100 protein-coding genes and 3 pseudogenes (2 of these 103 only partly in view) are annotated in these 115343 nt (G+C 39.8%); 69 read left to right on the top strand and 34 right to left on the bottom strand.

Annotated features, from left to right (window positions below):
- Together ACTQ45_RS06180 and ACTQ45_RS06175 are read left to right on the top strand one after the other, a co-directional pair.
- A protein-coding gene (locus ACTQ45_RS06180; RefSeq protein WP_441763252.1) for a DUF1002 domain-containing protein crosses the window boundary here: on the top strand, nt 1-649 show its 3' portion. It extends 2603 nt beyond the left edge of the window; 649 of the gene's 3252 nt are visible here — the last part of the coding sequence; its start codon lies off the left edge, out of view; the stop codon is at nt 647-649.
- 91 nt (nt 650-740) lie between these two features.
- The gene (locus ACTQ45_RS06175; RefSeq protein ID WP_441763251.1) at nt 741-2399 is read left to right on the top strand and encodes a hypothetical protein; all 1659 of its coding nucleotides are present in this window, start codon (nt 741-743) and stop codon (nt 2397-2399) included.
- An 84-nt stretch (nt 2400-2483) separates the two neighbouring features.
- On the opposite strand, the gene ACTQ45_RS06170 is transcribed toward ACTQ45_RS06175, so the two are convergent.
- Nucleotides 2484-2882, bottom strand: coding sequence for a transposase (locus ACTQ45_RS06170; protein ID WP_441763250.1), 399 nt, complete (start codon nt 2880-2882; stop codon nt 2484-2486).
- Between the two features lie 107 nt (nt 2883-2989).
- On the opposite strand from ACTQ45_RS06170, the gene ACTQ45_RS06165 reads away from it, so the two are divergent.
- The 5 genes from ACTQ45_RS06165 to ACTQ45_RS06145 all read left to right on the top strand — a co-directional run bounded on the left by ACTQ45_RS06165 (nt 2990) and on the right by ACTQ45_RS06145 (nt 7041).
- Nucleotides 2990-4561: an IS1634 family transposase gene (locus ACTQ45_RS06165; protein ID WP_441763249.1), complete on the top strand. Its 1572-nt coding sequence runs from the start codon at nt 2990-2992 to the stop codon at nt 4559-4561.
- A 194-nt stretch (nt 4562-4755) separates the two neighbouring features.
- The gene (locus ACTQ45_RS06160) at nt 4756-5349 is read left to right on the top strand and encodes a hypothetical protein (protein ID WP_441763248.1); all 594 of its coding nucleotides are present in this window, start codon (nt 4756-4758) and stop codon (nt 5347-5349) included.
- 187 nt (nt 5350-5536) lie between these two features.
- Nucleotides 5537-5848, top strand: a complete 312-nt coding sequence (locus ACTQ45_RS06155; RefSeq protein ID WP_441763247.1) for a hypothetical protein — start codon at nt 5537-5539, stop codon at nt 5846-5848.
- 135 nt (nt 5849-5983) lie between these two features.
- Complete coding sequence (locus ACTQ45_RS06150; protein ID WP_441763246.1) at nt 5984-6139, top strand: hypothetical protein; 156 nt, start codon at nt 5984-5986, stop codon at nt 6137-6139.
- A gap of 686 nt (nt 6140-6825) precedes the next feature.
- The gene (locus ACTQ45_RS06145) at nt 6826-7041 is read left to right on the top strand and encodes a hypothetical protein (protein ID WP_441763245.1); all 216 of its coding nucleotides are present in this window, start codon (nt 6826-6828) and stop codon (nt 7039-7041) included.
- Nucleotides 7042-7214: 173 nt separating this feature from the next.
- On the opposite strand, the gene ACTQ45_RS06140 is transcribed toward ACTQ45_RS06145, so the two are convergent.
- Nucleotides 7215-7976: an ATP-binding protein gene (locus ACTQ45_RS06140; RefSeq protein WP_441763244.1), complete on the bottom strand. Its 762-nt coding sequence runs from the start codon at nt 7974-7976 to the stop codon at nt 7215-7217.
- A gap of 128 nt (nt 7977-8104) precedes the next feature.
- On the opposite strand from ACTQ45_RS06140, the gene ACTQ45_RS06135 reads away from it, so the two are divergent.
- The 7 genes and pseudogenes from ACTQ45_RS06135 (at nt 8105) to ACTQ45_RS06105 (ending at nt 13870) form a co-directional block, all read left to right on the top strand.
- Nucleotides 8105-8653 carry a transposase gene (locus ACTQ45_RS06135; RefSeq protein ID WP_441763243.1) on the top strand — a complete coding sequence of 183 codons (549 nt, stop codon included), beginning with the start codon at nt 8105-8107 and terminating at the stop codon, nt 8651-8653.
- Nucleotides 8575-9036, top strand: coding sequence for an IS3 family transposase (locus ACTQ45_RS06130; protein WP_441763270.1), 462 nt, complete (start codon nt 8575-8577; stop codon nt 9034-9036). Before ACTQ45_RS06135 ends, ACTQ45_RS06130 begins: the two co-directional genes overlap by 79 nt.
- Complete coding sequence (locus ACTQ45_RS06125; protein WP_441763242.1) at nt 9008-10150, top strand: DUF3387 domain-containing protein; 1143 nt, start codon at nt 9008-9010, stop codon at nt 10148-10150. The genes ACTQ45_RS06130 and ACTQ45_RS06125 overlap by 29 nt, the downstream gene beginning before the upstream one ends.
- A gap of 101 nt (nt 10151-10251) precedes the next feature.
- Nucleotides 10252-10737: pseudogene (locus ACTQ45_RS06120) on the top strand (AAA family ATPase); the annotation flags it as partial.
- 21 nt (nt 10738-10758) lie between these two features.
- A pseudogene (locus ACTQ45_RS06115) lies at nt 10759-11652 on the top strand (AAA family ATPase); the annotation flags it as partial.
- A gap of 440 nt (nt 11653-12092) precedes the next feature.
- A complete protein-coding gene (locus ACTQ45_RS06110; protein ID WP_441763241.1) occupies nt 12093-13199 on the top strand; it encodes an ABC transporter permease in 1107 nt (368 codons plus the stop codon).
- Nucleotides 13196-13870 carry an ABC transporter ATP-binding protein gene (locus tag ACTQ45_RS06105; protein ID WP_441763269.1) on the top strand — a complete coding sequence of 225 codons (675 nt, stop codon included), beginning with the start codon at nt 13196-13198 and terminating at the stop codon, nt 13868-13870. Before ACTQ45_RS06110 ends, ACTQ45_RS06105 begins: the two co-directional genes overlap by 4 nt.
- A 127-nt stretch (nt 13871-13997) precedes the next feature.
- Here ACTQ45_RS06105 and ACTQ45_RS06100 read toward each other — a convergent pair whose 3' ends face one another.
- Entirely contained in the window at nt 13998-15803 is a 1806-nt protein-coding gene (locus ACTQ45_RS06100; protein ID WP_441763240.1) for a PAS domain-containing protein, read from the bottom strand.
- 580 nt (nt 15804-16383) lie between these two features.
- On the opposite strand from ACTQ45_RS06100, the gene ACTQ45_RS06095 reads away from it, so the two are divergent.
- The 3 genes from ACTQ45_RS06095 to ACTQ45_RS06085 all read left to right on the top strand — a co-directional run bounded on the left by ACTQ45_RS06095 (nt 16384) and on the right by ACTQ45_RS06085 (nt 17554).
- Nucleotides 16384-16548, top strand: coding sequence for a hypothetical protein (locus ACTQ45_RS06095; protein ID WP_441763239.1), 165 nt, complete (start codon nt 16384-16386; stop codon nt 16546-16548).
- Nucleotides 16549-16611: 63 nt separating this feature from the next.
- Nucleotides 16612-16932, top strand: coding sequence for an IS110 family transposase (locus ACTQ45_RS06090; protein ID WP_441763238.1), 321 nt, complete (start codon nt 16612-16614; stop codon nt 16930-16932).
- The gene (locus ACTQ45_RS06085) at nt 16892-17554 is read left to right on the top strand and encodes a transposase (RefSeq protein WP_441763237.1); all 663 of its coding nucleotides are present in this window, start codon (nt 16892-16894) and stop codon (nt 17552-17554) included. Before ACTQ45_RS06090 ends, ACTQ45_RS06085 begins: the two co-directional genes overlap by 41 nt.
- A gap of 79 nt (nt 17555-17633) precedes the next feature.
- Here ACTQ45_RS06085 and ACTQ45_RS06080 read toward each other — a convergent pair whose 3' ends face one another.
- The 10 genes from ACTQ45_RS06080 to ACTQ45_RS06035 all read right to left on the bottom strand — a co-directional run bounded on the left by ACTQ45_RS06080 (nt 17634) and on the right by ACTQ45_RS06035 (nt 26877).
- Nucleotides 17634-17915: a hypothetical protein gene (locus ACTQ45_RS06080; protein ID WP_441763236.1), complete on the bottom strand. Its 282-nt coding sequence runs from the start codon at nt 17913-17915 to the stop codon at nt 17634-17636.
- Between the two features lie 206 nt (nt 17916-18121).
- The gene (locus ACTQ45_RS06075) at nt 18122-18352 is read right to left on the bottom strand and encodes a hypothetical protein (protein WP_441763235.1); all 231 of its coding nucleotides are present in this window, start codon (nt 18350-18352) and stop codon (nt 18122-18124) included.
- Between the two features lie 243 nt (nt 18353-18595).
- A complete protein-coding gene (locus tag ACTQ45_RS06070; RefSeq protein ID WP_441763234.1) occupies nt 18596-18964 on the bottom strand; it encodes a hypothetical protein in 369 nt (122 codons plus the stop codon).
- Between the two features lie 68 nt (nt 18965-19032).
- On the bottom strand, nt 19033-19545 hold the full coding sequence (locus tag ACTQ45_RS06065; protein ID WP_441763233.1) for a transposase: 513 nt from the start codon (nt 19543-19545) through the stop codon (nt 19033-19035).
- Between the two features lie 351 nt (nt 19546-19896).
- A complete protein-coding gene (locus ACTQ45_RS06060) occupies nt 19897-21135 on the bottom strand; it encodes an extracellular solute-binding protein (RefSeq protein WP_441763232.1) in 1239 nt (412 codons plus the stop codon).
- A 78-nt stretch (nt 21136-21213) separates the two neighbouring features.
- Entirely contained in the window at nt 21214-22056 is an 843-nt protein-coding gene (locus ACTQ45_RS06055) for a sugar ABC transporter permease (protein ID WP_441763268.1), read from the bottom strand.
- The gene (locus tag ACTQ45_RS06050) at nt 22052-23323 is read right to left on the bottom strand and encodes an ABC transporter permease subunit (RefSeq protein ID WP_441763267.1); all 1272 of its coding nucleotides are present in this window, start codon (nt 23321-23323) and stop codon (nt 22052-22054) included. The genes ACTQ45_RS06055 and ACTQ45_RS06050 overlap by 5 nt, the downstream gene beginning before the upstream one ends.
- Nucleotides 23324-23336: 13 nt before the next feature.
- Nucleotides 23337-25145 (bottom strand): glycoside hydrolase family 13 protein, encoded by a 1809-nt coding sequence (locus ACTQ45_RS06045; protein ID WP_441763231.1) that lies wholly within the window; start codon nt 25143-25145, stop codon nt 23337-23339.
- Between the two features lie 413 nt (nt 25146-25558).
- Entirely contained in the window at nt 25559-26572 is a 1014-nt protein-coding gene (locus tag ACTQ45_RS06040) for a LacI family DNA-binding transcriptional regulator (RefSeq protein WP_441763230.1), read from the bottom strand.
- Nucleotides 26573-26766: 194 nt separating this feature from the next.
- Nucleotides 26767-26877: a hypothetical protein gene (locus tag ACTQ45_RS06035; RefSeq protein ID WP_441763229.1), complete on the bottom strand. Its 111-nt coding sequence runs from the start codon at nt 26875-26877 to the stop codon at nt 26767-26769.
- A 167-nt stretch (nt 26878-27044) separates the two neighbouring features.
- Between ACTQ45_RS06035 and ACTQ45_RS06030 the strand changes: the two genes are divergently transcribed.
- From ACTQ45_RS06030 to ACTQ45_RS06005, 6 genes are all read left to right on the top strand, one after another.
- On the top strand, nt 27045-28253 hold the full coding sequence (locus tag ACTQ45_RS06030) for a hypothetical protein (RefSeq protein ID WP_441763228.1): 1209 nt from the start codon (nt 27045-27047) through the stop codon (nt 28251-28253).
- A gap of 66 nt (nt 28254-28319) precedes the next feature.
- Entirely contained in the window at nt 28320-29855 is a 1536-nt protein-coding gene (locus ACTQ45_RS06025) for a hypothetical protein (RefSeq protein ID WP_441763227.1), read from the top strand.
- Nucleotides 29856-29865: 10 nt separating this feature from the next.
- A complete protein-coding gene (locus ACTQ45_RS06020; protein ID WP_441763226.1) occupies nt 29866-30972 on the top strand; it encodes a zinc ribbon domain-containing protein in 1107 nt (368 codons plus the stop codon).
- Between the two features lie 420 nt (nt 30973-31392).
- Nucleotides 31393-34776: a DUF1002 domain-containing protein gene (locus ACTQ45_RS06015; RefSeq protein ID WP_441763225.1), complete on the top strand. Its 3384-nt coding sequence runs from the start codon at nt 31393-31395 to the stop codon at nt 34774-34776.
- A 1908-nt stretch (nt 34777-36684) separates the two neighbouring features.
- The gene (locus ACTQ45_RS06010; protein ID WP_441763224.1) at nt 36685-39516 is read left to right on the top strand and encodes a DUF1002 domain-containing protein; all 2832 of its coding nucleotides are present in this window, start codon (nt 36685-36687) and stop codon (nt 39514-39516) included.
- Nucleotides 39517-39589: 73 nt separating this feature from the next.
- A complete protein-coding gene (locus ACTQ45_RS06005; protein ID WP_441763223.1) occupies nt 39590-39796 on the top strand; it encodes a hypothetical protein in 207 nt (68 codons plus the stop codon).
- A 209-nt stretch (nt 39797-40005) separates the two neighbouring features.
- Here ACTQ45_RS06005 and ACTQ45_RS06000 read toward each other — a convergent pair whose 3' ends face one another.
- Entirely contained in the window at nt 40006-41349 is a 1344-nt protein-coding gene (locus ACTQ45_RS06000) for a hypothetical protein (protein ID WP_441763222.1), read from the bottom strand.
- Between the two features lie 373 nt (nt 41350-41722).
- Between ACTQ45_RS06000 and ACTQ45_RS05995 the strand changes: the two genes are divergently transcribed.
- A complete protein-coding gene (locus tag ACTQ45_RS05995) occupies nt 41723-43042 on the top strand; it encodes an IS1380 family transposase (RefSeq protein WP_441763221.1) in 1320 nt (439 codons plus the stop codon).
- A gap of 339 nt (nt 43043-43381) precedes the next feature.
- On the opposite strand, the gene ACTQ45_RS05990 is transcribed toward ACTQ45_RS05995, so the two are convergent.
- Both ACTQ45_RS05990 and ACTQ45_RS05985 read right to left on the bottom strand, forming a co-directional pair.
- Complete coding sequence (locus tag ACTQ45_RS05990) at nt 43382-43507, bottom strand: hypothetical protein (RefSeq protein ID WP_441763220.1); 126 nt, start codon at nt 43505-43507, stop codon at nt 43382-43384.
- 162 nt (nt 43508-43669) lie between these two features.
- Nucleotides 43670-43768 (bottom strand): LysR family transcriptional regulator, encoded by a 99-nt coding sequence (locus ACTQ45_RS05985; protein ID WP_441763219.1) that lies wholly within the window; start codon nt 43766-43768, stop codon nt 43670-43672.
- A gap of 123 nt (nt 43769-43891) precedes the next feature.
- Between ACTQ45_RS05985 and ACTQ45_RS05980 the strand changes: the two genes are divergently transcribed.
- From ACTQ45_RS05980 to msrA, 6 genes and pseudogenes are all read left to right on the top strand, one after another.
- Entirely contained in the window at nt 43892-45061 is a 1170-nt protein-coding gene (locus ACTQ45_RS05980) for a 5-methyltetrahydropteroyltriglutamate--homocysteine methyltransferase (RefSeq protein ID WP_441763218.1), read from the top strand.
- Nucleotides 45062-45269: 208 nt separating this feature from the next.
- Nucleotides 45270-46073, top strand: coding sequence for an alpha/beta fold hydrolase (locus tag ACTQ45_RS05975; protein ID WP_441763217.1), 804 nt, complete (start codon nt 45270-45272; stop codon nt 46071-46073).
- Between the two features lie 15 nt (nt 46074-46088).
- The gene (locus tag ACTQ45_RS05970; RefSeq protein WP_441763216.1) at nt 46089-47075 is read left to right on the top strand and encodes a sensor domain-containing diguanylate cyclase; all 987 of its coding nucleotides are present in this window, start codon (nt 46089-46091) and stop codon (nt 47073-47075) included.
- Between the two features lie 312 nt (nt 47076-47387).
- Nucleotides 47388-47618 (top strand): annotated as a pseudogene (locus ACTQ45_RS05965) (transposase); the annotation flags it as partial.
- Nucleotides 47619-48235: 617 nt separating this feature from the next.
- On the top strand, nt 48236-49108 hold the full coding sequence (locus tag ACTQ45_RS05960) for a MetQ/NlpA family ABC transporter substrate-binding protein (RefSeq protein WP_441763215.1): 873 nt from the start codon (nt 48236-48238) through the stop codon (nt 49106-49108).
- A 12-nt stretch (nt 49109-49120) separates the two neighbouring features.
- Entirely contained in the window at nt 49121-49645 is a 525-nt protein-coding gene (gene msrA / locus ACTQ45_RS05955) for a peptide-methionine (S)-S-oxide reductase MsrA (RefSeq protein WP_441763214.1), read from the top strand.
- 67 nt (nt 49646-49712) lie between these two features.
- Here msrA and ACTQ45_RS05950 read toward each other — a convergent pair whose 3' ends face one another.
- The 5 genes from ACTQ45_RS05950 to ACTQ45_RS05930 all read right to left on the bottom strand — a co-directional run bounded on the left by ACTQ45_RS05950 (nt 49713) and on the right by ACTQ45_RS05930 (nt 56960).
- Nucleotides 49713-51302, bottom strand: a complete 1590-nt coding sequence (locus ACTQ45_RS05950; protein WP_441763266.1) for a potassium/proton antiporter — start codon at nt 51300-51302, stop codon at nt 49713-49715.
- A gap of 410 nt (nt 51303-51712) precedes the next feature.
- Nucleotides 51713-52183: an ASCH domain-containing protein gene (locus ACTQ45_RS05945; protein WP_441763213.1), complete on the bottom strand. Its 471-nt coding sequence runs from the start codon at nt 52181-52183 to the stop codon at nt 51713-51715.
- A 24-nt stretch (nt 52184-52207) separates the two neighbouring features.
- Nucleotides 52208-52954, bottom strand: coding sequence for a polysaccharide deacetylase family protein (locus ACTQ45_RS05940; protein ID WP_441763212.1), 747 nt, complete (start codon nt 52952-52954; stop codon nt 52208-52210).
- A gap of 227 nt (nt 52955-53181) precedes the next feature.
- Entirely contained in the window at nt 53182-53994 is an 813-nt protein-coding gene (locus ACTQ45_RS05935; protein WP_441763211.1) for a hypothetical protein, read from the bottom strand.
- Between the two features lie 266 nt (nt 53995-54260).
- A complete protein-coding gene (locus ACTQ45_RS05930) occupies nt 54261-56960 on the bottom strand; it encodes a cation-translocating P-type ATPase (RefSeq protein WP_441763210.1) in 2700 nt (899 codons plus the stop codon).
- Between the two features lie 420 nt (nt 56961-57380).
- Between ACTQ45_RS05930 and ACTQ45_RS05925 the strand changes: the two genes are divergently transcribed.
- Both ACTQ45_RS05925 and ACTQ45_RS05920 read left to right on the top strand, forming a co-directional pair.
- A complete protein-coding gene (locus ACTQ45_RS05925; RefSeq protein WP_441752517.1) occupies nt 57381-58130 on the top strand; it encodes a class A sortase in 750 nt (249 codons plus the stop codon).
- A 546-nt stretch (nt 58131-58676) separates the two neighbouring features.
- On the top strand, nt 58677-63464 hold the full coding sequence (locus tag ACTQ45_RS05920) for a carboxypeptidase regulatory-like domain-containing protein (protein ID WP_441763209.1): 4788 nt from the start codon (nt 58677-58679) through the stop codon (nt 63462-63464).
- Nucleotides 63465-64149: 685 nt separating this feature from the next.
- On the opposite strand, the gene ACTQ45_RS05915 is transcribed toward ACTQ45_RS05920, so the two are convergent.
- The gene (locus tag ACTQ45_RS05915) at nt 64150-64530 is read right to left on the bottom strand and encodes a RidA family protein (protein ID WP_441763208.1); all 381 of its coding nucleotides are present in this window, start codon (nt 64528-64530) and stop codon (nt 64150-64152) included.
- Nucleotides 64531-64741: 211 nt separating this feature from the next.
- Between ACTQ45_RS05915 and ACTQ45_RS05910 the strand changes: the two genes are divergently transcribed.
- The 8 genes from ACTQ45_RS05910 to ACTQ45_RS05875 all read left to right on the top strand — a co-directional run bounded on the left by ACTQ45_RS05910 (nt 64742) and on the right by ACTQ45_RS05875 (nt 73499).
- Entirely contained in the window at nt 64742-65119 is a 378-nt protein-coding gene (locus tag ACTQ45_RS05910; RefSeq protein WP_441763207.1) for a GntR family transcriptional regulator, read from the top strand.
- On the top strand, nt 65112-65813 hold the full coding sequence (locus ACTQ45_RS05905; RefSeq protein ID WP_441763206.1) for an ABC transporter ATP-binding protein: 702 nt from the start codon (nt 65112-65114) through the stop codon (nt 65811-65813). Before ACTQ45_RS05910 ends, ACTQ45_RS05905 begins: the two co-directional genes overlap by 8 nt.
- Complete coding sequence (locus tag ACTQ45_RS05900; RefSeq protein ID WP_441763205.1) at nt 65797-66603, top strand: hypothetical protein; 807 nt, start codon at nt 65797-65799, stop codon at nt 66601-66603. Before ACTQ45_RS05905 ends, ACTQ45_RS05900 begins: the two co-directional genes overlap by 17 nt.
- Nucleotides 66600-67808: a hypothetical protein gene (locus tag ACTQ45_RS05895; RefSeq protein WP_441763204.1), complete on the top strand. Its 1209-nt coding sequence runs from the start codon at nt 66600-66602 to the stop codon at nt 67806-67808. The genes ACTQ45_RS05900 and ACTQ45_RS05895 overlap by 4 nt, the downstream gene beginning before the upstream one ends.
- An 858-nt stretch (nt 67809-68666) precedes the next feature.
- Entirely contained in the window at nt 68667-69314 is a 648-nt protein-coding gene (locus tag ACTQ45_RS05890) for an SGNH/GDSL hydrolase family protein (protein ID WP_441763203.1), read from the top strand.
- A 432-nt stretch (nt 69315-69746) separates the two neighbouring features.
- The gene (gene argS, locus ACTQ45_RS05885; RefSeq protein WP_441763202.1) at nt 69747-71447 is read left to right on the top strand and encodes an arginine--tRNA ligase; all 1701 of its coding nucleotides are present in this window, start codon (nt 69747-69749) and stop codon (nt 71445-71447) included.
- 247 nt (nt 71448-71694) lie between these two features.
- Nucleotides 71695-72825, top strand: a complete 1131-nt coding sequence (locus tag ACTQ45_RS05880; protein WP_441763201.1) for an ABC transporter permease — start codon at nt 71695-71697, stop codon at nt 72823-72825.
- On the top strand, nt 72825-73499 hold the full coding sequence (locus tag ACTQ45_RS05875) for an ABC transporter ATP-binding protein (protein WP_441763200.1): 675 nt from the start codon (nt 72825-72827) through the stop codon (nt 73497-73499). Before ACTQ45_RS05880 ends, ACTQ45_RS05875 begins: the two co-directional genes overlap by 1 nt.
- 93 nt (nt 73500-73592) lie before the next feature.
- Here the strand turns inward: ACTQ45_RS05875 and ACTQ45_RS05870 are convergent, their stop codons facing one another.
- Nucleotides 73593-73730, bottom strand: coding sequence for a hypothetical protein (locus ACTQ45_RS05870; protein ID WP_441763199.1), 138 nt, complete (start codon nt 73728-73730; stop codon nt 73593-73595).
- Nucleotides 73731-73782: 52 nt separating this feature from the next.
- Here ACTQ45_RS05870 and ACTQ45_RS05865 point away from each other — a divergent pair, with 52 nt between their 5' ends.
- Entirely contained in the window at nt 73783-73953 is a 171-nt protein-coding gene (locus ACTQ45_RS05865) for a hypothetical protein (protein ID WP_441753533.1), read from the top strand.
- Between the two features lie 215 nt (nt 73954-74168).
- On the opposite strand, the gene ACTQ45_RS05860 is transcribed toward ACTQ45_RS05865, so the two are convergent.
- Complete coding sequence (locus ACTQ45_RS05860) at nt 74169-74300, bottom strand: hypothetical protein (RefSeq protein WP_441753532.1); 132 nt, start codon at nt 74298-74300, stop codon at nt 74169-74171.
- Between the two features lie 110 nt (nt 74301-74410).
- On the opposite strand from ACTQ45_RS05860, the gene ACTQ45_RS05855 reads away from it, so the two are divergent.
- Nucleotides 74411-75340, top strand: coding sequence for a helix-turn-helix domain-containing protein (locus ACTQ45_RS05855; protein ID WP_441753530.1), 930 nt, complete (start codon nt 74411-74413; stop codon nt 75338-75340).
- A gap of 129 nt (nt 75341-75469) precedes the next feature.
- On the opposite strand, the gene ACTQ45_RS05850 is transcribed toward ACTQ45_RS05855, so the two are convergent.
- Together ACTQ45_RS05850 and ACTQ45_RS05845 are read right to left on the bottom strand one after the other, a co-directional pair.
- Nucleotides 75470-76366, bottom strand: coding sequence for a hypothetical protein (locus ACTQ45_RS05850; RefSeq protein WP_441763198.1), 897 nt, complete (start codon nt 76364-76366; stop codon nt 75470-75472).
- A 182-nt stretch (nt 76367-76548) separates the two neighbouring features.
- Entirely contained in the window at nt 76549-77496 is a 948-nt protein-coding gene (locus tag ACTQ45_RS05845) for a nuclease-related domain-containing protein (protein ID WP_441753528.1), read from the bottom strand.
- A gap of 130 nt (nt 77497-77626) precedes the next feature.
- Here ACTQ45_RS05845 and ACTQ45_RS05840 point away from each other — a divergent pair, with 130 nt between their 5' ends.
- Nucleotides 77627-78007, top strand: a complete 381-nt coding sequence (locus tag ACTQ45_RS05840) for an iron chaperone (RefSeq protein ID WP_441763197.1) — start codon at nt 77627-77629, stop codon at nt 78005-78007.
- A 48-nt stretch (nt 78008-78055) separates the two neighbouring features.
- Here the strand turns inward: ACTQ45_RS05840 and ACTQ45_RS05835 are convergent, their stop codons facing one another.
- The 3 genes from ACTQ45_RS05835 to ACTQ45_RS05825 form a co-directional block, all read right to left on the bottom strand.
- Nucleotides 78056-78964, bottom strand: a complete 909-nt coding sequence (locus ACTQ45_RS05835) for a glutathione S-transferase C-terminal domain-containing protein (protein WP_441753525.1) — start codon at nt 78962-78964, stop codon at nt 78056-78058.
- A gap of 69 nt (nt 78965-79033) precedes the next feature.
- On the bottom strand, nt 79034-79360 hold the full coding sequence (locus ACTQ45_RS05830) for a branched-chain amino acid transporter permease (RefSeq protein WP_441763196.1): 327 nt from the start codon (nt 79358-79360) through the stop codon (nt 79034-79036).
- Nucleotides 79353-80048 carry an AzlC family ABC transporter permease gene (locus tag ACTQ45_RS05825; RefSeq protein WP_441753522.1) on the bottom strand — a complete coding sequence of 232 codons (696 nt, stop codon included), beginning with the start codon at nt 80046-80048 and terminating at the stop codon, nt 79353-79355. Before ACTQ45_RS05825 ends, ACTQ45_RS05830 begins: the two co-directional genes overlap by 8 nt.
- A gap of 82 nt (nt 80049-80130) precedes the next feature.
- On the opposite strand from ACTQ45_RS05825, the gene ACTQ45_RS05820 reads away from it, so the two are divergent.
- Complete coding sequence (locus tag ACTQ45_RS05820; protein ID WP_441763195.1) at nt 80131-80571, top strand: DUF488 domain-containing protein; 441 nt, start codon at nt 80131-80133, stop codon at nt 80569-80571.
- A 116-nt stretch (nt 80572-80687) separates the two neighbouring features.
- Here ACTQ45_RS05820 and ACTQ45_RS05815 read toward each other — a convergent pair whose 3' ends face one another.
- Together ACTQ45_RS05815 and ACTQ45_RS05810 are read right to left on the bottom strand one after the other, a co-directional pair.
- Complete coding sequence (locus ACTQ45_RS05815) at nt 80688-81428, bottom strand: LytR/AlgR family response regulator transcription factor (protein ID WP_441763265.1); 741 nt, start codon at nt 81426-81428, stop codon at nt 80688-80690.
- Complete coding sequence (locus tag ACTQ45_RS05810; RefSeq protein WP_441763194.1) at nt 81428-82684, bottom strand: GHKL domain-containing protein; 1257 nt, start codon at nt 82682-82684, stop codon at nt 81428-81430. Before ACTQ45_RS05810 ends, ACTQ45_RS05815 begins: the two co-directional genes overlap by 1 nt.
- A 158-nt stretch (nt 82685-82842) precedes the next feature.
- Here ACTQ45_RS05810 and ACTQ45_RS05805 point away from each other — a divergent pair, with 158 nt between their 5' ends.
- The 5 genes from ACTQ45_RS05805 (at nt 82843) to ACTQ45_RS05785 (ending at nt 87645) form a co-directional block, all read left to right on the top strand.
- The gene (locus ACTQ45_RS05805; protein WP_441763193.1) at nt 82843-83508 is read left to right on the top strand and encodes a hypothetical protein; all 666 of its coding nucleotides are present in this window, start codon (nt 82843-82845) and stop codon (nt 83506-83508) included.
- A gap of 165 nt (nt 83509-83673) precedes the next feature.
- Nucleotides 83674-84810 carry a glycosyltransferase gene (locus tag ACTQ45_RS05800; RefSeq protein WP_441763192.1) on the top strand — a complete coding sequence of 379 codons (1137 nt, stop codon included), beginning with the start codon at nt 83674-83676 and terminating at the stop codon, nt 84808-84810.
- Between the two features lie 335 nt (nt 84811-85145).
- Nucleotides 85146-85715, top strand: coding sequence for a cysteine hydrolase family protein (locus tag ACTQ45_RS05795; RefSeq protein WP_441763191.1), 570 nt, complete (start codon nt 85146-85148; stop codon nt 85713-85715).
- 159 nt (nt 85716-85874) lie between these two features.
- Nucleotides 85875-86909 (top strand): acyltransferase, encoded by a 1035-nt coding sequence (locus ACTQ45_RS05790; RefSeq protein WP_441763190.1) that lies wholly within the window; start codon nt 85875-85877, stop codon nt 86907-86909.
- Nucleotides 86910-87366: 457 nt separating this feature from the next.
- Nucleotides 87367-87645: a hypothetical protein gene (locus tag ACTQ45_RS05785; RefSeq protein ID WP_441763189.1), complete on the top strand. Its 279-nt coding sequence runs from the start codon at nt 87367-87369 to the stop codon at nt 87643-87645.
- Nucleotides 87646-88003: 358 nt separating this feature from the next.
- Here the strand turns inward: ACTQ45_RS05785 and ACTQ45_RS05780 are convergent, their stop codons facing one another.
- A complete protein-coding gene (locus ACTQ45_RS05780) occupies nt 88004-88210 on the bottom strand; it encodes a hypothetical protein (protein ID WP_441763188.1) in 207 nt (68 codons plus the stop codon).
- A 590-nt stretch (nt 88211-88800) separates the two neighbouring features.
- Between ACTQ45_RS05780 and ACTQ45_RS05775 the strand changes: the two genes are divergently transcribed.
- The 16 genes from ACTQ45_RS05775 to ACTQ45_RS05700 all read left to right on the top strand — a co-directional run bounded on the left by ACTQ45_RS05775 (nt 88801) and on the right by ACTQ45_RS05700 (nt 107596).
- Nucleotides 88801-89544 carry a MurR/RpiR family transcriptional regulator gene (locus ACTQ45_RS05775; protein WP_441763187.1) on the top strand — a complete coding sequence of 248 codons (744 nt, stop codon included), beginning with the start codon at nt 88801-88803 and terminating at the stop codon, nt 89542-89544.
- 138 nt (nt 89545-89682) lie between these two features.
- Nucleotides 89683-91125 carry a 6-phospho-beta-glucosidase gene (locus tag ACTQ45_RS05770; protein ID WP_441753556.1) on the top strand — a complete coding sequence of 481 codons (1443 nt, stop codon included), beginning with the start codon at nt 89683-89685 and terminating at the stop codon, nt 91123-91125.
- Entirely contained in the window at nt 91122-93230 is a 2109-nt protein-coding gene (locus ACTQ45_RS05765) for a glycoside hydrolase family 3 N-terminal domain-containing protein (protein ID WP_441753507.1), read from the top strand. Before ACTQ45_RS05770 ends, ACTQ45_RS05765 begins: the two co-directional genes overlap by 4 nt.
- 63 nt (nt 93231-93293) lie before the next feature.
- A complete protein-coding gene (locus ACTQ45_RS05760; protein ID WP_441763264.1) occupies nt 93294-94340 on the top strand; it encodes a LacI family DNA-binding transcriptional regulator in 1047 nt (348 codons plus the stop codon).
- Between the two features lie 216 nt (nt 94341-94556).
- Nucleotides 94557-95429, top strand: coding sequence for an ABC transporter permease (locus tag ACTQ45_RS05755; RefSeq protein ID WP_441753553.1), 873 nt, complete (start codon nt 94557-94559; stop codon nt 95427-95429).
- A 12-nt stretch (nt 95430-95441) separates the two neighbouring features.
- Nucleotides 95442-96317, top strand: a complete 876-nt coding sequence (locus ACTQ45_RS05750; protein WP_441753505.1) for a carbohydrate ABC transporter permease — start codon at nt 95442-95444, stop codon at nt 96315-96317.
- 74 nt (nt 96318-96391) lie between these two features.
- A complete protein-coding gene (locus ACTQ45_RS05745; RefSeq protein ID WP_441763186.1) occupies nt 96392-98041 on the top strand; it encodes an ABC transporter in 1650 nt (549 codons plus the stop codon).
- 47 nt (nt 98042-98088) lie between these two features.
- Nucleotides 98089-98703 carry a DUF624 domain-containing protein gene (locus tag ACTQ45_RS05740; protein WP_441763185.1) on the top strand — a complete coding sequence of 205 codons (615 nt, stop codon included), beginning with the start codon at nt 98089-98091 and terminating at the stop codon, nt 98701-98703.
- 8 nt (nt 98704-98711) lie between these two features.
- A complete protein-coding gene (locus ACTQ45_RS05735; RefSeq protein ID WP_441763184.1) occupies nt 98712-99665 on the top strand; it encodes an ROK family protein in 954 nt (317 codons plus the stop codon).
- A gap of 551 nt (nt 99666-100216) precedes the next feature.
- Nucleotides 100217-100801: a YczE/YyaS/YitT family protein gene (locus ACTQ45_RS05730; RefSeq protein WP_441753499.1), complete on the top strand. Its 585-nt coding sequence runs from the start codon at nt 100217-100219 to the stop codon at nt 100799-100801.
- Nucleotides 100802-101812: 1011 nt separating this feature from the next.
- Nucleotides 101813-102838: a phosphate/phosphite/phosphonate ABC transporter substrate-binding protein gene (locus ACTQ45_RS05725; RefSeq protein ID WP_441753498.1), complete on the top strand. Its 1026-nt coding sequence runs from the start codon at nt 101813-101815 to the stop codon at nt 102836-102838.
- A 261-nt stretch (nt 102839-103099) separates the two neighbouring features.
- A complete protein-coding gene (gene phnC / locus ACTQ45_RS05720) occupies nt 103100-103873 on the top strand; it encodes a phosphonate ABC transporter ATP-binding protein (RefSeq protein WP_441753496.1) in 774 nt (257 codons plus the stop codon).
- Nucleotides 103873-104709 (top strand): phosphonate ABC transporter, permease protein PhnE, encoded by an 837-nt coding sequence (gene phnE / locus ACTQ45_RS05715; protein ID WP_441763183.1) that lies wholly within the window; start codon nt 103873-103875, stop codon nt 104707-104709. Before phnC ends, phnE (ACTQ45_RS05715) begins: the two co-directional genes overlap by 1 nt.
- A gap of 12 nt (nt 104710-104721) precedes the next feature.
- Complete coding sequence (gene phnE / locus ACTQ45_RS05710; RefSeq protein ID WP_441753492.1) at nt 104722-105531, top strand: phosphonate ABC transporter, permease protein PhnE; 810 nt, start codon at nt 104722-104724, stop codon at nt 105529-105531.
- A 14-nt stretch (nt 105532-105545) separates the two neighbouring features.
- A complete protein-coding gene (gloA2, locus tag ACTQ45_RS05705; protein ID WP_441763263.1) occupies nt 105546-105929 on the top strand; it encodes an SMU1112c/YaeR family gloxylase I-like metalloprotein in 384 nt (127 codons plus the stop codon).
- A gap of 167 nt (nt 105930-106096) precedes the next feature.
- Nucleotides 106097-107596: a prolyl oligopeptidase family serine peptidase gene (locus tag ACTQ45_RS05700; protein ID WP_441763262.1), complete on the top strand. Its 1500-nt coding sequence runs from the start codon at nt 106097-106099 to the stop codon at nt 107594-107596.
- 38 nt (nt 107597-107634) lie between these two features.
- Here the strand turns inward: ACTQ45_RS05700 and ACTQ45_RS05695 are convergent, their stop codons facing one another.
- Nucleotides 107635-108534 carry a hypothetical protein gene (locus ACTQ45_RS05695; RefSeq protein ID WP_441763182.1) on the bottom strand — a complete coding sequence of 300 codons (900 nt, stop codon included), beginning with the start codon at nt 108532-108534 and terminating at the stop codon, nt 107635-107637.
- Between the two features lie 258 nt (nt 108535-108792).
- On the bottom strand, nt 108793-109839 hold the full coding sequence (locus tag ACTQ45_RS05690; protein ID WP_441763181.1) for an acyltransferase family protein: 1047 nt from the start codon (nt 109837-109839) through the stop codon (nt 108793-108795).
- A gap of 154 nt (nt 109840-109993) precedes the next feature.
- Here ACTQ45_RS05690 and ACTQ45_RS05685 point away from each other — a divergent pair, with 154 nt between their 5' ends.
- The 4 genes from ACTQ45_RS05685 to ACTQ45_RS05670 form a co-directional block, all read left to right on the top strand.
- Complete coding sequence (locus ACTQ45_RS05685) at nt 109994-110203, top strand: DUF1659 domain-containing protein (RefSeq protein ID WP_441753486.1); 210 nt, start codon at nt 109994-109996, stop codon at nt 110201-110203.
- A gap of 4 nt (nt 110204-110207) precedes the next feature.
- Entirely contained in the window at nt 110208-110438 is a 231-nt protein-coding gene (locus tag ACTQ45_RS05680; RefSeq protein WP_441753484.1) for a DUF2922 domain-containing protein, read from the top strand.
- Between the two features lie 957 nt (nt 110439-111395).
- A complete protein-coding gene (locus tag ACTQ45_RS05675; RefSeq protein WP_441763180.1) occupies nt 111396-113903 on the top strand; it encodes a peptidoglycan amidohydrolase family protein in 2508 nt (835 codons plus the stop codon).
- A 165-nt stretch (nt 113904-114068) separates the two neighbouring features.
- On the top strand, nt 114069-115343 hold the 5' portion of the coding sequence (locus ACTQ45_RS05670) for a Rib/alpha-like domain-containing protein (protein WP_441763179.1). 396 nt of this gene lie beyond the right edge of the window; 1275 of the gene's 1671 nt are visible here — the first part of the coding sequence; the start codon lies at nt 114069-114071; its stop codon lies beyond the right edge, outside the window.

Genomic DNA, 115343 nt, shown 5'->3' with positions numbered 1-115343 from the left:
TTATAGTGAGTTTAAAACATTCCGAATGGCTGAAGATGGAGTTTCGACGGAGTTAATAGGGCATTATATATTCGATCAAAATAAAAATGGAGACTACCCTTATTATTTCGCAGACAATCCAAATGAAAGTTTTACGTTTGAACAATTATCAGAAGTAACAAATAATTTCTGGTCGCGAGCATCAAATGAGAAGCTTGCTGATTATGAGCTTTATCCAATCACTGAACCTATTGAGTCTACCTATCTAAATACTTCTAATTCAGTGAATTTGATTGAATTAGAAGCTGGTGAGTATATCGGAAAAACAGCTAATTACCCATCCACAATTATATTAGAAAAAAACGGAAGAATAAACTTTCTAGGCATGGATGATAATATTTTTCGCTTTAATATCATAAATAGTGAGACAAAAAACATTCCAGTTCGTAGAGGAGATGGATCAGAAATAGTCGACAATGTAGACGTAACAACCACAGTGATTCCAACTGAAATCATTAGTGCTTTTATTGATTATTATTTAAACGAAGAACTTTACCTATATTATAATCATAATAATCAATTAGCTTTAGCGATGGAAAACTACGAAGGTATAAAATATCAGGGAGTCGATGATGGTATTTATTTAGAATTTGTATTAGAACATAATTAATCATTTTGATTAATAAATACTTATCAAAGAGGTGTAAACTATAGTTTGGGTAAAACGAATTCTAGTTTTTATTATTATTTTTCTGTTTATCGTGTTAGGAATAGTTACTGGGAAGTTTGAAGGTTTGTGGAGAACCGTTGAAGAGCAATTTATAACTAAAGAGATAATAATAAAAAATGAGAATAAAAATAGCTATGAAGAAGAGTCAGAGATTCCAATAAATTCTATAGTTGGAGTTTCAGCGAGTAATCTTGATGATGAATTGAATACTGAAGAATGGACCTTAGAAGACTTAAATATACTTGACTACCCAAACTATGTCAGCTCAAGTGAGTATCATCCAATCATTGAGACACTTTTTGATCGATTTTTTGATGGACTTAATGATGAAGTAGGTTTACGAATCAGTGAACTAAGACGACTTTTAAGTCATACTTATATAATTAAGGCTATGACACCAGAACTTAGTACCGATGAAATAAGTGCACTTGACTTGTTGGTAAACTATATTTACTTATCTGTTGACGTGTTATCTGATTATTATATTGAAGAACAAATAGCTAATATAACGAACTTTCCAGTTCCAGAGCGCACACTCGTTGAGATTTGGTTTCATAGAACCAATGAGTTTGAAGCTTTGAGAGAAACAAATCCAAAGCAATATGATCACATGCAAATGATTGGTATAGTTACAGGTTTTGATCCTAGAGTGTATGGTTATGAATTAGAGTCAGATGGGTTTTATATTATCCAGAGAAATGAAAATCTCTTTATTGATCAACCGACTACTATAATGCGTTACAATGAGGATTCAAACAATTTCGATGAATTGAACCCTTATGATAGAGGGATCTTACCTTTCGAAAAGCGCTTGGACTTCACAGCAATATATGGAATTGATATTCCAAACAACTATATATTTAGTTCAAATAATAACGAAGCAATCGAGAATAATGAATTTCCTGTAATGAATGCAATGGAGTTTATCCAAACAGCTGATGAAAATAACTTTGTCTACTTAGATCCCCAGTATGAGTGGAATAAGAGCCAACTTGAAGAATTAGAACAACTCGATGTAGAAAATCCAAGGTCAATTCATCCTATCATTGTAGCTTTTTATGATCGGTTTTTTGACAGGATTGTAAGTTCATATAATTCATTATCCTACGGCGAGTTTTATCAGGTAGTAACAAGTTTATTGAGTCATATTTTTATTATTGAGGAGATCCAACCAAATCTAAATTCTCGAGAACTAGAGGTACTAGATAGATTGCAATCCTATATTTACTTCGCCATGTCCTTATTTGAGACAGATCGAATATTTGATCCTCAAAGTGTCGATCATGATCAAATATATATTCCTTTAATGATTCAAATTAGAACTTTAAAGGAAGAATTTGAAGAAAAGAAGGATATAGATCCTATTCAAGCTTATATCCAACAAAGAATAGCAAATGCATCTGGGTTTTCTCCCAAAGTATATCTTTATAGTTATGATAATCGAGCGGACTATTTAATTGAAAAGAGCGGCTATCGATTAATCGGGGATTTGGCTTGGTTGTATAATTATAATGAAGATTATGACACTGTAGAACAATATAACCCTTATGGAGATATGATTGAAGAGATCCCTGATACATATGATTTTGAGACAGAGTATGGGGTAAAAGTAGAAGGCAGTTATCCACCACCTTTTTTCGAACCTTATGAAGGTTTAGCACCTCAAGATGTACAATATAGAGAAGGTTAATATTATTATTGAGAATAAAAAAGCTAGCATCAACTTGATTAAATTGTAGTGAACCCCAAAAGTTGGAGTTTATTCAATTAAATATTAAGCAGACAATTGAGTGTCTTGTTTTCGGTATTCAACCGGAGATAAGCCACTCAATTTTTGTTTAATGCGATCATGGTTATAGTAATAAATGTAGTCTTCCATTCGTTGTTTTAGCTCAGTATATGTGAGTAATTTTTCTCCATAATACATCTCCTGTTTCAATATGCCAAAGAAATTCTCCATCGGAGAGTTATCAAGACAAGTCCCTTTCCGAGACATACTTTGAAAGATACCGTGTTGTTTCAAAGTCTTTACCCACTTATGATGTTGATAATGCCAGCCTTGATCGCTATGTAGAGTTGTTCGATAAGTGGCATTATTTTTAATGACTGAGAGAGCCGCTTTTGTTTGTTGTATTCTAAATTCCCGTATTTCTATAGTATACTCCTCGCACAAAGGTGATTAAAACAAGCATTTATCGTGAAAAGGTCATGATAAATGCTTGTTTTTTTATCTTTTGTATACTATAATAATAGTATACAATGAGAGAGGAGGACGGTCAGATGAAAAAGAAACAACTCGTCGATTTACCAGCCAAACGCATCAGCTATAAAAAAGGACCCAACGGCACAAAATATGTCTATTACACGCTACGGAGCTACCGCAATGCACAAGGCAAGCCAACATCTGATGAAAAGAGTATTGGTAAATTAGATGAAGCCACGGGGAAGCTCATTCCCAACAAAAACTACTTTGACTTATTCCCAAGTGAACGCCAGGATATCCCTGAAACGATTCAATCGGTGGGCTATGTGGAAGTTGTGGCCCATTTAGCCGAAGCCATCGGTTTGACTCAGATACTCCGTCAAAGCTTTGGGAAAGATAGCGAGAAACTCCTTTCCCTCGCCGCTTACATGATGGCTCACGGGAATGTGATGATGGATTATGCAGACTGGGCGGAATCAACCGCTCAAGGGCAGGTGCCTTCCCTGTCTTCCCAACAAATCAGTGAGTTCTTCGCGAACATGGATGAGACCAAACGGCTGGCCTTCTTTTGCCAATGGCTGAAAAAAGCGCAGGATAACGAGTACATTGCTTACGATGTCACCTCCATTTCCTCTTACAGTGAGGAAATTTCCTGGGTCGAGCGGGGTTATAATCGGGACAAAGAAAACTTGTCTCAAATCAATCTCGGCATGTTCTTTGGAGAAACCTCCAAGCTTCCCCTGTATTATTCGGTTTATTCCGGCAGTATCGTGGATAAGACTTTCTTGCCCTTCATGATGACCTTAGCGGATACCATCGGTATGCGTCAGGCGCGTTTTGTGATGGATCAAGGCTTTCTAACCCAAGATAACCTTCGTGTGCTCTCGGATAAGGACCATACGGCGCTCAGTTTAATTCCAAAAAACCTGAGGGTGTACAAAGAGTTACTGGCAGAAGTCATAGGGCAGCCTTTTTCTTCGCGCGAACGGCTGAACACCCAAGGGGTTTATGCCCGCACCCTCGAAACAGATTTTAACGCCATTCCGGTCAAGGTCTATATGTATTTCGACCCTCAGAAAGCTATGTTGGATGAGAATGCCTTGTTTGATGATATTCACCGCCATGAACAACAGCTCCGTGAGATGGCCAAACAAAAGAAACTGAAACCCTCCTGGCGGAAATACTTTGAAGTGGAAGAAGTGGGCGACAAAGAACTGCGCTATCAGATGGATTACGATAAAATCGATGCCCTGAAAGCCCAATTAGGTTATTTTGCCTTGATTTCGACGGACAAAAGGCTCAGTGCGGACCAAGCTCTAACCATCTACCGCCAAAAAGATGTGATTGAGAAAAGTTTTGATCAGTTAAAAAACGGCATGGATTATCGCAGAATGCGAACCCATTACACCCAAACCACAGACGGTAAGCTTTTTGTGGCCTTTCTCGGCTTGATATTACGCAGTGTCTTCATGCAGGCCATCAAAGGCCATGAAGGGACTCAGCGCTTAACCTTGAAGAAAGTAATCCGAGAGTTAGAAAAGATTCAACACATCCAGTTAAAAGATGGGAGCTGTCATACTTTACCTTTGACCAGTCTGCAAAAAACGATTTTAAAGGCCCTCCATGTTGAAGAAAGATTATTCCATTAAGAAGAAGCCAGCGAAGCAGATGCCTCGCTGGCTTTTCGTATACTATAATTTTACGGGAATTTAGGTTAGATTCCAATACATGAAAAATTACATATAAAAAAGATTAATATAGTTTGTACAATTAACTATCTATATGATATGATAATATTGATATTAAAAAATATCGTTTCATTAAAAAATGAAGGAGTTGTCATATGAAGAAGCTATTAATAACATTACTCGTTGGAAGTTTCACTATGAGTCATCTTCCAAATGTCTATGCTAATGAAGTGGATGAAGAAAGTATCCGTCAAGAAATTAGCGATATTGAATTACAAATTGCTGCTCTCGAAGAGGAAAAACAAAACTTAATAAGTCAATTAAATGAAAATTTTGTGTTTCATTTTCAAACAATTTATGCGAATAGTTATGGGGATTTCTATGGTGAAATGATTATTCATTCTCATGAATTTATAGATGGAGAATTGTATCTTTTTTATCAAGTAAATGCTTTCGAAAGAACAAAAGTTTCGGATTTAATCCGCATTGATGTAATCCAAGAAACCGCCTCCAAAATAGATAGAAAAGTTTTTATTCACCAGGATAAAACGGATCATTATTCCCAAATGATCAATGGTTATTTACCTTTATATTCTCAAAAAAATGAATATATTCGTGAAGGTGGAACCATGAATTTATATTCTATTATTAAATTATTTGACGACGAAGTTCCTTTATACCTTTCAAATGAATATCGAGATGAAAACAATCTTATTGTAACTGAAGAATATGAAATTCCTATGCAATAGGATAATCCCAAATAAAATAAGTGCCAACAAATTGAATACATATTTAATTCCCTTAGCTGTTACATTTAACAGTTCTTTTAAAGAGAGTATTTAGTCAATAAGGAATTGCTATTTCAATTAACCTCATCACTTTATGAGCCGAACCCCAAAAGTTAGACTAAAAAAGCTAACATTTGGGGGTATTTATATGAGCAAATTTAATTTAGAAACGAAACTAGACTTTGTTGCCGATTATAAAGCAGGTGTCGAAGGTTACGAAACTTTAATTAAGAAGTATCATACTACAGATAGTAATGTAAAACGTTGGATTCATACTTATCAATATTTTAGTTTAGAGGGCCTCAATCCTAATACTTCTAAACGTCATTATTGTGTTGAAATAACCCTTAATGCGATAGAATTATATCTAGAAACAGATTCAAGCTACCGTGTGGTTGGTATCGAATTCAATATCAATAATCCAAGCCTAACCGCAAACTGGCTACGCGCCTTCCAGTGAGAAGGTATTGATGACTTATCTAAATCATCAGAGAGGCCACCGATTATCTCTAAACCAGAAAATTCAAAGAAAACCAAACTCAATGATACATTCTCACCCAACAAGATGACTGAGCTAAAACACGGAATTCAAGAGGTGGAAGATAAAAATAAAGCATTAGATATTGAGAATAAGTTGTTAAAAGAATTGAGAAGATTGCAGGAAGCTGAAAAACGGCAACACAAGGACAGACAGTGTTTGCCATTCGCAATCTCCATGAACAGACCAATTATAAATCCAAACTTATTTTAATAGCGTTAGGTTTTCCGAGATCAACCTATCATTATCAAATCCAACCGCTCGATAAACAAGATAAGGATCAGGCAATCAACGAGGAAATCAAAGTGCTTGAATATTGCGGTTAAATTGCCCCAGTTGTGCGGACTTTTGCTCCACCGAGTGCTGTGAATAGCCTCATCTGTGCGGAAGATGCTTCCTAATCATTAAATATTTAAAAAGGCTACGCATTCCAAGAGATGGACTCGTAGCCTTCATTTTATTCTATTAATCCCTCTTAAGTAGACTTAATTGGCCTCATTATGATTTATTAAGACAAAAATTTACTTCTTAGAACGTGACCAATAATTAGACATCTCCTAAACCATGACGTTCTCGCATAGATATTTCTACATCAATCTATATTTTATACGCATTATCAACCACGCGATCGAGTATGGCGTCTGCCAGTTGAACGTTTTCGATTTTCTGATGTTACCCATTTGGTGCAGACTTAGAACAAAAGATGGTTGATGATTTATGTAATCGTGCTTCGATTATTTCCAATATATGTGGATACGTCACTCTCAAAGAGCCATCTATTAATGCTAAATTAGATTCAACAATAATTGCTAGATAAGTTTCGGCACTTTATTCCAGAAAAAAACAATTCAGTTATACTTTTACTGTATCAATTGAATTGGAGGATGAAAGGTGAATGAATGTTTGGGTTAGAGCTAGGTGAAGTACAATCCATGACGCTGATTACGCATCGTTACTCTATATCTGATTATACGGTCGCGACGGTTCTTAAAAAAGCAGGCAAAGCATTGGACCCATCTTACCGCACCTTACCTAAACACATTGGGATTGATGAGTTGGAATCAATGGAAGAGTGTTCAAGAATCGATGTCATGTATCTTAATAGATGTCCATGAGAAAAAACCATTCGATATTTTACCGGACCGTAAACAAAACGTGATACGGGACTATTTTATGCGCTATCCAATTGAAGCCCGCCAAGCGGTGAAGTCGAGTGCATATAGCGTTTCAATAAGGCCATAAAAACGCGATTGCCTGAGCCAGGCAAATCGCGTTTTGCTGAACCAGTCTAGTCGGAACCCGCTGAACCAGTCTTCATTCTTAAAGAATCACCAGAAATATATAAATGATAAGAGTTTGAGATGGCACGATCAAGTATGGCATCCGCAATGGCACCACCTCCTAATTTCTTATGCCATTCTCCTGTTTCCATTTGAGAGGAAATAATAAGGGAACGATCTCGACTTCTTAATTCAAAGATTTCCATTAAGTATTTTTGTTCATCTTGGGTTGTCGGTGTTAAAAGAAAATCATCAATGACTAATACATCCAGTTTCGCTATTTTCTTTAGATAGTTAATGAGTCTATCCTCTAGTTCAGCCTGAACCATTTCAGCGAGTAAATCATACATTCTCATGTATCTTGCCGTATAGCCTTCTTCGATGACATAGCGACATAAGGCATTCGTAATGTAAGACTTGCCGGTACCAGTGGCTCCTTGGATAATGACATTTCGATGGTTTGTTATAAACTGACAGATCTTCAATTGATCGATAGTATCTTTATTAAGCTTTCGACTCGGTGAATAATCAATCTCTTGAATATGAGCTTGTGGCTGGGAGAGTTTAGCTTGTTTTAAGTGACGTTGAATGGTGTTATGTCTTCTGGACTGGTATTCATCGATGACCATTTCTTCCAGAATATCCAATGTCGTACGCTGATTGCTGAGCGGATCGCTATACAAATCAATTAACCGATCTGCCATGATGGGCAGTCGCATTTGTCTCAGATACTGTGTTAACTCATTAATTCTTTCGGTTGAATTGTTCATAGTAGTCCGCTCCTCTCAGGTATGATTGTTCATTTTGATTCGTCGTGTTAAAATCGGATTGCGTCATAGGACTTTGATCCGACCCCGGAAAGTTGGACCTCAAAAAACATTAAATGGAGGTCTACATTATGGGAAAATATGGCTTAGATTTTAAATTAAAAGTGGTGATGGAATATCTCAATACATCCCAAGGTTATACAAGTCTAGCGAAGAAATATCACATGCCTAGCCCCAGTACCATCGCCCAATGGGTGGCGGCTTATGAAGGGATGGGGATTGAGGGTTTAGATAGTAATCGAAAAACCCCTCATTATTCTGTTCAATTCAAGCTCAATGCGGTAGAGTTATACTTAACAACAGACATATCTTACAAAAAGCTCGCTAAACAGCTCAAGATTCCCCATGCACAGCTCATTTACAAATGGGTGAAACTCTTTGAAGCGAAGGGAATCGAAGGTTTAGACAATCCCAAGGAAAGGATGAAAGAGATGAAAACCCAGCCCACCAAGCAACCCTTACCGCAAGATGAGTCGCTAGAAACCGCCGCTCAAGATGAAAAAGACTTGCGCATTCAACAACTCGAAGCCCAAAATCGAAAATTAGAAATAGAGATTGGCTATTTAAAAGAACTCAGGAGGTTACGGCAGCTGGCGTCAGCACACCCAGTCAAGAAGTAACATCAAGGATTATCCATAGCCTCCGAGAATTTTATCCTTTAAAGGAAATCCTTGCGACCTTATCCTTTCCTAAATCAACCTATCACTATTGGCAACAACAATTTGAGCGTCCCAATCCCGATGAGAAGCTGGAACAAGCCATATTAAACTTACGTCATTTTCATAAAGATTTCGGCTATCGTCGTCTCATGCCGTTACTCAAGAAATTAGGCTATAATATTGGTAAAACTAAATTACAACGATTAATCCGTAAGTTAGATATTCGTGTGACCTCTTTCTCAAAGAAATCTGGTAAGTACAGCTCTTATCGGGGAACCGTGGGTAAGGTAGCTCCCAATCGGATAAACAGGCGGCTTGATCGTCGATTACATTGGCATTGGTAAAGCACTTAAAGAGGCGATGAGCGACTATACTACATCTGACCAAGAGGCCATTGATAATGCAAATATTCGAGATTCAGCTTATCCAAAGTTTCAAGAAAAACTAGAAGTTTGTCGTAACGTGTTTTTTAATCGGTTTAATTATTCTAAAATCTTTTCTAAAACCATCACCGATTCTGATATGGCAAACTTAATTCGCGATGGAATTGACCATATCTTAAGCTACAATGAAGAAATGCAGAAGGATTTTAAAGATCAAGCATATCAATTAAAACAAGCACACACTTTATGTTCTTCTGTGACGACAGAAGCGGAACAAAGAGAAGCAGCTTATATTGAAGCGGTTCGAATTAGTGTGAACCGAATTGGCAGCAGTACATCAGCACTTTCAAAAGCTGAGATTAATGAACAAATTAGCGAACTTTTACATCAATCGATTCAAAGTGAAGGAGTCATTAATCTTTTTCAAGATTTTGAACGTGGATTTAGTCTTTTCGATCCAAACTTCCTAGAAAAAATTGAGAAGATGGAACAGAAGAACTTGTCTGTGGAGTTGCTGAATAAGTTGCTTACAGATGAAATCCGATCAATCGTACGAACAGATATCGTAAAAGGTGAAGAGTTTTCGGAACGTCTCAAACGGATTATGAAAAAGTATCGTGAAGGCTTAGTAGATAATGCGGAGCAACTCGATCGATTTGCAGGTATTGCAGACGTTGTAAATAGTGAAGATGCTGAGTATAATCTCTCAAATTTACAAACAACACGAGAAGAATTGATGAAACTCGCAAAAGAAGCCATGGCTCTTGAGAAAGAACATGAAAGTCTTGGATTGAGTCGTGCAGAAATGGCATTTTACCATGCGGTGAGCAATCCAGAAAACGTGCAAGATTTTTATACCAATGATCAACTCATTCAATTAACAAAAGACTTAACTGATTCCATTGCAGATGAAATGACCTCTGATTGGATGATGCGAGAATCTGGTCGAGCGAATGTCAGACGAACGATTAAGCGACTATTGAAAAGATATAAATATCCAGGTAACTATAATGAAGCCATCCAACTTGTTATTAAACAAGCAGAACATTGGGATGGTATGCAGATAGCTACTTAATAAATAACGGCTCTATAATATTTGATGTCAACGAATGGAATGAAATCATTCATCAACACCAAATATTATAGAGCCAACAAGAGTATCCTGTTTTTAATGTTGATGGCAATCACTTATTAGAGTTAAGTAGTAAAAATTTTATCTTTGGTAAGAATGGCACTGGTAAAAGTACGTTAACTTCTTTGATAAAATCGCAATATTCATGTGATTATGATGTCAGGGTTTTTACGGGCTTAGAGAATTTGTTAATTGATGATAAACTAAATGCAGTAGTTCTTGGAGAAGAGAATATTGATATAAAAACAAAAGTGGAAGAATTAGATGTTGAAATTTTAGAATTAGAGAATCAACTCGTTTCTTTGGAAAAGAAAAAGAAAAGTTTAGACTGGGATGAAGTTTATAGTGAAGAAGGAATAACACCTAGTAAAGAATTTAATGAGGTTAAACAATTAGAATCTGATACTACTGAAAGAGATGAAGATGTTAAAATTTTTTATTCACACTGTGCTCAGAGATTAAAAAACTTAACAAAACCTCAACTTACTCCGCCAACTTATAACAGAAATGATTTTCGAAATGATATTTAGCGTGCAAAGCACTTAGATCAAGCTAAGTTAATTGAATTAAATCATGACTTGAAAGAGGAACCTAAGAGTATTTTAGATGAAATTATTTTTGAAAAAATAAAATTTATTGAGCTCTATGATTCAGTTAATCAATTAATTCAAACTAAGCTTACAGAATCAATTTCACTTCCGGAATTAAAGGATAATCCTGATAAGAAGGAATTTGCAAAAAGAGGAAAAGAAATACATAGTCAAGGGGATAATTGTGCATTTTGTGGTAGTAAATACACATTAGAACGAGAACAAAAATTAAATATCTACTTCTCGGCTGATGATATTAAAATTTTGCAAGATAATTTAAATATTAAATTAAATGAGATTAATGAGTATAAAGTGAAGGTTTCAACCTTGCAAGGGATGAAAAAAGAAGATTTCTATATCTCATTACATCAAGAAGTGCAAAGTTTAAATTTTAAAATAAGTAATAAAAAGAATGAAATTGAAGTATTTCTAGAAAAACTAGAGAATGTAATAATTGATAAACAAAGAGATCTTTTCAGTGCAAAAAATGGACTTACAATAATCTTACCAAATAATTTTGATGAGGAAGAAAAGATTGTAAACGAATTAATAAGCAAAAACAATCAATATACTACAAATTTTTCAGAACAACACTCAGAAAAAAAAGAGCAGATAAAGTTTCATATCATAAGTGAATATTTAAATGAAAAAGAGAAGTATAAAGAAGGATGGAAAGGTCATGAGGTAGAGACATTTGAACTTCAATCATTAAAATCAAATTTAGATTCAAAGAAAAATGAGTTACATGAGCTTTTGGCTGAGATTCAAGGAGATGAAGATTCACCACAGGAAGGTACAATCACTTATTTAGCACATGTTATTAAACAGAAGCTAGAGGAGAAAAATAATTTATAGAACATTTTAATACTTACTGGGAATGAACATGATTAGTATTTTTTAATCGTACCAAATAGCGAATAGAATTTATTACCTATCGATGATACGGACATGCGTATCATAAGTAGTTTAAGTCAATAATTATGATACATAGAATTAAACATAAAGAGAATCCATCTATCACCTGTGGATTTTCCGGTGAGGTTTCTATCTTTTGAAAGAATCTATAATTATAGGTATCAGGCAAGATTGTTCAAGACTTCTCTTTAATCAAATACAATTATTTACAAAATATAGTATAATTAACGGAGAAGCATTGGCTTAAACCATTTTAAACAAACAACTAAAAACCAAGTGCAGATATACTTGTGTTATTTAGTTGTTTTTTGGTAGGTAGGTTAAGTTCACTCAATTAGTTACTGAAATAAACGGTAGTGTGTCGGAGAAGAGGGGTAAGTATGAATTTAGCTTGGAAGGAAATCCAGAAGTCTAAAGGTCGTTATGGCGTGATTGTCTTGGTGTTAATGGCAACCATGTATTTGGTGTTCTTTACGATGAGTTTATCATTAGGCTTACGTCATCAGGCTGGTTCTAAATTGATGTCAGCACCAATGGAAACCTATATTTTATCTCAAGGATCCAACGGCAATATTGCCAGGTCCACGATGAGTTCTGATTATGGGGAGAAAATTCTCAGCGCTTTAGGCGATCCAGAAGCCTTTATTTTGGGCGTAAGACTTTCATCTGTTGAAAACTTAACGCGGGAAACGGAAGCAGATGTGGTAGATATTACATACTTTTCAATTCCACCAGGGGAAACCGCAATGAACCCAACGTTAGTAGAAGGGCGTTTTCCAGAGAGTCCTAATGAAGTGTTGGCTTCAGAGCATATTGTTAACGACGGCATTCAGCTGGGCGATGACTTACAAGATGATCGGGTGAATACTAAGTTTAAAGTAGTCGGACTCACCAAGAAAGAGACGCATTCATACAATCCCATCATCTATACTTTACCGGAGAAATACATTGATACGAGTTTCTGGGGGCAGGTGACAGGCTATGCTGAAGTACAAGCAGTCGTGACCGAGTTGAGCCCAGAAGAAATTAATGACGAGGTTCGGGCGCTGAATGTTGATATCCATCATAAGGACACGATTATCCAGAATCTGCCTGGTCTACTAGCTCAGACGGCATCTTTTATTTTATTAATCATTGCCATGTATATTATTTCAGCCACGATTATTGGCATGTTCTTTTATATTATCAACATGGATAAACGGGAAGAGTTTGGTTTGTTGAAGGCCTTTGGTGCTAGCGATAAAATGTTAACTAAGATGGTGATTCGCCAAGTTTTAATGGTGGCTGTCATTAGTGTGGTACTCTCGGTATCCTTAATATTACTAACTAGCGTACTCCTTCCGAGCATCGTACCATTTTACTTCGTGCCAGAATATATTCTGGGCGGAAGCATAGCCTTCGTATTGATCGCTTTGCTAGGCTCGCTGGCATCCTTAAGGACCATTCGAAATGTTGATCCTGCAGAGATTATGGGAGGGACGCACTGATGGAAATATTGCACCTCAAAAACTTAGTTAAAAGCTATCCTGATGGCAACCAAGAGCGAGAGATCATTGCTGACTTGAATCTAAAACTCAAGCAAGGAGAAGTGGTGGCAGTAGTGGGTCCGAGTGGATCAGGAAAGTCTACTTTCTTATCGATGGCAGGCCTTTTGATTACCCCTAATGCAGGAGAAGTTCAAATTAAAGGAACGAATACGAGCAGCCTAAATGATGAAGAGAAGACGCTTTTTCGTAAAGAGCACATTGGTTATATCTTCCAAGGTAGCCATTTAATTCCTTACTTGAAGGTCAAAGAACAACTTCAAATCATTCAATCTTTAAGTGACTATCAAAACAATGAAGAAGTCGATAAATTGCTATTGGATTTAGGGATTAGCCACCGTGCTGAAGCGTATCCAGAAGCTCTATCCGGTGGAGAGAAGCAGCGAGTAGCGATTGCCCGAGCCTTCATTAATCACCCTAGTCTAATCCTGGCGGATGAACCTACTGCTAATTTAGATGAGTCACTTGGTCGAGAGATTATTGACATGATTCGCAGGCAAGTTAAAGCGCGGGATACTGCCGCGATTGTCGTCACCCATGACACCAGTCTCTTAAGTCTAATGGACCGTGTTTATCGCTTAAATCAAGGTCAATTAGAAGAAATGCAAGTATAATATAAACGAGGGATACGGACTTTCGGGTCTGTATCTTTTTTTGTAGGGGACACAGGCGCATTTTCTTCTAACTAAAAACCCCCAAAAGATAAGCTTGTAAGCTTACTTTTGGGGGGTGAATGAATGATTATTGACTTAAGGCATTATTAACGGCTTCCATAATTGCTTGAGACGTTAACGATGCGCCTGAAGTAACTTCAACTTCAGTAGAGTTATTTTCAACGATTGCTGCTGGAACATCACTAATGGCTGGATCAGAAATGCCAGCTGTTTCGCTATGTTCTAAAACATTAACCGCTGTAATAACGCCGCCTTCAACGATCACTTCAACTTCAACAGCTCCGTTATGTCCTTGAGCTGAACCAGTGTAAGTACCGTCTTCTAAGTTAGAGAAGTCGACAGAAGCTGCTTCTTCAGTGCTTTCATCAGTTTCAGATGTTTCTTCTTCTTCCACAGTTTCGGAATCGTCTTCAGTTGCTCCAGAAGTGACATCTGTTTCATCGATATCTAAGTCTGCGCCAGTTTGTTGTAACCAGAAGTCTACTACAGGTTGGATATCCCAAATCACTTCGTTAATCCCCATGTAGTTACCATCTTCATCGTGAATAGCATAGTAGTCATGAACGACGAATTTTTCAGGGTCAGAGTTAGGTACACCCATACGTACGTGATCAGTATGACCTTCACGTAATTGGTTGATCACCCAAGAAAGATTTTGTAAAGCTGACTCCGGGTGAACGTCGGCAAGAGCGCTACCTACTTGATCAAGTCTACGTGAACCTAACATTTCTTCAGGTTCTAACTTGTAGTTGTAGAATAAGAATTGGTTATTGTCATCCGCGTAAGTTAATTCAACAGGTTGTGCTTTTAGGAATTCGTTAATTTGATCAACCGTTAGAACACCGTTGTCTAATTTAACGTATGTATCTCCTTCAACCGCGTCTACTGCCTTAGCAGCTTGATCTACCCAGTCTTCAGCAGCCATATCCACATCAGCAATCGTTGTTCCGTGTGCTGATTCGCCTTCGGCATTAACATCTTCAAATTCTAAAGCTTCTTCAGGGCTTAAGCTTGGTGCAGCATCTTCGGTTGTTTCTGCTTCAGTTTCCTCATCGACTTCTTCACTGACTTCTTCCACAGCTTCTTCTTCAACTACTTCTTCGGTTTCTTCAGTAGTATCACCGTTTTCTTCACCGGTTTCTTCTGTAGCTCCTGATGTTGCGTCTACTTCATATGACGCATTGTTTTGTTGCATCCAGAAATCAATCACTGGTTGGATGTCCCAAATAACTTCGTTGACACCCATAAAATTGCCTTCATCGTCATAAATTCCATAATAATCATGAACCACAAACTTATTTGGATCAGAATTCGGAACGGCCATACGGACATGGTCAGTGTGACCTTCGCGCAATTGGTTTACAACCCAAGATACATTGACCAGTGCTGACTCAGGGTGAACATCTGCTAATGGATTACCAGCTTGATCAGGACGACGTGAACCTAACATATCTTCAGCTTCTAATTTGTAGTTATAGTATAAGAATTGGTTGTTGTCATCTGCATAAGTTAGTTCAAAAGGATTCGCTTTTAAGAAAGCATTTAATTGATTAACTGTTAAAAGTCCGCTATCCAAACGAACATAAGTATCGCCTTCTACCGCTTCCGTTGCAGCAGCAGCCTGATCCACCCAATCTTCTGCCGTCATATCGATATCGGCAATCGTAGTTCCTTTGGCAGCACTTCCTTGAGAAGTTAAATCTTCAAATTCAAAAGCTTCCTCGGGAGATAGTGCGGTCGAAGTATCAGCCACCTCTTCAGTATTTACAGATTCTGATTCAACTTCTGAATTGTCTTGAGCAAATACCATTGTGCTACTTAATGCAAGTGAAAGAACCAAAGGTATAGTTAATAAGTTTTTCCAGTTTTTCATAAATCTTCCTCCTTTATATAATGAAACCATACCAAAAATATGCTTATAAAACAATAGTGAATGGTGTTTTTGTTACAATAATGCATAATTATATTATATAACTAAAATTGCAACAAATGGTAAGAAGGCATGACCAATCAATCTGAGGTAATGGTTAAAATTCTCATTTTTGTGTAAGTAATCACAAAAAAGCGCGTGCCATAAATTATTATGTTTCACAACGCAATGAGATTTAGTCCATAAGGCAAAAAAGGATTGTGTCATCAAAACGATCTACAAGGATGCTGATAGTTTCTATCCTGAGTAATATATTTTAAAAATGTAAATCATAAATAAATAAATAAAAAATCATGAGATTGCTTCGCAATCCGAATGACATTTAAAACACTGTGCACCATTTTCTTGTTATAATTTAAGTGAAAGCAGACAAGTCCGTGCGTTTAGTGGTGTTGCCGCACCCGGATAAAAAGATGGACGGAGTGTTCCTTGTGATGACTGGACTATGCTTCGAGCATTGAAATAAATAGACACTTTACCAGAATCTTTCCCTGCTTTTAATTCATTTTTAGGAGGAATTATGATGGAAGTGATGGTTAAAAGATGTGCTGGAATTGATGTGCACAAGAAGACAATTACCGTCTGTACGTTAGTTGGTTCCCTTAATCGATCTAAACCGAAGAAACAAACTAAAGAGTTCGATACCACGACAAGAGAATTACAAGCGTGTGCCCAGTGGCTTGAGTGATTAGATATTACCACCGTGCTGATGGAAAGCACTGGACACTATTGGCGACCGGTGTGAAATATTATGGAACCTTATGGGTTTAAGATGATTCTCGCGAATGCCCAACATATTAAGCAAGTCCCTGGGCGTAAAATAGATAGGAGAAATGCTCAATGGATCGCGGAGTTAGGCCGTTGTGGACTCGTGAGTGGCTCGTATGTGCCTGAGCGAGAGATTCAAGATTTAAGACAACTTACGCGCCACCGCTCATCGGTGAAAGAAGATTTGACGCGTCGTAAAAATCAAGTGCATGATATTTTACAACGCTCAAATATTAAGTTGAGTCGTTATTTATCGGATATATTTGACAGCGACGGGTCAGCGGTTATTAAGCCTATTTATTAATGGTGAAGTCATTAATGAGCAGTTAATCGAAGAGACGATTTCCAAAAGAGTTCACGCGAGTCCTTGGCAATTATTTGAGGCGATGAATGGCTCCTTAACGACGATTAACCGGCAACTTCTCCAGCTTGAATTAGCGACCATTCGACGTTTGACTGATGAAATTAAGGAATGTGAGCAACTCATTGAAGAACATCTTCAACCTTATGAAGACCTGTATCTTCGGCTCCTAGAAATTCCTGGCATCAGTCAAACAACGGCTCAAGTGGTCATCGCAGAAGTTGGACCGACCGTAGAGGCCTTCGAAACCGTTGAGCGACTCGCTTCGTGGGCGGGCTTATGTCCAGGGAGTTATGAATCAGCTGGCATTCAATATGGGTCAAAAACGACGCGAGGTAATCGCTATCTCAAAGCGGCTCTTTGTCGAGCGGGACTGACAGCTGGTCGATCGAATCACCAAGAATTCCGAGCGATTTATTTTAAGTTTAGTGAGCGCAAACAGAAAGGCAAAGGAGTGGTGGCTTTGGCCCATAAATTACTCAGAATAGTCTACATGCTCATCAAAACGGGAGAAACTTACACCCCATGGCAACAAAAAAAGACTCCAGCTACGGCAATAGCATAGGAGTCCCCAAAAATTAAAAATTTTCCACCTTCATTATAACATGAGGTAGACTTTTTTTGTCTTTTTTTGAGAATTTGTTTTAAATAAAAATAATGAACGCGCTAAAAGAAATTCCGACTTTCATTTCATCGATAACAATTGTAAAGGCTTGTATAATACCTTTTTCTTTCAATTTTTGAATGCGATTGTCTACTGCTTGACCGGTCATATGAATTTCTTTCCATTGCATTCGAGAATTTTGAGTTAATAATTGTAAACTTTGATAATCGATAGGATCAATTTGCATAATATTTCCTTTCACGGTGAAATTATTTTTGTCATTTCGTTTCATGCGACCATCGAAATTATGGGGCTGTGTCATAAGTCCGTTTTTGTAAGAAGATAGAAAACAAAAGATCTGACGATAGAAGATGATAATGTCTTCCTAATCGCCAGATCTTTTACTTTTCTTTAGTTACTTTATTCTTTTGATCATTTAAAGATAACTTATGGAGGGTACATGCCATTAAAACGATGCCAATCTCCTGGCTGACTTTTTTTTGCCTCTTACGTGGCACCGGGTGAACCCTAAAGAACCCTTGAGAAAACCAAAGGTTGTTTCAACATCATTTTTCTGCGCTGATACACGGCTTGGCATTCGGGTGTAGAGAAATACATGCGTTGTTTGGCTTTAAAATACTCCCAAGATGGATTGACCATAATCTTTCGCACATAGCCCTTTTCTGTCAGAGCTTCCGGAATCTCTTGATTATCTAGAGTATAGCGCTTGGCTTTGTACTCTTTAAAGTCACGGGTCATACCATATTTATCTGTTCGTTGACGTTAAGCGGAAAAATTAAATCGCACGCCTTGGGGATCGATATAATAATCTTCAGATTCATCATAGTGCCAGTTCATGACTTTCTTGTCTGTTCTTTTAACATTGTGCCGTAAGGAATCAGCGCGGTTAAGTTCGGAAAATTATCTTCCAAGAAACGATAATTAGTTTCAGACCCATATCCCGCATCCATGCTTAAGTAGTTCATTGAATGCATGAGGCTTTCATGAGTCGTTAAAAAAAAGTTGAAGCGTGCGTGTGTCTGTTAGATTGGGGAGAATTGAATAAGCCAGTGCATACTGATTACTTGTCGCTAATTGAAGATTGTAACCTGGTTTAAGTTGACCATTCATCAGATGATCGTCTTTCATTCTCATGAAAGTTGCGTCAGTATTTGTTTTAGAATAAGAGTGACGTTCGCCAAAAGTGGTCGATTGTTCGAGGTAGTTTCGATGTTTTTCACGACGTTCTTTTATTTTATTTATCACTGACTTTACTTTTCCTCGTTCTTGTTTCGCAGGATTAGGTGAAAGTGTCGCAGTTTCTTGTACCTTCACCTCTAAATCTTCCAATCTGGTTTCAAGTATCGTCATGACTTCCTCTAATCCATCTATTGTAATGGGGGTATCCGCAGGTAAATAAGCGGCCGAATAGGCTGCTTTTAATTCGACAGCAATTTTTTGATTTTATCCTGGTTATTTTCATCAAAGCGAATTGTATTCTTTTTCCAAACGAAGCTATACTTATTAGCATCAGCAAGCAGTTTTGTTCCGTCAACCGACACTTGATCATCGATTAAACGGTGTTCGCGTAAATAATCGACGAGAGACTCAAAGCCTTTGTCTAAGATCGACTGTAATTCTGGCGCTCTTCGACGCCGACAAATAGTCGAAGCGGATGGCAAGCCGTCTTGAGTTAACCAGTGTGCCGGCATATTTTCCTGAACTAAGACATTGATTTTTCTACTCGTAAAGACGCCACGCGTATGAGCAAACAGCAATAATTTAAGAACAGCAGCTAAACTATATTCTCTAGGTCTACCACATTCATAAGGAGGATGAATCTCCAACGAATCGACTAAGCCATTAATAAAATGAGTGATAGGATGCTTTTCTGGCATATAATCCAATGATATATCCAATTTAAATTGATTTATGTTATAACTAGTATACATTTTGATAAGTCCTTTCCTAGGATTTATTTGGACGAGCAGAAGTGAAGGTCTGTTCGTTTTTTTTTTACACCTTCATTATAACGCAAAACCGACACAAACGCTGTTAAAACAGCATTCGTGTCGGTTTTTTATTTGGAGGCACATGTCGACTTATGACACAGCCCCTTCTTATATGCTCATCACTTATTTATATGTCAAGTTATTCAAAACTCTTTGGAGGCCAATCCTTCGGAAGAATTTCAGAACAATTATTATATTGAAAAAACTTATCTGACATACATTTTCCTGAAATATCAAGGTTGTCAATTATTAGGCATTTCACCATAATTCATAAAATATTTGCATTTACCTCTAATATTTTAGCATTATCTGTTCTTCAATTAACTGAACTGCATCATTAGCCGCAGCTGCCGGATCTTTCTGACCTGATCCTGCTTCAAAAATCATTACCCCAGCTGGATCCCAAACCTCAGACATTTCAATTATGTTTGGCATTGGAATTGAATTTGAGTATTGTTCAATTACAGTAACAGATAAATTATTGGTTGAATCGTTAGTGATAGATGCTTTCGCATTAGCATTTGCCGGAACACCTGCAGTAAATTCATCGTGCATTAGTAATTGATTTTCTTCGTTTGTTGCAAAAGTTAAAAATTCTTCCGCTAACTCTTTATTCTGTGAATAATTACTAATGACAAGTGCTTTTCCTCCAGCAAAAGGTGAATATGGATTGCCATTTGGTAATGTAGGTATCGCAGCTACATCAAATGGAACTCCCGCCTCCTCATAGTTTCCAAATTGCCATGGACCATTGATAACAGCAGCTGCATTCCCATTAATAAATTGTTCATTCAAGAAGTTTAATGAACTTGATGAGTCTAACATACCTTCAGGCCAAATATTTTGATACCATTTTGCAGCATGCTCAATACCCTTTACTGCTCCTTCGCTATTTAGACCAATATCACTAGGGTTTGTGTTTTCATCAGCAAAAATATAGCCGTCAAAACCTGAAATTAAACCAAATGCATGGTAAAAGTCTAACCAATTAGCCAGGAATGCAACGCTCTTTCCAGCTTCATTCTCAAACACGAACCTCTCATCATTTGTTAGTTCTTCCAGATCTTCAAAACTAGCTGGAGCTTCTTCTAATAAATCAGTATTATAGTACATAACGAGAGCCTCTATTGCTAATGGATAACCATAGGCTGTATCCTCGTATGTTACTTGACGTGTATCGATTTCATCAAAACGACCATCTTCTGGAAGCGTTACTGATGCACCATGCCCTTGTAACCCGACTTTTACGGCATCATTAAAAGGTGCGATATATACATCAAAACCTAAACCGGCTGGACCATCGAGTGTTAGTGCTTCGAGCGCTTGAGCTTCATCAACTTCGATAACTTCGACAGGAACGTTGTTTTCTTCAGAAAAAAGCTCTCCAATATGAGAAAAGAAAGGATAGAAATCTGCTGCAACTGCAACTTGTAATGAATCATTTTGGGCATAAATACTCTGTAATTTTATAGTGGGAATTAGGCATAAGGACAAGACAATCAATACTAATCTCTTTAAGTTTTTTTTCATTTTTTTCCTCCTATTTTGACTTTACCAACATATCAGCAACAAAGTTTGTCCAATCACTCCTTTCAGTTATCAAAATTATTAACCTTTCGTACTTCCCTTAGTAAGTCCAGAGACAAAATCTTTTTGTAGGTAGAAAAACAAAATGCTTATGGGTATTGCAATCAAGAGCGCTCCTGCAGCGAACAATGTTACTCTTTGCTCCCTTGGATTAGAAATAAACTGTTGCAATCCAATCGCTACTGTAATTTCTTCTCTAGATCGTAGAATAAATCTTGCAGTCATATATTCTCCCCAAGGAGACATAAACGCCCATAATGCTTGTATAGCAATCATTGGCTTTACTAATGGTAATATTATTTGCCAAAATCTTCTCAGATGTCCGGCTCCATCGAGCATAGCCGACTCGTCTAATGACATTGGCACGGTATCAAAATATTGTTTCATTAACCAAGTATTCATCGGAATACCACCGCCGGCATATAGGAGCACAATAAACCATGGTTTGTCAAGACCACCCGTAATTAATGCCATTACATAGAATGCAGTTAATGCTGCAGTTGTTGGAACCATTTGTATTATCAGAAAAGCTTTCAGACTGAGTTTTCTTCCAACAAATCTGTAACGGCTATAGGCATATCCAGCGAAAACAATCAAACTCAATTGCAATAGCATTGTACTTATAGAAATAATTAACGTGTTTAGATACCATTTACCATATAATGTTTCCTGAAATAATCTTCTGAAATTATCCAAAGTCCAGTCTCTCGTAAAATCCAACGTAAAAGCGATAACATTACCTGGATTAAATGCTGAAATCATTGTAATTAATAACGGATAAATTATTATTACGCCAAAAATAAACAAATATAAATAGGATAGCACATCACCTATCAAGGTCTTCTTTTTTCTCCCCATTTTAATCCTCCATTTCGAATGCGTTGAATCTTTTAAAAATAACCAAGGAAATACCAATTACTATGAAAGATACAAAAATCGTTAATGTGGCAGCGATATTATACTGAGGAGCTCCACCTGTAGTTAATTTATAAATCCAAGATATTAAAATATCAGTCGTACCCGCACCATTCCCAACACTTCCTGGTCCTCCTTCATTGAAAAGATAAATCATCCCAAAGTTATTGAAGTTTCCAGTATATTGAGTAATAAATACAGGAGCAGCAACTGTAAGTACCTGCGGCAGAGTAATATTTGCAATTTTTTGCAATACACTTGCACCATCGATGGATGCCGCTTCATACATTTCATCAGGTATAGATTGCAAGATACCAGTTACTAGTACATAAATATATGGATATCCTAGCCACCCTTGGATTAGAATTATTGCTACTTTAGTCCAAAAGGGATCTGTTTTCCAAGGTATCATTCCAATTTCAAAAAATGGTAATAAATTATTAATAAATGGAATAACTTGTGTGTTTATAGCGCCTATACTGGGATTAAAAATGTTAGAAAATGTCAAGATAGTTATGAAACCGGGTACAGCCCATGGTAATAGCAAGATTACTCCGATAAATCTCTTAAATCTAATCGTAGGTCGATTCATAATAAGTGCAGTTACAACACCTATAACGATTTGAAGTGTCGTTCCACAAAGAGTCCAAATTACTGTCCATGAAAAAACAGAAAAAAATGTCTTTCTGAAAATACTTAATGTGAATATCTTTTTAAAAGTCTCTAAACCTGTCCAACTAATGATATTTGCAGGGGGAATATGATTAAAATCATAATCAGTAAATACAATTAACACGGTTACAATAACTGGGAAAACAATTGCAAAAAGCATTAGGACGTATGAAAAACTTAGCAAGAGATAAGGAAAACCAATCTCGTATCCATTTCTTAATACTTCTAAAAAGTTCTTACCAACTTTTTCAGGAGCAATTACTTTTAACTTCTGGACCCTATGTGCATCAATAATTTGAATTATGTAAAATGCTATATATAACACAATCAGTAGTATTTGAAGCACACCTATGATAAGCAAGAAAAGGGAATGATCTTCAAATGGAACTGACCCTAGAGTAATTAGGTTAGATATAGCTTCAATTCCGTTATATCCAATCTGAAATACGAATAGGAATCCTAAAACCATAAATAATATTCCTTTTCCGTACTGCTTATTATAGATTTGTCCAAGACCTGGAATCAGGGATAATACTCCAGGCATAGAGGCTTTCTTATTATTGAATAATTTCAACTTTATCCTCCTTTATTAGCTTTTGTTCAGTCACTATAAATCCCATGGGTTCTAGGAATGCTTTTTCTTCAGTTATATCACATTGATTTAGTAATACAATTTTTTGGTTATTTAAATCAAAGTTCATAACTTCTTTAGAGAGATTAAATGTAAATTTCAAATTAGTTTGTTCATTTTGTTTGTAAAACTCTAATATTGTTTTATTTTTTGAAGTAAAGTGCATCTTTGAATAATTTATTAATTCAGAGTAATCAAGACGAAAAGTGTTAATGCGTTTAATAAACTCGAACATGTCTAAATCTTGTTCCTTTTCATCCCAAGGCATGCATTTCCTATTATCTGGGTCATGACTTCCCGACAAGCCAACTTCTGTACCATAGTAAATACAGGGAGTACCTCCAAGACTGTACATTAAAAACAAAGCCGCTTTAACTAAGTCTTTATTACCTTCCGCAGCATTTAAAATCCTTTCCGTATCGTGTGAATCTAGTAGATTGAATTGTACTCTATTCACCGGATCCTTATACGTCATAAATTGGTTAATCACATGATCTCTAAAGCCAAATGTATCAAGTTCATTTTCAAATAGTAATAATTTAATGGGATCGGTAAGAGGATAATTCATTACCGCATGAAATTCATCTCCGCTAAGCCACTTTCTGGCAGAGTGCCAAGCTTCGCCTAAAATATAGATTTCAGGATTTAATCCTGTTAATCTATGATGTACTTTTTTCCAGAATTGATGATCCACTTCGTTAGCCACATCAAATCTCCAAGCATCAATACCAAAGTTTACTGTCCAATATTCTAAAATATCTAATATAAACTTTTGTACTTCATTGTTAGTAGTGTTCAACTTAGGCATATTTGCTGCAAACGCAAATGTATCATATTCAAATGTTTTAGTTGATGCAATCTCGTCTAATGTCAAATGATTATAGGAAGACACTGGAAACTTATGAATATGAAACCAATTTTTGAAATCAGATTTTTCTTGATTTATTAATACATCTTGCCATTGTCTAGAGTGATACCCAATATGATTAAATACACCATCAAGCATGATTTTTATATTGCGTTTATGTGCCTCATCTACTAATTTTCGCAGAGTATCCTCATCTCCAAAATCAGGATCTATTTCTAAGTAGTTTTCACTATCGTATTTATGGTTAGTGTTTGCTTTAAAGATAGGTGTCAGATATATTCCAGTAAAACCTAAGTCACGGATGTAATCTAATTTATCAATAATTCCTTGTAAATCTCCACCATAGTAGTCATGATATGATGGCGAGTTTTTATGATTCCAAGGAAGTACCCCTTCAGGATCATTACTTGTGTTTCCATTGTGAAAACGATCTGGAAAAATTTGATACCAAACTGTGTTTTCTACCCATTCGGGTGCTCTATACATGTCTACTAAATGAAAATATGGTAGCTTGAAATAAAAATTAATATTCTTATAGTATTTCTTCTCAAATGTATAAATGCCTCTATCACAATAAAATATTTGTTCGCCATCTATACCATTAACTAAAAATGCGTAGGCTATTCTTCGATGATTAGCAATTACCTTAATCTCCCAAAAGTCAAATAAACTAGTTGAGTAAATTTTAGTCATTCTGTTTAGTGATTCCGTAATATTATTTTCATTAATGAGATATGGATCTCCGCTTACCAACTCTACTGATTGTAAATCATTCACTTTACTTCTGAAACGAATTGTTATTGTATCCTCAGAATCTAAAAATGCATATTCTGTCTCCGGTATGTGTAACAATGCTGTATACTCCATGATATTCTCCTTATTCTCCTCTATCTAAAATTTAGCTTAGCGACTTATGTTCTAATTTACATAAATTATTTTTTGAAGTTTATTCTGAATGAAGATAAGCCAAATGCATACCGTGGCTTAAACAAAACAATTAAATAACTTCATTATTTTAAGATTGCTTAAAATATTTTTAACTTTTATTTAATTTAAATTTGAATAATAAATCGAGTTTTAAAAAACACAAATAAATGAAGTTTTAGTTGATTTATCTTTATTGTTATTATCAAGATTACATCTTATTAGTAATTTTTTTAAAATAGAAGATATACTCTTTGATGATAGACGTTTAAACCTATGGATATTTCAACGTTTTCTAATTTGAGTACTTATAGAAATTCAAATTAAGAACTAACCAACGGGGAAAACCAGCATCCTTAGGACACTACTTTATTTGAGCTGATTCTTGCGAACAGTTCACCCTTTACTATCACTGGTTCATAATTGAGTGAAATTTCACCATTAATCAGTGAGATTAAGTTTTCAACTGCCACTTCACCTTTTATTTTATGATTCAATTCAAATGATGAGAGACCTGGCTCTACCATCTCAGAGTATGTCAAATTATCAAAACTGATAACTGATAAATCTCTATGATCTATTTTCTTATTCCTCATTTGCTTAATTAAGTTTAATGCTAGTACATCTGCTGTTACGACTATTCCATCAAAACTAGTTAACTCATCCAGATTGTTCTCGTATTCATTAGCAGTAAATACTTTATAATCCTCAATATGATTCTCTGATAAACTACTACGATAACCCAAATATCTTTGCTGAATAACACTTGGCAAATTTTCTTCAAACTCGTAAGATAGAAAGGCAATTTTTTTCAATCCTTTTTTTAGTAGATGTGCAGTTGCTTCCTTGGCAAGTTCATAATCATTATTATTTACAAACTTTACATCTTTTCTTTCAATTAAAGGTTTTATTTCCTCTGAGACAAGCGTATCTATAAAGACAATTGGACTATTACAGTAGTTTATTACATCTGATATAAAATCACTTTGGAAACCGACGGCGATAAAACCTGCAAACTTCCAATTTTTTTGTATTTCAATTAAATCATTACGATTACTTATATGATGTACCAAAGTAAACATATTTGTTTTTTTCGTATGGAGAACAACTCCATTCATTATTTCAGCAGCAAAAGGATCAGAAAAATTATAGTCTGGTGATTTTCCAAAGTAGAGTAATCCAATTAAATGTGAAGTGCCGGATAATGCTTTGGCGTTCATATTTACCGAGTAATCATACTCCTCGATAATTTTATTTATTTTTTTAATTGTCTTTAGTGAAACTTTGTTATGATTGTTATTAATTACATTCGATACCGTCATAACACTAACCCCAGCTTTTTTTGCGATATCATTCATAGTTATTTTCATTTATCCACCTCCTGGTTTATCGTTAAACTAAACTTTTAAAAAATTCGTTTAACGATAAACTTATGGTTATTATATATATACTACTTTTATTTGTCAACGCTTTCAGCGAAACTTACTTAAAGATTTACTCTAAATTATAATGATAGTCGTCCCTGTAGTGGTTCAAAACATCCCCTCCCACCAGACTCCCCTAGTTACTCATACTGACTAATTATTTCCTTTAGACGCTTTAGGTAACTGTTCCTAAGCTCTTCCGGCTCCAACACATACACCCTATTGCCTAGGCCAACCAGATACTGAACCATATATATTGTGCGTTTATGCACTGAAAAGTAATGTGTTAAGAGAATCTTAAGTATAATTAAAAAAGTTAGTTCTTGTTTAATGAGTGGCAAAAGGGTATTTGTCTGCGTAAGAATACTTGAACAAGGATAGAGACGAAAGTCCTAATATAAATAAGGAGACGATGGCTATGAACTTTTGTACGCAATGTGGTTTTTCATTGAAGGGGATTCAAGGAGGTTGTCCTAATTGTGGTCAAGTGATTGAGGAAATTGAATTAGGAGCAGTGCAACCGGCTGAAAACAGCCATAAAGTAGCAGCTTTTGATTACCAGAAAATTTTAAACCTCATAAATTTATTACAGCGTAATTTTTACTTAGTGTTTATATGGACCTTGCTATTATTTGTGACCCTTTCATTTTCAACTCAAGCAGGTTGGTTACTACTAACTTTGAGTTTGGTAGGAGCTTACTTGTTTGCTAATTATAAAACAGATCAATCACTTGAATTGAACCAAAAAATTGAAACGTGGTTTATTCATCAAGTCATCATGGTGCCAGAAAAGTTAAAGGAGTTAGATAGTTACACCCAACAGATCAGTGAAGAGACACGGGAGCTTTATCATTCGGTTAAAACCAAAGCACACACCCAAGTGGAGAATATTAAAGATAATTACCAACAAAGTTCTCTTGGTGTGAGTAAAGCACAAAAATTACCATCAGTTGATCAAGCAATATTAGATGAAAAAAATCAACTATCTACTGCTCAATTAGCGAATGATAGTGGATCGCTTCGTCGTAGAAGGAGATTGCAAGCTCAAGCTAGAAAAACACAGCAAATCAAGCAACAACAAGTTGAATCGAGTGAAGGAAATACTAGCGCGTTGATTCATACATCGGATAAGACCTCAACTCTTTCTTTTATCATGTGGATTCTTTTGACTGCATTAGCACTATTTATCTATTATAGCGGGATAAATAATTACTCTTTATTTGATGTCAATGCCTCCGTTTTGTGGAATTCCTACCAACAGACAACCTTCAGTATGTCAGAAGTTATTGAAGCTTTGGGTTACGGTGCATTATTTGATAATTCTGGTCAATCAGAGTTTTATCAAATGATATTTACTATCATTGCTTACTATTTACCAGTTGTTTTCGCGGTATTGAGCTTCTTACGCTCTAAATTTAGTGGCTTTATCCAATTTATTATTAGCGTCATCATGGGTGGCGGTATGACCTATTTAATTTATCTGGCAATCGATTCAAATCTATTTATTCGTTACGACAACGATTATGGATCAGTCTCGACGGATTTAGGCTTAGGGAGTCAAATGATTTTAGGATCAATTATATTATTACTAGTATGCTCACTGTTTAAAATGTTCAAAGGGAAATAAGTCATCACACTAAATGACTTATACATCATGATAGAAATATAACTTATTTGAATTGGGGAGAATAAAATGAAGTGTCATGAATGTCATCAACGAATAGAGGTACAGGCAAAATATTGCCCGTATTGTGGCTCAACCATAGAGGCAAAAGAGTTAGAAAAAGCTTCAAGAGTAGCTATGAAAACAAAAACAACTTGGAATCGTAAAGGAATACTAATTATTTTGTTTCTTAGTATCTTCCTGGGAGGAGGCTTTTGGGCTTGGCAAGGCGATGCTCTATCAACCATTGGTTTTAAACAGAAAGTTCCAAAGCAGGTAATTGCTTATCCTTATCAAGATGCTTTTGGTTTAAACATTCTAAATGAGGATTTAGAAGTCGTTGCTCAAGATGTTGGTGCTGAAGTAATAGGATTTACGGGGCCGGTTTCTTACGTTTCAGGATTTAATGAGTATGGTGTTGCGGTTGTTAGAGATCAAAACTCTTTGTTTTGGTTAGTTAATCATCAAGGGGAAATAATTTCTGAAGGTTTTAACACCATGAATAGCAGTCCGTTTGGTATATCAGGACCTGAATCAAGCTATGGCATATCAAGCTCTTTTAACGGCGTACATACCGCTAGCAATGATGATAAGTATTTTTTGATAAATACAACAGGAGACGTTTTATTTGAAACAGTAGGAGTGATTCTTCCATTTGAAGTAAATGATGTGACAGTATTGAACGATTACAGCAGATCGCACAATAATGGAACAGAACGTATTGCGTCAGGAGTTATTACGGATTCAGGGGAGATCGTTATACCAGTTAAGTATCACTACTTATCAGTAGTGGATAATGAGCATTTTATCGTTAAAGAATGGGAATATGAGGACATGTATCGTTTAATTGATCGTTCAGGGCAAACGATTATACAAATAGAGACCGATACACCTCCCGTAGTAGCTCATACAGACAATGACGTATTTATTAGTGCAACAAACTATTGGGGAGAAACAACAGTTTTCAATATTAATGGTGAAAGTATGTTAAGAGTACCTTATATAACTAATTTCAGCGCATCAGAAAATGGGGAGTATCTTTATCCCGGTTATTTAGATGATAACAGCCAACAATATATTGTTTATACCGCTGAAGGGGAAACACATTTTCAAGGAGATAAAATAAAAGATTATCACAGAGTGAATAATAATAATTGGTTAGCATTTTCAGACTACAGTGGCTTCGGTTATATTGATCTTGAAACAAGAGAATCCGTTCAAATTCCTTATGAAATGAATGACTCGTATTTCTCATTTATTAATGGAACTAATGTCGGAACAATCACAAATAATCGGGGAGAACATGTTTTCTTCAATAGCCGTTTAGAAGAGATTTTCTTACCTGAAACTCAATTGATGGGACATTTTGTCCAATTTGAGTTGAATGACATTGTTTATATTTACAAAAATAAAGGCTTCTATGTTTTAAATAAGGATGGGGATATTCTTTCAGAGGATGCATTATATGCTTTTGCGCATGAAGATTCCGTATATATTCAAGAGACTAATGGTAAAGCTTATTTGCTGAATAAAGACACAGGCAAGATAATAAAAGAAAAGAAATAGGAGAGAGAATATGACATACTGTTCGAATTGCGGTGCGAAATATTTAAAAGATGCACGGTTTTGTATAGATTGTGGTCAAGCAATTTCTGTAGGCTCAGCTAGCAATATTACTAATGGAGATGAGAACACTAGTGAAGGACAACTAAGTCCTTCAAAGTTAGAATCAGAAGAAACACTTGAAGAAAATGATCGTTCTATCGAAGTGACTGACGATGCTAATTTAATACCTCTTAAGTCATCTCCTCATGGTACTGAAAATGATGTGAGTGACTTAAAGAAAAACCACCGGAGAAATAATAAGAAGATAGTGTTAATTCTGCTAGCCGTTGTCTTATTATTGGGAAGTTTAATCTTTTTCATTTGGAATAACTCGTCAAATGAACCAGAAGTCTGGCGTACCACTCAAACAGAAGATTATCCCTTTTCAATGAATGTGACGATTGATGAAAATCGTTATTCGGCTGAGGTGATTCCTGAATCCTATGACTATATGGAACTTTATGAGTTAAATAATAAAATGATTTTAGAAGGAGAGATGCTTCCTACTAACAACCCAAATAGTCAACAAGTCAAGCTTGAAGCAATCTCATTTGAATTGAATGACAGGTTTATATCAGAATATATAGGAGATATAACTTATGGGTTTTCTACTAGTTATTCTGCAGATGGAACGATTATAGAAGAATCTTTCGATGAGTTTAAAAAGAATTTAACAATCGATTGGAATTCACAGACGACGAAGGAAAAGAAAGCATTGCTAAATCAGTATAATAATGACTTATTCAAGGTGGTTAAAAGTGAACTTGGTTATGCGACCAATTCACAATTAAGTTCAATAAAAGAACTTGAGAGTTATATACAAGAGATTATCGATAATATTTATGAAGTTGACGGTGGTTTAGGTATCAAGATATCTCTCGATGAATTAAAAGAATTTGTTATGCTCGTCTCAACTATTGATGAGAACACTTTCTATGATTCTCAAGAAAGTCTCGCAATGATCAATGCATTAGAGAGTCTTGTTAAATTTGAGCTTACAGATGAAGTATCAGCCTTTGTAAGCATACCATTTACTAATGAGCGCTTATATTTTAGAAAAGAAATACAGTATAGATAAATTTACTTCCCACAATTAATGCATAATTCATTCAGTTTTTGTGGGAACAATGATTGCCGAAAAGTTATGGGAAACACCAAGGTAAAGAGTGTGCCAGAGAAAGTTCAGGACTTTGCCAGCTTCTTATCAAGCTTATTTAGTAGTATTAATGTAATCGAACAATTTGTATCGTTTTTATAAGATTTTTTCGGGTTTTAATAGAAGCTAGATACTCTGAGTAAATGGAATGAGTTAACAGTAAATGTACTGAAGTTATATGGCATTTATTGTGGAAAGATTTAACTGATTAAGTAGTGAGTAAAATGAAAAGAACGATGAAGTGACAACTTACATGACACTTTATTAGAAGGAATGATTATATTGAAATGGTTTAAACGGTTATTAGCTTTAATAATAGTTAGCGTTTTTATTTTAATCGGGATGAATTCAGGAATTTTGACAAGTATTCAGAATATAATATTAGGGAATCCCCAAACTTCCAATGACGAATCAAAAACACCTGAAATAAGAAAAATGGCAGCTATTGGAACAAATCTTGATAGTTCGCAAAAGAGACAGACCATTCAATTACTTGGAGCTGGGGATGTAGAGCCAAACAATATCCTGTCGGTTGATGGCTTGGTTTTTCATCAGTATCTAAATGATGGATCAGACATCAATACCTCGGTAGTTTCGAGCGCAATGATTGAGCCACTAAACCCAGGAGAAGGGCTGCGAGTTGAAATTGTGACTCCAACTAATATTGAACTAATCTCCAAAGCAACTTTTGAGAACGCTGCTTTGACGGCAGGTGCTAAGGATATGAAGATAAAAATTGCAGCGATTCGACCAGTTACGGGTGAGGGAGCCTTAGCCGGTGTTTACGCTATGTTGGATCATATGGGCTATCAATTAGAACAAGATGATATTGAAGTTGCAGAAGATGAAATTCAGATTGTTATTTGGATAAAAACAGAATTTAATTTGAATGATGATTTATCTAATCGATTTATCCGAGATTTTAAACTAAGAATTAGTGAGTTTCTAATGGACAATACTAAGATTACGGAAGACGATATCTTATCAATTGTGATTAAGTTGTGTGAAGATTACGGAATAAATTATGCTCAACATCAGTTAGACCATCTAGTTGCATTTGGTATCAACTATGCAGGTACTCAATTCGCCAACCAAGAGGATGCCGTAAGAGTTCTGAATGATCATAACTTTAGTCAATATGATGGAAAATGGATTAGCATTATACCTAATCTTGATTTAAATTGGAGTCATGAAGAATTACTTAGTTTAGAAAATCCAGCGGAATATCGCAATGAAACTATCTATCATCCAATTATTCCGGCGATGTTTGATTATTATTTTGATAGTATTCAAGAGGATAGTTGGATAAGTTTAGATGCTTTGTTGGGGCATACTTTTGTTATTGAAGCGATGTCACCTCAGTTTACAGACCAAGAATTAACGGCGTTAAATCGTCTACGAGCTTATATCTATTACCACGCTGTAGCAGTTGAGTCAGAGAGAGTAGCGGTAATAGGTGTAGAACCAACATTAACAAAAGTTGAAGAATGGACTCAATTGGCTTGGGAACATGAGCAGAGACGTGTCAATCAACCTGTGGAATATGACTTGAAGCAAAGAATTGCTAATGCAAGTGGCTATGGGGTAGAAGTCTATCACTACAATCCATTCGAAAACTTAAATGGAACTAGAAATGAATCTTACGGCAACTTACCATTATACGGTTTTAATATTAAAGGTATTGATGATGATTATAAAATTGGTTCAATATCGATTGTAAAGGCGATTGACTCTGAAACTAACCAACTCTATAGTATTAATCAATACGACTCTAATGCGATGGAAAAAATTTCAGACACGTATGATTTTACAACAATTTATGGAGTTTCAGTTGCTAATAATTATCAATCGTTATTTAATTCAACGGAAGATAATGCAGATCCAATCGGAGCAAATAATACTAGTGAAAGGGAGGATTTACTTGAAATAATGGTATCAGGTAATTTGACTCCTCAAGTACCCAATTCGGAATTAGAATTATTAATCGCTGAGATGGAAGGCAATGTAAAATTTGAGCTTGAAAGTTATGGAGCAGATACTATTTACTCTATCCCCCAACGTTCATTTGATAAAGGGAGAGTGCTAGGAATAAAACTGAATGCAAAGGCTAAATATGCTTTTGATTCGTATTTAATCGAACTCGCGAATGACTTAATCTCTCAAGAGCATGGTGAAAATCCATTGGATGACATCGGAGGGCAGAAGGCACTCGAAGATACCTATATGTTCAGATACGATCTTTCTTTACCATGGCAAGATCTGATTGCAAGTGTGGATGCTTACAATAGCGTATCGATTAATGAATTAGCAGCGATGCGAACGTTAGATTTAAGCGATAATACGCAATATCATCCGATTATTCAAGCGATGTATGAGAAAGTTTACGATCTAATGGTTCTAAATGAAATCGTGGATATGGACGTTATCTCGCATACATTTATTTTTGAGAACTTAGTGGCCGAATTAACAGAAGAAGAACGTGAGGTTTTAAACTACTTAAGACTATTAGGCTATTACTATCAAACAAATACAGAGGCAATTCAATGGGGAGTTATAGAAGATTATAAAAATCTCGAAGAGAAAGACACTGTAAAAGGGATTTGGTTATCAAAAGTACGTAGCTTATTAGAAATACAGTCTAGGGAACCGGAACGTTATGAAGCGATTCAACAGATAGCATTGGTGACCGGATCTGCTTATGAAGTCTCTAGCTACTTAGATGTTGTGTACGACAATTTTGAAGGGATTTATGCTTACTCTGTAATACCTTCATATATTAAGCACTTCTCGCAAATGGATTCTTATCAGTACAATCCATTAACTAAAAAAATGATGTATAAATCAGGGCCGTATGAATCGGATTCAATTGAGGAAGTCCAATCAAGATTCAATTTTAGTGATTACTATGGTGTTTTCTTTGAGTCTGCCGTTGAAGATGTGCAAGGTAATCTAAATGGTGATTCAGAACCAGAATACGTGCTTGATACAGAGCAGAACGAAAACCAAGCAATCCCAGAGTCGATTAGTGATATTAGTACAGGTACCGTAGACTGGCTACCAGTTGATTGGCATAGAACGACGCCACGTATGCGCCCGGAAATTCCCGATGTAACTTGGCTGTTGATGTCGCACCATGCTCAGTCAGGAAAAATTTTAGTAGAACCCATCTATTTAGCGGAACCTATTATATCAGGTTATGCTGATCCAAACTCTGACGTGGCGATTGAATGGTTATTGAATAATCCTTACGTTGAAGATCAGGTAAGTTATTATCATACTGTGACTACAAATGATCGAGGCTATTTTGAATTTGCTATTGATAGGGAAGTCAATCAAATTATGCCTGCATCAATCATTACTGTTTCTAATTTAGGACCGAGTGGTGGGGCAATAACTGATATATATGGCTATGGTTATGTTCCTACGGCCTTAGAACATCCATCAGGTCTATTAACCTTAGAACGTTACTATCGAGAGGTGGGGGATATTGAGGGGTACACCTATCCTTATGCGGAAGTTAGTATTGCATACTTAGATGGTTATGCGGGTTCGGGTTACAAAGTCATAGCGGATAGTGAAGGTTACTTTTACTGGAAGATAGGTGCGACCCGTCGGAATAATACTTTCACTACTGTCGCAAGTGTGATTCATCCTGAAACTGGAGAAGAGATTTCAGTGGTCCCTTATCCTTGGACGCAAAGTGAGTTAGATAATGCGGTGTGGTAGTGCCAGAGTGTTAAAGGATTGATGTTAATTGTATTTTAAAAGTGGTTCACTTCAGTAGTAATTTAATAAATCAATAGACTACTGCAATGAAGAGAAGAGTAACTTATTTCTTAACAAGTAAAGAGAACCCGGTTCGGTGAAAAAGGGCAGACTAAGAGTAAGTGAAGATGAGCTTGGATCAGTTTACTTAGTTAACGCTATTTAAACAGACACACCCGATATCGTGTACAGTATTGTTTGATACTGGTAGAGCTATTATTTGTAAGAATAATAGAAATTTGGGTGGTAACGCGACTTTTCGTCCCTTTTGTTAGAGAAATTCTGACAAAAGGGGCTTTTTTTTTAGTCATGTTTGTCAAGCACGCGCAGTTTGTCTAAAGGTTATTAATACTATAAGGAGAATCACAATTATCTATAAGTAGTTGTCGCAAGTTATTAGGTTGTCGGGATGTTAGGAAGCAATTGTCATCAAGTCACGTATCAATCATTCAAGAGAAACAAAGCGTTTAAAAACAACTTATTACAAAGAACGCCAATTGCATCAGAAACTTAAGACTGTCATTGTTTGACACTATATTGGATATGGCATGAAAGCTAGGGAGCGGCTGATTACGAGCTCATACAAGAGACTGCCATGCCTCAATGCATTATTAAGTACTATCTCAATCAATAATTAGTCGGTAACACACTTAAAAATAAAGTGGCTAACTTAAACTTGAAATTTACGATCACTTTTTAGTAATCTATTACTACACATTTTATATAAAAGACTATATAAATCATAATGCATATAATTTTTTTAATCCTATTTTTTATAAATTCACTTTTCTATAGTTTTTTTGATATAAGGTTTTAAATTTCCAGGTTTAACTTCTATTTCTATAAAATCAAAAAAATTTATAAATTTGATATAATTAGTTGGATCTGGAGAAATTTGAGAATCAGATAGAATTTTATTTATACAAAAATCATTATATTCAAAGCCGTTATTACAAGCATGTTTTTTATGCTTGCTAATTTTATTTGGTATTCCAATAATTATACTACCACCAAATTCATTTGTTGAATTTAAAAACCTTAGAATATCAGTAGCAATGCTTTTTTTGATTCATTTAAGTCTATGTAGGTTATAATTTCTGAATTAAAATACATCTATGTAACACTTCTTTCTTATAAAACTTAAATTAACTGCATACTAGATAGGTGTTCATTATTTTTATACTAACAATATTAGAGATTTCTTTACATCTGGTGGAGTCTATCCTATTGATGGAGTTGCTTTCCCAGCAATCTTTAAAAGGTTATCTAACTTTAAAGAGCATATCAATGAAGTTCTATTGAATGCAAGTGAGGACTTTATCGATATGTGTCAAGAATACTGGAATGAAGACTATAGTTTTAATGTTAATAAAAATTTTCAAGAAAACTATTATGACTTAATAGACTGTGTAGGGGAAAAATATTATTCATTTTTATTGGATAATCTACCAGATAGAGAATTATTATCATTACTAAATTAACGTTCAGTTTATTGTAACGCTCTTCATGGTTCGCCTCAATTACCGCGTCACATAAACGGCGTTATTACGTTTCAGGTTTATATTAATGCAAGTATAAAGTCTTTCCTTTTTAATGATATTCAATTGAATACGTGCATGTAGCGTTCGTCTAGGACTACAAATCGCGATTATTTGTATCAGCTTAGTCGAAAATCGCTATACCAGTTTTGATTCGTAAGGAAACTCTATAAATATGGTATGAATTTGAAATAGCATAATCAAGAATTGCATCCGCAATCGTACTAAATTCTAAAACGTATTTAAGATAAATTAAAATATCAAAATACGTTGTTATTAAAAAAGATAACGGTTACAATGAAGGTATTAATACAAATAGGAGGTTGAAAATATGCATAGCTTGAAAAGGGTTCTACTTATTGCTACATCACTATTAATGTTTTCACCATTACTTAGTAGTCCAATAGTAAGTTTTTTGCAATTAGAGGAAGTCAGTGCTGTTAGCGAAAACACTGCAGATTCTTTGATGTCACTTGGTGATACACTCAACGTTGAACAGGCGGATATGACCAAACAGTTATTAGGGGCTCAGGATGTGACACCAGAAAATACCATCCGAATTGATGGAACAACGGTTAATAAATACTTAAATGACGGTTCAACAGCCAGTACTCAGGTATTCTCAAGTGCATATATCCAAGGACAAGACGAAAACTACGGCGTGCGAGTGCAAATAGTCACACCGCAGAATATAACGCTTGTTTCGCCAATGACTTATCAGAATGCAGCCATTACAGCAGGTGCTAAAGATGTGTTAGTCCGAGTTGCGACGGTGGTAGAAGTAACCGGTGAAGGCGCGTTGGCAGGTGTGTATGCTTTGCTAGACAAATCCGGCAACACCTTAAAGCAAGAAGATATTCAAGTGGCAGACAAAGAAATAAAAGTCATCCAGAATATCAAGAAGAATGTGACAATCAATGATTACACGATCAACCAGATGATGACGAATATTAAAATTCAGGTGATTCAACAAATTAATCAAACAACTAACATTAGCAATGAACAACTAAATTTAATCGTGATTAACAACCTACAACAATACAATATTGATGCGGAGTTAAACAATGATTTGCTACAACAGCTACTCGAATATGCGAAAAGTTTCTCTGAAACAGATGCTGCTCAAACAGAAGAAACAATCAAACAATTAGAAATCAGTATAATTGGAAGTAACTGGCCAGAAATTTTAGCGACTCAAGAAGGCAATATGACTGCCCAACAAGCACTAAAATTAGATCAGCCGGATTACAGTGATCCTTCCGTTTATCATCCAATTATTCCCGCTCTGTTAAATACATTAAATGATCGCTTCAGTCAGGGCGAAGATTATATTACTGATATTTACTCGCATACATTTATCGTCGAAACGATGTTGCCACAATTATCGCAAGTAGAAAAAGATGCTCTGAACTACATTAGAACCGTGATCTATCAAGTGCAGGCTAGTCACGATGAAGCGAGATTACTCCGAGGTAAAGAAGAAGGAATCCAAGTAAGACCAATCAAACAAGACTGGTTACGGGCTTTAAACCAAGCGGCTCAATTCAGACAAGACCCTGCTCTAAATGAGATGGTTTCAAGAATTGCCATTGCAACTGGACATGCACCGGAAGTATTCAGCTACTCAGAGTGGATTCAATTTGATAGTCGCTTTATGACTTCTATTCGCAATTTTGGAGGAGTGAGTAGTGGAACGGTCGGTCATTATGAAATAGACATCAATACATTAGAAGTATATGATGCTGGTGCACTAGCAACTGGTGAACCAATGGCCCCAACTTTTGATTTTAGTGGCATTTATGGTGTAGCAGTCGAAAATAATGCCATTCAAGCACCCGTACCATCAGTGTATGAAGTCCCAGAAGAAACAGAATTCTTTGATGAAGACGATGAGATTGTAAGTGTTGAGGAGTTGCCAGAAATGGGACCTGAAGAAACGCCTTCAGAACCAGAATCATCTGAAGAAGCTCCAGCAGAATCAACAGAAGAAACTTCAGTAGAGTCAACAGAAGAAACTTCACTAGAGTCAACAGAAGGTATTTCGATCGAATCAACTGAAGGGGCAACAGAGGTTCCAACTGAAGAAAGCAGTGAAGTACTAACTGACCCAGCTGTAGAAAATTCTACAGAAGTTCCTGCTGAAGAATCGGACGACAAACCGCAAGTTGATTTACCTTCTTTCAACTCAAGCTGGCGCGATGTTTTAACAGCTAGTAAGAATGAAGTAGTGATGACGACTGAGGACATTCTAAAGTTTGAACGGGCAGATTTAAGTGATTTGAATATCTACCATCCAATTATCGCAAAATTCTATGATGACTTTACGATACAAGTTTCCAATCGTCGTTCTGTTCAAGAACTGGTCTCTCACACGTTTGTTTTTGAAGAGATAACACCGGAAATTAAGCCAGAAGAGCGAGCAGCTTTGAACCAATTAAGGTGGTTTGCCTTCCAGTACTTCTTAAACGAATTTGAAGCTCAAAGAGAACCAGCCTTTGATCAACATAAAATACCTTACCGTGAAGAATTACTGCGTCGTTTAGATACCCACGCTTCTTTAATACAGGATGCAAATATGAAAGAAATATATAATTTAATTAGTCAAACAACCGGTTATAGTATGCAAGCATATGCTACACACAATACGTTGCTAGAATTAGATGAACAAGTTTATCAGGAATTCAGTTTCTGGTTTGACCAAGTAGGTGGAGCAGAATATGCATTATTCAGTTACCATTTCGAAACAGGTAGCGTAGGAACTCGTGGAATTGGTACCGAAAATATCAATACCGTCCAACCGCTAGATTTCAACAACCTATATAATGTGTCGGTTCAAAATAACTATCAGCCTAGTAGCTCAATTCAAATAACAACTGAAGCCCAACAAAAATTGGACGAAATTAAAGCCGCTAGAGAAGCTGAAGCATCGAGCGAAGAGCCCGTCGTCGAACCAGAGCTGGAGCCAGAATCAGAAACGGTTGTGGAGGAGGAGTGGATATCACCGCCTGTGATTATAGAACCAGAGCCAACTCCAGAGCCAACTCCAGAGCCAACGCCGGAACCAGAACCAACGCCGGAACCAGAACCAACGCCGGAACCAGAACCAACGCCGGAACCAGAAGTGTCTGAAGAGGAACTACCTTTGGTTACAGACTCAGAATAATGATGATTAGTTAAGTTTCTAGTGGATCAACAAGTATATTACAGCCACAAAAGCTCATCGAGAGTTTAGAAATTTGAAAAGTGAGTATGATATAGAAATTAACAAAGAAACACAGTTTGTCACACTTGTATCAGTGAACTTGCTGGATTATCTTCAAGATAGTGTTCCGGTCAAGAAAACAATCAAGATTCCACGCTGGCTAAATGTTCGAGCAACAAAAGCTGGCATTAACTTTTCAAAAACAATGACAGAAGCCTTGGTGGAAAAACTCCAAGTATAATAAAAAAGCAGTTGATCAAAAAACGATCAACTGCTTTTTCCTATTTCTGTTTTGAAATATTTTGTCAGAATTCTTCGATTTCTGGTGCATATAAAGTCGAATGAGAATTTGTGAATAAATGTCGGCGCGTGGCATATTCTGAATCCTGTCTAGGAAAGTTTTGATGCCTTTATTGTAAGTGCCGGGCGATTATAGATTAATTGCTAATGTTATTGAGATAAGTACTCAACCATCCGAAATTCTACATAGTAATCGGCCACAGGATAGGCTAAGGAAACGCCACCCGTTTTATTATAGAAAAGATAGGCATGGTGCTGGCTTTCACTATACCAGCCCGTACCACCCAATTCACCAGGACGAACGAGTGTGTTTACTTTCACCTGACGATTACCTTCAGAGAAATAAGAAACTAGATTAATTTTTTGAGTGTCCACTGTTTCAATTTGGGCTGTTCGTTGAATCGAGTCTAAGTCCATTAGTTCGATATAGATAGTCGAGGGATTATCTTGCATCCCATTGCCACTACCTAGGAAATGGATGGACGAGCCTGTTTGATCTGTCCAAGTACCATAACGTGCTATATCCGCAAAATCAACTTGATACTGATAGCGCGTGTCCATGATGGTTGGATTACCATATTGGGAAAAGTACTGAGAGAGGTAATCAAACAACATGAAGCTAGCACCTCGAGAGATATTGAAGCTATTCATTTGGTTAGCATACTTTGGATCGACAAAGTCACCTTTAAACACATTACCAGTTTCTAACGTTAACATTTCCAATCTTGCTAGTTCAGCTTCGGCTTCGGCATAACTGTATTTATCGACGATGCCACCATTCGCAAATAACTCGATGATTTCGTCCCGTTTTGGTGACAAGCTTAAAGTTGAATCACTCTGATCGGCAGTGGACTCACTATTTAAGGACTGCGAGCGTTCAACCAGTCTAGCAGTAATATCGAAGACGCCATCTGCGCTGGTTCGTCTTGTTGTTAGAATACCAACTTGGGGCGCTAAATAAGTCTGCGTGCGATTATTAGATTCATCAAAACTTTCAGTTACCACCACATTTTGATAAACCTCTCCCTGATGTTCAAAGCTTGAGAGAATATCAGTGACCGTTACTGCTTGTTGGCTGGCATAGCCTTGATAGAAGACTTGACCGACTTGTAAGGTAGGAGGGAAGACCAAAGATTTAGTATTATCCGCCGAATCTGGGTGATAACGGAAGTCTTGTTGAGGATCCTCGCCTAAGAAATAAGACAATTCATAAATGCCGTCGCTATTTACTTGGTAAATATGAATTTTATTGATAGCGTAGTTATCGACGTTAAATTGATAAATCCCTTTTGCATTAGGTGGATAATAGACATCAACTTCGTAATCGTCAAATTCCATGCCATCTGATAAGAATTTATAATAGGTATCGAAATAATAAGGGGCATACTCTTGGCTATTCACCACAGGACTATTGGCATCAACGACGAGCATTTGCCTATTAAATATCACAACAAGCAAAGTTAACCAACCTAATAGCGTCTTTCGATTGTTCATCCGCTCAACTCCTTTATATAGTCATTTTATCACATAATAAATAGTTGGAATATATCTAATTATTAAGAATAGACGATTTGGTTGGCCGAATGGCACAAAAAATGATTGTTTAGATAAAGGGTTTTGAATAAAGTCCGATGGGAAGATTCTTTTACGTCTTTTAAAGATAGGTAGTTAGAGTTGGCCTAAAATAACAGTAAGCTGAAACAAATATATTAAACCTGAATAATTCATAGTTTTACTAATAGTCTTTCCTAACATTGATTTAATAGTCTTTAAAGTAATCTGCTTCATCACCCATTAGGTGATGAAAAAGACCCCCTTTCTGATATGGTTAATTCACCACAAACTACCATAGAAAGGGGTTCTCTCAGTGGTTACTTTACAAGAAAACGCCGTAAAATTCAACAATAATTTAATCGTTTCTCATGATGGTGGTCGTTTATCAAGTGATTCTGGTTTAGTCCTAATCGATGAATTAATGGATGCTTTCCAATTTACTCAGCTCTCTGAAGATATTGTTACATTTAACGACAGTCGTAAATATTGGACACACACGAATCATAAGATTCTAAAACAGTTAATTCTGCAAATTATAGGTGGTTATAATACTGATTCTGCTGCAAATATTTTACAGCATGATCCGGTATTACAGACGTTCTCAACCGATAAGCCGTTGGCTTCTCAATCATCAATCTCTCGGCTTTATGATCGTGTAGTAGGCGAAACAATTGACTCACTTCAAGTATTCAATCAAGCGTTAATTGACAAAGCTCGTCTCCTTCGTAACGATACAAACATGATCATCGATTTAGATTCTACCCATTCAGATACATTCGGCAATCAAGAACAGACAGCTTACAACGCCCACTATGGAACAAATGGCTATCACCCATTAGTGGCGTTTGATGGGATAACCGGTGATTTTTTAAAAGCTAAACTTCGTTCAGGTAACCAATATACTTCTAAAGGGGTTAAAGAATTTCTTAAACCGTTATTGGAGCATTATAACCAAGCGATTCCAACCACCGATATTCTCGTTCGGGGAGATAGTGGATTCGCGACACCGGATATTTATGATTTATGTGAATTATACGAAAATCATTATGTTATTCGGCTAAAGGCCAATAGAAATTTGTATCGCTTAGCTGAAGAATTTGTGTTCTATGATAATGATCATCCATGGGATGAAAAAGAAGTATATTATCACTCGGTTTCATACCAAGCAGCCTCTTGGACGAAGTCCCGACGTGTCTGTGTCCGTTCGACTCGAGAAGTAGGTGAACTCCTTTTTAACCATTCCTTTATTGTCACGAATTTCTCAGAGAACATCTCGGCTAAAAGAGTATTTGAAACCTACAATAAACGCGGTACCATGGAAAACTATATTAAAGAAGCCAAAAACAGCTTCTTTTTCGATAAAACAGATAGCCCAGAATTCCTTGAAAACGAAGCACGCATGATGATTAGTCTGTTGGCATACAATGTGGTTAATTTCTTACGTACCATATGTTTTGAACCAAAATCAAAAGGACTCCAAGTGAATACGATACGTCTTCGTCTATTTAAAGTGGCTGGAAAGCTCGTCACTACAGCAAGACGAATCTATTTAAAACTATCGAGTTCCCATGTTTATCAGCGAGAGTTTTATGCAGTATTCAGGCAAATCCAAAGGATTCAGCAGTACATTTAAAGAACCTGTTTTTTAAAACCTTTTAAATGGCCTAGGGAGAAGTGCGCCCAAAATTCGTGAGATGAGACTAAAAAGTTTTTCTTTAGCTTAGAAAATCGATTAAAATATTTTAATTTCGATAAAGTGATCCAAAATTGAAAAATAACGACTAGAATAACTCAATATTTAAAAGTGTGAATTATTCAGGACAAATATGTATATCTTTAAGTGCTTTAATTTTTTCTCATAAACAAGTTGATATTTCTACTCTTGTCTTTGACGCTTTTACGAGAGTGAAGCGCCCCTAAATGCTGTTATTACAGCGTTTAGGGGCGTTTTTATTTTTAGCTTTTTTGCGTACTATTTCTTAGTTTCTTCTTCTTGATTATTCTTAAGATTTCTCAGATCAATCGATTGATAATCTGTTCGGAAACTAAAGCGTTCATGGAGTTGATCAGTGACAGCGATACGCTCATAAGCCAGCAACCAAACTTCGTCTAAAAATCAAAAACATTTATCGGTTTTCATCGCTTTCAAGGGGGCGAGTAATTGTTTCGACATTTGTTAGAGCGTGATTGATTTGTCGTTCACGTATCCTTTGTCTGGTATTGGTGGTGTTTAGACGAATAGGTCACAATCCGGCGTTGTTCAGAAGGGTGGTTGAGAAATATACAATTCACTGGCCGCTTGAGTAATTGAAGCAGTTTCCACAATTTCAAGAGAATATTCGAGTTGTTTTAGTTTCAAAGAATGTCATTTTTAAAAGTAATGCATAGTTAAATTCTATGACGAGTGCATCAAAATAGATATTACCAATACCTAAAGATTCATTCTATACTATTAAAAACACATTGAAAAGGAGTTTTAAACATGACAACTAAACAAACTAAACGATTTTTAACTGTCGGTTCACTATTACGTCCAACTACTTTATTAGAGTATAAAACTAAAATCGAGCACCGCGACGATATTGCGTATCCTTTCTATAATGACTTTGACGGGTATAAAGAAGAAGAAGATCAAGCCGTTGAAACAGTGGTTAAACAACAGGTTGATCTTCAAATACCTGAATTAACCGATGGGGAATTCTCTAAATCATTATGGCACCTGGATTTTGTATGGGGCTTAAAGGGAATCAGACGCTATATCGCAGAAAATGGTTATTTCTTCCGTGATTTAGATCAAGAAGGCCACTATGAAACACGAAAAGATATTGGAATTAAAATTGAGGAGCCTCTAGATGGTCATAATCACGTGTTCATTGACCATTATAATCGCTTAAAAGAAGTAACGCCAAAAGGAGCGGTTCTAAAACAATGTATCCCATCTCCTTCCCATGTTTTCGGTGAAATCAGTTTATCTGATAATATCGGTGGTAAAGTATATGACACATCAGAGGAGTTCAAAGCTGATCTAAGTCAAACTTACAAGGATTTCTTAAAAGAATTTGCAGAAGCAGGTGGCACGATTGTTCAGTTTGACGACTGTCTGTGGGAATTGTTTGCTGAAGACAACCCGCGCAGTCCGTTCAGCGAAGATAAATTTAATCCCACTTCTATGATCGGATTGGCACAAGAGTTTATCGATTTAAATAACGATGTGATTGCATACGCTCATTCGCTTGGTTTGAAAGTATACACCCACAATTGCCGTGGTAACTATGATTCACGAAGCATGGGTGGAGGAAGCTACGAGAAAATTGCTCACCTGTTTCTAGAGAAACAAAACTATGACCGTTTCTATTTAGAGTGGGACGACGAACGTGCTGGCAGTCTAAGTGCCTTAAGCGCCTTTAAAGATAAACCAGAAACAGAAGTCGTATTAGGTTTTCTGTCGAGTAAAACATCGACTTTAGACAATGAAAAAGCAATTCAGAAACAGTTAGAAGAAGCTACTAAATACATAAATAAAGATAAACTTTATTTATCTCATCAATGTGGTTTTGCTTCATGTGATGGCGGAAATGAATTGTCTCATGAACAACAATGGGATAAGATTAAACAAGGTCAAGCAATCGCCTACGGTTTCTGGGGCGAGTAACTTAAGGAGAAGCCACTTCGAGTGGTAACTGCTTAAAGTTAACGTTTTAATAATACAGCTAATTGGCTGGTTTGAGTTCAGGAAACTACTGGACTTAGACCAGTCAATTTTTTGACTATAATTTAAGATGACATATATCATATGTTAAGCTTTTAGTTTATAATGAAGGTGAAAATTAAAAGTTTCACAAACTGGAAGGTTGAAAAGCATGCTTAATATAAAAGAACGCAATAATGTGAAAGTATTTGGTCAAGGTGAAAAAACCATCATTTTTGCGCATGGTTTTGGATGTGAACAAGGAATGTGGCAATATATAATTCCCATGTTTGAGAACAATTACCGATTGATTGTTTTTGACTACGTTGGGTCAGGTGAGTCCGATATGACTGCTTATGATACTGTGAAATATAGTGAATTAGCAGGTTACGCCCAAGATGTCTTAGAAATAATCGAGGCTTTAGCGTTAGAAGAAGTTATATTTGTTGGTCATTCAGTCAGTTCGATGATTGGTTTGATAGCGTCAATTCAACAACCGAATTACTTTGATAAATTAGTCATGATTGGCCCTTCGCCCTGTTACTTAAACACTGCTGACGGTTATCGGGGAGGATTCGAGAAGTCGGATATCGAAGATTTGCTCGGAATGATGGAGATGAATTTCACAGGTTGGGCAAGTTATATGGCGCCGATGGCCTTAGAGCAGCCGATTGAAGTCGAAGCAGTGCAGGAGTTACGTCATACTTTTGTCTCCAACGATCCAAAGGTGGCGCGACAGTTTGCAGAAGTAACCTTTTATTCTGATTGTCGTGACTTATTAAGTCAAGGCCAAGTCGATACACTGATTTTGCAATGCTCAAGCGATAGTATCGTGCCAATTGAAGTTGGAGAATATCTACATCAACATTTAAAAAATAGTCGTCTGCATATTCTAGATGCTAAGGGACATTATCCGCACATCAGTCATCCGCAAGAAACCGCTTCAGTGATAAAAGATTACTTAGAGGTAAACTAAGAGAGGAAGAAAGTAATGACTCATTCTTTGAGTTCTTCTCCTGCTGGACTTTTGACACTGAGCCATGAAGGTTATATTTTGGAAGCAAATAAGACTTTTCAGGAGGAACTGGGTTACAAACCAAAAGAACTAATCGGGGAGCATCTGGAAAAGTTATGTCGACCTGGCGCGAAGATGATTTTTCATTCCTATTTTTTTCCAAATATCAATATGTACGGTGTGGTGAAAGAACTTTTTGTTAAATTGAAAAATAAGGAAGGTACAGAAGTTCCTTTTATCTTGAATGCTCGTCAACGACCTGTGGAGGAGTTGCAGCAAATTGATGTCGTCCTCTTACCGATGAAACGGCGGATGGAGTACGAACAAGAGTTGCGGCAAACGAAGCTTCAATTAGAAGAAACTATCCGTGAAAAAGAAACAGCACTCGATCAGCTAAAAAATATTTACCAAGAGATTCAAGCGAAACAAGAAACACTGGCTGTGCTTAACTCAGAATTATTAATAGCAGCGAACACGGATAATTTAACAGGCATTGCAAATCGGAAACACTTATTAGAACTATTGGCCGATTATAATTCACTAAGTCAATCGACCGGTGAAAGTTTGTCAGTCTTGTTAATCGATATCGATTATTTTAAAAAGGTTAACGATGTGTACGGTCATGACGCGGGCGATGAGGTATTAATCAGCTTAGCGACATTTCTCCAACAATTTTCTCGTCCTGGTCAGTTAGTTGGGCGTCTTGGAGGGGAAGAGTTTTTAATGCTTCTCCCTAATGTAGATAAAACGCTCAGTCTGGCAGTTGGCCAGCGATTGAAAGAATTAGTTGAACAAGCTCAATGGGAAACGGTTGGGTCTTTGACAGTTAGTATTGGTGCTGCTACGCTGATTCCGAAGGACAGTCAAAAGGAGCTTATCAAGAAAGCCGATCTGGCGCTTTATTATTCAAAAGAAAATGGCCGTAATCAAGCAACCCATTACGATGACATTCATAAAGATTAAGCAAAAAGATGGCCTAACCTTAAAGAGTTTTAGTAGTGCCCCTTACAGTTAGCGTTTTAATGATGCAAATAATTGTCTAGTTCGAGTTTAGTAATCTACTGGCTTTAGATTAGCCAATGTTTCTTTAAACCAAAATTCCAGAGAGATGTATCAAAGAAAGCTTACGACTATAAATAAATCAACAATTTAACTGCTTCGCTATAGTGATACGGGGCTACGAATCTTCATTCTCTTTAAATTTGGTCAATTTTAGTTCTTTATTGCATTCTTTTCCCCTCTAACCCCCTCTAAATCGGGAAACGGATTTAGGAGTCACTACACGACTTCGAAGATGCCTTTCAATACACAGTCCTGGGTAACTCTCACGACCGGCTGAAAGAACCAACCTTCTTGAATGTTTGAACCAAGAAGTACTCAGAAGAGAAACGATCATTCGATTTTTCCAAACCATGCGTCAGTACATCGATTAATTGGAACAGTCCTTATGGACCTGAATGACTAATGATCAGTTCAACAAGAAACTATATTACGTTTGACAAATAGGAAACATTGAGAGCTTTGTATAGGATGTTACACAGGATTATGGAGTTGACTAATAAAATGTTAATGGCAGGAAAATTAATCGTTTTTTAATCTAACCGTTGACAATTCTAATCTAAAACGGTAATATACATTTAATAAATCAATAGACTACTGCAATGAAGAGAAGAGTAACTTATTTCTTAACAAGTAAAGAGAGCCCGGTTCGGTGAAAAAGGGTAGACTAAGAGTAAGTGAAGATGAGCTTGGAGCAGTTTACGTAGTTAACGCTATTTAAACGGACACACCCGATATCGTGTACAGTATTGTTTGATACTGGTAGAGCTATTATTTGTAAGAATAATAGAAATTTGGGTGGTAACGCGACTTTTCGTCCCTTTTGTTAGAGAAATTCTGACAAAAGGGGCTTTTTTGTTTTTTTTTAGTCATGTTTGTCAAGCACGCACAGTTTGTCTAAAGGTTATTAATACTATAAGGAGAATCACAATTATCTAAAAGCAGTTGTCGCAAATTATTAGGTTGTCGGGATGTTAGTAAGCAATTGTCATCAAGTCACGTATCAATCATTCAAGAGAAACAAAGCGTTTAAAAACAACTTATTACAAAGGGAGAGATTTACTATGAAACAGACAAAACAGATTAAACAATGGATCCAATTAATATTAGGTGTCATTTTAGTTGTCGGACAATTTATTTTACCAACCGCATCAGCCCAAGAAGCTAAAGAGTTTGAAGGTGAAACGATTGTGGTTGGAACAGTCAGTGATTCGGCCTTAGAGTTATGGGAATACGTGGCAGCCAAAGCGTTGGAAGAAGAGGGTATTGTCTTAGAAATCGTTCTATTCAATGATTATAATCAGCCAAATGTGGCTTTACAGAATGGTTCAATTGAAGTCAGTGCTTTCCAAGGACATCCTTTCATTAAATCGTGGAATGAAGATAATGACGGCAGTGTCTTCGCGATTGCGAACACCTTATTAATGCCTTTAGGCTTATATTCAGACAAACATGCTTCAGTGGATGATATTCCTGAAAATGGTGTGATTGCCTTACCTAATGACCCTTCCACTTTAGGACGTGCTTTACTGGCTTTAGAAATCGCTGGTTTAATTGAAGTCGACGATGAAGTCGGAATTTACGCGGACGAAGCAGATATTACAGACAATCCAAAGAACTTAGACATTTTATTAGTTGAACCAAACTTTGCGGCCTTATCTTTACCAGATGTGGATGCCGCTTTAGTCAATACAAACTTTGCCAACGATGCAGGGCTATCAATTGATGACGGGATCTTTAATGATGCGGCTGACGCAGCTAAAGTGAACCCACTCTATATTAATACCATTACAACCTTGGAAGAGAATAAAGATAACCCGCTGTATTTAAAATTAGTAGAAATTTACCATACAGACGATGTGAAAGAAAAATTACTTGAAGTCTATGACGGACACGTTTTCCCAATGTTTGAAGTCCCATTACCAGAAGTAGACTAAGTTAAAAGGAGAATGACTATGACCAAACAAACGACACAACAAGAAACTGCAATTTTAGCCGGAGGCTGCTTCTGGTGTATGGTTAAACCTTTCGACCAATGGGAAGGCGTTCACTCAGTAACTTCAGGTTATACCGGTGGACACACAGTGAATCCAACTTATGAAGAGGTGTGTAGTGGCGAGACTGGCCATACCGAAGCGGTTAAAATTGTCTTTAACCCAAGCAAGATTAGCTATGAGCAACTGTTAGATATCTACTGGACTATCAGCGACCCAACTGATGCGGACGGCCAATTTATTAACCGTGGCTCTTCTTATCGTCCAGGCATTTTCTATTTAAACGACGAACAGAAAGCCAAAGCCGAAGCTTCTAAAACAGTTTTAGATCAAAGCGGACGTTATGATAAACCCGTTGTGACCGAAATTACGGCAGCCGGACCATTCTATGATGCCGAAGAATATCACCAAGATTTCTACCAAAAGGATCCAGAACATTACCAAGCCTACCGAATAAGATCAGGCCGCGACCAAGTCTAAAGCTTGTCACACAAAAACAGAAGTAACCCCTTCTTAAATGAATGAGTGACTTCTGTTTTTATTTTTATTATATTTTGCCATTAATATCCTTTGGTCCAAGCACTAAGACGGTATCCCCTTCGAGAATCACGGTATCCCCATTTGGAACGACCAATTCGTTATCATCTCTCAAAACGAGAACAATCAAAGCAGAACGATCTAACTTAATCTTACTGATTTTCTTATTAACCCAACTGTTGTAGTCATTAATTCGAAACTCTAATAAATCCGTCCCTACTACGTCGAAATAAGAACGACCAGCCAATACGATGATATCACCTGCTAACAGTTGAACGTCACCGTTGGGTACAATCGTTTCTCCTTGGCGAAGAATTTTAGCGATAATAAACTCAAAGGCTAAGTTAATATCTCGGATATAAGCATTGACTAAAGAGCTATCCTCTTTTATTCTGGTTGCTAGGAAGCCGACGTCACTTTTATCTTGTAAGGAGTTAAAGTTGCGTAAAGACGCATCTTCTGGATCTACCATGTGAATTTTCTGAGAAATAACGGGTAGTAAGCCACCTTGAATCAGCGAGGATAATAAACAAATATCAAAGACGATATGATAAATATCATTCATATTAGGCGTATTTGAGTTGACGACACTAATCGCAAAAGCGATGGCCGCAGCCCCTCTTAACCCCGCAAAGGCGATCACAGCTAATTGATTCTGTTTCATTTTAAATGGCAGCATGAGGCCGTAAACAGAAGCTGGGCGTGCAATGACTGTCATAAATAACATAATAACCAATGCAGTTGGCATCATCGAAACAATCGAAGCTGGGTTTGATAATAAACCAAGTAAGAAAAATAAGCCGATTTGCGCTAGGTTGGTAAAGCTATCAAAGAAGAAAACGACCTCGCGTTTTCCGACAAACTCTTTGTTACCAATAAAAATACCAAAGATATAGACGGCTAGATAGCCATTTCCTCCCAATTGGTTGGTGAATTCAAAAGTGAATAAAGCGGCAGCCGCTAATAGAATTACTTCGAGTCCCTCTTTTAACTTCAAGTAACTTAACAAACGAATGAAAATCCAACCGAGTGCGAATCCGAGGGCCAGTCCTAAGCCAATTTGTAAGAGGATCAAAGAGGGGACATTAACAGTCTCACCTTGTAGTAAGGTCGTGAATAGAATAACCATCGTATAGGCTGTCGGGTCATTGGAACCAGATTCGAGTTCCAACAAGGAGTCTGTATTATATTTTAATTTGAGTTGGCGGGATGATAAGACATCCGAGACACTCGCATAATCGGTCGATCCAATAATTGATCCTAATAATAAGGCTTCTAAAAGTGAAAAGTCAAAGACCAGATAGACAAAGAAACCGGTAATTAAGGCCGTGAGAATAGTACCTAAGAAACTTAAAATGATGGCTTCCTTGGCGACGGGTTTTGACATCTTCCATTTAGTCCCAAAACCACCATAGAAAATAATGAACATCAAGGCTAAAGAAGCGACTTGATTGGAAAAGGCATAATTAGTAAAGTCTACGCCGAAGAAATTAAAAGACACTCCTAAAAGCATGAACAGTAGTAATTGCGGAATTTTTAAGTCATTCGCAACTCGCATCGCGATTAAGGCTAGAATCAGCACTAGTGAAATAATTAGAATATAAATAAGAACGCCTCCTCTATTTTTTTTGACAAAAGTATCTGAATCCTCTGATTGCTTCTATACTTTATTATAGCATATGAAAGGACGTTCATGAAAACGCCCAGGTATTGTAATAATAATTTCAATAATTTTTAAGCAAGAAGAGCTTTTTATTTATATTCCGGCCTAATTAAAGATCTATTTGAAATTGCGTTGATAAAGGTCTTCGATCTGTTGATAAGGGTGTCCCGATTGCTTGAGTATTGCGCCGACTTTCTCTAAAGATGGTTTGATTGACGATAAACGTTAAGGTCTGACAGCAGACGCTAAATTTATTTCCAGTCAAATAATTCAAACAATTGAATGAAGTAAACGATATTCAACTGCAAATTTAACTTTTTCAATTTTCTTATAGAAAACGATTGGTATTAGCTTGGATAAATAAGTTTAAACTCTTCGTAAACGACAGGTGTTTCGTCGTTAAAGGTTATGTCATTTTCTTGATAGTAAGATTTCCAGAAATTGATGTGGACGCGGCGCCAATAATCGAGCGTCAGGTCGCCTTCGCCTTCTTTGTGGGCTTGTTCCTCAGAGACCTCTTTAAATGGTAGGACATCGACTGTCACATTCTGGATGACGCCAATGGGGGATTCGCGGCCATCAAGGATGATATCAATTTGACCCACTTGAGGCAGCACTTCTGTTTCCCCCGATAAGAAATAGAGTTGATAGCCAGATGATGTCCCGGTTTTCTTGCCTTCTAAAACAAGTTGGGCGAGCTCGTCAGCCATCGCTTCGGTATCACCGAAGGCAAAGGCTCCGTAGGGCGTTTGCGGATTTGTGCCTGTTTCGGTACAGAATATTTGCCAGTAGGCTTGGATTGCTAGTGAGTGTGTCATTATTATTCTCCTCCGTGATCTGAATTAAGTATTGACGATTTGTTGAAAATTTTCGAAGGGCATATTGTTGAAAATTAGGGCTCGATTTAATTTAAGGCATTCTGTCGAGCGGTCATTGTGACCAACCTTAGTTGTGAAGGCATATTTGAACCCTAGCTTAGCTAAGTTGTCGACTAACGTTTCATGATAGAATCCAAAGGGGTAAGCGAACGTATCCGTATGTTCAATGACTTGATTACATCGTGATAAGTCAGCTTGTAAGGCTTCAAAACTTGCTTCCATGGCACCGTTGACGCCAACTTTGATCAAATTATGTAAGTCATGGGTATGATTGGCTAGTTCGAAGACATCGGACATGGCTTGAAGTTCAACCATTGACAGGACCTGTGATGCGCTCGCATTATAGTCACTTGCATCATCGAAGAGCCAGCCACTGACCAAGAATAAGGTCGCTTTGATACCTAGTTCTTTTAGAATAGGATAGGCAGTTGTAAGCAAAGATTGAAAAGCATCATCGAAAGTGATTAGGACGCTGTTAGGCGGCAGGGCGATGTTTTTTTCATAGTAGTCTTTCACTTCTTGCATCGATAGAAAATGAAACTGCTGTTCTACCAAATAGGTCATTTGGTGTTTAAAATCTTCAGAGTTTAAAAAAAGGGCGGTCGGTAAATTTATAGCATAACCATTGGCAGCTTTTAAAGGTGTCATTGGCTGTTGAACTAGATTCAAATCATCTCGGATTTCGTGGTAAACGAGGGCAGAAAATGACATCTAATCACCTTTTCTTTTTTACATAGTATAACATTCTGACTAATAGATATCAGCGGGAATCGGAGTTTAAAAAGATAACAGCACCCTTCATTTGAAGGGTGCTGGATATCGTGATTTTAGGTGTGACTTATATTGTCACGTTAAGGCCAAAGGATTTCATTTATGCCGAAAATAGGTTTTTCATTAAATGATTCAATTACAATACTTAAGCCGACTACTTAAAATTCCTAATTTACATCTTCAATTTGCGTATTGTTATTGAAATACGTCAGGAAAGCATCGATGACGCGGTTTTTAAAGCCATCGGCGCCAGTAGCAATCGGTGTTTGATAGACGTCGACGACTTCATCTTCAACAATTACAAAGAAGTCGGCCATGGCGTCTGCGACTGTTTCGCCACTAAAGCTGACGAAGATAGAAGTTGGTTCATCTTGGAAACTCATATCTGCTAGAGCGGTTACTTGCGGTTGATTGCTAGCGAGTTCGTCAACGCTTGCTCCGTAATTATAAATTTCAGTGGTTGTTTGAGAGGGTGTAAAGAATTTGGGTGACGCTAAGTGAACGCCATTAAAGAGACTGAGCATTAATAGATTGTCATCCATGAAATGTAGCAGCAAACGAGCTTTGTCTGGGCTAGCCGGATCTTGGGGATTCTCAGAAACATAGTGGTAAATCAGGCGGTGTTCATTATCGGTCACGTCCAAACGTTCAAGTTCAGCGTCTGGTTCAAAATTATTCAAGATGTCATCAATCGTCGTGGCGTCTTTAGTTTCGCCTTGGATCAAGACGTAAGCGAGCTCTTGACTAAGGCTTTGATAGTCTTGCCAAGCGGCTTGGAGCGCTGCATGTGGCATCGACTCTTCAGTTGCTAAGGCGGCTAGTGGATGGTCAGTTTGGGCATGACTGCTTTGGGCAGGGACAATGAGGTTGGTTGTGGCTAAAAGGAGGGCTAGCATGAGTAACAAACTCTGCAGACTTGGCCTACGTGGTAGGCTTAGCTTCACACTCAGCTTACTGAGTCTTTTACCTAGCTTTTTCATTCCTTCCAACTCCTTTTTATTTCGCCTAGCTTTTCAGCAAGGCGTTATTCTTGCTTCTAGTATAGCTGGGTGTTGGCCTTAGTTAAAATGAAAGGACTTTGGGGAGGGGGCGGCGTGCTTTGTGCTTGCTTACAGAGGGGCGTCAGCTGACAAGGCGGAAACGCAGCGTCCAATGTCGCGGGTGCTTGGTGGCTTACTTATTTTCCGAAAAAGTGCATAAAAAAACAGGACCCTTTCGGATCCTGTTGTATACTTATATTATTCGATTATAACACTGTGTGGTCTTTGCGGTCGTATCTGTCCGCTACGCCTGTTGCGCGTAAGATAAATTTGATGATTTCAACGAAGACTAAGATGCTTGCTGCAGATAGGATGGTTACTAACCATTGTTCTGTATTTGGTACTGTTACATCAAAGAAGTTGTTGATACCTGGTGTGACAACGACACCAATCAGTAAAACTCCAGATAAGATTGTTGCTCCGTTTAGGAACTTGTTATTAAATGGATTGTCGCTGAATAGTGAGTTGAAAATAGATTTTACGTTATATGCGTGGAACAATTGGATCATTCCTAAGGTTACGAATGCCATTGTTTCTGCTAAGTTGTTGTCTACGTTCATTTGGAATCTTGCATACCAGTATACGAATAGTGTTAAGCCACCTTCAAGGATTCCTTGGTAAATGATACTTGGCATGACGCCGTTTGATAGGAAGCTTGATTTTTTACCACGTGGTGCATGTTTCATTGAGCCTTTTTCTGCGTGTTCCATACCTAATGCGATGGCTGGGAAGACGTCAGTTACTAAGTTGATCCATAGGATATGGATTGGCTCAAGGATTTGCCAGCCTAATAGTGTGGCAACGAAGATCGTTAAGACTTCACCTAGGTTAGCTGATAGTAAGAATTGGACTGCTTTTTGGATGTTTGCAAATACTTTACGTCCTTCTTCAACGGCTACAACAATTGTTTCGAAGTTGTCGTCTGCAAGAACCATGTCTGAAGCGCCTTTAGAGACTTCTGTACCTGTGATACCCATACCAACACCGATGTCGGCTTGTTTTAATGATGGCGCGTCGTTTACTCCGTCACCTGTCATTGAAACCGTTATGTTGTTTGCTTGCCATGCACGGATGATGCGTACTTTATGTTCTGGCGATACACGCGCATAGACATAGTAGTTTTTAACGTTACGTGCTAAGTCTTCATCAGACATATCGTCTAATTGTGCACCGGTAATAACGTTATCTGCATTGTTGCCGCCTTCTGGTAAGATCGTTAAGCGTTCAGCGATTGCTTGTGCTGTAACGGCGTGGTCACCTGTAATCATAACAGTACGGATGCCTGCTTCACGAGCCACACGAATTGCTGCGCCTGCTTCTTGACGTTCAGGGTCAATCATACCTACTAAACCAGCGAAGATTAGGTCAGTTTCTACTGAGTCTGTGTCAACTTTTGCTGGTAATGTATCGATGACTTTGTAAGCACCTGCTAATACACGTAATGCTTGGCGAGCCATAGCGTCGTTGTTTGTTAATACTTCGTCGATATGTGCTTGTGTCATCTCAACAATTTCACCATTTAATTCAATCTTGGTTGCACGTTTGATCAATTGATCGGGTGCACCTTTGACTGCGACTAAGTATTTGCCGTTTTCTAATTGGTGAACAGTAGACATTAACTTACGACCTGAATCGAATGGTACTTCGTCGATACGAGGTGTTTTAGCTAATTCGTCTTTTAAGTTTTGGCCTTTATCCATTGCGAATTTAATCATTGCCGTTTCAGTTGGGTCACCCACTAATTCGCCTTTGTTATCTAATTCTGAGTCGTTCGCAAAGGTGATTGAGCGTAATAATGAGTTATCTAATGATAATTCTTCTGAAGCTTCATGTAATTGATTATTATAGAAGACTTTCTCGATTGTCATTTTGTTAACTGTTAAGGTACCCGTTTTATCTGAACAGATTACTTGAGTTGAACCTAATGTTTCTACTGCAGGTAATGTACGGATTAAAGCGTTACGTTTAGCCATTGTTTGTGTTCCGATTGAAAGGATAATTGTAGTAATAGCAGGTAGTCCTTCTGGAATGGCAGCAACAGCTAATGAAATCGCGATTAATAACATGTGGACAACTTCTTCACCTTGAATGAAGACACCAACTGCAAATGTTAAGATAGCAATCGCAATAATCATGTAAGTTAAAACTTTACCTAATTTATTTTGGTCACGTTGTAACGGTGTTAATTGTGCTTCAGTCGAAGCTAACATTGTCGCAATGTTACCAACTTCAGTTTCCATACCTGTTGAAGTAACAACACCTAAGGCACGTCCGTAAGTAATGTTTGTACTTGAGAAGGCCATGTTTAAGCGGTCACCAATTCCAACGTCTTGTCCAGATAAATCAATAATTTCTTTTTCGACTGGAACAGACTCACCAGTTAAGGCAGCTTCTTCTACTTTAAGCGAGCTTGCTTCAACTAAGCGAATGTCAGCCGGAACAACGTCACCAGCTTCTAATTGAACGATGTCACCAGGGACAAGGTCGAAACTTTTAACTGTATGCACTTGACCGTCACGTCTTACTTTTGCTGCAGGTGATGCCATGTTTCTTAAGGCGTCAATTGCTTCCTCAGCTTTAGCTTCTTGGAAAACACCCATGATAGCATTTAAAATAACAACAATCAGAATAACAATCGCATCTGCTACCCCTTCACCTTCAGCCATACCTACAAATGCTGATACTGCAGCAGCTGCTAAAAGAACAGCAATCATGAAATCTTTAAACTGATCTAGGAACTTTTGCAACATTGAACGTTTTTCTTCTGCTTCAAGTTCGTTAGGACCGTATGTCTCGATACGTGCTTTAGCTTCTGCTGAGCTAAGACCTGTTTGAATATTCGTATCTAAATGAGCAATGGTGCGATCGATTGACTCTTGATAAGCAATAAAATCTTTATTAGCCATAATTTCCTCCTTATAAATAATAATCACGAACATTCAGTCATCACAATAAAAAAAGACTTATGCTGCCTAATCAGAAAACAGCACTGCTGCATATGATATGGCCGGCATAAGTCTCACTTTTTAAAATCAGCACCAGTAACCAAATGATTGGCCACTTATCGTTGTTGATACTGATTAAGGCATAAAGCCTCAAGTTACTCCCTCATGGACGTGTTATTTAAAGTAATTATATAATCATCCTACCTATTTTGCAAATAAAAGATGCTTTTTAGGCAAAATAGGATACTCTCTAAGTTTGACTAAAGTGTGACGATTCATAGGTGTTTATGTTAAATTCGGGTTAAGTCGCTATAATTCATTGGGATGACATGGTATATTAGTTTTATAATATAAACTAGATTGGGTTTGGAGGAAGTATGAATGAGTGAAAAAGAACCACAAACTCGTATGAGTAAAAATAAAAAGCAAGGAAAAAAAGGCGGCAAGCTTCAGGTCATTCTTGGTGTCATTTTAATTGTTATTGCCGTCGGCTTGTTAGCCATGGATCCGATTAAAAATTGGATGATTGAGCAAGGGACGAATCAGAATACGATTGGCAATTTGACGCGTGAAGATATTGAGTCGAATATGACGGCAGATGTGACGTATAATTGGGACGATATCGAAACTCTGGATGCTTTTACGGTTATTTCAGATAATGTTAATCCTGGAGATTTACCAACCATCGGTGGGATGGCGATTCCAAATGTTGGGATGAACCTGCCTATCTATAAGGGGGTTTCAAATGAAGGGATGTATTTGGGAGCCGGCACATTGTACGCTGATCAAACGATGGGTGTTTCCAATTATCCAATTGCCAGTCACCACTCGATCAATGACGATCTATTGTTTGCACCCTTGATGCGTGTCGAACATGGCGATTTAATTTATCTCACGGATTTAGATACCATTTATGTTTATGAAATTGATACGATTAGGCAAGTCGCACCGACGGCGATGGAAGTCGTTCAACCGACGGAGAATCCCATCATCACTTTAATTACGTGTGACTATTCCTTGAACGAACGGGTGATTGTCCAAGGCTCCTTGGTGGAACATGTCAATATCAACGACGCCAGCCAAGCGATGATTGATGCCTTTGGTTTACCACAAACAGTACCGGGCGCTTAGCTTTACTTGCTATCGTTAAAGTGAATAATATTATAGTAGGCAGGTCTTCGGATCTGTCTATTTTTGTGTTAGTGGGCTGAGGTTAGAGTGACTATCCTTAGTTTTATTAGAGTAGGGTGAATTATGGTATAGGCACGTCGTTGATTTAGCTAAATTTCACGTGGATCAGGAAGCACCTGGTGTTAGGGTGGTTAATTCCACGTGCTTCAAAAGCGACATGCTGTTGAGGGAGTTAATTCCACGTCGATCAAAAACCTATGAAGTAGGCGTCTATCAGTAGGTTGATAGTTGACAGATATCCGATTGTCGGTCTATCGGACTCTACCTTTGAGTACAAGTGTGATTAGAGATTCCCTCTATCGTTTTTTAAAACTTTCGACTTGAAATCTTTCGGAGCTATTCTGGCTGTGGAATTATGAAAAAACTTTGATTATTCTTAGAAACTTTGCTTAAAAGATATGATTAAAGTGCGAGTTTCAATCATTCTTAAGTAATTTATGATACATTTAAGATGTCGAAGATTAGTCAATTTTAGGAGGTTGAGCTATGAATGCGAGAAAGAAAATGAGTCATCTCTTGATGACCTTGATGCTGGTTTTGGCGGCTGTTCCGTGGGGCAGTCATGTGTCAGCGCAAGCAGAGACGATTAATGTGGTGTTTAAAGTCTTTTTACAATTAGAAGGCCAGGAGGCAAATGCCCAGAGTCAGATTTCGTATGATGTGTTGAATAGTGAGAAAACAGAGTTTTTATATAGTTATCGTTCGCAGGAGCCGCCTGCGGAATCCTTGTCGCTGCCTGAGGGGAATTACTACTTCAGATTGTATGATGGGGGAGGTTTCGTTCGTGAAGGTGTAGAGATTATGCCTGAGAAAGTGTTGCAGACCATTTCTAATCAAACGGAGGAAGATAAGGCAGAGAACAAAACGAAGCGGTCGCTGGATGAAATTGGATCGGTCTTAACCCAAGGCGATGGGACGAAAGTTTACGATGTGCCGTTTTCGGTGCATGCGGGGCCAACGCTTGTCAATGGTGACACGGTTGAAATTGAGATTTATTTAGCTGATCAAGCGACGATTACGGCCAATGAATCGTCGGGTGATGAAGAAGATGGACCAGAAACGTCTGAGCCAGTGCCGCCGTCATTGAGTACGATTACGTTTAGTGTCTTGGATGAAAATCAAGCACCCGTTCCAAATGTGACCTTGCAATTAGGTGAATTACAAGCGACGACCGATGAGAATGGGTCGGCCAGCTTTAGGGATGTGGCTGCTGGAGATTACATGATTTCCATCGCCAGTCTGCCAGAAGGTTACACGGGTTCTCTAGAAGATTTACTGTCGGTGGGTAGTGACGATCAAACGCTGACCTTAAACATTCAAACAGCAGCACCAGCTGTTGGTTCCATTTTATTTACGGTCTTGGATCAGAATGGCACGGCAGTTCCAGGTGTTGGAATTTTAGTCGGTGAGACGGAATTAACGACCGGTGAAACGGGTGAAGCGTCGATTTCAGAGTTGCCTGTCGCAGATTACAATTATTCGGTCACAAGTTTACCTGATGGTTATTCAGCCGAGGTAGCAGATCTTGTGACAGTGCTGGCTGATCAACAAGTTGCGCCAGTGATTTATATTAACAAAAATGCTCCTCAAGTTGGCGGTGTTCGTTTCGAGGTGAAGGACCAAAATGCGGAAGCCTTCGCGAATGTGGTGATTCAAATTGAGGGTCAAGAAGTGACGACGAATGAAAATGGTGTCGCACTTGTCCCAGAATTACCTGTAGGCACTTTCAACTATTCAGTGCCGGCAACAGCTGCTTATTCTGAAACGTACGGTGAAGTCATTGTCGCTGAAGGGGAAGTGCTAGAAAATGTCGTTGTTAACCGAATTCCTCAAACAGCTACCGCAAGTTTTACTGTGACGGATGAGGAAGGCTTACCTGTTTCAGGAGCGGTTGTTAACATTTCAGATCAACAAGTCACTACAAATGAAGAAGGTCGTGCAAGTATTGACCTACCTATGGGTGATTATGAGTATAGCTTGGCTGCCTTGCCTGAGGGTTATACGGGTGACGCAACAGGTTTAGTGTCGGTTACGTCTGAAGGCGTGAGCACACCGATTTCAGTAGCTAAAGCGGCTCAAACGGGTTCAGTCAGAATCGAAGTGAGTGATCAAAACGAGGCGCCAGCTGCCAATGTTGTGATCCAAATCGCTGAGCAAGAAGTGACCACGGATGAGAGTGGGGTGGCTAGTTTAGCTGATTTACCAATTGGTACATTGAACTATACTGTGCCTGCAACAGAAACATTTGCTGAAACATATGGCGAAGTGACTGTGGCTGAAGGTGAAGTGCTTGAAACGGTACGTGTCAACCGAATCCCACAAACGGGTGTGGCGAGTTTTGTGGTCACAGACCAAGCAGGGGTGCCAGTTGAAGGGGCCGTCATTAATATTGCTGATCAACAAGTGACAACCAATGCCGAGGGTCAAGCCAGTTTAGCAGAGTTACCAGTGGGTGACTATAGCTATAGTGTGGCAAGATTACCTGAAGGTTACGTCGGCGAAGCGACCGGTAGTTTAACGGTTTCTAGCGAAGCCGGTGAAGCAGTTGCCATTGCGGTAGAAAAAGCGCCAGAAGTTGGGACTGCTAGTCTTAAAGTGGTCGATCAAAATGAAGCAGCCGTGGTGGGTGCCGTTATTAGGATTGCCGAACAAGAAATCAGCACCAATGAAGAAGGTTTGGCAACTCTCCCAGATTTATTAGTGGGTGAGCATAGCTATACTGTGTCTAGTCTACCTGAAGGTTATTCAGGCGAAGGCAGTGGCACATTAACGGTGACAGCTGGTGAAACAGCGACAGCGACAATTAGTGTGACGAAAGCACCGACAGTTGGTAATGCATCACTAACGGTCCTTGATCAGAATGATGCACCAGTTGCTAGTGCGGTGATTAGCTTAAATGAACAAGAATATACAACAAATGCGGAAGGTGTGGCAGTAATCAGCGACTTAACTGTTGGCGATTATAGCTATACTGTGTCTAGTCTACCTGAAGGTTATTCAGGTGAAGGCAGTGGCACATTAACGGTGACGGCTGGTGAAACAGCGACAGCCACAATTAGTGTGACGAAAGCACCGACAGTTGGGACAGCGACGTTTACAGTGCTGGATCAAGAGAATAATAAACTTGAAGGTGTCACAATTGAGATAAATGAGGGAACCATTACGACAAATGCTGAAGGGCTTGCTCAAGCGACTGATTTACCAGCTGGCGAGCATACCTACCGTGTGACGGCTTTACCAGAAGGTTATTCTGGTGATGTTTCCGGAACAATTACGGTCCAAGCGGGCGAAACAGTTAACGAGACACTTTCAGTGACACGTGATCCTCGTTATGGAAATGTAACCTTTACGGTTAAAGATCAAGAAGGACAACCAGTCGTTGGAGCGGTCATTCGCTTAAACGAGAAGGACTTTACCACTAACGCTGAAGGACAAGCGATTATTCTTGAGCTTCAAGCGGGTAAAGAGTATGCTTACCAATTAACTTCTTTACCAGAAGGTTATACTGGTGAAGCCGAAGGTAGTCTGACAATTAGTCAAGACCAAACGGCTGAAGAAGCAATTGAAGTCAGTCGTACATTAGCCAAAGGTCAATTATCGGTTGTTGTGATGGATCAAACGGAGGCAGCCGTTGAAGGGGCAGTCATTCAGTTAGCTGAAGGGACTGAAGCAACAACGAATGAGCAAGGACAAGCTGTTTTCAATGAAGTGACACCGAAGACTTATCAAGTGTCGATCAAGCAATTACCAGAGCGTTATTCGCATGATTTGGCGCCACAAGAAGTGGTGATGACTGAAGGCGCAACCGAAAGCTTAGACTTGTCAGTCAATCGTCAAATCACGACACGTCAAATAAATCTTCGTGTCCTAGACCAAGAAGATCAACCTGTTGAAGGGGCGACAATTCTACTGAATGACCAAACCTTAACGACGAATGCGGAAGGTCGAGTGAGTTTAGCTGACTTGAACCCGGCGACTTATCCATATGACATTACAGGCTTACCAGAAGGCTACCAAGGCGCCCATCAAGGGGAAGTGACATTGACGGAAGCGGAAGATATCACGCAAGATATCCGTGTGGAACGTATCATTGAACCAGGGCAAGCGACTATTACGGTGGTCGATCAACAGGACCAAGCAGTTGAAGGGGCGACGGTTAAATTCGGTGGCTTATCACAAGCAACAGATAGCAACGGTCAAACAACTTTCGAAGGCTTGGAACCAGGCAATTACTACTATTCAGTAACGGAAGTCCCTGAGGCTTATAGCTTACTTGAAGATGCTGAAGAACAAAGAGCTGAGATTGCTGAAGCTGATACGTTCGAAGCAAGTCTTGAAGTTGACAAGAAACCAGAAGTTGGACGAATCGACTTAAAACTTGTCAATTCACAAAACGAACCAATCGAAAATGCCAAGGTCAAAATAGGCGAGATAGAGGTCACGACGAATGCAGATGGGGTGGCGAGTTTCATTGATTTGGCACCTGGCGAATATAGTTTTGAAGTCACACAAGCGCCAGAAGGTTATTTATTAGAGACGACGGCTGCGCGTCTAACGGTTGCAGCCAATCAAACAGTCACGCAGACAGTCGTCTTACAAACGAAGCCTGAGGAAAGGTCAAGTGAATCGTCTGAATCGACGTCTGAATCTCAGGAATCTGAAGCGGACGAATCTGAAGTTGCCGAGGCAACTCAGCGTTACGTGGATGATGCGACGGGCGTCGAAGTATTAGTCAACCCGGCTGATGCAGGTAAAGTGGTGAAATTACAGGTGACAAAAGTACCTCAACCACTCGATCCACTACCAGCTGCGTTACAGAATATGAATGCTGATGTTTATGAAGTGGTCTTGTTAGACCGCAACAATGCGCCAGTTCAGTTGACGAGAGTTGCCCAAGTTAAATTGCCAACTCAGCCAGTCACAAGTCAACTGAAAGTAGTCAGAATTTCAGGTGCGAATACATCGACCTTGACTTTCTCATTATTCAATCAGAAAGTGAACTTTAGTACGCAAGAGTTAGGTAGATTCGCAATTGTTTACGGAGAAAAAGCCGTTGAAAGTGAATCGTCTAGCGAAACAAGTAGTCAAATTTCAAGCGATACCACGAGTGAATCGGTATCGACTTCGATCTCTGTATCTAAAACGACAGATGTTGAAGCAAACCTACCTAACACAGGTGAAATTAGAAATGTCTGGTTAGTAGCACTAGCAGTTCTTCTAGGCTTGTTAGGAATTACGCTAGTTGTCCGCAAACGTGGGACAAATAAACAATAAGTCAATAAAATTTAGAAAATCAGCGAGTTCCCTTTTAAGGAGCTTGCTGATTTTTATTTGCTTTAATAAACTTTTTTGTTCATAAGAAGTGGTCACTGACGACTGAACACACAGTGCCCAATCAGCTAACATGAAACCGGTTAAAGCAGTCAGATACATTAAAGTAATCATAATAACGTGGAAGTTACGATTACTACGAGAGTTAATCGCAAACGGACAGACTGAAATAAGTAAGACACAAAACTTCATGCGCATTAGCGTGACCACAGGCTTCAACGAGCGTTCACTATTCTAAAAATATGAATTTAAGTCATCTAGGTAAACAGCGCACATTTTTTTTAAGCATAGCATGTATCGTATGTATATTTTAAGGATAAGTCCTTTTGAAAGAACGCCAAAAACCCGGCTGCCTCTAAGAAGGGCCAAGAGGAATTTATATTTCTTTAGGTAGTCTAACCCCACGTAGAATTACCGCAACGTTGCGTTTGAAGGTCTAACACCACGTCGCTATTTTACAGCCATTGCATGAAGTCACCAAGATAGTAAGCAACAACAAAAGTGCCGACCAATTGGCCGACACGATGATAGAAAAGCTTATGGTTTAATTTTAATCGTCGTGACCGCAAGGACACGACACCGACTTTGTCTTTGCTAGACGTGCCGCGCCAAATTTAAGATTCAAGCTTTACGACCGTTTAGCAATTATCTCAATCTCTACTTCGGCTTCCAGGGGCAATTCTAAGACTGCGACACAGGTGCGAGCTGGGAAGGGTGCTGTGAAATAGGTTTCGTACACGTCATTCATGGCGGTGAAGTTTTTCATGCTTGTTAGATAGACGTTGACCTTGACCACATCGTCTGACGTCACCCCTGCTTGTTCCATCACGTTTAAAAGGTTGGTGAAACACTGATGGGTTTGACCGGCAATGTCACCTGTTAAATCTGGCGCGTCACTGGCGTTTTTAGCTGTTTGTCCCGAAAAGAAGACATAATCACCTGCATCAACCGCATGTGAATAAGGACCTGAAGAACTTGCATTACTTGCTGTATAAATTTTTCTTACCATACTGTCATCTCCTAACTATTGTGCTAGTTTAAGTATAACTGATAACGCTTCATAAAGTCCTTATTCAAGTCAGGCCATCATTTTTAAAAGCTCAGTCACAATGGCCAAAATATTAATCGAAGTATTTTGCTTGTGGTGAAAGTGTGTTGTGTGTATAATACAGTTAGAGGGTGTATTAAGTGGTTGGTACACTTTAAAGAGGAGGTGCCCAATGGAATTCGATAAGCGGATACCTATTTATGAGCAGTTGAAGCATCTGGTGAAGCAAGCGATAGTCAGTGGCGAGTATCAGCCCGGTGAGGTATTGCCGTCAAGGCGGGAGATGGCCCAGCGGTATAAGGTGAACCCGAATACTGTCCAGCGGGCCTTGAAGGAATTGGAAGAGGAGGCGTTAATTATGACAGGAAATAATGTACCAAGTCAGGTGACGGATGATTTAAAGACGATTGAAGGCTTGCGGCAGTCCATGATTGAAGCGGCTCTTTCGGTCTTCTTTAAGGAAATCGAACCATTGAAGGTTAAGCCAGAGGTGCTGGTGAATTATGTAGTGGAATATGCTAAAAGCAAGCGAGGTGAACAGGATGCTTGAGGTCAAGCAGTTAAGCAAGTTTTACGGGAAGAAAAAGGTATTAAATGGGGTGAGCTTTACGGTTCAGCCGAATGAAATTACGTGTTTGATCGGCTTGAATGGAGCCGGTAAGACAACTTTAATGAATGCGATGATGCAATTGACGCCTTATCATGAAGGCGAGGTGATACTGAATGGACCGGCTGTCACGGTTCAGGATTTCAACAGAATTGCCTATGTGCCAGACAAGAATATTCTATTAAAGCAGATGACGATTCAAGAGGCTTTGGATTATCAGGCAACTTATTATCAGTCTTTTAATGAAAAGAAAGCCTCTCGCTTGGTCGAGTTCTTTAAGTTGAAGCGAGAGGATGTGATTGGCAGTTTGTCAAAAGGCAATATTGCCCGTGCGAACTTGTTGATGGCGATGTCTTTGGATAGTGATTATTTGTTGCTGGATGAACCTTTTTCAGGCATTGATGTCCTAACGCGTGACCGAATTGCGAGTATCTTTTCGACTGAGCTCTTGGAAAACAAAGGCGTTTTACTGGCGACACATGAGATTCAAGAGATTGAACATCTAGTCGATAAAGTGGTCATGTTGGATGAGGGGCGTGTGGTGCGTGAATTTTATCCAGAAGAAGTCCGGCTGAATGAGGGCTTGAGCATTGTGGATGTCATGAAGGAGGTTTATGGCCATGAAGAAGTTTATTAATTTATTAAGTGATGAATTGAGACGGGCGCGCGTCTTTTACGGCATTGTAATCGGGTTAGTGGTGATCAGTCAGCTGGTGATTGCCTTCTTTACAATCTATCGATTCAATCAAGATACTCAACGCCATTCTATGGTGACCTTGGGTGAGTTGATCGATTTTAGTGGCTTTTATCAACTCTTACTGATAGCAGCGGTTGGCTTGCTAGCTATTTATTCGGCCTACACTTGGGCACGTGAATGGCTAGGCGGTAGTACTTTCATCATCCGCTTGTTGACCTTACCTGGTAACCGTTTTGTGATTGTGCTAGCCAAATGGGTCAGTCTGTTATTGATGGTCGGTGGCGTCTTTTTCACTCAATTGTTGATGGTTTGGGCGATAAATTTTCTAGGCGCTAGCTTTATGAATCCCGGTACCTATGCGAGCATTCCTTGGTACTATAGTTACGCGCAAATGTTACCGATGACGCAAATCTTCATGCCAATGACCGTCGGCGGTAGCTTGCTGAGTTTTGGAGCAATCTCGTTGGGGGTTCTCATCGTATTCTCAGTGATGGTGACTCTTCTATTTAAGCAAGCAGAAAGTAAAGTGAAGGCTGTATTATTCGCAGTCGCGGTCGGCTTGGCCAATTTATTGCTGCTGATTGTTGGGGGACTTATTTTGATAAGTTTGAATTTAACCGTATTAGAAAGCTTTGTGGTGCTAGCAAATGTTATCGTACTAGGAACCTTGATGAACCTCTTTATATTACTTCATCAAATAACATTCAACCCTAAGGAGGCCCGAATATGAAAAAACATCTGATGGCGATTAGTTTAAGCTTAATGACCGTTTTTACTTGTCTAGTTTTATGGCTGACACCCAAGCTTGCTTTCGACGAAGTGATAGTGATGAATGAAATGGGAGATGCGTCGGTTTTAGATGGTAAGACGGTTTCGGGCAGTTTCTTTTATGATGACACTCAACAAAATAGGTCGCCAGCGAGAGTAGGCTTCGATTGGATTGATGGAGAAAGCAATTTTATGGGCGATCTGTCACAGGTGAATCTGTCACAGGCAATTCTGTTAAAAGGACAGACCAATGCAAAACAACTAGCCATCGAAGAGTTCCCTCTCTATAACCGTCCCAATTTAGATGGCGTGCGTTTATTACAAACGGCGGGGGACTTGCAGGTTTGGGTAGGGGTCCAAACTCGACATAAAGATAGGGAGCCCGAAAGTCATTTTAAATTAGTGGTGATTGATTCAGTGGCTAAAACGTTTGAGACCTTGAATTACGAGCTTCAAACGCAACCGTCTAATTTAGCAGAGATACTAAGTTTTGCTCAACCAAGTGAAAATGAACTTAACTTCCTATTGAAAGATGTGAATGATTATCATGGTGAAACTCTTGTCGAACTTCAAATTGCTTTGACGGCATTAAGCGTAAGTGAAGCGAAGGTTGATTTTAGCGGACAAAGCGACCAATATTTAGCGAGTCCTTATCTAGAAGATGAGCTCGTTGCACCGAAGGATTATCTGTTTTACTTAACGGATAGTTATTCGCGTTCCGGTAGTTATGGCGATTCTGCTTCACTTGTGGAAGGCATTGTCTTAATGGATGCTCAGACCCATGACACACAAATTATCACTCAAGATGAACTGAAATTAAAAATTGACGGGATAACTTACGGTTTCGGACACATGATGATGCATGGCGAGGATTTGTTTATGTATGCATCGAGTCAAAAGGGTAACTTCGGAGTTGATATGTCTGAGGCGCCGGTAGCACAAATCTTTAAATATGAGGCTAATGAATTTGAAAGTATCCATACTTATGATGCAAGGGATTTCAATTATTCACTTCGTCATGGCATCTATTATCAATCTTATGCCATCGATGATAAAGTTGTTCGATTAAAAGCCTTTGACCCATCTGTGGGTGAAGTGGTTTACCAGGCTGATTTTCATCTTCAAACAGAACAAGATGTTAGAATGAATCCACTGTACGTAAGATAGTGATATCAAGCCGCCTAGTCTGTTTAGGCGGTTTTTGCATGTGTAGAAATTTTAGATAGGTGGTTCGCTGAGAATTATTCCCCATCACCAACCCCAGCAAGCATTGAAAAGACAGGCGGTGTCACTCGCTGCGTTCGTGACGATTTAAAAAGAGCCAGTGCTTTTATAAAATCGTCGTGGACCGAAGGGAACGACTCCGCTGTTTTTTTCTGCAAGATAAGATTCTGGCTTCATTGATTAAGTAGCCAACTAACTGGCTTAAGAAACTTAGTAGAAGACAAGCCTATGGCTATGGTAATTCATCTTTGAGTGATGGTTGCGTTCATTACATCACCAGGAGGTGATGTAGCGGTTTGTTCTATCACCTCCCGGTGATGTAGCGGTTTGCTCTATCACCTCCCGGTGATGTAGCGGTTTGTTTTATCACCTCCCGGTGATGTAGCGGTTTGTTCTATCACCTCCCGGTGATGTAGCGGTTTGCTCTATCACCTCTGAGTGATGTAGCGGTTTGTTCTATCACCTCCCGGTGATGTAGCGGTTTGCTCTATCACCTCCCGGTGATGTAGCGGTTTGCTCTATCACCTCCCGGTGATGTAGCAGTTTGTTATATCACCTCCCGGTGATGTAGCGGTTTGTTATATCACTTCCCGGTGATGTAGCGGTTTGTTATATCACTTCCCGGTGATGTAGCGGTTTGTTCTATCACCTCCGGGTGATGGTTGGCCCTCGTTATATCACCTCCAGTCTGATATTCAAGATAAGTGCTAATATTTTGGCTAAAGAGGACTAGCAGAAACTACTGATGGCTCAAAGATTTGTGGTAAAATCTACTTAATATATTCAAGGAGTGTGTCAGCGATGAAATTGGAACAAGGGCAGCGTATTTTATTTATTGGCGATAGCATTACCGATGCGGGGCGTGATTATTCTAATCATTATGATTTGGGGAATGGTTATGCCCATATGGCGGGGAGTTTGTTATTGGGACGCTATGCTGATTTGCAGTTGGAAGTGATGAACCGTGGGATTAATGGTCATAAGCTGCATGATTTGGCTGAGCGTTGGCAGAGGGATTGTCTGGCTTTGAAGCCGGATATCTTATCGGTGATGATTGGGATAAATGATATTTGGCATCATCGTAGTGCAGGCCAACCGATCGATGCTGCTTATCTGGCCAATTTTAAAAAGACCTACCGTCAATTGCTGAACCAGGCACGTCAAGAAAACCCGAAACTACAGATTGTATTATTGCAGCCTTTCTTATTGCCACTACCGCAAGACCATTTGGAGTGGGAACAAGAATTGATGCCGATGACGGCGAGTATTGAAGCTGTCGCAGCAGAGTTTGGGGCAGAGTATATTCCTTTACACGAGCATTTTAAGCAGTTGGTGAAAGTATCGCCGGCTGAGCATTTTACGATTGAAGATGGGGTGCATCCGACACGTGTTGGCCATGGGGTGATTGCGTCTGAGTGGTTGGACCAAGTGGTGTCGGCTTTAGCATAGGGCTTATCTGGGATGTCAATTGGGTGGCGTAGAAGGGCGCAAGTGTGGTGAGACGTTTAGTGTTTTAGTGGCTTATTTTGTTAAGAATGTCTTTAGGATTGGATTGTTATGGACAGGTGTGGCTTTGTTTGATAAAATGAGTAACGGTTAAAATCAGACCTCTGAAAGAGAGTAGATGGTTGTGGAGTTTACAGCGAGTTGGGTTGTTGAGAGCCAGCATGATGCAGCGATTGAAGCGCACTTTTAGGTAATGACGGGGGAGTTTGGGTACCTGGTTCGGAGTCTTGCTCCGTTATCAATGTTGAGCGCCGGTTTTTGTGTCGGCGGAACTAGAGTGGTACCGCGTATGATCTAAACATTCAAACGCCTCTAGAGCGCCTGTTTTTGGGTTGTTCTAGGGGTTTTTTATATTTTATTCAAGGAGGAAATAGTATGAATACTAAGCAATTGTTTGTCGATGCTTTGGCGCCAGTTTTGGCGGAGCATTTGTCAGCGGATGAAATTTTAAATTTAATTGAGGTTCCTAAGGATACGAGTCATGGTGACTTGGCTTTTCCTGTGTTTCAGTTGGCGCGTGTGTTTCGTAAGGCGCCGGCGCAGATTGCGGCGGATTTAGTGACTGAGTTGGATCAGACTAATTTCGAGGCGATGGTTGCGGTTGGGCCTTATATTAATGTCAGTTTAAAGCGTGAGTCTGTTGGGGCTGCGCTTGTTCAAGAGGTAATGGCTGCTGGTAGTGTGTATGGCGATGTAAATATTGGTGAAGGTCGTAATATGACAATCGATTTCTCTAGTCCGAATATTGCTAAGCCGATGTCGATGGGGCATTTGCGTTCGACGGTGATTGGGAATGCGATTGCGAATATTGCAGCGAAAGTGAACTATAAGCCGGTTCGGATTAACCATTTAGGTGACTGGGGAACGCAATTTGGTAAGTTGATTGTGGCTTATAAAATGTGGGGCGATGATGCGGTCATTGCGGCGGATCCTGTGAAAGAATTAGTCAAGTTATATGTTGATTTCCACGAGGTGGCTGAAGAAAAGCCTGAGTTAGAAGAAGAAGCGCGCGCGGCGTTCAAACGTTTGGAAGATGGCGACGAGGAAATGATTCGTCTATGGACTTGGTTCAAGGATGAGTCTTTGGCTGAGTTTGCTAAAGTTTATAAGATGTTAAATATTGGGTTTGATTCCTTTAATGGGGAAGCTTTCTACAATGATAAAATGCAACCGATTATTGATGAGTTGGAAGAAAAAGGGATTACCACTGTCAATGAAGGGGCAACAATTGTTGATTTAGAAGAGTTGAACTTACCACCAGCTTTAATTAAAAAATCTGATGGTGCGACTTTATATGTGACGCGTGATTTAGCAGCTGCTAACTACCGCAAGGAAAACTATGATTTCGCGAAAAACGTTTACGTGGTTGGAAATGAGCAGTCAGCTCACTTCAAGCAATTAAAAGCGGTATTGACTAAATTAGGTCGCGAGTGGGCGGATGATATTGTTCACGTGCCTTTCGGTTTGATTACCTTAGATGGTAAAAAATTATCGACACGTAAAGGTAAAATTGTTTTATTAGAGGAAGTCTTGAAAGAGGCGGTTGATTTAGCTCTAGAACAAATCACGGCTAAAAACCCTGACTTAGTTAATAAAGAAGAAGTCGCTCATCAAGTAGGTGTTGGCGCGGTTATATTCCACGACTTGAAGACAGAGCGTATGAATAGTTTTGATTTTAATTTAGCGGACATCGTTCAGTTCGAAGGAGAAACAGGTCCTTACGTCCAATATACGTATGCGCGTTCTAAATCAATCATCCGTAAATACGGCAAAGAGATTACCGGTGATTTAGCGAATCTAACTTTTGATTTAACTGATGATTACAGCTGGGAAATTGTTAAAAAATTAATCGATTACCCAAGAATTATTGAGAATGCAATCGAGCGTTTCGAGCCATCACAAGTGGCAAAATATGCTGTTTCTTTAGCGCAACTATTCAACAAATATTACGGAAATACACGTATTCTTGAAGAGAATGATCAACTTGATGCTCGTTTAGCTTTAGTTAAAGCCATGACGATTGTTTTGAAAGATGCCTTAAACTTATTAGGAATTGAAGCTCCGGAAGAAATGTAATTTAATAGTCTAGAGGGAGTTTGGAGGCTGTGACCGGTTGGTTGCGGTCTCTTTTTTTGATTTAGTTTGAGCTTAAATAACACGAAACTGATTGGAGGATTTGTTGTCCAATTTGATTGGAACAGGCTATAGACCCTATTTTGTTCGGGAGGGCTATTTATTTATTGTCGCGGAAAATAATTAGTGACAGGTGTGTCACTTTGTTGTATACTAAAGCATACTTAAAAGTAAGAAATGAGGATGTCCTATGTTTTTAGCCCGTAAAGAGCTGTGGTTTTCCAAGAAACGCTTTCTGTTGATTGGGTTTATCATTGTGTTAATTTCTTGGTTAGTGTTTATGTTGTCTGGTTTAGGAAATGGTTTATCTGATTTAGGGACCGCTGCGATTCGTTACTCGCCAATGGATTTAGCAATTTTTGAAGAGGAAGCAGAGTTTACCTTGTCGAAGTCTACTTTGCCAGGTGCGATGGTCGATGAAGTGTCTCAGTTAGACGGCGTGACTGAAGCGGCTGGTTTAAATACAGCAATCGGTGCAGTCTTAAAAGGGACGTTGGCTGATGAAGAAGCAGCAAATAAGAAAACAAGTGTGATGTTTATTGGGATAGAGCCTGGAAGCTTTATAGAGCCGCGACTTGTGTCAGGCAAACCCTTGAATGCTGACGAAGAAAAGCAGGTAATAGTGGATCATTCCTTAGCATTAGAAGGTTTTGCGATTGGTGATACATTAACCTTGAATGGTAGCGAGACAGAATTTGAAATTGTGGGAATGATTGAAAATCAAAAATTGAATCACTTGCCAGCAATTTATTTGCCATTAGACACTTTGCGTGATGTTAAATATGCTGTTCCTGGTTCTGATATGGGAATTGAAGAAGCGGTAAGTAGCATTTTTATTCAAGTGAATGGCCTCACGGCAGAGCAACTGACTGAGCAAATTGACGGGATTGAAGTAGGCGATAAGAAAGCAGCATTAAATGGCGTACCAGGTTATTCAGCTGAAAGTGGAACGATTAATTTGATGCTTTGGTTACTGGTCTTTATTTCGGCTTTTGTTGTGGCAGTCTTTTTCTATGTGTTAACGACTCAAAAGACACAACAATTTGGTGTGATGAAAGCAATTGGAGCAAGTAACGGTTTCGTGATTTTAACGGTCGTGTCGCAGGTTTTCTTGTTAACAAGTCTTTCGATTCTGTTGGGAATTGGTTTAACGTATTTCACTCAAATTATTTTACCTGAGGGCATGCCTTTTAACTTATTAACCGAGCATGTTGTGTTATACGGTTTAACATTATTAGGGACAAGCTTGTTAGGGTCACTCTTTTCAGTTAGCAGTATTATAAAAATCGATCCAATAACAGCATTAGGGAGGGCAGAATAATGGCAGAAATATCATTACAAAATGTCAACAAAGTTTATCAAGAGGGTGAATTCACAACGACGGCTTTAAAAGAGTTAAGTCTGAGTGTAGAAAAAGGAGAGTTCATTGCGATTATTGGTCCGTCCGGTTCAGGAAAAAGTACGTTCCTGTCTATTGCTGGCGCTTTATTGAAAGCAACAAGTGGTCAAGTAATTATTGATGGAGTAGATATTGCGTCGATTTCTGAGAAAGAATTGTCGAAAGTGCGCTTATCGAAAATTGGGTTTATATTACAAACATCAAATCTATTACCTTATTTACCGGTCATCGACCAATTATTAGTGGTTAAGAAAATGGCAGGGAAAGTAGTTACAGCAGATCGCGACTTTGCGCAAGAGTTGTTGAATGATATTGGCTTAGGTAATAAAATGAAAAAATATCCCCATCAATTATCAGGTGGTGAACGTCAAAGAACCGCTATTGCGCGTGCGTTTATGAACAATCCAAGTATTATTTTAGCGGATGAACCAACGGCGAATTTGGATACGAAACGTGCTCATGAAGTGGTTTCCCTGATTGCCAAAGAAGTTAAGGCGCGCCATAAAGCGGCCATAATGGTGACGCATGACGAGCGAATGTTATCTTATTGTGACCGTGTTTATCGCATGGAAGATGGTATATTAACTGAAGAGTAATTTTTGAAAAACTGTCCTTTAAGGGGCAGTTTTTTTGGTGAAAAAAGATGGGATCTGGCTAATTGAACCGGACTGGAATTGCTAATCAATTTCTTATGGCTCAATTTGACGGACTGCATCTAAAGATGGTTGAGTATTTGGTGAGCGATTGGATTGGAAGGTCATCTTGTATATGGCTTTTATAGTAATCATTGGAACGGCTTTGGCTTTCACTTTGGTTTTAGCTAGCATTAATTAAATTGAACCATCCTTAACAAACATACTAGCGGCGCTTGAGCCCCTTGTGGCAAACGTATTGACCGTTTTCTTATTGAAGCAACAATTGTCCTTGAGTCAAGTGATTGGGATTTTAACGGTCTTAGTGTCGGTTATTTTATTCGCCAATTATGGAGAAAAGATCAAGCAGCTGAGCGTCACGATGAATCTGATTGATTACATAAAACCAGTTATCTAATGCGAGAAGGCATGAAGAATTCTGGTGTTTTTTGCGTGAAAAAGAGAGCTACTCCAAAGGGAGGTTCACTATTCGTGGCAAGAAGGGGAAGTTTGGAGCTGTAGAGAGTTAGCTCGTTTATGTTTCGAACGATTTCTAGCGTGAGCGGTATGTGGCCTTATTTTGTGTGCTTAAAAAGAACCTGTCAGTTTAGTTGACAGGCGGTCGCTGTGTGATTAGTTGTCGTATTTGGTCTGGAAAATTAGGTTGGCGAATTGTTTTTTATAAGGGCGACAAGCTTGTTCGTCCAATAAGTGGGCGAGGTTTGTTAGTGTTAAGCTTTTGAGTGTACGGAGTAATTTAGTCATCTAGAACCTCCTTTGGTATGTTTTCTATAATGTAATAATAACGAAGTTATTAGGTTGATACTTTCAATAAAACGCCTTATACTATAATAAATGCGACAAGGGGTGATGTTTTGAAAGAAAAATTGACGATTCCTGTTAACCGAGAAGGCAAAGAGCTATTGACGCGTGGTACGGTGGGCTTTGCTTTAGAGTTGTATCAGCGAAATATTCGAGATTATATTGGTGAAGAAATCCCGCCTCATTGGCATGGGGAGTTGGAGGCCTTTGTGTTGGACGAGGGCAAGGTGAAGTTGACTTTGCTGGAGCGTGAGTATGAGTTAGCAGCTGGGGATGCATATTTCTTGAATGCCAATGTAATGCATGGGTTGGTATGTGTCGGCGACGGGGATTGTCGATATCGCTCAATGGTGTTTGATGCAGAAATTGTGGCAGGCGCTCCGGGGAGTGTATTTGATTTGGAATATGTTCAACCTTATTTGGCGGGTGGCGCGCCGGTGTGGGTCTTGGCTAGAAGTAACCGGGTTGGTGTTGGGATTGGTGTTGGCGAAGATGAGCGGAATATTGCACTAGCGTTTGAGGCGTTTGATCAAGCATTTATAGCAACTAGTGAGCGAGCGTTTGGCTATGAATTTGAGGTGCGTCATGCCTTGTCGCGCTTGTTGTTATCCGCTAGTAAAGGTGAATCTGGGAGTACTAGGCGGGTGGTGACGGTTCAAGAATTGCGTTTGAAGGAAATGCTGTCTTGGATCCATGAGCATTACAGCGAGGCTATTCAAGTGATTGACTTGGCGGCAGTGGCAGGAATCAGCGTGCGCGAGTGTCAGCGATATTTCGCAAAATTTCTGCAACAAACACCTTCACAATATTTGATGGATTTTCGTTTGAGAGCGGCGGCGGACTTGTTGGTGACTACTGATTGGACGATGACTGAAATTGGTTTGGCTTGTGGCTTTAAGTCCTCTAGTTACTTTGCGAAAATGTTTCGCGAGCGGACGGGAGTGTCACCGCGCGAGTATCGTAGGGGGAATGCGGGAGGCTAGGCGATGTTGGATGGTGAGCGAGCGTGTTGGAGGAATTGTGGGTGAAAGGTGTTTCTTTCATGCAGAAATACCTTTAAAAGCAAAAGGAGTGCCGGCTTATGGCCGGCACGATTCTATGTCAGTGCGCTTTTAATTTAATCGTCGTAAACCGAAGGGAACGACACCGCTGGTTTTTGATGGGGGATGTGCTTGGCTGCGTGGAGCATGGGGGTGGGGGCCTACTGTCGACCTTCGCCAAGGGTCAGCTTGCTTTTGGTCACCGAGTGCCATCCTTGTCTGAGAGTCGTCAGTGTCTTCGTGTTTACCTGCCGACCTTGTCAGAGGGTTGGCGGTATCTCCTTGCTCATCTGTCATCCTTTGCCCAGAGTAGACCTGCTTTTGCTCACCGAGTGCCATCCTTCGCCCAGAGTCGACCTGCTTCCCGTTACCGAGTGCCATCCTTATTTGAGGGGTGGCAGAGTCTCCGTGCTTACCAGTCATCCTTAGCCGAGAGTCGTCGGTATCTCCTTGCTCATCTGCCATCCTTCTTCTAGAGTCGACCTGCTTCCCGTTACCGAGTGCCATCCTTATCTGAGGGTTGGCAGAGTCTCCGTGTTTACCTGCCATCCTTCGCCAAGGGTTGGCAGTATCTCCTTGCTCATCTGCCATCCTTCGCCTAGAGTCGACCTGCTTTCGCTCACCGAGTGCCATCCTTATTTGAAGGTCGGCAGAGTCTCCTTGCTCACCTGTCATCCTTCGCCGAGAGTCGTCGGTATCTCCTTGCTCATCTGCCATCCTTTGCCCAGAGTCGACCTGCTTCCCGTTACCGAGTGCCATCCTTATCTGAGGGTTGGCAGAGTCTCTGTGTTTACCTGCCATCCTTCGCCAAGGGTTGGCAGAGTCTCCTTGCTCATCTGCCATCCTTCGCCCAGAGTCGACCTGCTTCCCGTTACCGAGTGCCATCCTTATTTGAGGGGTGGCAGTGTCTCCATGCTTACCTGCCATCCTTCGCCCAGAGTCGTCGGTATCTCCTTGCTTACCTGTCATCCTTCGCCAAGAGTCGACCTACTTTCGGTTACCGAGTGCCATCCTTATTTGAGGGTCAGCAGAGCCTCCTTGCTCACCTGCCATCCTTCGCCAAGAGTCGTCGGTATCTCCTTGCTCATCTGCCATCCTTTGCTAAGACTCGCCAGGCTCACCCAAAAAATAAATAAATAAATATCGATAGTCTATCTAAATGGTTTATCATACTTATTTGGATTTCTATAATAAGGATTGACGTAGGCTGTCGTTGAGCCAAAAGCAGCTAGTTTAAATTGTTCTTTGAGTAGGCGAGAAATGTATCTGCGTCTCACCTGTCCACCTAAAAAATTGTAGATTTCTAATGAAGTGAAACTTTCACGGTGATGAAAGATATGGCAGTACTCATTGATAGCCTCTGAGACGGCAACACGCTTTGAAACAGTGTATTGTCTACAGCGACATGTGACAAGGTTGATACTCACCGTCATCCCCCGGCAGCTCCTACACTTCGGACACACGAAGCCAGCAGCCATCTTCTCCACTTGAACATCCTGAACCATAGGCAGATTATATTTGCTATCACTTTCCAAAGCCAAAAGCTTCGCACCCACGGCTTCAGGATGCAATCCATGTTGACGGCCGACATGCCGAGCTTTTGTATCGATTTCCGCCAGCAACTTCAAAACGTTATAACGCGACACGCACTCAACACTAACAGAATCATCAAAGTCCACGCTATAATCAGGATTCATGAATACCAAACGCCCCTCAACTGCCACATCAATCCCAGCCTCACGCAATAATTTCTTCAAACGGCCCAAAGATAGTTGGAAACTTCCAATCGGATCATTTTGTAGAGGTTTGCCATTGAAGTAGGCGACATGGTCACGGTAAATAAACTCCCCATAGTAGTTTTTGGCATTCAAAACGTAAATCTTCTCATACGTCACCAAAATCACATCGCACTCAACTTGCCTTGCTAGCCACAAATTACGGCGCCACCAAATATCCTCGAAACCTTGCTCCAGTAATAAGCGCACCAACTCGCTTTCACCTCGGTCCCCATTCAATAATAATTGGTAATCGAAGCGCCCATCCTTATCCAAAGCCTCACGCTGATCCATCAATTCATACCACATCATCCGATCTTGCATTGCTTCTACCTCCTTATTGTCTTCCTACATATAAATACGTATTAGAAGTCAAAATATGCTTTTATAAAGCTTAAATTTTTTATAAGTATTTGCCCTTAGTGGTATACTAAATAAAAAGGAGGCGAGCAACATGGTTCAATACGATGTGACGACGCCGCAGGCGTATTTGGAGGTTTTAGAAGACGATTGGCGCAAGGAGAAATTATTGCGTTTGCGTGAGATGATTCAAACAGCAGCACCGGAAGCAACAGAAGGCTTGGCCTATAAAATGTTGAGTTATGGCATGGGCGAAGAGCAGTTTATGGCCTTGAATGCCCAAAAGCATTACGTGAGTGTCTATGTGGGCGATATTGAAAAGGTACCAGACTCACAAACCTTATTACAAGGCTTCAATCTTGGAAAAGGGTGCGTCCGCGTGCGAAAAACGCAGAAGCTAGACGAGAGTGGTATCGAACAATTTATCCAAAACGCGGTCGCGATGTGGCGGGATGGTCAAGACATTAATTGCTAGCAAACAAAAAATCGACAAGCCCAAACACAGGCTTGTCGGTTTTTAGTATTAACTCCAAAAATGGTAAGTATCATCCGAGCGTTCATGTGGAGTTGACCAATGTGACATGTCGGGACCAGCAGGAACCACCAAACGCGTCAAACGTTCCTGCCCTATTTTGCCTAAGTAAGAGCCTTCTTTAAATGCGTCAAAGTCAGTGGTCTCTCGAAATGCAGGTATAGCATACAGATGGCGTAAGTAAGCCCACAGATGTGGAAAGTCGCTCAAGCTCTGTTTGTTGGCACCGAATACCGGCGCATAGAAAACTTCCAGACGAGCTAAAGGTGTGTATAACACAATATCTGTTTCTGTTAGTTGATCGCCGTGGAAATAACGACGACTTGCTAAACGCGTGTCAATCTCTTCTAAAGCAGTAAAGAAAGCATCGGAGGCTTCATCGTAAGACGCTTGATCCTGCGCAAAGCCAATCTTATTCACGCCAATCGTAAGGGCCGCCGAAAGCTTGTCATTCCATTCGTCAATTTCTTGATGTAAAGCCTCAGGATATAAATCAGGTGCTTTCGCAGTATGTAAAGGTTTGAAGGCGGTTGATAACTCTCGAACAATGTCCAACGATTCCTTACGTACCATTTGTTGGGTTTTTGTATCAACAAGCGCTGGTACTGAAAAGGGACCTTCGTAGCTAGGTGCAGTTGCTTGATATAAAGCCGGCACTGACGCCACGTTTAGAATAGGGTCCACGCCGCCAGAGTCTAAAGAAAATTGCCAACCTTGTCCATGATTGACAGGGTGAGCAGTGGCTAAAGAAATAATGTCCTCAAGCCCTAATAATTGGCGCGCAATAGCGGCTCTTTGTGCAAAGGGACAAGAGACTGCCCAGACTAAACGATAGCGATTCGCCTCGACTGGTAACTGGTCTGAAGCATCACCAAAAGACTTACTGAAATAGGTCGTCACAAAAACACTCCTTCTTTACGATTCATTAGTGGTAACTTGGCCGAATGGCTGATCACACGAAGACTGAAATTAAAAAACAACTTGAACTAAAAACATATAAACAAATGTGCCGGTTGCAATCGACAACAAACTATTGCGCTTGGTCACATGAATACTAATAATAACAAGTATAGCAAACAATTCAGGAAGACCGTGTGGAGCGCTGGTCAGGGAAACATCTTTCACTGCATATACCACCAGTAAAGCAATCGCCGCTCGGGGCAAGACTTTTCCTAAATAGGTAATGAGAGCAGGTGGCTCTTTAGTAGCAGGGAATAACCAGAAAGGCAAGAATCGTAAGGCGACGGTCGTCAAAGCGACTAAAGCGATTGTAAGTAACATCTGTTGATTAGTCATTCGATGGTTTCACCTCCTGATAATACTCTATACTGAATAGCACAAGAATCGCCAGCATGGCTGGAATCATAAAGTTGTTGCCACCGAAGATCATCAAACTCACCGCTGAACCGAATAGACCGATTAAGGCTGGACGATGATTGCTAGCGCTTAACCACTGGTCAATAAAGATTGTGACGAATAGGGCAGTTAAGACAAATTCAATTCCTTGAGTATTAAAGCTTAAATGACTGCCAATGAGGGCACCGATGACACAACCGATGACCCAATAAGACTGGTTCAATAGGGTTATTAGAAAGTAAACCCAACTTTCATCTTGATTATCTGGCAGTTCGAGAGAGGCTAAGAGGGAGAAGGTTTCATCCGTCAATCCAAACATTGTATAGAATTTTCGCGGACCGTCTTTCAGCTGATTAAAAGGGGATAACATAGTAATCCCATAGAAAATATGTCGCGCATGAACCATAATCGTCAATAGAATGGCACTAATCGGATTAAAGGCTGCTAATAATAAGTTGATGGCCGCAAATTGCATGGAGCCGCCATAAATAAATATCGCCATAATGACAGGATAATAGATCGGCAAGCCTTTACTTGTCGCAAGAATACCAAAGGAAATACCTAAGAATATATAGCCAGCCATAATTGGGATTGTTAAAGGAAATGCAAATTTAAGAGCATCTTTCATTCAATACCCCTTTCTCTCATTTAATTTTAATCAATATATCTATCTTACCTGTCAAATTAAAGGCGGTCAATTGCTTTTGCAAATGAAAACGATTACCATAAAAGAGCAGGCGGTTTGTCACCATAAAAATGCAAATGAGCCGAAAGGAAGAGTGAACAAGATGCATCAAATTCAAATGAAACGCGTCTACGAAGAAGCGGCCAAATCAGACGGTTTCCGAGTATTGGTTGACCGATTATGGCCACGAGGTGTAAAGAAAGAAGACTTGCCTTATGATTGGTGGCCCAAAGATATCACACCATCGAAGGAAAGTCGCAAGGCCTTTAATCATGAGGCTGAACGCATGGAAGAATTCACAGTTGCTTACCAAAGTGAGCTAGATGATAATCCCTTTAGCGAAGAATTTATCGCAAAAATAAAAGAAGAATTAAAGAATCAGCCAGTGACTTTTCTTTATGCTGCCAAAAATCCTAAAATCAATCACGTCGTCTTATTAAAAGAGTGGGCAGAAAGTCAGCTATAAGCCAGTACTCACATAAACAGCTACAACCCCATTGCCATTATTGCCAATATAATAAAGCCGACCAAAAACGTCGAAGGCCTTCACTTACCCAAAGCCTTCGACGTTTTCATTTAACTTTAACCTTGTTGCGCCTGCCACATTTTCTGAATTTTACGAAGCTTACTAATAGCAACCGGGCAAGTCTGACCATCAGCAAATTCTAGTAGATAACGATCCGCATCGACCGCTACTACCGTCTCGAGATTAGCTAAGACCGATTTATGGACTCGCACCAAGGAGGGAATTGCCTGGTTAATTTCCTTTAAACGGCCATAAAACTGATAGAAGCCCTGATGAGTATGCAGCCCAATCACATGCGGTGTGGGCATGGTTTCGAAAAAGAGAATATCCTGATGATTAACAACACGTGTCTTGGATCCACTCTTGAATACAAACTGCCCCTTTGCCTCAGCACTCACAGCTTGACGCTCATCGATACTCTTCAAACAGGCAATGATTTGTTGCCTCAACTCTTCATGACTAGATTTAACAATATAATCATAAGCCTCGACCTTATAGCGAAAAGTCACCGGGGCCAACTCAGCATGCGTCGTCACAAAAATAATCTTCCCTAAATCATCAAACTCACGAATCTTCGCGGCTAATTCAATCCCATTCAACTCACTATTTAAATCAATATCAAGCAAATAAATCCCAACATGACCAGGATTATCAGCCAAACAAGCCACTAACTCAAAAGGATCCGCTGTCGCCAATTCGACCCGCATATCTAACGCCTCAATCATGACATAATTTTCAACAATCTCCAGCAACTGCTCCCGCTGCCTTGGATCATCCTCACAAATAAAAATCGGCATCAAAGCCCAACACCCTCCTTCCACTCAGGCACAATAATCTCCTGCTTAAAAATTCCACTAACAATTTCCGTATTGACCAGGATATCCGTTCGCGCCTGCAAAGAAGCTAAATTAGCCAAACCAAAGCCACGTCCATCACCCTTCGACGAAAAACCTTCCTTTGCCAGAATAAGCAAAGGCTCCATCTGAGAGCGACAATCATTGACCACCAAAAGGATGGTAGCTTCTGACTCTTTAATGAAAGCTACCGTCACACTGGCGTCTTTATCTAAACTAGCGACTTCTTCGATCGCATTATCCAGAACAATCCCAAGCATACGACTAAGCGTCAACTGGTCAGGGTGATGAATCGCGATCGCTTCAGTCAATTCCAGCTGTACATTGACGTTCATGACTTGGGCAGCGGCCAATTTGGCATAAAGAATTTGTCGCAGATTGGCGTTTTCAAGTAATATCAAGCGCTCAAATTGCTGGTTATCAGTGGCCAATTGCGTGCTCAATTCCTTTTGGAAATAGCGAGTCAACTCCTGCCAAGCTTCTTCGCGAATAAAGCCTTCGATACTTAAGAGAATATTCTGGTAGTCATGGCGAAATTTGCGCATCTCGTTGTATTGTTGAGTCGTCAGCTGCAAGTATTCACGGTCAATCTGAGTACGAGCTTTTAATTGCTCTTGGTAAATGACTTGTGCTTCATTGTGTTGAACTAAAATTAACGTAAAAACAAAGAGTATCATGACAGCTACCAAAATACCATTGAAAATCTCTAGACGTGTATCGTGTCCGATAAAGAGGTAGTCGAAAAGGTCGAGCATTTGCAGATAATAAAGGCCTAAGAAAATAGCCAAAGGTATTAAGTAAATCAGATTATCTACTTTTTGAGACAAGCGTTTTAAGAGCTGATGTTCTGAAAAACTAAGTATGATCAGCATCACAAGCGTAACAGAGAATGAAACCCATAGTGAAAGCCCTCGAAAATATTGAGTTTGCAATAAAAAACGACTGATTGCTAAATTGATTAGCGGGAGTGTCGCAAAGGTGACTGCCCGGTTGACTGTTTTTAGTTGTAAGTAGGTCAGTAAAAATAGGCAAAGAAAAATCAGTAATGGCTCTAGGGCATCCCTAAAAATTGGGCTGAGTTGTAGTGTTAAGAAAATGCTGGCTGTCAGTAAACCGTTTTTAAGCCAACCGAGTTTAGTATTCAGTAGGAAAAAGGCGGCTAGGTACAAAAGCCAGCGACTGGTTAAGTAAGTATCCAAAAAATAAAAACCTCCTCATAAAGGATTATGATGAAAAATAAATGGTTTAGGATCATTTAGCCTTCATCTTGCTTATTTAAAGTATAGTATAACTAGGTTGTAGTACTATAAGTTTAAGCTGAATTGTGTGACAAAGCAAATAAAGGAAGGGGATATAAATGAAAAAATTATTGAGAACAATGTTATGTTTACTCTGCCTAATGCCCGTTTTTGCCAATCTTTCTAGTGTCAGTGTTCAAGCTGAGGAGGAATTCCCATATGAAGGTATTTATCTAACGGATGAGAACCGAGCTATTTGGGGCTTTGTGTTTTTTGAAAATGGTGTCCAAGTGGTCGTACGTCACGAAGAACTTAGAAATTCGGAAACCAGGAATATGGAGCGATATACAGAGTTAATACAGGTGGGTAGATTATTGGAGGATGGCTTAACGGGTATGATTGATCCATCAATGGATGCTGAAGATATCGCAAAATGGTATGAGAAAAATAATATACATATTCCAGATTATGCGAAAATCTATTCAGATGTTGCTGAAAAAATTACACCAACTATGAGACGTGAGGAAATCGATGCAATGATCGATGCGCAGATTCCGAGTATCGACTATAGTTATTTGAATTTTAACTATAACAATCCGGTTTTCTATCAATACATCCAAATTAATGCGCCGACTATCAGAAGGTCTCAAGATCTGTGGCTTGTTGAGCTAGGAAATCAAAAACTCTTCCGCTTTGAGCACGAAGATAATACAGACGGCAGCAAGATTACTGATGATTATGGCGTGACTTATTCGAAGCGTGATTTCATAGAAATTGTGAGATAGAATAATTTTTAATAGTCAGACTTGGAGTGATATTCACTTTGTCTGGCTATTTTGCTGAAAAGATTCAGCGAACCTTGGGTCATCAAAACTAAAGCTTTCGCAGCAATTGTATATCCACCCGTTTAACGGTAAAATGTAAGATGATTATTTAAGAGGAGGCTGACCATGCCAGATAAACCATTAAGAGTCATTCACATCATGTCGGAATTTGGTGGAGGAATCTCTTCATTTATACTAGATAAAGCTGAGGCGCTGGCAAATCAAGACGTCCAAATCGACGTTTTGACCTTTGATACACCGAGCGCACGCCTAGAACAAGCCATTGCTGCGACCGGTGGTCAAATTTACAAAGTCCCAAACCCGGTTAAAGAAAGTCTCATGCAATCCGTCAAACAAACGAACGCGATTTTCAATCAGTTGCCCAAAAACACCCTCGTTCATTGCAACTATGGGATGGATTTGGCGCTGATTTTCTACTTAGTGGCCAAGAAAAACCGCCTGAAATTTGCAATTCACGCACATACCGCCGAGCCTGATAACACAAATGACCTGCGCCGCCATCTTAACCGCTGGATGGCCGACTACAAATTATCCTGCGGCCTAGGCGCCACTGAAAACATTTTTGGTCGCCAAGCCCTTGAAAACAACGACGTGGTCCACATCCCGAACAGCATCAACATACACAACTTTCTCGGCAAGAATAAGGCCGCTAGTCTTAAAAGCGAAGCCTATGGCCAAGAAAATCAACACAAATTTATCATCAGCCAAATTGCACGATTCCACGAAGTCAAAAATCATGCGTTCAGTCTTGAGGTCATTGAAGAACTCGCGAAAACTGAACTCGACTTTTTATGGCTGTTTTTCGGACAAGGAAAGATTGAAGATGACATCAAGCAAGCTGTCGCTGAGCGCAACCTAGAAGGCTACGTTAAATTTATGGGGCGTCGTAGCGATATTTCTGAACTCTATCCAACGATGGACCTCATGGTTTTGCCGTCTCATTTCGAAGGTCTTTCAACGGTTGCGATTGAGTCACAAGCATCCGGTAAGAAAATTTTGCTATCCGATATTCAGGCACGTGAAACGGATTTAGATTTAGGTCTCGTTGAATTCCTCCCGATTGACAATGGTGCTCAAGATGTTGAAGCTTGGGTGCAAGTGATTTTAGCTAATCAACAGCCGGCAGACGTTTCATCTGAATTAATTCAAGAAAAATTCGAACAGAAGAAATTTACGAGTGCCACCTCGGCCGCCTTGTATGTAGAATTTCTCAAAGGTAACATCAGTTCCTACCGAATTTAAGTAAAGGCATGCAAAGCAATTAATAAGGGTCTAGCGCGTGCTAGACCTTTCTTGTTCGTTATAACTAACAAAGGAGTCTCGAACTTCTAGTTCTCGACGATTCGAAGCAGAGCGACTCGACTTTTAAATCGTGGCGACTTGTTCGCCACACCTATGGTTTTGAGAAGCATTGTTGGCATCGAGAACTCCGGCTGACTCCAAGTCTGGTGACACCGAGTCGGCTCTCGAAAAATCATCACCACAGCTCCAGTCCAATTCCCAACTTGTTTTTATTTTCACCCACCCATTATCAGTGGTATAATAGATAAAACGATTTCAATTTTAGGAGTGGTGAGATGACAAAAGAAACAACTAACCAAACGACTAACAAGGAAGCTTTAATTATTGTCGACATGAGTGTCGACTTTGTCGCAACAGACGGCGGCTTAACAGTAGGGGAACCCGCCCAAGCGATTGTCCCTTATATTCGTGAACTAGCCGATGACTTTCTAGCAGCTGGTATGCCAGTCGTTATTGCGATGGATGCTCATCAGCCCAATGATCCGCATTTCAACTTATGGCCGGTGCATAATGTCGTGGATACGAAAGGACAAGCGTTATACGGTGAATTAGCTGAATGGTACCAGGTTAATCAAAACGAAACGCTCGTTAGCTATTATCCCAAAGAGAACTACAACTCGTTCTTTCAAACTGGCTTGGCCGCCGACTTGCGTAAAGTTGGCGTCGAAACGGTCCATGTAGTGGGTGTGACGACGGACATATGCGTCTTTAATACGATCAGTGGGGCGGATGCGGAAGGCTTCAAGACGGTGACACACCGTCGCGGCGTCGCAACTTTTACTGCCTTAGGCGAGATTATGCTAGAACATATGACCCGCTGCTTCCATACAGTGGTGATCGACTAGAAAAAATAACTTGTGGGTGGTGCCTGGCATCGTCTGCAAGTTTTTATTTTGGTCGATAAACTATCGATCATATTTTGTTATCGAAATGTTATGCTTTTGTATTGGTCTTGTGTGGCTAACTTTGTATAATGAAGTTTACTCTAAAAAGAAGGTGCTAAATTGAGCAAACGAAATTATTCTTTGGATTTATTAAAATTAATGGCTGCCTGGTTCGTCGTGATGGTGCATCATTTCGAGCGCACGCCTTTTATGGAGCTGTCGCTAACGACTGAAACGGCCTTTCTGTTGACGACTTTTCTCAGTTTATTGAAGACCTGCGTGCCATTATTTTTCATAACGAGTGGTTATCTGTTGACACGTCATGAAATCAATCAGCGCCATTACCGCCGTTTGTTGGATTTTTTAATGGAGTCAACGCTCTTGTTAGTGGTCGCTTATTTTCTGAATCACACTTACAATGACTTGTCTCTAGGCGCGAAAGATTTGTTGAAGTTTGTATTGAATCCTCCTTATTATGTCAGTTTTCATATCGGCTTATATTTATTAGCGCCTTACCTCAACCGTTTGTTGGGCAGCTTGAAAAAACAGGAGGAAACGGGTTTATTGATCTTGATGACCGGTCTGGTTGCGCTTCCGGCCTTTTTAAAAGCTTTTGATATCGAGTATCTTCATACCTTTATTCGCTCGGCTTATCCTTTGGTTTACTATTTACTTGGCGGCTATTTGCGCCGTTCCCCTTTGAATTGGAAGCAGGGGACGAAAGTGCTTGTGACGTTGGCAGCTTTAGCGTTGAACACCGGATTGATTTTCTGGCTGGCCGACGGCGGCGTCTACGACCCCTTTATCGGCACTTATGACAATCTATTGATTATTACGGCGACAGCTATGATTTTCAGCTTCTTTCAAACACTTGAAGTCGGCGAAAATCCGGCCACACGCATCGCTAGTTTTCTGGCACATTACACACTTGCCTACTATATAATGGGCGACTATTATTCGGATATTATTGCCCGCAACCTGGACTTTCTGCGCGTCAGCGACAATGTCCGCATTGCATTTTTCCAAACACCACTGGTCGGTTTGACCTCAATGGCTGTCACGACTATTATAGCCATTCCAACCGTCTGGTTGGCCCAGCGGCTGACTGAATTTCTACATAATAGAGCAGATAGCTTGTTCGGTCCCAGCCAATAACATACCTATTACCACCCGGCCAAGGCTGGGTGGTTTTGTCGTCAAAAGCTTCAGCTTATGAACACACACATAAATAGTGTAAACTATCCCTAAACAAATGGTCACTTAAAGAGAGAGGTTTTGTTTAAAATAAAAACCATTCTCACCGCCATGTCAACTATCCCTTGTATCAATTAACAAGTCGCTAGAAACAGCTACCAGACTTGCTCTGGCAAGAACTAAAATACTAAAGACTCATTATGCCGGTAATAAGCATCCTTTTATGATACTGCACCATTTAGCTTGCCAACAATCTTGACAAACTAAACGACGTCAACCTAACACCAGCTAATCGTGACCACTAATACAAACGCAGCGAAACAATGACTCACCTCGTCCAAAACGCCAGCTTCACGGCACTCATATCAGCTAAACAGGCCATGCTGAAAGACCAAGACACCAAGAAAGGAAGTCCCCCATGAAATACCTCAAAGGATTTAACATCGTGATGTTGGTAATCAATATCATACTAAGTTTCTCAATCGCTTTTTCAACCGCCTACTCCACAAGAATCATCGAAGGTTTTGACTTCGTCGAAGAATATGACCTACCAACCCTAGTCGCCGTGCTCTTACTGTGCCTAGCCTATACCGCCTTCATCTTTTTAATCGTAACCGTCATCCTAAAAAACCATGAACTCACGCAAGACATACATCAACAAAACGAATTAATTATTAAAAACATGACCAAAGGATAATTTTTTTTTGAAAATAAGACCTCCAAAAAGACTGCATCAACCGACGTCATGCCCCACACGCACCTCCCAAAACTGACGAACTTATAAAGTGAAACGCTCTGTAAAGTCTCCAGTCTATATTTATTAATGACGCGAAGTAGAAAAGTGCCCTTAAGGGAGAGTCTGTCAGGGAGAAATAATTTGACAGCTTTCTTAACTTTGATGACACTCAATTTGACTCTATCTTCGAACGAGTATCCGACAGCCTTTGCGAAAAAAATTTAGACACCAAAATAAGGTTAAAACGCGAATGTTAAGCGCCTTAACCTTATTTATTTGCGTATAAAACAAGAAACTCGAATGAAACTGACTCACTTGTTTAAGTCGTCTCATCATCTGTTGAAGTTGCACCGCTGTCTTCAAATGACTCAGGCATCATCTCTTCTGCCTTTGCTTTTTCTCTACGGTTACTCTCGAAAATTGAAAAAGCTTTGTCTTTTTCCTTTTGAGCCATTTGTCGAATAGCATCGGTAGTTAAGTCGTCTTTTAAAGCATCTGTCTGTTTGTTTTTATAATCTTTTGACACGGTCTTCACCTCCATTCCTCGTGATTTAAATTTATCATAATCACACGTCAGATACTATTAATACGCAATCCTCATACGACAACACTTACAAACCATAAGGAGTGCCGATCTGACCAGCACGTTTTTATATTTAGTGTTCTGTCTGAATCGTCGTGCTCTTGTAGAGCACGACTCTGCATGGGATTACTCAAGAGAAATCTGTGGAACGAAAAGGCGACGTGTCACCTGATGACACGCGTTTTAGATAGGCTAGAAAGTCGTGACGTGAAGCGACACGACGTGTTTGTTCATCATTCGCATTGTTCTGGGCTCAACGGGTAGAAAATCCTGCAATTTATGGCTCATTTACTTAGCAATATGGGAAAAGACGGCGTGTCACCTGATGACACGCGTTTTAGATAGGCTAGAAAGTCGTGACGTGAAGCGACACGACGTGTTCATTCATACCTCTTTATTGAAGACTTGCTTGTTTCAGTAGCTGATAAAACAGAATAAATTGTATTAAATGCCATCCAGGTTAGTAAATAATAACGTTTTCATTTGAGCGATTTATGATAAAATAGAACTACTATACTGAAAGGTGGCCTAGCATGTCTTTTTTTAGTCAGATAGATTTTAATACTTTAACGGAAGTAGATCGAGCAATTTATCAGTTTTTACATACGAATAGCGCCAAGATAGCTTATATGCGAGTGAGAGAAGTGGCCAATGAGTCACATACGTCGGCTTCGTCAGTGATGCGTTTTATCCGAAAAATGGGTTATGAAAGTTTTTCGGAATTTAAAAATGATTTTAAAGTAGAGGAGAATCACACGGCTTTAAACTATTATGGGCCAGATTTACTAGCAGCTGAAAATTTTCCTGACGATTTATCAACTAAACTAGATCTCATCTCTGATTTGATTGTACCTGCTGAAAATGTGATTTTCTGTGGTGTCGGTGCATCGGGTAACCTATGTGAATACGCTTCGCGCCGGTTAGCCTCGATTGGTTATAACACATTCGCTCTAACAGACTTTACCTATCCGGTAACCTCTAAATTGAGAAATACGGCAGATAATGTGCTGATACTCCTATCCGTATCTGGTACAACGACAGAAGTAGTGGAAGTGGCCAATACCTTCCACGAGATACTCGACTGTGTCACGGTAGCGGTGACGAGTCAGTCTACGAGCTCTTTAGCATTAATGACCGATCATTTGCTGGATTATAAAGTAAACGTCAAAAAATTTAATAAACATGAGGATTATACGAGTCAACTGCCAGTTCTATACTTAATGGAATTGTTGATTGACCTTGTCAAGGAGAAAACAGAGTCAGACTTTGGTACGTAGTGTACCAGGCTGACTCTTTTATTATTTTACCGGTACGTGTACCGTGATGCTTGAAACCCCTTCCAATAAAAACGTTTTTATTTTATGATGATGATGCAAAGTTAAGAGAGCAGGTGAATATTTGTGAGAGAAAGACCAATGCCCACAGAATTTCTTTGGGGTGGAGCGGTTGCCGCTCATCAGATTGAAGGAGCATGGCAAGCCGACGGTAAAGGAATGAGTATTGCGGATGTGTTAACGGCAGGCAGTCACACGACAGCACGTCAAATTACAGACGGTGTACTGGCTAACGAGTATTATCCTAATCATGAAGCAATTGATTTTTATCATCGTTATCCAGAAGATATCCAGTTGTTAAAAGAACTAGGCTTGAAGGCTTTTAGAACTTCGATTGCTTGGTCGCGGATCTTCCCGTTGGGAGATGAAAGTGAACCAAATGAAGCGGGATTAGTATTTTATGACAAATTGTTTGACACGTTGCTAGAGAATGGTATTGAGCCAGTCATAACCTTATCGCATTTTGAAATGCCCTATCATTTAACGCAAGCTTATGGTGGTTTTCGCGATAAGCGTGTCATCGACTACTTTGTCCGTTTTGCAGAAGTTGTGCTGAAGCGTTACAAAGAAAAAGTGACCTACTGGATGACTTTTAATGAAATCAATAATCAAGCGGATGGGCAACATGCTTTACATACGTGGACGAATTCGGGAATTGTCTTGGAGCCGCATGAACGAGCGGAAGAAGTCATTTTTCAAGCGGGGCTCAACGAATTGATTGCGAGTGCGAAGGCAATTAATGTGGCTCGAGAGATTAATCCAGAGTTTAAGATGGGCTGTATGATGGCTTATGTGCCGGTTTACCCCTCAACGAGCGCCCCTAATGATCAACTAGCAGCTTTGAAAGTAATGGACAGACGCTTTTTCTATAGCGATGTACATGTGCGAGGAGAGATTCCGGCTTATGCCTTAGCTAAGTGGGAACGCGAAGGATATAACATTGAGTATAGCTTAGCTGAATTAGACGAATTAAAAAGTGGGACCGTTGATTATATTGGGTTTAGTTATTATATGTCGAATGCAGTCACGACGGTGGATGAAGTGGCGAATGAGCGACATGCTTATCCAGCCAGTGAATATCCCAATACACGCGTGGTCAACAACCCTTACCTCAAGAGTAATGATTGGGGCTGGCAAATTGATCCAACGGGTTTACGTTATATCTTAAACGTGCTTCATCAACGTTATAATTTGCCACTATTTATTGTTGAAAACGGCTTTGGCGCCTATGATAAAATCGAGGCTGACGGTAAGATTTATGATCCTTACCGCGTCAATTATTTAAAGCGGCATATTGAACAAATGCAACTAGCGATTCAAGTCGACGGGGTTGAGGTCATCGGTTATACGCCTTGGGGCGTGATTGATATTGTCAGCTTTGGTTCTGGAGAAATGGAAAAACGCTATGGCTTTATTCATGTCGACAAAGATAACCAAGGCAATGGTAGTTTGAAACGAACAAAAAAAGAATCATTTGCTTGGTATCAAGCAGTTATTAAACACAATGGAGTGATCGATAAGTGAAGAAAAGTCAATTAACAGACATTCTAGGTCGCTTGACCTTAGAAGAAAAGGTGGGGCAATTAGTTCAATTAGGTCCAATGTTCTTTTCTGAAGGCGGAGAAGTCACTGGTCCAATGCAAGCAATGGATATGACCAAAACTGAACTGTATCAAATCGGTTCAATACTTGGAACGCATACTAAAGAAGAAGTCATTAATATTCAAGAAACCTATTTAGCCAATGCGACTCACGGCATTCCCCTGATGTTTATGGCGGACGTGATTCACGGTTACGAAACGATTTTCCCAATACCACTGGCTTTAGCCAGTTCATTCGATCCCAAACTAGTGAAGCGAATGGCGAGCTTGTCAGCTGAGGAAGCAACTGCGGCTGGCGTTAACGTGACATTCTCGCCAATGGCCGATTTAGTGCGCGATGCGCGTTGGGGACGGGTTTTGGAAAGTAATGGGGAAGATCCTTTGCTCAGCTCACTCTTGACGAAAGCTTATGTTGAAGGCTACCAAGGCGATTCACTCTTGGATCCCAAAACGCTAGCGGCTTGTGTGAAGCATTTCATTGGCTACGGCGAAGCAGAAGGCGGTCGTGACTATAACACAGTCGATATGTCTGATTTAGTGCTTTACCAAAACCACTTACCAGCTTTTAAAGCAGCAATTGAAGCCGGCGTCAAATTGGTGATGACGTCATTTAATACGATTCGTGGCGTACCTGCTTCAGGCAATAAATGGTTATTACAAGATGTGTTGCGCCGTGACCTTGGCTTTGAAGGACTGATTATTTCGGATTGGGCCTCGATCCACGAATTAATTAACCATCGTGTAGCCGCCGATAAAAAGGACGCTGCCTATAAGGCTGCCAATGCCGGTGTTGAAATTGACATGATGACGGACAATTACCAGCATCATCTAGTCGATTTAGTCAAAGAAGGTCTGATATCACAAGACTTCATCGATTCAGCCGTGCGGCACGTATTAGAATTGAAGAATGACTTAGGCTTGTTCGAAGACCCCTACCGCTCTGTCAAGAATATGACTTCAGATAGCGTGCGTGACTTACAAGCAAGCCTTCGTCAAGCGAGTCGAGAGATTGCGAGCCAGTCAATGGTCTTATTGGAAAACAAAGACAACTTGTTACCACTGAAACCAGCAGATAAATTAGCGCTAATTGGCCCGCTTGCGGAGTCGAACGATTTACTAGGCGCTTGGTCATGGATTGGTAAACCACAAGACAGCATCACTATTGCGACTGGTCTACAAGCCCAAAGCAAGCAAGTAGAAATAATTAAAGAACGTCATGAATATGTGAAGTTAAAGTACGTCGATAAAGTGATTGTGGCCTTAGGAGAGCATTCTGAGGAAACAGGGGAAGGAGGCAGTAAGACACACATTAGCTTGCCACAAGATCAACTGGACTTACTAAAAGAAGTTTACAAATGGAATCAGAATATTGTCCTTGTCTTAATTAATGGACGGCCGCTTGATTTAACACAAGTGCAACAATATAGCAGTAGCATTCTAGAAGCGTGGTTTCCTGGTTCTGAAGCTGGCCATGCGATTGCGGATGTTTTATTTGGACACGTCAATCCATCAGGGAAATTACCAATGAGCTTCCCGCGTAGTGTCGGTCAATTACCGATTAGCTACAATATGTTATCGACTGGGCGTAAAATTAATGAACATAATCATACGCAAAAATATGTTTCCAAATATTTAGATAACGAAAACACACCATTGTATCCATTTGGTTATGGTTTAAATTATAGCGATATTCGTATATCAGAGGTGACTTTACAAGTCGATGACCAAGCAGTGACTGTCAACTATACGTTAACCAATCACTCGCAAATGGCTGGTCAAGAAGTCGTTCAATTATATATTAAAGACGTCTTCACAGAAATTGCCCGTCCTGAAAGGGAATTGAAAGCTTTTGAGAAAGTTGTTTTAGCAGCAGGCGAAAGTAAACAACTAAGTTTAACAATTAGCGACAAGGACATTGCTTACTACCATAGCGACTTAAGTGAAAGCGCTGATTCAGGTGCCATTGAATTGTATTTAGGCTTAGATAGTGACGCACCGCTGATAGGTGTTTGGGACTACAAAGGCTAAGTTTAGAGTTATCAAGTAGGCACCATTCAGCCGAGCGATGTACGAGGCGAACACAATCACACAATCGCGCGACCATACACCCAAATAAAATTATTTAGCCAAAGGAGTGATAATATCAAGAAGGTATCTATAAGAGAAGTTGCCAAGGAAGCAGGCGTTTCTATCTCGACTGTTTCCAAGGCTTTGAATGATGTTGATGTTGTCACGCCTTTGACTAAACAGAAAGTGTTAGCGGCGGCAGAAAAATTAAATTATGTGCCCAATATGATGGGTAAACAATTGAAATTGGGTCAAACAAAAGTGATTGGTTTTTATACACGCAGTATTGAAGCGCCATACTTCAGTTCGATTGCGGACGTGATCGCTCATGAAGTGGGGAAACATGGATATAACTTGAATATCTTTATGTCGTCAAATAAGCAATTCGTCATGACTAATATTCTTGGCAATATGGTGGATGGCCTCATCGGTTTCGAAGAATTACTGACCGAAGAAGATTTGCGAACCTTGCAGAAACGTAATGTAAAAGCCGTCTTTATTGACCGTAATATCAAGTCGGAAACGATGGGCAGTGTGGTCTTTAATTCTAATCAAGCGGCGCGGCAAATGACTGAGCATTTAATTGAACTGGGGCACCGACAAATAGGGTTTATCCGCAGTCACGAAGGGGTCTATGATAGTCAAGAGCGTTTAAGAGGTTACCAAATGGCTATGCAAGCCGCCGGTATTGCCATTAAAGAAGAAGATATTTTGCGAGGTAATTTCTCTGAAGCGGATACGCAACGAGTGTTAACAGACTATTTAAAGCGCAAGCAACAGTTACCGACGGCTTTTGTGGCCGGCAATGACTTGAGTGCGATTGGAGCGATTAAAGCTTTTAAACGGTTTGGCTACCGAGTACCTGAAGATGTCAGTGTGACAGGCTTTGATAATATCGCGGTGCTCGAATATTTCACACCCGGTTTGACGACTTTCGATAATCCAATCGAATTACAAGGTAAGACCGCAGTGGCCCATTTGATTGATTTAATGGAAGGTAAAGCAAAAGGTGAAGTCTTTGAGTTAGCGGGGGAGATGGTGATGCGTAATTCCACGCGAGCTTTAAAGTAGCTAACAGCGCAGGAGCCGCTAGTGTAGTGGATGCTTCTTCGTAGGAGATGACTGTTGCGAGCGTGTTTGGGCAGTGAGGCTGTGGGTGTCTGCCGCTAATTGGGGACTTATTTTTTCTAAAGGATTTTTAAAAGGAGGTTGTGCGTGTTGGCTAGTCAAAGTGAAGCGCGTGAAGCGAAGCGTCAGAAACGTTGGAGTCGCTTGAAGAATCAGAGTATGTATCAGTTGATGGTTTGGCCGGGTGTTCTGTTGTTAATTGTGTTCAATTTTATTCCGATGTACGGTATTATTATTGCTTTTAAGGATTATTCAGTTTTGGGGACGATTGCTGAGGCTGATTGGGTTGGTTGGATGTATTTCGAGGAGTTTTTATCTGATCAGATGTTCTGGAATGTGATGCGTAATACAGTGGGGATTAGTTTTTTCAAGATGTTAATTGGTTTTCCGGCTGCGATTTTGTTGGCGGTTATGATTAATGAGTTGGTGAATCAGCGTTTGAAAAAGTTAGTTCAGACGGTTTCGTATTTACCGCATTTCTTGTCTTGGGTAATTTTGGGTGGAATGTTTATTACTTGGTTGTCTGAGACGGGTTTGGTTAATAATATTCTGATGGATTTGAGTTTAATCGAGAAACCGATTCGTTTTCTGACGGATCCTGATAAGTATTGGGCGATTGCGGTGATTTCAGATATTTGGAAAGAGATTGGTTGGAATACGATTTTGTATATTGCGGCCATGACGGGAATTAATCCGGCGCTGTATGAAGCGGCTAAAATTGATGGCGCTACCAAATTGCAGCAGATTTTCAAAATTACGATTCCGTCGATTCGTCATATTATTGCATTGACGTTTGTCTTGAATGTGGGGGGCTTGTTGGGTTCTAACTTGGATCAGACGTTAGTGCTTCAAAATTCAGTCAACTATCAAGCGAGTGAGGTCATCAATTCCTATGTGTACAAGATGGGGATTCAAATGGGTGACTTTAGTTATGCGACCGCGGTTGGTCTATTCGTGTCTGTTTTCTCACTTATTTTAGTGGTGTTAAGCCACTGGTTCACTAAGAAACTTAGTGACGAATCAGTATTCTAGGAGGTGGCAATGATGAAAAACAATTTTTCGAAAGATGAGAAGGTCTTTAATGTGATCAATGTGGTGTTCATGATTTTCTTCTTGGCTATTATTGCCTTGCCTTTATGGAATATTGTGGCTTTATCCTTTAATGATGCGACTGACGCGATTAAAGGTGGCATTTATTTCTGGCCGAGAGCTTTTTCACTCGAAAGTTATTATACGGTGTTTGAGGATCCAGCGATTTATAAGGCGTTTGTGATTTCAGTGATGAAGACGGTCATTGGGGTTGTGTTGCATACGGTGCTGAACGCTTTGGTGGCTTACGGGATGTCGCGTAAGGATTTAATCGGGCGCAAGCTTTATATGCAAATGGGGATTATCGCAATGTTTGTTAATGGCGGGATGATTCCAACCTTTTTACTATTCAAGAATTTAGGTTTATTAAATAATTTCTGGGTCTACATTATTCCTGTCTTGTTTTCTTTCTATGACATGGTAATTATGATGAACTTCTTCAGAGGGATTCCGTATTCTCTAGAAGAATCTGCCATGATGGACGGCGCAAACCCAATGACCATCTTTATCAAAATAATACTGCCGCTGTCCTTGCCAGTAATGGCGACAATCGCTCTATTCCATGGGGTGTATCAGTGGAATGATTATATGGTGGCAAATATTTATGTCGACAATCGTGATTTATATCCCTTGCAAATGTTACTATACCGCATTGTGTCGGAAAATCTCTCGCCTGCTGTTGCAACTGGTACCAATGTCGTTCGCAATACGACTTCACAATCTTTACAACTGGCTACAATGGTTGTAACGACAGTGCCTGTTGTTGTCATTTACCCGTTCCTGCAGAAATACTTCATACAAGGCATGACCTTGGGGGGTGTCAAAGAATAACCTTTCCATCGATTTTTATTTGTTTTTCGCTAGACACGGCTTTTACTACTATGAATTTTAAGGAGAATCTATCAATGAAATTTAAACAGATGATGAATAAAATGAGTGTTGGTTTCTTATCCGCCGCTTTACTTGCAACGTCAATTACAGGAACATTAGCAAATGTTAGTGCCATGTCGGTGGACGACTTACCAGAATCACGTTTTGAAGTTGATCCAACGGTACCTAGCTGGCAGAATGATACGGAAACACCGGCTCAATTAACTTGGTATGTTAACTTTGACTGGTATGCACAGCCAGGTTGGGGTGTCGATACAGTCACAGCTAAAATTAAAGAAGACATGAATATTGAAGTTGAATTTATTTCTGGTAATGATGAAAACTTAAACACGATGCTTGCGGGTGGCGACTTGCCTGATTTGATGACCTTTGATAAAAACTTATCCGTGGCTTCAGAAGCTGACAAATTTGCGCTACCATTAAACGTCTTGTCTGACAAATATGATCCTTATTTTATGGCCGAAGCAGCTAAGCCTGAAACCCTACAATGGTATACACAAGAAGACGGTAATATTTATGGTTACCCAAGTTTTTCAACAACAGAAAAAGATTATGAAGATGGCAACATCTTTGGCGACCAAGTCTTCATCGTGCGTCAAGATATTTATGAAGCAATTGGTAGTCCAGATATGACGACTCCGGAAGGTTTCTTGCAAGCATTACGTGATGCCAAAGCGCACATGCCTCAATCTGATGATGGTGCTGATTTAGTGGCGTTTGGTTCAACCGCTGTTGATATTGCTAACGGTGGGGATGGTGCTTGGGGTGGTATTTTACAAGACTTCTTAAACATTCCACCAACTGTCGACGGACAAGTCAATGACCGTGATAGCGACGAAGATTACATCGCTTGGTTAGAAACACTACGTCAAGCTTACAGTGAAGGCTTTATTACCGATGACCAATTTTCTGACAATGATAACACTATGAAAGAAAAATTAGGTCAAGGTCGCTACTTCGCCTACTTACACACAAATACAAAAGGCTTGAACGAGTTCATGTCTGACAACAATGCACGTAACCCTGAACAAATGTATATTGCAGTGGATGGTCCTCAAAACGCGAATGGCGACAAACCTACGTTTTCTGGTGGTAACATCGGTGGTTGGACGAATACCTTTATCACTACCTCGACAGAAGAGCCACAAAAAGCGATGGAGTTATTAACCTACTTAGCCAGTGAATATGGTACAATGGTGGCAACTTTTGGTGTAGAGGGAGAAACATATAACTTAGTCGATGGACAAGTAGAGTATTCAGAAGAAACAGAGGCTTTAAGAAACTCAGATATTGCACGTTTTGACAAAGAAGTTGGTTTAGGTTCTTACTGGTTTGTCTTAGATGATAACTATGCGATTCAAATGGGTCAAAAACCGGCAACATCGATTCGTCAAATGGTTGAATGGGCGGCTGATAAAGTTGCACCACGTTTTGAAACTGAAGATATGAACCCAACCACTGGTTCTGAAGGACGTAATTTAACTCAGTTAAATATTGCCAGAGTGCAAGCGCTCGCTGCCTATATTCAAGCACCTAGTGCCGAAGAAGGTCGCCAAATTTGGGAAGATTTCCTAGCAAGTCGTGAAAACTATGGCTACAGCCAAATTTTAGAGTACCAAAACGCAAAAATTGCGGAAAACTTAGAGAAATTATCTGGAGAGTAACAAAAGTCAGCACTAACGAGTAGGTATGTTAAGGAGGAGGAAGTCAGATGTTTTCAATAGATGGTAAGCTGTATGCCTTCAGTATGCGTTTATATCGTTTAATCATTCTAAATGCATTGTTCGTTATCGGCTGTTTGCCCATTGTGACAATAGGTGCCTCGTTCACGGCACTGGTGTCGGTCACACATCATGATGAGCGCCAAATGGTTCGGGCATTTTTCAAAACTTACCGCCAGGAAATATGGGTGACCTTGCCTTATCTTTTCTTCCACTTGATGAGTGCACTTTTTATTCAGTCTTTACGCATGGCTGATACGGGGGCTTCACGGCTCCTGTATTATATCAGCCTCTGCTTTATCTTTTTCGTTTTAACGTACAATCTGAATTTATATGTTGCTCATGTTCTCCATCCAAAAACTAGTGTTTTCAAAATATTCCAGTACAGTTTTTTCCTGACAATTTGGAGTTTCTATAAAACTTTTTGGATACCTGTCATGATGGGCTTGGCAATTTGGTACCTATACCAATTGCTTGGACTGATGATTTTACTCGTCTTGTTTAGTTTACCGATTTGGTTGCACCTTTTGTTAATCGAACAGGACGCACAGCGTGTATCGGAATATTTTGTCAAATTAAAAGTGTTTAATGTGAATGGAAAGTAGGGAGTCAAATGTTTATTGGGATTGATATTGGTGGCACAAATATTAAGTATGGCCTGGTGGCAGCAGATGGAAGGATTGTGTCGAAGGGCATTATGCCGACTCGTCATGCGCAAGAGGATTTATTGGCAGACTTAGAAGGCCTCGTTAACGCTTATAAAGCCAACACGCGCAAGGAAATTTTGGGTGTAGGCATCAGCGCACCTGGTACGATTAAGGCCAACGGTTTGATGTTGACAGCAGGGGCTATTAAGCCGATGTATGGCGTGAATTTGAAGGAAGTGCTTGAAGCGCGCATCAATTTGCCGGTTAACTTGATTAATGATGGTAATGCGGTAGCGATTGCTGAGCATTGGTTAGGGAACGCAGTTGGTGTGGCGAATTATATTTGTGTCGTATTAGGCACGGGTATGGGTGGCGGGATCGTCATCAACAATCAGCTTTACAGCGGGGCTCATGGCATGGCCGGTGAGTTTGGCTATATGGTCACGCAAAGTTTGCCAGAAGATCCTACTGCCGGGATCGAGCCTCATTCTTTGAATTTTACGTCGACAGTGATTAGTGGCATCTGTACTGCTTATAATGAAGCCTTACTTTCTTCTGGAGTGCGGGATGTTGAAGTGACGATGGATGCTCGTGAAATTATGGCGCGCGCCTCAAATGGCGATGCGATTGCCCGCGGTGTGTTGGACCGCTTCTATGAAAATATCTCGATTGGTCTATTGAATTTGGTGAGTTTCTTTGATCCCGAAGTCGTCATCATCGGTGGCGGCATCAGTGCCAACGACACGTTTATTCAAGAGTTGACGCTTGCTTTTGAGAAGGTTCAGCGACGTCATGACAGTGTGGCCTTTTTAATGGGTAAGACGATTGCAGGGATCAAGCCAGCTAAGTTAACCAACGACGCCGGCATGCTCGGTGCTGTCTATCAACTTCAAAGCGTGATGGGCTTATTGAAAGCGTAGAATGTCTAGCTAGTTAAAATTAAATGAAAACGAGCGGTGGCGCTAACCTGTCTAATAGGGGAAGCCACCGCTCGTTTGTTTGTATGGGGAATCGGTGAGCAGCTAGTTGGAGGGGCGATGTTTTGAGAAGAAAGAAGTTCTGTTGTGGCTCTTAAATTTACAAGAAGCAGCCCTCATCCAGCCAGAAGCCGACGATGTTTCAAAGTGAAAGAGAGCCTCGACGCGTTAAATAAAGGAGACAAGCTGTTGTTGATATTCGCTTAGAAGGCAGTGAGTATCAGCTTTATCTTTAGGCATTGCGCAGTCCTTCGGTAAGAAAATATAAAAGTTGGCAAAAGCCACCGCATGACAACACCATTTTCGAAATAACTCCCAAACCAGAGCCAGCAAAACTCAACGTATTCCAACTATTCTAACGGGATTTTTACTAACCATTTGTTAATGCCTATGCTATAATATCGAGTTGAGAGGCAAAGTAGCCCAATAAAAAAAGACAACCCAAAGCCAAGCTAACATAAAATCATACGAATCTGAAAGAAGGTAAGAAAAGAGTGAAACAATTCTCACTAAAAACACTGGTGGTCATCTTAGGCACATTGATGATGGCAATAGGTGTCAATCTATTTATCCTGTCAGGACAAGGAGTGGACCCACTAAGCACCTTCCTCGACGGCGTCACCAAACATATCCCAGTCACACTCGGCACCATGATTAGTATCTTTAACGCAGTTGTCTTGGTCATCGTATTTATCGTTGAACGCCGTCACATCGGCATCGGAAGCTTTATCAACGGCATCTTTACCGGCATCTTCTCCAACATGCTGATGGAACCAATGCAAGCATTAAGCGAATTACCAACCATACTAGTCGTTCTTTTAGGCACGCTCATCTTCTCATTCGGAATCGCACTGTACATGAACGCCATGCTTGGCCTAGGCACCATCGAAGCCACCATGCTGATTCTAACAAGCCGCACAGGCATCGCCGCCACCAAAATCCGCACCATAATGGACTTATCCTTCATTATCGGAGGCATCTTACTCGGTGCAACCTTCGGCTACGGCTCAATTGTCAGTGCCTTATTCAATGGCAAGCTCATCGGCCTATTCTCCAACATGCTCAATAAGATAAAATAAGCAACCAATAAATCAGGACCTCGCCCAAAACTGGCAGGGTCCTATTTGGTTAGGACTAACAATTAAAATTAAAGAATCAGGCAGGCGAACTCAGCATAGTTCGACCTTTGGTGCAAGTATGCTGAACAAGTCTCTTGCGGCAATCCCAGCTGAACCATCACAGCTTTAGTCTTGGTTGACACTTTTCTAAAGATTTATCGTACTCAAGAAAGACCTCAGCTCGAATGACTCGCGTAGTAGGTTTTAATGATCCCATTCGAGAAAAAACCGTGTCCACTCAATTTCTGAAAGGGCACGGTAATAGGAAGCTTCTATTCAAAATCATTCACTCCGCAGAAATCACTCGTCAAATTCCACTTATCAAGTTATTCTGTCTTTCTTATATTTTTAGATAGTTGACTAGAATAACCGTCCATGTCACCAAACACAATAAGCTATACTCTAATATCTAACCACTAACAAAAATCGATTTCTAATCCACAAACGGTAACACTCAGAATAAATAAAGAGTTACTCATTGCATTTCGTCACGACTATTTAAAGCCGCTGGTTCTAAATTTAATCGTCGCGAACTCCCCTATGTATTTCTGATGAGGAGAGGCCGGCTGACCTTGAAAGGGGGAGAGATCTTGACCAATTCACCACAAACACAAACCTTCACTCATCATTTACTTTTAAATCTAGTTTTTTATTTCAATCTAAAAAGAAACATGCTAGAATTAAGACGAAAAGCCTTGGTATTTGTGGAAGGTATAAGAGTGAGGAGGCGTTAGGAGTATAGGAAGTTCGCGGTTTTTTTGTACACACTGTTGCAACAGACAATGACAAAGTTGTCGAAGTAATGTCCAACCATTGACCCAAGATAAAAGGTTCACTCACAGAAAATTTACTTAACTTTTACAAAGGATAAGGAAATTTACTCAAAGTTTACAATTTATTTACAAACAGATGGTATGATAGTGCTTGCAGTAAACAAGACTATATCGAAAGATATTTTGGAGGAGAAAAAATTTGAAAAAGTTTTTAGCAGTTTTTAGTTTAATCGCATTGTTAGCAGCCGGAGTACTCGCGCCAGCAGCTCAAGTTTCAGCACAAGAGGAAATTGATAAATTAACAGTGGCATTCGTACCATCACGTGACCCTGAAGATATTATCACTACAACTGAACCGTTGAAGCAATTATTAATCGACGAATTAGCAACATTAGGCTTCAATGTAGGTGAAATTGAAATTACAGTAGGAACAAGCTATGAAGCAGTAGGGGAAGCAATGTCAGCTGGAACAGCAGAAATCGGCTTAATCCCTGGTGGAACATTTGTATTATTTAGTGACGATGTTGAAGTATTATTAACATCAACACGTGCTGGTTTAGCAAAAGACTCAGAAAACCCAGCAGACTGGAACGACGGCCAAGCAACTGAAACGTCAGAAGACCAAGTGACTTACTATAAATCACTTGTGATTGCTGGACCATCTGAAAAAGGCCAAGAATTAGCAGCGAAAATTAATGCAGGCGAAGAATTAACATGGGATGACTTTAACTCAGCAAACTGGGCAGTAATGTCATCTTCATCATCATCTGGCTACATCTACCCAACTATCTGGTTGAACGAACAATTTGACAAAGGAGTATCAGACTTAGCACAAGCTGTTCAATCTGAATCATACGCATCATCAATCGCGCGTCTAGCATCAGAACAAGTTGACATAGTGGTTGGCTTTGCAGACTTACGCCGTGACTATGAAGAACAATGGGAAACAGAAATGGGCCGCGAAGCAAGCATCTGGGAAGAAACAAATGTTATCGGTGTTACACCAAACATTTATAACGATACAGTCTCTGTTTCTAAAAATGCAGAAGTTATGACAGACGAATTAAAAGAAGCGATCCAACAAGCATTCTTAAACATTGCTGAAACAGAAGAAGGTAAAGCAGTCATCGCTATCTATAGCCACGAAGGCTACCAAGAAGCAACTTCAGAAGACTACGATACTGAACGTGAAGCACAAAAAATCCTATTAGAAGGTACAAACTAAAGCCACACTCCACACCCGTACACAAATACCAAACAAGCGGCATCTACTGAAAAGTTAGATGCCCTTTTTCATATAAAAATAAGCACTCCACCAAGCTTGACGAAGACGGATTTTTTCTCATATTTTGAATGCAATTGTCGCTTTGTCATGGTAGAATGTTTACTGGTCGCATGAGGAATGGTAAGCCAGTGGTTCTGGAAGAAGGAGCCGCAAAAGGAGCCGTCTGGCCTTGGCCTAAAAACAGGAAGAAAGAGGATGTCCATGATTGAATTAAAAGGCGTTTCCAAGCGCTATGACAACGGAGTATTAGGACTGAATAATATTGATTTGACGATTGAGCAAGGCGAATTCGTTGGTATTATCGGTTTGTCAGGAGCTGGAAAATCAACCTTAATCCGTACAATCAACAAGATGATTGATACGACTGAAGGAGATTTAAAAGTGAATGGCATTGATGTCACTCAATTGAAAGGAAAGTCACTAAGACAGTTTCGTCGTCAAGTCGGTATGATTTTCCAAGGTTTCAACTTGGTAACACGTGCGAAAGTCGCAAGAAACGTACTGAATGCTTTTGTACCAGAATTACCATTCTGGCGAGTTCTTTTAGGATACTTTACAAAAGAAGAAGAGTTAACAGCATTAGCTGCCCTTGAGCGTGTCGGCATTTTAGACAAAGCTTACACACGCGTTGACCAACTATCAGGTGGGCAACAACAACGTGTAGCCTTAGCCCGTACCTTAGCCCAAAGCCCATCAATTATTTTAGCTGATGAGCCAGTTGCATCATTAGACCCTGTCACTGCAGCAGTCGTTATGAATGACTTCAAAAAGATTAATCAAGCTGACAACATCAGTATTCTAATCAACATTCACCACGTTGAATTAGCATTAGATTATTGTGACCGCATTGTGGGTATTCGTGACGGTCAGATCGTTTACGATGGCCCATCTAAAGATGTAACAGAAAGCGTCTTGGACCAAATCTATAAAGGACAAAAACCAGATCCAATCGAAGAGATGGTAGGTGAAATTTAGTGGAACCATTAAAGAAAACGCTGCGTAACCGCATCTTACCACCTAAAGAAATTACTTTACCAAATGGTAAACAAGTTTACAAGCAACGTTCGATTACACCATTCATTATTCTTTTGGTATTGATCGCGGTCTACTATTCAGTTGAATTAACAGGTTTCAAATTTTCAACCCTAGCCAAACGTGGGCACGAATTTTTCACTATTTTAATCGCAATGATTCCACCACGCTGGACATTCTTTGATTCAGTGATTGGCCCCTTGATGGACACGATTAAAATGTCCATTCTAGGAACAGTGATCGGCGCTTTATTAGCGATTCCAACCGCAATGTTGGCCTCTATCAACCTAACTCGTAATAAAGTCTTGTCAGGTGTTGTTAAGCTATTATTAAGTGTCATTCGAACGCTACCAACGTTAGTGTCAGCTTTAATTTTAACTTATATTTTTGGTTTAGGAACATTTGCTGGAACATTAGCCATCGCATTATTCACCTTCTCATTCATCGGCAAGCAACTTTACGAGCAAATCGAAACAGTTGACATGTCGCCTTATGAGGCCATGGAATCAATGGGTGCTAACCGCCTTTACAGTTTCATGGGTGCGATTCAACCGCAAGTTTTACCGAGTTTCCTATCAGTTACTTTATATACTTTTGAAGGAAATGTTCGCCACGCCGCAATCCTAGGTTATGTTGGTGCCGGTGGTTTAGGTATTATCTTGAATGAGAATATCGCTTGGCGTCAATATGACCGAGTAGGTATGATTCTCTTGACGCTCTTTGTAGCAGTAGCCGTGATTGAAACAATCAGCCGCTATCTGCGCAAGAAACTGACTTAGGGGGTGGCGTAAATGATAGATAAAATTAATGAAATGTATGAACGAAAAGAAACGAACCGTACGTCACGCATCCTTTGGACATTATTAGTAGTGGGCTTATTATCATGGTCAGCGACAACTGTCGGAAGTGTAAACATCACAAAGAACGGACTTGAAATTGCCGGGAATATTTTCCGCGGGATTTTATCACCGTCAACCGAATTATTATTTAACTTCACGAAACAGTCCGTCGGCTACTTGTTGCTTGAAACAATGGCGATTGCTTTTCTTGGAACATTAGTGGGGGCAGTTTTCTCATTCCCGTTGAGTTTCCTAGCATCGTCTAAGGTGATGCCATTTCCAGTCGTTGTAATCACTCGTTTAGTCGTGATTATGATTCGAACGATTCCTGCATTCGTCTACGGTTTGATGTTCATCCGTGTAACAGGACCCGGACCCTTCGCAGGTCTAATGACTTTATCAGTAACTTCAATTGGCATGTTAACTAAATTATTTAGTGAAACAATTGATGATATTGATACGTCCATTCTAGAAGCTTTAGATGCGATGGGCTGTACTACTTTTGAGAAAGTTCGCTTTGGAATTTTGCCGCAATTATGGTCTAGCCTACTATCTACCTTAATTTTCCGTTTCGATATGAACTTACGAGACGCAACGACCTTAGGTTTAGTAGGTGCCGGTGGTATCGGTGCGCCTTTAATTTTCGCGATGAGTTCTTATCGTTGGAGTGAGGTAGGTGCCTTACTTCTTGGCCTGATTGTGTTGATTTTAATTGTAGAGTTTACATCAAGTTATATTCGTAAGAAATTAGCACGCGGTTAGGAGAGATCTAGTTGATGTTTGAAAAGATTCATCATATCGCAATCATTGCGTCGGATATCACGGTATCCAAACACTTTTATACGCAAATGCTAGGCTTTGAAATCATTGCTGAAACTTACCGCGAGGCTCGAGATTCTTGGAAAATTGACTTAGCTTTAAACGGAGATTACCTTATCGAACTCTTTTCCTTTCCCAATGCACCTACTCGCTTGGATGGTCCGGAGGCACTTGGCCTGCGACATCTAGCCTTTACAGTAAACGATATTGAAGCCACCGTTGCTGAGCTATCAGCTCGCGGCGTGGACGTAGAGGCCATTCGCCAGGATGAATTAACAGGCGCTTTCTACACTTTTTTCAAAGATCCCGACGGCTTACCGATCGAATTAGTCCAAAATTAAGCCCTTAAAAGTCGCCTATTGAAATCACCGGACCATTTCCTAGGCAGAATAGGACGCAAAACTGCAGATGCCTTTTTACAAGTTAGCTTGTTTAAAAAAGAGTCTCCTCAAAAAAATAATGAGTCTAGACCTTTTGGCGATTAACAATCCCATAAAAGAGGGCTTATATATATGACATTTACTCAGATTTTCATTATACTAGTGGGTATAGAACAGATGGAGGTGGAGGTACAATCGTTGCAAATGAGAGTATTATCCAAGGTGTAACACTTTATATAAATGGATATGAATGGGGACCGGCGGTGTCACGTTTAATTTTAAATACGACACAACTTGTTTTGGCTGTAGATTATGAACAAGCACTCGTTAAAACGAACGATGTGGAGCGAACAATTCTAGCAGCTTATCCTTCAGATTCAAAGGGACAAAAACTTGGAGCAGATCAGGATAGTCGCTATGTTACTCTAGAACTTTCAACGCAGTATCTGACCAAAGCGCCAGGCAATAAAGCCCTGCCGTTTCAGTTAGATACAGAAACAGGCTTTTTTAACTGGGCTCCGACTTATATCGTCAGTATTACGGATTTAATTTTTACGGCGGCTAATAATTATCAGTCGCTCAAGGGTGAAATTCGGGTGAATGCCATTGAAAATCGCGTTTCGCCAGATACAGATTTATTTAAGATTCGCAATTCCTTCAGTGGTGAATATATTAACCCAACGACTAAGCAACTTGAGCAACAACGCTTGACTTACGCCGCCTATGAACCCGAGAATTTGAAACCGGTCGATTTACTTCCTTTAATTGTCTGGCTTCATGGCGCTGGTGAAGGTGGGACGGATGTTGAAATTGCCTTATTAGGTAACGAGACAACGGCTTTAGCAAAACCAGAAATTCAGGACCAATTTCAGAATGGACTGCGCTCAGGTGCGCATGTCTTAGTTGTACAGACACCGACATTTTGGATGGATGAAGGTGAGAATCGAACCGGTCCTGGTGCCGGAAAATCTCGTTATACGGAAATTTTGATGGATACGATTCGTCACTATGTTGACAGCAATGACAATATCGATAGCCACCGGATTTATTTAGGCGGTTGTTCGAATGGCGGCTATATGACGGTCAATATGTTGTTGGAATACCCGCAAACTTTTGCGGCAGCTTATCCAGTGTGTGAGGCTTATTCATTTTATGGTTTTGAACGCGATAAAAATGGCTCTTATGAAACAACAACTGACAGCTTCGGTAACATTCGTTACAAGGCTAGCGAAGCATTGTGTCTGACTGAAGATCGAATTCGTCAGTTGGCTGACGAAGCGATTTGGTTTGTGCATGCCGCAAATGACCGTACCGTGGTTCCTTTTTTAACGGTAGAACCGACTTATCGCCGCATCCTGAAGCAGGGCGCGCAAAATGTTTGGTTTTCATATTTTGAAACGGTGGTTGGTTTGGATGAAGTGGATGAGAAGTACAATGGTCACTTATCATGGATTTATTTATTTAATAACCAAGTGCGTGGGGTTCAAAACCCTACCAAAATTCGACAAGATAACCGTTATGAGCCATCAAACGATACTTTAGGTGGTTCTTATAAGGTAATAGATGACACCGATGGTGTTGAAGAATTTGAAACTATTTTTGCTTGGTTGAACGAGCAAAGACTGTAAATAAAAACACCTAGCCAATTTTTTAGCTAGGTGTTTTTTTATTGACCATAATTGGCTAGGGCATTACGGAGTGTGAGGGAGTCGATGCCTTTCTGGGTATAAAGTTCGTTGAGCTCTTTGGATTGAGAGTGACCGGGCGATTTGTTCAAATGTTCACAAACGCAGCTGTAAGCTATGAAATCTTTAATCTGTCGCGGGCTGATAAGGTAAAGACTAGAATTGGTAAATTGGCTATTGGGAAATACTTGTCGGTTTTGGAAACTGTCAAAATTCACATGGAAATTCAAATGTAACTGTGGCAGTGAGGTCGTAAAATAATAGACCCACTGACAGCAGAGATGATTAGCATATTCCAATTGCTTGATGAGTTTGGTGGTCGGTTGCTTGAGTGATATCATACATTTGCGCATGGAGTCATCACTGAAATTAAAGGTAAAGTGAAAGAAATCCTGTTTGGGTGCTGAGTCATTGATGGATAAGGTGGGGGTGTCGATGTGAGTGCATTTAGATACATTCAGCCAATTGGATTGTTTAGCTTGGCAAAACCTGAGATAGATAATATTGCCGTTCACGTATGGATAGGTGGTACGTGGACTCTTGTTGATGGTACGTAAAAATTCTGACCAGAAGCGGTATTTAAAGCCAAGGTGGCTAAAGACGGCTTCGGCAACCCAATCGGATGTTTGACAAGAAACCCAAGTATCTCCGTGGTAATCAATCGTCAAACTTCTAAGTATGGGATGTTTGCAACTGATATCAATAATATAAAGTGGATTAAAAGACTCACTCACTTTCTTGGGGAGAAAATGTGAGCTTTTAATTAACTGTAAAAGTAAATCGTCGTAATGTGGGGCGTCCGGTGATAATATCAGAGATGCCAAACGGCAATCAATTTTTTTATCTAATCCGGTATGATAATACTTTAAGGATTTGTCCATTCATCGGTCTCCTTCCAAAACCATGCTCGCTTTATATGGATAAACACACTTGTGAATTATTTATTTATGAGAATAGAATAACATAAAAGCGTTTACATAGCTAGTGCTTCTTGTTGTTTTATAAACAATTTTTTTATGGTAAAGAGGAGGTTAGAAGGGATGTAATGGATGCTTTCATTGGAGGCTGTTAGGCATGGGAGCGACTTTTGGGCAGGTGGAAGAGACCGTCGGGTCTCTTATGCTCGCATGGTTGGTTGCTTATTTTTCCTGTGTGAGTGTTGTGATGAGTGTATCTAGGATTGGATCGAGGTGTTTTTCAGTGGGGTCGATGTAGTAGCGTTTGAAGCTGGGGTAGAGTGTGACAGATGCGGCGATTGTGACGGTCGTGAGTAGTGTGATTCTAAGTCCGATGTGTTCGATTTCGAGTTGTGGTTGGACGTTGGTTGTGTATGAATATATTGTCAGTAAGATCGGGTGGAAGAGATAGATTTCCATTGAGTAGCTAGCAAGTTTGGCGAGTGGTGTTTGACGTCCGGGTGTTTGGTTGATGTATGTCATCAAGGCGGCGATGGCTAGGATTAGTAGGGTTTCTCCGGCGAAACATTGGATGTTGGATAGGCTGAGTCTTTGGTAGGCTAACATCAGTAGGCTGCTGATGACGAGGCCGCTTTTGAGTGTAATGTTGCGTTGGCTGATATAATAGCCCGCACTTAGACTGATAAGTGCTTTAGGGAAGCCGCCGTTGGCAAGTAAGTCTGCGTGCGCATTTTTAGAAATGATGTAGAGAGCGACTAGGTATAAAACGCTGGCCGCCATGAGTATTTGTGTGGCGTTTAAGCCGCGTTTTAGTAAATGATAGAGTATTAAGCTGGCAAGGAACAAGGCCCACAAGTACCAGAGATGATAGTGACCAATTTGGCCGTTTAAGAATTTGGTCAATGTGAGTGTATTCAGATATTGGCCAAGCGCTTGTGCGAGTGTATTGTCTAGGGTTAGGCTGGCTGGAATAAAGATGAGTCCGTCGATCACGATGTAGAATAAGGTGAAGACGCTGTACATCACCAGTGTTTTAGTCAGTTGGTTTCTGACGTAACGGACTGTTTCTGTTTGTTGGGCGATTAAGTAGCCGGTGGTTGCGAAAAAGAATGGGACTGCGAAATTGAGTAAGTGGCGGTACCAGTAATAATTGGCAAAAGTGGCTAGGTCTTCAGTTTCTAAAAAGGCTGTGACGTGTATTAAGACGACAGCGATTGCCGCAATGAATTTAAATTTGTCGATTGTATAGTTGTGCGTTTTGTTTTGCATGATGACACCTCGTTTTTTTATTGAACTTTTAGTTTACCAGATTGTGTTGACGTTGATAATTTTTTTGCCTTATTGAGGGAATGTGGGGACACATTTACTTTTCTTTGCGTTTATATGTGTGTAAGCTGCTTACAAAAACAAAGGGGGTTACACAATGCAAGGACAATTTGAAAAAGCGTCGTTGGAGATTCAGTTCAATGACGGGTCGGATAAGGTGTTGAAACAGTCATTCGCAAATTTAAAAGCGGGGGTTAATGAGGAGACATTGGCTATGATTCATGAGGCGATTAGTAATATATCGGCCTATCCTACGGGAGATATCGTGGTTGTTGAACGCACGAATTACGCGAAAGTTGGAGGTTAATTAAATGGACAAAATATTACAAATGGAATTTAAGTCGGCTGAAGGTAAAAGTCGTACCTTACGTTTGAACAATCCTCGCGAGAATTTAGACCGCGAAACGGTGGAGACGGCAATGGAGCAAATTATTGCGGCAGACGCTTTTGAGAAGGATACTTATGGTCTTTATGCAGCTAAGCATGCGGCGCGTTATGTTGAGACAATCACAACGCCTTTATTCGATCTAGATAACGAGTAAGCGACAGAGTGGCTTCTTGGCCGCCTGTGATTTAGCTAGGTCAGCTGATTAAGAGAATAACAGTAAATGGGCTCCTTGGGGAATGATCTCTGAGGGGCTTTTTTTTGTTGGATAAGAAGTTGAGAAGCATCTAGCTAAGGGGTTTTCTCTATTAAAAAAATCCAAAAGAGGCGATGTGTTCACTGCGTTTGGCGGCTGGATAAAAAAAGATTCGGTTCTTTTTAAATTATCCTGAACGCTTGTGAAGGACACCGCTGATTTTTATGGAGGGAATGAGTAAGAGCGGGAACAGTAGCGAGAATAAGTTAGGACCGAAAGCTTGTTCTGATTGGAAGCTTGGATGAAGCCGAATATTGGACGAGCCCTTCCTCAGCAAAGGATAGCCGTTCAGCACAAGTGGATAAGAAGCCAAGCCAAGCCAATAAGTATAGTAGCAGTGGAGACAGTCGGATAGAGTGGGATGAGTACGTCTTTGCTTTCACTCTGGCTAGTTTTAGAGTAGTCGACAGGGGGAGGTGTTTTCTTACGTTCAATGTTCTTTAACCACCAATATATCTACTTATATTAGCAAGTATCCAAGCTCACCATATTTATCTTTCGGTTTAGTGGCTTTGAGCGCTATTGTGTCGAAATGGGATTGTAATTATAGAAGCCATTGTCATCAATTACTAACGATAAGGCTAGCTGATGGTTATGTTTGTTTATTTATTGAATAGACAATTTACTTGTTTATGTAAAATAGAAATTAAGTTTTTTTTAAGGCGAAGCAGATAGTTAGTTTCTATCTGTTTGAAAAGGTTGATAGGACGTGCTTTATAGAATGTAACTAGATGCAAATATGTTGTGATACTGGCTTGCGACATGCTTGTAAGCGCGTTGTAATTAGAAGTCGTCAAATTAAAACAATCATTTGTTAGGATGGATTCAGTATTAATTCAGCCAAAAGGAGTGTGCGGAATGGAAAGAAAAAAGATGCATAAACGCAAGGGACAGTGGATCACGATATCGACATCCTTGATTGCGTCAATGATGGTGGGAGCGTCGTCTCAAACGATTGCTGCGGCACAAGAAGACGTTGCATATATCCCTGAAGAAGGTTGGACTGTCGAACAATCAGCGCTAAGCGAGGAAGTCGTTGAGGCGGAGGTTTATACAGAGCCTGCGTCAGAAGAAGTGACTTCTCTTATAGAAGAAACAATCGCGGAAGTAGCCGAAGTGGTTGAACCAACTGAAGCCACTGTAGTTGAAGCAGTTGTCACTGAAGAAATTATTAAAGAAGTTGTTAATGATGAATCTGCTGCCACAGGTTCTGCAAATGTCGTGGAAGAAGTTGTGGAAATCGAAGAAACTGCTCCCGTTGGAGACGAACCATTCACTGAAATTGAAGCAGATTCAGCTGTCGATTTACTAGTTGAAACGCCTAGCGAAGAGTCAGTAGTATTAGACGAAATCGAAATAGTTTCGGAGCCAGTAGCAGTAGCAGTAGAAGCAGAAGTTATTGAAACCACACCTGAAACGGTAATGACTGAAGAGTCCTACGACGACTCAGGAGAAGAACATGAAGCGGAAACACCGATTGCAGAGTCAATCGAAAATACAGAAATCGACACAGCAATTGTTGAGTTTGAAGTTGAAGAGTCAGTGGCTACACCAGAAGTAGAAGAACCTGTTGTTATTGACGAAGTAGAAGCAGAAGATGCTGACGAATTAGATGAAACGGAGTCATCTGAAGAAGTTGAAACATCAGAACTTCCGAGTGAAGACAGTGAAACAGATCTAGAAGAAGACCTTGTTATAAATGAAGAAGCTGAAACGATTGAATTGCCTGAAGCTAATTTGACTGAAGAAGAAACGACAGGGGAACTGTTTGCAGATGAAATCACAGAGGAAGAGGATAACGCAACTGAAGAAGATCCTTCTAACGTAGAAATAGAATCAGAAGAAGACACTTATCCGGAAGAAGTTGCGCAAGAGCCAACTAACATAGAAGAGCCAACTAACATAGAAAACCCGATAAACACTGAAAGCTCGTCAGAAACTGAAGATTCATCAGATATTTATCCGCAAGAGCAATCTCAAGCAACTGAAGAAAGTGAGCCTAAGTCATTACCAGCCGAAAGCGAACCAACACAGCCTGTGTCATCTGACTCAACAGAAAATTCAGTGACGACCTTGCCTAAACAAGAATCAAGCAATCCCAATCCAACCAGTACGACGTCTAGCCAAAAAGTGACGACTCAAGCATCCGATAGACTTCAAACGCTGGCTACGACGAGCGCTACTAATGACAAACCAAGTTATACAATTAACCGTGGCGATACCTTGTGGTCATTGGCACGCCGTCATCAAGTGACAGTTACACAACTAAAAGACTGGAATAACCTGTCGAGTGACATGATTATTGCTAACGCCTCTTTAATTGTTTCAAATCCAAATAATGCGACAAGCACGAGTGATGAGAAACGTCAACAGAATGCAGGGAACCAAGCAACTAGCGACACGACTTCTAACAGGCCCGCCGCGAACACGTCACCCAATCAACCACAAGCTGAAGGAGACAATACGCCAGCAAATACTCCACAAACAACGTCTTACACGATTTCACGTGGAGACACCTTGTGGTCAATTGCTCAACGGCATAATGTCTCACTCGACGACTTAAGAGAGTGGAACAACTTGTCAGGTAATTTAATCCATTCGAATCAACACTTAATAGTGTCGAATCCAAACGCAACATCAAACGCTGGCGACCAGGCGCCAAAGGAAACTGATACTAGTATACCGTCTGACACGCCAACACAAGCAGCGCAACAAACACATACCGTTGGACGAGGTGACTATTTATACGCGATTGCCCGTCAGTATGGCGTCTCGCTTAGCCAACTGTCTGAGTGGAATAACTTAACTACAAGCTCTGTGATTCATCCACGCGATCAAATTATCGTGTCAAATCCAAACGCTAGCGGTAACCAGTCGCCAGACACACCGCAAGACACTAAGGATAAAGAAGCAAATGATACTGAAGCGGTCGATTCAGCTAATAAGCAAGCAGTGATTGACTGGTTCCAGGAAAGAGAAGGTCAAGTGACTTACTCAATGACGAACCGTATGGGGCCAGATAGTTACGACTGCTCAAGTGCCGTTTTCTACGCCTTGATGGCCGGTGGTTACCTTGACGATGGTACTTGGCCAGGGACAACTGAATCTCTTTACGCGCTTGAAGGCAGTCTGTTGACGCCAATTAGCCGTGACGAAGTTCAAGCAGGCGATTTATTTGTCGCAGGTTACAAAGGTAGTTCACTAGGTGCAGGCGGCCATACGGGTCTTGCCCTCAACAACAGTAGTATTATCCATGCGAACTACAGTGATAATGGCATTTCGACGACTCCTATCGAAGGTTATACAAGCTACGCGGGCATGCCAACGTATTGGTACCGCCTAAACGAAGCATTCGCAAACCATTAAAAGCCAGTTCAAATAGCTCTTCGCAACTCACTGCGGGGAGCTATTTTGTTATGGTCATACATTCTTCTAGTTTTATTCATCAAAAGTTCTGTGTATGCGTTTTCAAGAAATGGTATAATAAGGGTGAGAAAGAATCGAGTTCTTTAAATAAAGGAGGTCTTCAAAATGAAAGCAGTGAAGCAGAAACTATTAACTGTTTTCTTGTCAGTGGTGTTAGTGCTAGGTAATGTGACAGTTGTTGCACAAGAGACACATGCAGAAACCTTTGAACCCGAAGTAGTAGAACTATTAATCGCTCAAGTGAATGTAGTGCCAGAAGCCAATACAGCCATTAAAGACGCGGGGGATTATCCAGCGACTTTCGAATGGCAAGACGCGTCCGTTTTCAATACAGTAGCGGATTTAGAGGTGGCAACGGTTGTGGTGACTTATGAGGATGCAACCGAAGAATTGCTTGAAGTAGATATTAAAGTGGTTGAAGAATTGAATGATGCGGCTTTAAACGAACCAATCGCAACGACCGAGTTAATAGTCACAGCGGCAGGTGAGGTACCAGAAGCTTCCCAATATATTATAAATCTTGTGGTGTTGCCAGCAGGCACCGTCTATGAATGGGCAGACCCATCTGTCTTTGATACAGCAGGAGAGCATCTAACGGCAACACTCAAGATTATTTACCCAGATACCTCTTATGATGAGATGTCTTTGTTAGTGACAGTTGAGGCGGAGGAAGAAGAAACAGAAGCAGATTTATACACACCCGTTGCAATTGACCATCTAATCACAGACTTAGCTGTTGTCCCCGTGCCGGGCGATGCGCTTGTTAATCTTGAAAATTTACCGACAGATGCTGTCGTGACTTGGCAAGATGAGGTCGTCTTTAGCGAAGTAAAAACGGAAGTTTACGAGAATGTGATTGTCACTTACGGCGATGGTTCAAGTGATATGTTGCCAGTCTTGGTGAGCGTTAGAGAACCGGCAGAAGAAGAAACAGAAGCAGAACGTTATACACCGACAACTCAAGCAATTACGACTGAACTCGGTATTGTACCGTTAGCGATTGATGCGATTGCTAACCTTGACGAGTTACCTACGAATACTCAATTTACTTGGCAAGATGACAGTATCTTTAAGCAGTTGGGTGAAGCGGTGGAAACATTTGTCTTAGTGACTTATCCTGACAAATCAATCGACGAGTTAGCAGTGGTTGTGACAATTGTGGACGAGTTAACACCAGAATCTGATGCGTCACTATACACACCGCGTCCGGTGGCACTGATAACGACCAAAAAAGACATTGTACCGATGGCGAAACATGCGATTGAAAATATCGACGAATTACCCAATGATGCCCAGTATACTTGGGAAGATGATACCATCTTTGATACCGTTGCAGCGGCTAGTTTTACGAATGTGATGATTACATACGCTGATGGATCA

Source organism: Fundicoccus sp. Sow4_D5 (assembly GCF_052116365.1).
Lineage (GTDB): Bacteria > Bacillota > Bacilli > Lactobacillales > Aerococcaceae > Fundicoccus.
Note: the sequence above shows the minus strand (reverse complement) of the source record. Positions and strands in the feature narration are given on the sequence as shown.

Excerpts from the sequence above, each read along its gene's own strand:
- ACTQ45_RS05895 (WP_441763204.1), top strand. The coding sequence starts at position 66,600 with ATGAAAAAACATCTGATGGCGATTAGTTTAAGCTTAATGACCGTTTTT.
- ACTQ45_RS06100 (WP_441763240.1), bottom strand. The coding sequence starts at position 15,803 with ATGAAAAACTGGAAAAACTTATTAACTATACCTTTGGTTCTTTCACTT.
- ACTQ45_RS06160 (WP_441763248.1), top strand. The coding sequence starts at position 4,756 with ATGAAGAAGCTATTAATAACATTACTCGTTGGAAGTTTCACTATGAGT.
- ACTQ45_RS05910 (WP_441763207.1), top strand. The coding sequence starts at position 64,742 with ATGGAATTCGATAAGCGGATACCTATTTATGAGCAGTTGAAGCATCTG.
- msrA (WP_441763214.1), top strand. The coding sequence starts at position 49,121 with ATGACTATGACCAAACAAACGACACAACAAGAAACTGCAATTTTAGCC.
- ACTQ45_RS05880 (WP_441763201.1), top strand. The coding sequence starts at position 71,695 with ATGTTTTTAGCCCGTAAAGAGCTGTGGTTTTCCAAGAAACGCTTTCTG.
- ACTQ45_RS05930 (WP_441763210.1), bottom strand. The coding sequence starts at position 56,960 with ATGGCTAATAAAGATTTTATTGCTTATCAAGAGTCAATCGATCGCACC.
- ACTQ45_RS05695 (WP_441763182.1), bottom strand. The coding sequence starts at position 108,534 with ATGGACAAATCCTTAAAGTATTATCATACCGGATTAGATAAAAAAATT.
- ACTQ45_RS05850 (WP_441763198.1), bottom strand. The coding sequence starts at position 76,366 with ATGACAGGTAAGCAAGGAGATACCGACGACTCTGGGCGAAGGATGGCA.
- ACTQ45_RS06065 (WP_441763233.1), bottom strand. The coding sequence starts at position 19,545 with ATGTATACTAGTTATAACATAAATCAATTTAAATTGGATATATCATTG.
- ACTQ45_RS05735 (WP_441763184.1), top strand. The coding sequence starts at position 98,712 with ATGTTTATTGGGATTGATATTGGTGGCACAAATATTAAGTATGGCCTG.
- ACTQ45_RS05845 (WP_441753528.1), bottom strand. The coding sequence starts at position 77,496 with ATGCAAGATCGGATGATGTGGTATGAATTGATGGATCAGCGTGAGGCT.
- ACTQ45_RS05690 (WP_441763181.1), bottom strand. The coding sequence starts at position 109,839 with ATGCAAAACAAAACGCACAACTATACAATCGACAAATTTAAATTCATT.
- phnC (WP_441753496.1), top strand. The coding sequence starts at position 103,100 with ATGATTGAATTAAAAGGCGTTTCCAAGCGCTATGACAACGGAGTATTA.
- ACTQ45_RS05680 (WP_441753484.1), top strand. The coding sequence starts at position 110,208 with ATGGACAAAATATTACAAATGGAATTTAAGTCGGCTGAAGGTAAAAGT.
- ACTQ45_RS06155 (WP_441763247.1), top strand. The coding sequence starts at position 5,537 with ATGAGCAAATTTAATTTAGAAACGAAACTAGACTTTGTTGCCGATTAT.
- ACTQ45_RS05800 (WP_441763192.1), top strand. The coding sequence starts at position 83,674 with ATGCCAGATAAACCATTAAGAGTCATTCACATCATGTCGGAATTTGGT.
- ACTQ45_RS05860 (WP_441753532.1), bottom strand. The coding sequence starts at position 74,300 with ATGACTAAATTACTCCGTACACTCAAAAGCTTAACACTAACAAACCTC.
- ACTQ45_RS05890 (WP_441763203.1), top strand. The coding sequence starts at position 68,667 with ATGAAATTGGAACAAGGGCAGCGTATTTTATTTATTGGCGATAGCATT.
- argS (WP_441763202.1), top strand. The coding sequence starts at position 69,747 with ATGAATACTAAGCAATTGTTTGTCGATGCTTTGGCGCCAGTTTTGGCG.
- ACTQ45_RS05820 (WP_441763195.1), top strand. The coding sequence starts at position 80,131 with ATGAAAACGATTACCATAAAAGAGCAGGCGGTTTGTCACCATAAAAAT.
- ACTQ45_RS05830 (WP_441763196.1), bottom strand. The coding sequence starts at position 79,360 with ATGACTAATCAACAGATGTTACTTACAATCGCTTTAGTCGCTTTGACG.
- ACTQ45_RS05980 (WP_441763218.1), top strand. The coding sequence starts at position 43,892 with ATGACAACTAAACAAACTAAACGATTTTTAACTGTCGGTTCACTATTA.
- ACTQ45_RS06145 (WP_441763245.1), top strand. The coding sequence starts at position 6,826 with ATGTTTGGGTTAGAGCTAGGTGAAGTACAATCCATGACGCTGATTACG.
- ACTQ45_RS05745 (WP_441763186.1), top strand. The coding sequence starts at position 96,392 with ATGAAATTTAAACAGATGATGAATAAAATGAGTGTTGGTTTCTTATCC.
- ACTQ45_RS05975 (WP_441763217.1), top strand. The coding sequence starts at position 45,270 with ATGCTTAATATAAAAGAACGCAATAATGTGAAAGTATTTGGTCAAGGT.
- ACTQ45_RS06095 (WP_441763239.1), top strand. The coding sequence starts at position 16,384 with ATGGAAGTGATGGTTAAAAGATGTGCTGGAATTGATGTGCACAAGAAG.
- ACTQ45_RS05905 (WP_441763206.1), top strand. The coding sequence starts at position 65,112 with ATGCTTGAGGTCAAGCAGTTAAGCAAGTTTTACGGGAAGAAAAAGGTA.
- ACTQ45_RS05915 (WP_441763208.1), bottom strand. The coding sequence starts at position 64,530 with ATGGTAAGAAAAATTTATACAGCAAGTAATGCAAGTTCTTCAGGTCCT.
- ACTQ45_RS05770 (WP_441753556.1), top strand. The coding sequence starts at position 89,683 with ATGCCCACAGAATTTCTTTGGGGTGGAGCGGTTGCCGCTCATCAGATT.
- ACTQ45_RS05685 (WP_441753486.1), top strand. The coding sequence starts at position 109,994 with ATGCAAGGACAATTTGAAAAAGCGTCGTTGGAGATTCAGTTCAATGAC.
- ACTQ45_RS05675 (WP_441763180.1), top strand. The coding sequence starts at position 111,396 with ATGGAAAGAAAAAAGATGCATAAACGCAAGGGACAGTGGATCACGATA.
- ACTQ45_RS05775 (WP_441763187.1), top strand. The coding sequence starts at position 88,801 with ATGTCTTTTTTTAGTCAGATAGATTTTAATACTTTAACGGAAGTAGAT.
- ACTQ45_RS06135 (WP_441763243.1), top strand. The coding sequence starts at position 8,105 with ATGGGAAAATATGGCTTAGATTTTAAATTAAAAGTGGTGATGGAATAT.
- ACTQ45_RS05750 (WP_441753505.1), top strand. The coding sequence starts at position 95,442 with ATGAAAAACAATTTTTCGAAAGATGAGAAGGTCTTTAATGTGATCAAT.
- ACTQ45_RS06165 (WP_441763249.1), top strand. The coding sequence starts at position 2,990 with ATGAAAAAGAAACAACTCGTCGATTTACCAGCCAAACGCATCAGCTAT.
- ACTQ45_RS05875 (WP_441763200.1), top strand. The coding sequence starts at position 72,825 with ATGGCAGAAATATCATTACAAAATGTCAACAAAGTTTATCAAGAGGGT.
- ACTQ45_RS06050 (WP_441763267.1), bottom strand. The coding sequence starts at position 23,323 with ATGCCTGGAGTATTATCCCTGATTCCAGGTCTTGGACAAATCTATAAT.
- phnE (WP_441753492.1), top strand. The coding sequence starts at position 104,722 with ATGATAGATAAAATTAATGAAATGTATGAACGAAAAGAAACGAACCGT.
- ACTQ45_RS06000 (WP_441763222.1), bottom strand. The coding sequence starts at position 41,349 with ATGAACAATCGAAAGACGCTATTAGGTTGGTTAACTTTGCTTGTTGTG.
- ACTQ45_RS05960 (WP_441763215.1), top strand. The coding sequence starts at position 48,236 with ATGAAACAGACAAAACAGATTAAACAATGGATCCAATTAATATTAGGT.
- ACTQ45_RS05815 (WP_441763265.1), bottom strand. The coding sequence starts at position 81,428 with ATGCCGATTTTTATTTGTGAGGATGATCCAAGGCAGCGGGAGCAGTTG.
- ACTQ45_RS06010 (WP_441763224.1), top strand. The coding sequence starts at position 36,685 with ATGCATAGCTTGAAAAGGGTTCTACTTATTGCTACATCACTATTAATG.
- ACTQ45_RS05825 (WP_441753522.1), bottom strand. The coding sequence starts at position 80,048 with ATGAAAGATGCTCTTAAATTTGCATTTCCTTTAACAATCCCAATTATG.
- ACTQ45_RS05945 (WP_441763213.1), bottom strand. The coding sequence starts at position 52,183 with ATGACACACTCACTAGCAATCCAAGCCTACTGGCAAATATTCTGTACC.
- gloA2 (WP_441763263.1), top strand. The coding sequence starts at position 105,546 with ATGTTTGAAAAGATTCATCATATCGCAATCATTGCGTCGGATATCACG.
- ACTQ45_RS06025 (WP_441763227.1), top strand. The coding sequence starts at position 28,320 with ATGAAGTGTCATGAATGTCATCAACGAATAGAGGTACAGGCAAAATAT.
- ACTQ45_RS06040 (WP_441763230.1), bottom strand. The coding sequence starts at position 26,572 with ATGAAAATAACTATGAATGATATCGCAAAAAAAGCTGGGGTTAGTGTT.
- ACTQ45_RS05740 (WP_441763185.1), top strand. The coding sequence starts at position 98,089 with ATGTTTTCAATAGATGGTAAGCTGTATGCCTTCAGTATGCGTTTATAT.
- ACTQ45_RS06015 (WP_441763225.1), top strand. The coding sequence starts at position 31,393 with ATGAATTCAGGAATTTTGACAAGTATTCAGAATATAATATTAGGGAAT.
- ACTQ45_RS05755 (WP_441753553.1), top strand. The coding sequence starts at position 94,557 with ATGTATCAGTTGATGGTTTGGCCGGGTGTTCTGTTGTTAATTGTGTTC.
- ACTQ45_RS06060 (WP_441763232.1), bottom strand. The coding sequence starts at position 21,135 with ATGAAAAAAAACTTAAAGAGATTAGTATTGATTGTCTTGTCCTTATGC.
- ACTQ45_RS05920 (WP_441763209.1), top strand. The coding sequence starts at position 58,677 with ATGAATGCGAGAAAGAAAATGAGTCATCTCTTGATGACCTTGATGCTG.
- ACTQ45_RS05840 (WP_441763197.1), top strand. The coding sequence starts at position 77,627 with ATGGTTCAATACGATGTGACGACGCCGCAGGCGTATTTGGAGGTTTTA.
- ACTQ45_RS05900 (WP_441763205.1), top strand. The coding sequence starts at position 65,797 with ATGAAGAAGTTTATTAATTTATTAAGTGATGAATTGAGACGGGCGCGC.
- ACTQ45_RS05785 (WP_441763189.1), top strand. The coding sequence starts at position 87,367 with ATGAAATACCTCAAAGGATTTAACATCGTGATGTTGGTAATCAATATC.
- ACTQ45_RS06080 (WP_441763236.1), bottom strand. The coding sequence starts at position 17,915 with ATGACACAGCCCCATAATTTCGATGGTCGCATGAAACGAAATGACAAA.
- ACTQ45_RS06075 (WP_441763235.1), bottom strand. The coding sequence starts at position 18,352 with ATGACCCGTGACTTTAAAGAGTACAAAGCCAAGCGCTATACTCTAGAT.
- ACTQ45_RS06070 (WP_441763234.1), bottom strand. The coding sequence starts at position 18,964 with ATGACGATACTTGAAACCAGATTGGAAGATTTAGAGGTGAAGGTACAA.
- ACTQ45_RS06035 (WP_441763229.1), bottom strand. The coding sequence starts at position 26,877 with ATGGTTCAGTATCTGGTTGGCCTAGGCAATAGGGTGTATGTGTTGGAG.
- ACTQ45_RS06140 (WP_441763244.1), bottom strand. The coding sequence starts at position 7,976 with ATGAACAATTCAACCGAAAGAATTAATGAGTTAACACAGTATCTGAGA.
- ACTQ45_RS06030 (WP_441763228.1), top strand. The coding sequence starts at position 27,045 with ATGAACTTTTGTACGCAATGTGGTTTTTCATTGAAGGGGATTCAAGGA.
- ACTQ45_RS05940 (WP_441763212.1), bottom strand. The coding sequence starts at position 52,954 with ATGTCATTTTCTGCCCTCGTTTACCACGAAATCCGAGATGATTTGAAT.
- ACTQ45_RS06110 (WP_441763241.1), top strand. The coding sequence starts at position 12,093 with ATGAATTTAGCTTGGAAGGAAATCCAGAAGTCTAAAGGTCGTTATGGC.
- ACTQ45_RS06090 (WP_441763238.1), top strand. The coding sequence starts at position 16,612 with ATGGAACCTTATGGGTTTAAGATGATTCTCGCGAATGCCCAACATATT.
- ACTQ45_RS05870 (WP_441763199.1), bottom strand. The coding sequence starts at position 73,730 with ATGCTAGCTAAAACCAAAGTGAAAGCCAAAGCCGTTCCAATGATTACT.
- ACTQ45_RS05935 (WP_441763211.1), bottom strand. The coding sequence starts at position 53,994 with ATGAAAAAGCTAGGTAAAAGACTCAGTAAGCTGAGTGTGAAGCTAAGC.
- ACTQ45_RS05805 (WP_441763193.1), top strand. The coding sequence starts at position 82,843 with ATGAAAAAATTATTGAGAACAATGTTATGTTTACTCTGCCTAATGCCC.
- ACTQ45_RS06020 (WP_441763226.1), top strand. The coding sequence starts at position 29,866 with ATGACATACTGTTCGAATTGCGGTGCGAAATATTTAAAAGATGCACGG.
- ACTQ45_RS05970 (WP_441763216.1), top strand. The coding sequence starts at position 46,089 with ATGACTCATTCTTTGAGTTCTTCTCCTGCTGGACTTTTGACACTGAGC.
- ACTQ45_RS06045 (WP_441763231.1), bottom strand. The coding sequence starts at position 25,145 with ATGGAGTATACAGCATTGTTACACATACCGGAGACAGAATATGCATTT.
- ACTQ45_RS05795 (WP_441763191.1), top strand. The coding sequence starts at position 85,146 with ATGACAAAAGAAACAACTAACCAAACGACTAACAAGGAAGCTTTAATT.
- ACTQ45_RS05925 (WP_441752517.1), top strand. The coding sequence starts at position 57,381 with ATGAGTGAAAAAGAACCACAAACTCGTATGAGTAAAAATAAAAAGCAA.